Here is an 86,656-nt window from a genome sequence, read left to right as displayed (position 1 = left end):
CTGGGGCTCCGCCCCAGACCCCGCGCCTCAAACGCCGGCGGGGCTATAGACAGTCCCGCCGGCGTTTGAGGCGCGGGTCCGGGCGCAGCCCGGGGAACGGGCGAAGGGCCGGTGGGGACCTCCGCCTCGCGCAGCGGCGGCCGGCGGAACGCGGTCGGCGCCGGGTCAGGGCGTGAAGGTGATTTCCGTCAGGTTCGCCGCCGCCGGGCGGTCCAGGAGGGTGGTGGTGGCGCAGCCGCTCGGGGCGTGGCCCGATTCCGCCGCCGACAGCAGGCCCGTCACCGCCGCGCGGTGGCGGGCGAAGGCGTACGCCGAGACGCCCCGGCCCCGCGCGGCCTGGCCCGCGAGGGCTTCCTCCGGGGTCGCGTCCAGCAGGAGGAGGTGGAGGCGGCGGCCCCGGCGCCGGGCGGAGGCCGCGAGGAGGGCCCGGACCCAGCTCTGGGTGCCGCAGTCGTGGACGACCAGGGACGCGCCGGAGCGCAGCTCGCGCCACAGGGTCCAGTAGTGGGACGCCCGGACCAGCGGCCGGTACACCGCGTAGGGCAGCGCCGCCGGCATGCGCCGCTCCCAGCGCTCGCGGACGTCCTGGGAGTCGATGGCGCCGCCGGGGGCCGCCCGCTTGATCAGGGTGGACTTGCCGCCGCCCGGCAGGCCGGACACCACCACGATGTCCCCGGCGGCGAAACTCAGCCGCCTCGGGCCCCGGGCCACCCGTCCGCGCAGGTCCCGGACCGTGCCGGCCGTCTGGGCGGGCGCGGCGGCGAGGGGGCGCGCCCGGGCCCCCTCCACCGCCCCCGTACTGGTCACCACTCCGAATCTCCGCACCGTGATCGTCTCCCCCCGAGTCGGGCCGCGAGGGCCCCATGCCCGCTGAATGTAAAGAGACGGTAATCCGGGCGGGTCGGTTCCGGGCACGCCGTCCGGCACCCGGGACTCCGGGGACCCCCGGCGGCGCGGGTTCCGCGTGCGTTCCCCGGGCCCCCACTGCCCGCTTCCGCCCGTCCCGTGCAATGATGTGCGCCATCTGGACACCAACTGCATACCGGCCGCTTGAATCCGCGCGGGAGAGTCCCGGCTGGCCGCGAGGCCGTGCCCGGGCGCCGAAGGAGCAAGTACCTCCCTTGAATCTCTCAGGCCCCGTACCGCGTGGATGAGGCAGATCTGAAAAGCGAGCTGTCCGTCAGCTCCACCCAAGGTGCAAGTCGGCGTTCCCCCTGGGGGAACTCTCGGCGAACCTCTCAGGTTCCGATGACAGATGGGGAGGATCGTCCTCGTCATGTCATGCCCTGGGACCCGGGAGCCACACCCATGAGCACTGCCCCCCGCCTGACCGCGCTCGACGCGCTGCACCGTTCGCTCGGTGCGACCATGACCGACTTCGCGGGCTGGGACATGCCGCTGCGCTACGCCAGTGAGCGCGACGAGCACAACGCCGTGCGGACCAAGGCCGGCCTGTTCGACCTCTCCCACATGGGCGAGATCACCCTGACCGGCCCGGAGGCCGTCAAGGCCCTGGACTACGCCCTGGTCGGCAACATCTCCACCGTCGGCGTCGGCCGCGCCCGCTACACGCACATCTGCCAGGAGGACGGCGGGATCCTGGACGACCTGATCGTCTACCGCCTCGGCGAGACCGAGTACATGGTCGTCGCCAACGCCTCCAACGCCCAGGTCGTGCTGGACGCGCTGACCGAGCGCGCCGCCGGCTTCGACACCGAGGTCCGCGACGACCGCGACGCCTACGCGCTGATCGCCGTCCAGGGTCCCGAGTCCCCCGGCATCCTCGCCTCGCTGACCGACGCCGACCTGGACGGCCTGAAGTACTACGCCGGCCTGCCGGGCACCGTCGCGGGCGTGCCCGCGCTGATCGCCCGCACCGGCTACACCGGCGAGGACGGCTTCGAGCTGTTCATCAAGCCGGAGCACGCCGTGGAGCTGTGGCAGGCGCTGACCAAGGCGGGCGAGGGCGCCGGCCTGGTCCCGGCCGGCCTGTCCTGCCGCGACACCCTGCGCCTGGAGGCGGGCATGCCGCTGTACGGGCACGAGCTGACGACCTCCCTCACGCCCTTCGACGCCGGGCTGGGCCGGGTCGTGAAGTTCGAGAAGGAGGGTGACTTCGTCGGCCGCGCCGCCCTGGAGGCCGCCGCCGAGCGCGCCGCCACGCAGGCCCCGCGCAAGCTGGTCGGCCTGGTCGCCGAGGGCCGCCGCGTCCCGCGCGCCGGGTTCTCCGTGGTCGCCGATGGCAAGGTGATCGGCGAGGTCACCTCCGGTGCCCCGTCGCCGACGCTGGGCAAGCCGATCGCGATGGCGTACGTCGACGCGGAGCACGCCGCGCCCGGCACCTCCGGGGTCGGCGTGGACATTCGCGGTACGCATGAGCCGTACGAGGTCGTGGCCCTGCCGTTCTACAAGCGGCAGAAGTGACCCTCGGGTCCCCGGGACCCGGCGCCGCCGGTCCGCCGACGGCACGCAAGACCACCGTTCGTATCCACCGCACCGCATCCAGGAGAATCAGGTCATGAGCAACCCCCAGCAGCTGCGTTACACCAAGGAGCACGAGTGGCTGTCGGACGCCGTCGACGGCGTCGCGACGGTCGGCATCACGGCCTTCGCCGCCGACGCACTCGGTGACGTCGTCTACGCCCAGCTCCCCGAGGTCGGCGACACGGTCACCGAGGGCGAGACCTGTGGCGAGCTGGAGTCGACCAAGTCGGTCAGCGACCTGTACTCCCCCGTCTCCGGTGAGATCGTCGAGTTCAACCAGGACGTCGTGGACGACCCGGCGCTGGTGAACTCCGCCCCGTTCGAGGGTGGCTGGCTGTTCAAGGTGAAGCTCTCGGAGGAGCCCAAGGACGCGCTCTCCTTCGACGAGTACACCGCCCTCACCGCCGGTAACTGACACCCCAGGGGATCCTGATGTCCGTTCTGAACACCCCTCTCCACGAACTCGACCCCGACGTCGCCGCCGCCGTCGACGCCGAGCTCGTACGCCAGCAGTCGACCCTGGAAATGATCGCGTCGGAGAACTTCGCTCCGGTCGCCGTCATGGAGGCCCAGGGCTCGGTCCTGACCAACAAGTACGCCGAGGGCTACCCGGGCCGCCGCTACTACGGCGGCTGCGAGCACGTCGACGTGGTCGAGCAGATCGCGATCGACCGCATCAAGGCCCTCTTCGGTGCCGAGGCCGCCAACGTCCAGCCGCACTCCGGTGCGCAGGCCAACGCCGCCGCGATGTTCGCGCTGCTCAAGCCGGGCGACACGATCATGGGCCTGAACCTGGCCCACGGTGGTCACCTGACCCACGGCATGAAGATCAACTTCTCCGGCAAGCTCTACAACGTGGTCCCCTACCACGTCGACGAGTCCGGCCAGGTCGACATGGCCGAGGTCGAGCGCCTCGCCAAGGAGTCCAAGCCGCAGCTGATCGTCGCAGGCTGGTCCGCCTACCCGCGCCAGCTGGACTTCGCCGCCTTCCGCCGGATCGCGGACGAGGTCGGCGCGTACCTGATGGTCGACATGGCCCACTTCGCGGGCCTGGTCGCCGCGGGCCTGCACCCGAACCCGGTGCCGCACGCCCACGTGGTCACCACCACCACGCACAAGACGCTCGGCGGCCCGCGCGGCGGTGTCATCCTGTCGACGCAGGAGCTCGCCAAGAAGATCAACTCCGCGGTCTTCCCGGGCCAGCAGGGCGGTCCGCTGGAGCACGTGATCGCGGCCAAGGCCGTCTCCTTCAAGGTCGCGGCCTCGCCCGAGTTCAAGGAGCGCCAGGAGCGCACCCTGGAGGGCGCGAAGATCATCGCCGAGCGCCTGGTCCAGCCGGACGTCACCGAGGTGGGCGTCTCCGTCCTCTCCGGCGGCACCGACGTGCACCTGGTCCTGGTCGACCTGCGCAACTCCGAGCTCGACGGCCAGCAGGCCGAGGACCGGCTCCACGAGATCGGCATCACGGTCAACCGGAACGCCATCCCGAACGACCCGCGCCCGCCGATGGTCACCTCGGGTCTGCGCATCGGTACGCCGGCGCTGGCCACCCGCGGCTTCGGCGCCGAGGACTTCCGCGAGGTCGCCGAGATCATCGCGCAGGCCCTGAAGCCGGCCTTCGACGCGGACGACCTCAAGGCGCGCGTCTCCGCGCTCGCCGCGAAGTTCCCGCTGTACCCGTCGCTCTAGTCACGGGCCAGGAGGGGTCCGGCCTTGTTCCGCACAGGGCCGGGCCCCTTTCTGCGTTCCGTCCCGGTCCCCTCCCCCGCCGGGCACCGGAACGCGAGCTGACTCACGTCCCGCGGACCCTTCCGCGAGCGGAAACGTTCATCTCCACGCGTTACGCTCGTCTGCCGGACAAAATCCGCAGATCCCCCGCGTACCACCCCGCACCACCCACACCCCTGCCCCCCTCTCCACCCCACGAGCCGACAAGGGAGTCCGCCAGTGGCCATCTCCGTCTTCGATCTCTTCTCCATCGGTATCGGCCCCTCCTCCTCCCACACGGTCGGCCCGATGCGCGCGGCGCGCATGTTCGTGTCCCGTCTGAAGAAGGACGGCGTCCTCGCCCAGACCGCGTCCGTACGGGCCGAGCTCTTCGGCTCCCTCGGCGCCACCGGCCACGGCCACGGCACCCCCAAGGCGGTCCTGCTCGGTCTGGAGGGCCACTCCCCGCGCACGGTGGACGTGGAGACCGCCGACGACGAGGTGGAGCGGATCCGGCGCACCGGAAAGCTGCGGCTGCTCGGGACGGAGATAGGAAACGTCCACGAGATCGACTTCGACGAGCCGAACCAGCTGATCCTGCACCGCCGCCGCTCGCTGCCCTACCACGCGAACGGCATGACCCTCTTCGCCTACGACGCCTCCGGCGCCCCGCTGCTGGAGAAGACCTACTACTCGGTCGGCGGCGGCTTCGTCGTGGACGAGGACGCGGTCGGCGAGGACCGGATCAAGCTCGACGACACCGTGCTGAAGTACCCCTTCCGCTCGGGCGACGAGATGCTCCGCCTGGCGAACGAGACCGGCCTGTCGATCTCCTCGCTGATGATGGAGAACGAGAAGGCCTGGCGCACCGAGGAGGAGATCCGCGAGGGCCTCCTGGAGATCTGGCGGGTCATGCAGTCCTGCGTCTCGCGCGGCATGTCCCGCGAGGGCATCCTGCCGGGCGGGCTGCGCGTCAAGCGCCGGGCCGCGGCCACGGCGCGCCAGCTGCGCACCGAGGGCGACCCGCTGCTGCACCGCAGCGAGTGGACGACCATCTACGCGATGGCGGTGAACGAGGAGAACGCGGCGGGCGGCCGCGTCGTCACCGCCCCCACCAACGGCGCCGCGGGCGTCCTGCCGGCCGTCCTGCACTACTACATGAACTTCGTGCCCGGCGCGGACGAGGACGGCGTGGTCCGCTTCCTGCTGGCCGCGGGCGCGATCGGCATGCTCTTCAAGGAGAACGCCTCCATCTCGGGCGCCGAGGTCGGCTGCCAGGGCGAGGTCGGCTCCGCCTGCTCCATGGCGGCGGGCGCCCTGGCCGAGGTGCTGGGCGGCTCCCCGGAGCAGGTGGAGAACGCGGCCGAGATCGGCATGGAGCACAACCTGGGCCTGACCTGCGACCCGGTCGGCGGCCTGGTGCAGATCCCGTGCATCGAGCGCAACGGCATGGCGGCGGTCAAGGCCGTCACGGCGGCGCGGATGGCCATGCGCGGCGACGGCAGCCACAAGGTCTCCCTGGACAAGGTCATCAAGACCATGAAGGAGACCGGCGCGGACATGAAGGTCAAGTACAAGGAGACCGCGCGCGGCGGACTCGCGGTCAACGTCATCGAGTGCTGACCGGTCGGCGCAGCGTGACGAGGTGACGAGGGGCCCGGCGCGGGTGCGCCGGGCCCCGCGGCGTCGCGGGCGAAGTGGGGTCCCACGGCCCGCCCGGGTCGGGACCTTCGGCCCCCGGGCGGCGGGCCGCGGGTGCACTAGCGTGCTGCGGGGGGCGCAGTCACCCCGCGACGAGAGGCAGCCTCCATGGCCATCACCGAACACCGCGTCCTGCCGCTGCGGCTGGAGGCCGCACCGCTGCCCGTCCCCCTGGAGGGCGTCTTCGTCTACCGCACGGACCGGCCCTACGAGGTCGCCGTGGAGTTCCGGGGCGCCGGGGTCCGCATCGCCCGCTGGGTGTTCTCGCGGGAGCTCCTGATCGACGGGCAGACCTGCGCCACCGGCGAGGGCGACATACGGGTGTGGCCGCGCTGGAGCGGCACCGAGCCCCGGGTCCTGCTGGCCCTGAGCAACGGCGGGCACGGCTGCGTGGTCTCCGTGCGGGCCAAGGACCTGCGCGAGCTGTGCCGCCGGATGACCGATCTGGTCCCGCGCGGTCAGGAGGAGCGCCACTACGACCTGGACGCGGAGCTGAGCGCGCTGCTGACCTTCTGAGGCCGCCGGGCCCCGGGCGTGCAACCGTCGGGGCCCCACGGCTGTCCTACCGGATGACAGCCATTCCCGTCTCAGAGGATCGGGGGGACGCCATGCGTCACCACCCGCACCGCCGCCGGATCGCGGCCCTGGCCACGGGTGCCCTGCTGACCGCAGGGCTCGCGCTCGCCGCACCGGCCTCGGCGGCCGCCCCGGCCGCCGTCCGCTCCACGACCCCGCTCGTCGTCAACGCCCGCTGGGGCGGCCACTGCACGTACGACCGGATCGTCATCGACCTCCAGGGCTCCGTTCCGCCCTTCACGGTCACTCCCGTCTCCCAGCTGGTCTACGACGGGTCGGGCAAGCCCGTCCCGCTGCCCGGGAAGTACTTCCTGGAGATCCGCCTGCACCCCGCCGCCGGTCACGACGACGCGGGCAACAACGTCTACCAGGGGCCCAGGCTCCAGCAGATCGGCCTCAGCAAGCTCAAGGGCCTCGCCCTGACCGGCGACTACGAGGGGTACGTGACCTTCGGCGCCGCCTTCGACACCCAGCCCGCCTACAGCACGTCCGTCCTGCACTCGCCCGAGCGGCTCGTGGTGGACGTCGCGCACCCGAACACCTGCTGACACCGGCCCCGCGCCTAGCGGTGTTCGGGGTTCGGGAAGTCGAAACGGCAGCCGGCGTCCCACTCGGAGCGCTGGTTGCCGTGCGCGGGGATGCCTCCGGCGCGCTTGAGGAGCGCCGCGAGGTGCATCAGGTTCCAGGACATGAACGCCGTATTGCGGTTGGTGAAGTCGTTCTCGGGGCCGCCGGAGCCCGGGTCCAGGTAGGAGGGGCCCGGCCCGGCCTCCCCGATCCAGCCCGCGTCGGCCTGCGGGGGGATCGCGTAGCCCAGGTGCTGGAGGCTGTAGAGGACGTTCATGGCGCAGTGTTTGACGCCGTCCTCGTTGCCGGTGATCAGCGCCCCGCCGACGCGCCCGTAGTAGGCGTACTGGCCCGCGTCGTTCAGCAGCGAGGAGCAGGCGTAGAGCCGCTCGATGACCCGCTTCATGACCGAGCTGTTGTCACCGAGCCAGATCGGGCCGCACAGGACGAGGATGTCGGCGTCCATGATCCGGCTGTAGAGCACCGGCCACTGGTCGCTCTCCCAGCCGTGGTCGGTCATGTCCGGCCAGACCCCGGTGGCGATGTCATGGTCGATGGCGCGGATCAGCTCGGTGCGGGCCCCGGCCGACTCCATGACGGCCCGGCTCTTGGAGATCAGCCCCTCGGTGTTGCTGGTCTCGGGAGAGCGTTTGAGGGTGCAGTTGACGAAGACGGCGGACAGGTCGGAGTAGTCGTAGTCGGCCACGCCCCCACCCTGCGGGCCGGCCGCCGGCCCCGCCACCGCTCGCGGCCCGTCCGGGGGACGAAACGGAATTCGGCCATCCGATCGGCCGGATCGGTCCGGGTTGATACCGGTCCGTGCGGGCGACTAGGGTCAGCTGGCCTTGGTGTTCGGGAAACCGGTGGAAAACCGGTGCGGCCCTCGCCACTGTGATCGGGAAGTCCAGCTCCACCCCTTGCGGGAGCCACTGGGACCGCGCGGGAGACCGTACGGACCCGGGAAGGCGGAGCCGGGGCGGCAGTACCCGTCAGCCAGGAGACCGGCCGGGGCGCGTACGTCCATCCACGAGGTGCTGGAGAGGTCTCCCGACTCATGCACATAGCCGAGGGGTTCCTGCCCCCGCTGCACGCGGCCGCCTGGGGCGCCGCGTCCGCCCCGTTCGTCATCCACGGGGTCCGCGCGCTGACCCGCGAGGTGAAGGCCCACCCCGAGAGCACGCTGCTCCTCGGCGCGTCCGGTGCGTTCACCTTCGTCCTGTCCGCCCTGAAGATCCCCTCGGTGACGGGAAGTTGCTCCCACCCCACCGGCACCGGGCTCGGCGCCATCCTCTTCCGGCCGCCCGTCATGGCGGTGCTCGGCACCATCACCCTGCTGTTCCAGGCCCTGCTGCTGGCGCACGGCGGGCTGACCACCCTGGGCGCCAACGTCTTCTCGATGGCCATCGCCGGACCCTGGGCCGGGTACGCGGTCTACAGGCTGCTGAGCCGCTCCGGCGCCCCGCTGATGGTCACCGTGTTCTTCGGGGCCTTCTTCGCCGACCTGGTCACCTACTGCGTGACCTCCGTCCAGCTGGCGCTGGCCTTCCCGGACCCGTCGAGCGGCTTCCTGGGCTCGCTGGAGAAGTTCGCGGGCATCTTCGCCGTCACCCAGATCCCGCTCGCGGTCAGCGAGGGGCTGCTGACGGTGCTCGTGATGCGGCTGCTGATGCAGTCGAGCAGGTCGGACCTGGTCCGGCTCGGGGTCGCCAGGCTGACCGGCACGGAGCGGACCCAGGAGGCGGCGGCCCGATGAGCAGGAACGCCAAGATCAACACCCTGCTGCTGCTCCTGGTGGCGGCGCTGGCCGTCCTCCCGCTCGCGCTGGGGCTCGGCGAGGGCAAGGAGGAGCCCTTCACGGGCGCCGACGCCCAGGCGGAGTCGGCCATCACCGAGCTGAAGCCGGACTACGAACCCTGGTTCTCCCCGCTGTACGAGCCCCCGTCGGGCGAGATCGAGTCCGCGCTGTTCGCCCTCCAGGCGGCCCTGGGCGCGGGTGTGCTCGCGTACTACTTCGGGGTCCGCAAGGGCCGCCGCCAGGGCGCGGCGCAGGCCCTCGCGCAGGCGCAGACCCCCGCCGAGCCCACGCGGGAGCCGTAGCCGGTGCTGCCCATCGACGTCGCGGCGCACTCCAGCCGCTGGCGGGGCCGGCATCCGCTGGAGAAGGCCCTCCTGGGGTTCGGGCTGACCCTCGCCGCCGTGTGCCTGCCCCCCTGGCCCGGCGGGCCGCTGGTGGCCGCGGCCACCCTGGCGGTGCTGCTGGGACCCGCCGGGGTGCCCGGGCGGCAGCTGTGGCGCGCGTTCCGGGTCCCGCTGGGGTTCTGCGTCACGGGCGCGCTGCCGCTGCTGGTGTCGGTGGGCGGCCCGGACGGGTTCCTCGCGCCGGCCCCGGACGGGCCCCGGCACGCGCTGGACCTGCTGCTGCGCACCTCGGCCGCCTCCCTGGGGGTGCTGCTGTTCGCCTTCACCACACCGGTCTCGGACGTGCTGCCCCGGCTGGTGCGGGCCGGGGTGCCGGCACCGGTGGTGGACGTGGCCCTGGTGATGTACCGGATCGGCTTCCTGCTGCTGGACTCCCTGGCCCAGGTCCGCCGCGCCCAGGCGGCCCGGCTCGGACAGGCCGGGCGGGGCGCCGCCTGGCGTTCGGTGGCCGGGCTCGCGGCGACCTCGTTCGTCCGGGCCTTCGACCGCGCCGCCCGGCTCCAGGAGGGGCTCGCCGGGCGCGGTTACGACGGCGCGCTGCGGGTGCTCGTCCCGCCGGCGCGGCTGTCGCGGCGATTCCTGGCGGCCGCCGCCGTCCTGCTGGCCGGTCTGGTCGCGGGGACCCTCGTACTGAAGGAGCTGGGGCTGTGACCCCGTTGGTGGAGCTGGTCGGCGCGGGGTACGCGTACGAGGACGGGCCGGCCGTGTTGTCGGGCGTGGACTTCGCGATCGCCGAGGGGCGGGCGCTGGTGCTGCTGGGCCGCAACGGCAGCGGCAAGACCACGCTGATGCGGCTGCTGAGCGGGGGTCTGCGGCCCGCGTCGGGGGCGTTGCGGCTGGCGGGTACGGAGGTGGCGTACGACCGGCGGGGGCTGACCCGGCTGCGGACCACCGTCCAGCTGGTGGTGCAGGACCCCGACGACCAGCTGTTCGCGGCCTCCGTGGAGCAGGACGTGTCCTTCGGCCCGATGAACCTGGGCCTGCCGGAGGCGGAGGTCCGCGAGCGGGTGGACTCCGCGCTGGCCGCCCTGGACATCACCGCGCTGCGCGACCGGCCGACGCACCTGCTGTCGTACGGGCAGCGCAAGCGGGCGGCGATCGCGGGCGCGGTGGCGATGGCGCCGCGGGTGCTGATCCTGGACGAACCGACGGCCGGGCTCGACCCGGACGGTCAGGAGCGGCTGCTCGACGTCCTGGCGGGGCTGCGGGCGGCGGGGACGACGGTGGTGATGGCCACCCACGACGTGGACCTGGCGGTCCGGTGGGCGGACGACGCCGCGGTGCTCACGCCTTCGGGGATCCGGGTGGGGCCCGCGCCCGTGCTGCTGTCCGATCCGGAGCTGCTGGCCTCGGCGGGGCTGCGGATGGCGTGGGCGCCGGTGGTGGCCGCGTTCCTGCGGGCCAAGGGGATGCTGCCGAAGGGGGTTCCGGGGCCGCGCACGCCGGAGGAGCTGGGCGCGCCGGGCTGAGCGGAGCCGTGCCGGATTCGGGCGGGGTCGGCCCTGCGGGGCGGGGCCCGGCACCATCCCCTCGGCCCGCCCTGCGGGACCGTCGCCCACACCTAGGATGGCCGCATGTCGTTGCCGCATGCCATTCTCACCGCGCTGTTGGAGAAGCCCTCTTCCGGGCTGGAGCTGACGCGGCGGTTCGACAAGTCGATCGGCTACTTCTGGTCGGCGACGCACCAGCAGATCTACCGGGAGCTGGGCCGGCTGGAGGAGGCCGGGCTGATCCGGGCGCTGCCCAGCGAGGTGCCCGTGCGGGGGCAGAAGAAGCAGTACGAGGTGCTGCCCGACGGCAGGGCGGAGCTCGTGCGCTGGGTGGACGAGCGGCAGGACCCCAAGCCGATGCGGGACGCGCTGCTGCTGCGGATCCGGGCGGCGGCCGTGGTGGGGCCGCAGGGGCTGGGTGCGGAGCTGCGGCGGCACCTGGAGCTGCACCGGACGCAGCTGGCGGAGTACGAGGCCATCGAGGCGAAGGACTTCCCGCCGGGGCGCAACGCCGACCCGGACCGGCTGCGCCGGCTCGTGCTGCACGGGGGCATCGCCCTGGAGGGCTTCTGGCTCGGCTGGCTGGAGGAGGCCCTCGCCGAGGTCGAGGACATGACGGCCGCCGGAACGGAGGCCTGACGCGCCCCCGCCCCGGCGGACGGGACGGAGGCGGGCGCGGCGCCCGTTCGGCGGGGCCTTACTTGTTCAGGTCGGCCCAGAACTCGTCGAAGCTCAGCAGCTTGTCGCCGTTGAGGTCCTTCGCCGCGATGATCGCGTCGGCGATCGCGGGGGTGACGAAGTGGTCCCCCATCGCCTTCATGGCCGCGCTGTACTCGTCGGCCGTGATGACGCCGTCGCCGTTCGCGTCGAACCGGTCGAACGTCTCGCGTGCCTTGTCGATGTCCGCCACTGGGGCCACCCCTTCCTGGTGCTTGTTGACCGGCTCAGGGTAGCCGTACCGGGGGCGGGTCCCGCCGACGGGTCCCGGCACCGCGGGCGGGCTCCCGGGACGCCGTCGCGTTCCCGTACGGGCGGGTGTGCCTAGCGGAAGATGCCGGTGTGGCCGAGGGAGTAGCGGCCGGGCTGCGGGTACACGGCCAGGCCGTGCGGGCCGCTGCCGACCGGGATCCTCGCCAGCTCCTTGCCGGTGGTGGTGTCGATCGCGTAGACCTCGGAGTTGTAGCGGCCGGACAGCCACAGCACCTTGCCGTCGGCCGAGACCCCGCCCATGTCGGGACTGCCGCCGTCGGGCAGCTCCCACTTCTTGGTGAGCGCGTTCTTCTTGAAGTCGAAGACCGAGATGCTGCCCTCGCCCCGGTTGGAGACGTACATCTCGCGGGAGTCGCGGCTGACGTACAGGCCGTGGCAGCCCTTGCCGGTGGGCAGCAGCTTGGGGGTGTCGAACTTGTCCCCGCTGAGCACCCACATGCCGTGCGCCATCATGTCGGCCACGTAGAAGGTCTTCCCGTCGGGCGAGATCTTCACGTCCTGCGGCATCGCGCCCTCGAAGGGGAGCTTCTGCTGGCCGATGACCTCCATCTTCTCCGTGTCGACCTTGAGCAGCTCGCCGGAGAACTCGCAGCTGACGATGAAGTAGCGGCCGTCGAGGGAGAAGTCGGCGTGGTTGACGCCGAAGCAGGTCACGGGGACGGTCTTGACCCGGTTCATGGTGTGCGGGTCGCGGAAGACCAGCTCGCGGTCCATGGAGGCCATCACGACGGCGTACTTGCCGTTGGGCGTGAAGTAGAGGTTGTACGGGTCGTGCACCTCGACGGGTTCGCCCGCCTCGCCGGTGGCCGGGTTGATGGGGGTGAGGGTGTGGCCGCGGTTGTTGTTGACCCACAGGGTCTTCATGTCCCACGAGGGCACCACGTGCTGGGGCTGCACGCCGACCGGGATGGTGTCGATGACCTTGTAGGTGGCCGGGTCGATGACCGACACCGTGTTGGAGTTGGTGTTCGGGACGTAGACGCGTGACGGGAAGTCCTTGACCACCGGGGAGAGCTTGTTCGGCCGGTCCGCCGCGTAGACGTCGGCCGGGTCCAGCACCGGAGGCATCCCGGCCAGCCCCGGCGGTACGGCGGGCACGGCTTTGACGGGGTCGGCCGGCCCCTTGGAGCCGAGCGCCTCGGCGGGCGCCTTGTCGCCCGATCCGCAGCCGGCCAGGGCGGCGAGGACCAGACCGGCCAGCAGCACGGTGACCTTCCGGGGAAGGCGGGTGGTCGTCATGGGGTCAGCAGCTCCGTGGTGGTCACCGCGCGCAGCTTGCGGCGCGCGAGTTCTTCGAGGAGGGGAGGCATCGCGTCGACCGTGTCCGCGTAGCCGAAGTGCAGGCTCACCACCGATCCGCCGTGGATCGTCCCGGTGACGTTGCGGATGACGGCCGCGGCGCCGGGCGAGGTGAAGTCGAGGGAGTCCACGTCGTACGAGAGGACGTGCGGGTAGCCGGCCCGCTGGGCCAGCTTCTGGACGAGGGGGCTGGCGTTCTGGGTCTGCGAGGGGCGGAACCAGGTGCCGATGGAGCCGGTGAGGCGCTTGAGGCGCTGGGCGCAGCCGGTGATCTCGGCGTAGGCCTCCGTCTCGGGCAGGGCGTTGATCGCGAGGTGGTGGTGGGTGTGGTTGCCGAGCTCGTGCCCGCCGTCGAGGATCCGGCGGGCCATGTCGGGGTGGTCGTCGAGCCAGGTCCCGATGGCCAGGACGGTGATCCGCGCGCCCGCCTTCTCCGCCTCGGCGAGTACGGCGCGGCCGGTGGCGGGGTCCCCGTTGCCGTGGAAGGTGAGGGCGACCTTCGGGTGGTCGCGCGGACCGTGCGCGATCTCGACGGGCTGCCCGGGGAACCGGCGGGGGGCGGGGGCGGGGGCCGGGGCGGGCACGGCGGCTTTCGGCGTGGCCGGGGCGGCCGGGGCGGGCCGGGACGCCGACGGGCCGCCCCCGCCCGTGCCGCAGGCCGCGGTGAGGGCACCGGCGGCGACAGCCGCCGTGGCGCGCAGGGCGGTACGGCGGTCTGGATAACAGAGCACCTGCCCATTTAAGAGGCGAACGCCCCCGAAGGTAATGATTGACCCATTTTGGGACCTTCGGTAGTGGCGCCCCCGAGCAGTCTCGCCTGCTATGCGATCAACGAATTACACAGAGCGGTGGATAGTCATTCATGGATTGCGAGGTGAGTGGCCCACCTCACCTAAGATTTAGATGAAAACTCTTAGGATATGCACACTTATGTCCGAGTAGGGACTTTTGGCGTTTGGGCCCGCGTCTGCCATAGTCGGAACCACGGCTTCCCTTTGACCCGAGCGAAGTCCACCCGCCGAGGACCACACACCCCACCGGTCCTCGGCGCCCATGAAACCCCCACGGCGCCCCACCTCGGCGACAGGGGGTTTCTGGCGTTTCCGGGCGGTTCAGCGGTCCGCGACCCTCATCTCGAACCAGGTGGTCTTGCCGCGCGGCAGCAGGTCGGCGCCCCAGCGGTCGGACAGCTTGTCGACGAGGAACAGCCCCCGGCCGGTGGTGTCCAGCTCGTGCACCGGCATCAGACAGGGCAGCCCGCGCGAGGGGTCGCGCACCTCCACGCGGATCCAGCCGCGGCGGCGCAGCATCCGTAAGCCGAAGGACCGGGCCCCGGTGTGGCGGACGGCGTTGCCGACGAGCTCGGAGACCAGCAGGACGGCGTGCTCGGCGATCTGCGGCGACAGCCCCCAGAAGCGGATGACCACGCTCTGGGCGAGCCGGCGGGCCGTGCTCGCGGACTCCGGCATGGACGGCAGGATCACCTCCGCCTCCGCCGGGTTGCCGTACGACTCCAGCGCCTTGAGGCCCTGTTCGTCCTCGACCGCCGCCGTGAGCCGTACGGCCACAGCGCTGCCGCGCTGCCGCGGCTGTTCCACACCCTCCAGGCCCGCCATGCACCCATCATGGACGGCTGCTGCGCCCGCCCGGGCCGTTCCCTGCGAATACGCCCCTCGGAATCGAGGATTCCGAGGGGCGCACCGGCATATGCGAGGGGCAACAGACCGTCCACCGACCTACGTTGACCTGCGGTGACGTTCCGCTGAACAGTGATCACCAAGAGTGGATCAACCGTTTCGCCTTAAGGCTCCTTTAAGGCCTGGCTAAACCACCCGCAGGGGTTCACCCGCCCACGCTCATACGAACTTGGCCTTGCCCGGGCCCTCTTCGACGAAGCTGCGCATGCCGCGCTCACGGTCCTCGGTGGCGAACAGGCCCGCGAACCAGTTGCGTTCGATGGCCAGGCCGGTGTCGATGTCGGCCTCCAGGCCGGCGTCCACGCACTCCTTCGCCGCGCGCAGGGCGATGGCCGGCCCCTGGGCGAGCTTCGCGGCCCACGCGTGCGCCTGCTCGTACACCTCGGCGGCCGGCACGACCCGGTCCACCAGCCCGAGGGCCAGCGCCTCGTCCGCCGCGACCATCCGGCCCGTGAAGATGAGGTCCTTGGCCCTGGAGGGGCCGATCAGCCGGGACAGCCGCTGGGTGCCGCCCGCGCCCGGGATCAGGCCGAGCAGGATCTCGGGCTGGCCGAGCTTGGCGTTGTCGGCGGCGATCCGGTAGTCGGCGCAGAGCGCGAGCTCACAGCCGCCACCGAGCGCGTAGCCGGTGACGGCGGCGACGACGGGCTTGGGGATCCGGGCGACCGCCGTGAAGGCGTCCTGGAGCGCGCGGGACCGGGCGATCATCCCCGCGTGGTCCATCGTCTGCATCTCCTTGATGTCCGCGCCGGCCGCGAACACCTTCTCCCCGCCGTAGAGGATGACGGCGCGCACGTCGGCGCGGTCGGTCGCCTCCACGGCGAGCTCGCGCAGCCGGTCCTGGGTGGCGATGTCCAGGGCGTTCATGGGCGGGCGGTCCAGGCGGATGGTGCCGACGCCTTCGGAGACTTCGAGAGAGAGGGTCATACGGGGAAGGTTAGCGGCGGTTAACGAGAAGTGGCCCGGTGCTGTGGGTCACAGCACCGGGCCACCGGATCAGGGAGCCGCTCCGGTTACTTCTTCCACTCCGCCCAGTCCATGTTCCAGCCGTTGAGGCCGTTGTCCGGGGCGATCTGCTTGTCCTTGGAGTTCTTCACGACCACCACGTCGCCGATCAGGGACTCGTTGAAGAACCAGGCCGCCGGGGTGTTGGGGTCCCCGGCGCCGCGCTCGTCCTCCAGGCCGACGCAGCCGTGGCTGACGTTCTCCGAGCCGAAGGTGCTGGAGGGGGCCCAGTAGTTGCCGTGGACGAAGGTGCCGGAGTTCGACAGGCGCATGGCGTGCGGGACGTCCGAGATGTCGTACTCGCCGCCGAAGCCGACGGTGGCGCCGTTCATCCGGGTCACCTTGTACTTCTCGCTGATGACCATCTGCCCGTTGTAGGTGGTCGTCGCGGGGGCGCCGGCGGTGATGGGCAGGTTCTTGATGACCTGGCCGTCGCGGACGACCTCCATCGTCTTCGCCGTCGCGTCCACCGTGGACACCTGGGAGCGGCCGATGGTGAAGGTGACCGTACGGGTCTGCTTGCCGTAGACCCCCGGGCGCCCCTCGACGCCGTCGAGGGCGAGCTTCACGGTGACCTTCGTACCGGCGGCCCAGTACTTCTCCGGGCGGAAGTCGAGGCGGTCGTTGCCGAACCAGTGGCCCTCGATCGGCACGGAGGGCTCGGCGGTGACCGTGATGGCCTTCTCCACGGCCTCGGTGTTGGTGATGCCGCGGGTGAAGTTGATCGACACCGGCATGCCGACGCCGACGGTCGACCCGTCCTCGGGGGTGTAGTGGCCGACGAAGGTGTTCTGCGGGGTGAGGGTGGTGAAGGTGGTGTCCTTGGCGGACTCGCGGCCGGCCTCGTCCTTGGCGACCGCGTGCACCTTGTACTCGGTGGCGGCGGCCAGGTTGCGGGCGGGCTCCCAGGCGGCGCCGTCGGGAGTGAGCTTGCCCTCGACCGCGTTGCCCTTGGTGTCGGCGACCGTGACCGTGGTCAGCTTGCCGCCCGTGCTCGTGACCTTCAGGACGCCGCTGGTGGCGACCTCCTTGGCCCCGTCGTCCGGCTTGACGCTGACCACGGCCTTCGAGGCCTCGGTGTTGGCCTTGGCCGCGTTGCCGCCTCCGGGCTTGCCGTTGTCGCCACCGCCGCCGCTGCCGGCGCCGCCGCCGTTGCTGCACGCCGTGGTGAGCAGAAGGGCCGCGCCCAGCAGCAGGGCCGGCAGGCCGGTGCGGACGCGGCCGCGTATCGGCTGCACGTTCACTCGTGTTCTCCCCATGTCCCCCGCGCACGGACAGTCGCGCGCTTGCCGACAGGAAATCACATGGGGAGATTACGAATAGAAACGTTCATGTCACCGTTCCGTCCCAACTGACGTGCGGCCGGGACGGCCGGCCGGGGGGTCAGTCGCGGCCGCGGGCGGCGGTCCAGTCTCCGCCGAGGCCCGGGAGGCCGTGACCGTCGTGGCCGGGCTTGTCGTGGCCCGGCGGGGGGCCGTCGTGGTCGCCGTGCTCCTCGTGCCCGGGCGCCTCGTGACCCGGCTTGTCGTGACCCGGCTTGTCGTGGCCGGGCTCGTGGTGACCCGGCTTGTGGTGGTCCGGCTTGCCGTGCTTGTCCCGCTTGTTGAGGACCGGGACGACGATCTCCTCACCGGCGCCGCCCTCGACCCGCAGCGGCCCCGTGACGTGGTCGGCGGGCAGGGCGTAGCCGTCGGGGGCCGCCGTCTCCAGGAGGTAGTACAGGCCCGGGACGAGCCCGTCGAAATCGCAGGCCCCGTTCCCGCCGGTGGTGCAGGGCTCACCGATCCGCTCGTCGGGGTACTGGCCCCCCGTCTGGAGGCCCTCGGTGTTGTTGGTCTCCTTCCACAGCTGGAACACCGCCCCGCCCAGCGGCCGGCGGGTCTTGGCGTCCTTCTTCACGACCCGGATGGAGCCGGGGTGCTCGACGTCCCTGCGCTGGTTGCGGATGGTGACGACGACCCCCTCGGCGACATCGCCCTCGTCCAGGTCGAAGGCGGTGACCGGGTCGGCGGGGCGCTCGTAGCCGTCGGGGACTCCGACCTCACGCCAGTAGTAGCGCTCGCCGACGGGCAGTTCCACCGTGCAGCTGCCCTGGGTGTCGGTCACGCAGACGCCGCCGAGCCGGGTGTCCCGGTCCTGGCCGGTCGTCTGGAGGTCGGGTACGCCGTTGGTCTCGTGCCACAGCTCGAAGCGGCCGCCGGGCACGGGGTCGCCGCTCTCCAGGTCGACCTTGCGCAGCACCACCCGGGCGCCGGGCTCGGGGGGCGTGGTGCGGCGGTTCAGGGCGGTGACCCGTACGCCCCGCTCGGCGTTCTCCCGCGTCAGGACCAGCCGGTAGACCGGGTCGGCCGGCAGTTCGTAGCCGGAGGGCGCGGCCGTCTCCCGCCAGTAGTACGTGCCGAGCTCCTCCTCACGGGTGCAGGTGCCGTCGGCGGGGGTGGTGCAGTCGGTCACCAGGGTGTCGGCGCCCGCGCCGTCGGCCTGCAGGCCCGGGACGCCGTTGCTCTCGCGCCACAGCTCGAAGCGGGCGCCCGGCAGCGGCCGGCCCTCGTCGTCGGTCTTCAGCACCGAGATCCGTCCGGTGGCCGGCGGGCTCGGGTCACATGCCGGGAGGTCGCCGTCGAAGGGGTAGGCGTGGAACTCGGCGCCGAGTCCCGTGGTCTCGGTGGGGCTGGTGTGGGTGACGTTGCCGGCGGTGAAGAAGCGGCCGTTCATACCGATGACGGAGACCGTCGCGAGGGAGGCGTCCTGGCCGATCAGCACGCTGCCGCCGAGCTGGGCGGAGCCGGCGAGACCGACGGCTCGGGCGTCGGGGAAGTTCCACAGCAGCCGCTCGCGCAGCCCGGCCGGCAGCATGACGTTGTTGACGCGGAGCGTGCGGGCCTCACCGGTGACGTTGACCAGGACGGTGGCCCCGGCCGGGATGCCCGCGAAGCGGATGCTCTGCTGGCCGGTACCGGGGCCCGCCAGGTCGAAGTCCACGTTGAAGACCTGGAGCATGGAGGTGCCGTCCCCGGTGAAGACGGTCTCCTGCGCGCTCCACACGGCCCGGCCGGTCGCGGTGCGCGGGGCGCCCTGGGGGTAGGCGTAGCAGGTGCTCGCGGCGGTGAGCTGCCCGCGCAGCGCGGTGTAGGGGGCGGCGGCGTTCGCGTCGTGGGTGAGGGTGCCGGTCACCGTGCCGGTGAGGGTGCCGCCGTAGCGGACGACGCCGCCGTCGGCGAGGAGCCGCTGGCCGGCGGCGACGGTGACGTCGTCGCCGGTGGTCAGGAAGTCCGAGCCGTCGGCCGGGGGGACCCGGGAGCCGACGCCGGCGATGCCCACGTTGTAGACGTTGCCTCCGGCGGACTTGTTCATGTCGAAGTCGCCCAGGACCACGACCTTGCCCTCGGCCTCGGCGGCGCCCCGGCGGACCTGCATGTCGCCGCCGACGAAGAGGTTGATGCCGTTGTCCCGGCCGGTGAAGGGCAGGTTGTTCGGGTCGGGCCAGGACGGGGGGCAGCCCTGGCCCGGGCCGGTGCCGCCGGGGATGCAGGGACCGAGGCCGCCGGGCAGCGGGGCCCGCAGGGCGCGGGCCGCCGGCGGGGCGGTGCCGTGGCCCGCCGCGAGGGCCGAGGGGGCCCCGGCGGTGGCCGCGAGTACGGCTCCCACGGCCAGGCCGAGGGTCCAGTTCCTTGCTGACATGACGCTCCGTCCACGAAATCCGGCCATCGCCTGCGCTGATGGCCCTGCCAGGCTGCGGGCGGGGCCCGGCGTGGCGGACGGAAGACACTCCCCGGCTACGTCATTCCGGTCCGACGATCACTCGATTGCAGCGCGGGTCAGCCGACGGCGGAGCCCGCGACCCAGTCGGCCCAGGACATGTTCCATCCGCCCAGCCCGTTGTTGGGGGCCACGGTCTTGTCCTGGGAGTTCACCACCTCCACCACGTCCCCGATCAGGGTCCGGTCGAAGAACCAGCCCGCCGGGGTGTCCGAGCCGCCGCCCTTGTCGTCGCGCAGGCCCACGCAGCCGTGGCTGGTGTTGGTGGTGCCGAAGGTGTCGGGGCTGGCCCAGTAGTTCCCGTGCAGGAAGGTGCCGGAGGCGGTGAGCCGGATGGCGTGCGGGACGTCGGGGATGTCGTACTCGCCCTTGCCGTCCTCGCTGGTGAAGCCGACGGTGGCCCCGTTCATGCGGGTGACGTCGAACATCTCCATCACCACCATCTTGCCGTTGTAGGTGGTGTTCTTCGGGGCCCCGGCGCTGATGGGGATGGTGGACAGCAGCTCGCCGCCGCGCCGGACCTCCATGGTGTGGGCGGCCGCGTCGACCGTCGAGATCTGGGAGCGGCCGATGGTGAACCTGACGGTCTTGTCCTGGATGCCGTACGCCCCCGGTGCGCCCTCGACATCGCGGAGCTTGATCCTCACAGTGACCTGGGTACCGGGCTTCCAGTACTCCTTGGGCCGGAAGTCCAGGCGTTCGGAGCCGAACCAGTGGCCGACGACCGGCACGGCCGGTTCGGAGGTGACGGTGATGGCGCGCTCGACCTCGGCGCGGTTCTTGACGGCCCGGCTGAACTTGAAGGAGACGATCATGCCGGTGCCGACGGTGGAGCGGTTCTCGGGCTTGAAGTAGCCGATGAACCGCTCCTCGGGGACATAGGTGGTGAAGGTGGTGTGGCGGGCCTGGCGCCGGTTGTGCCCGTCGAGGGCGACGGCGTCGACGGTGTACTTGGCGGAGAGCGCGAGCCGCCCGGCCTCCGGGTCGGGGCTCCAGCTGAGCCCGTCGGCGGCGATGGACCCGGGGACCTGCTCCTGCTGCGCGTCCTCCACCTTCGTGACGACGACCCGCTCCAGCCTGCCCTCGGGGACGTGCACCCGCAGCGGGCCGTCGGCCGGGACCCCCTTGGCGTTGTCCTCAGGGGTGATGCGGATGGCCTCGTCGGGCGAGCGCGGCTTGCCGGGCAGCTGCACCTCGACCGGGGACCTGCCGTCCCCGGTGCAGCCGGTGAGCCCGCCCAGCAGTCCCGCCCACACCGCCACGGCGGCCATTCCCGCCCCTGCCCGCCTCGTCAGAAGTGTCACGTCCCGTCCAACGACGGGGGCCCTCCGGGGGAAACGTGAGGGCCGGAGACGTTCCGGGTACGGCAGTCAGGGCAGAACAGTGTGAAGGACCAGACGGGGGCGGGCCCTGGCCGGGACGCCGGGCCGCACTCCCCCCGCCGGTACCCAGGAGCCGTGGAGGCGGGCAGTGTCGAGCGCAGCCGAGCAAGAGGCGGTGGATACCGCCACCAGCGGTACCACCGGGGCCGCCCCGCGGGGCGGCCCCGACATGGACGCCGTACGCGAGCGGGTCCAGGCCCGGGTGTTACGGGCGGCCGCGCACCCGGGGCCGCCGGTGTGGCCCGGGTCCTCGCACCCGCTGGGGGCCCGCTTCCACACGGGCCCCGGCGGCGTCGCGGGCACCAACTTCGCGCTGTGGGCACCGGGCGCGGAGGCGGTGGAGCTGTGCCTGTTCGACGCCCTGGGCACGGAGACCCGCTGCACCCTGACCGAGCTGACGCACGAGATCTGGCACGGATTCCTGCCCGGCGTGCGGCCCGGGCAGCGGTACGGGTTCCGGGTGCACGGGCGCTGGGACCCCTGGACGGGCGCCCGGTACAACCCGGCGAAGCTGCTGCTGGACCCGTACGCACGGGCCGTGGACGGGGACTTCTCGCTGCCCCCGGAGGTGTACGGGCACGTCCGGGACTGGCCGCAGCAGTACATCGCGGACACCGTGCGCGACGACCGGGACTCGGCGCCGTTCGTCCCGAAGGGGGTCGTCGTCCACGATGACGACGACTGGGCGGACGACGTCCGGCCGAAGACGCCCTGGGCCGACTCGGTGATCTACGAGTTGCACGTGCGCGGGTTCACCATGCGCCATCCGGGTGTTCCCGAGGAGCTGCGCGGCACCTACGCGGGGCTGGCACACCCGGCGGCGGTGGAGCACCTGGTGCGGCTGGGGGTGACGGCGGTGGAGCTGCTGCCGGTGCACCAGTTCGCGCACGAGGACCACCTGCTGCGGCGCGGGCTGCGCAACTACTGGGGCTACAACTCGGTCGGCTACTTCGCCCCGCACGCCGGCTACTCGGCCAGCGGGACGGCGGGGCAGCAGGTCGGCGAGTTCAAACGGATGGTGCGGGCCCTGCACGCGGCCGGGATCGAGGTCATCCTCGACGTGGTCTACAACCACACGGCGGAGGCCGGGGAGCTGGGCCCGACCCTGTCGCTGCGCGGGGTGGACAACCGGGGCTACTACCGGCTCCAGTCCGACCAGCGCCGTTACGCCGACTACACGGGCTGCGGGAACACCCTGCACGCCGGCCGGCCGCACGTGCTGCGCCTGATCACCGACTCGCTGCGCTACTGGGTCACGGAGATGGGGGTGGACGGCTTCCGCTTCGACCTGGCGGCGGCGCTGGCCCGGTCGATGCACGACGTCGACATGCTCTCCCCGTTCCTCGCGGTGATCGCCCAGGACCCGGTGCTGCGGCGGGTGAAGCTGATCGCGGAGCCCTGGGACGTGGGCTCGGGCGGCTACCAGGTCGGGGCGTTCCCGCCGCTGTGGACCGAGTGGAACGACCGCTACCGCGACGCCGTCCGGGACTTCTGGCGGGGCGCGCTGCCCGACGTACGGGACCTCGGGTACCGGCTGTCGGGGTCGAGCGACCTGTACGCGTGGGGCGGGCGGCGGCCGTACGCCTCGGTGAACTTCGTGACGGCGCACGACGGCTTCACCCTGCGCGACCTGGTGTCGTACGAGCGCAAGCACAACGAGGCGAACGGCGAGGCCAACCGGGACGGGACCAACGACAACCGGTCGTGGAACTGCGGGGCCGAGGGCGAGACGGACGACGTGCGGATCGCCGCCCTGCGGCGGCGGCAGCTGCGCAACCTGCTGACCACGCTGCTGCTGTCGACGGGCGTGCCGATGCTGGTGGCGGGGGACGAGTTCGGGCGGACCCAGGGCGGCAACAACAACGCGTACTGCCAGGACAACGAGACGGGCTGGGTGGACTGGTCGCTGCTGGAGGATCCGGCGTGGAGCGGGCTGTTCGCGCTGGTCCGGCGGCTGATCGGGCTGCGCCGCAGCCATCCGGTGCTGCGCCGGAGGGCCTTCTTCTCGGGGCGGGCGCAGGGCTCGGACGGACTGCGGGACCTGGCCTGGTTCACCCCGGCGGGGACGGAGATGACGGAGCGGGACTGGTACGCGCCGGCGGCCGCGGTGGGGCTGTACCTGTCGGGACGGGACATCCCCGGGCGGGACGAGCGGGGCCGGCAGGTGACGGACGAGAGCTTCCTGGCGCTGCTGCACTCCGGGGACCGGCCGGTGGAGTGGGTGCTGCCGGGCCCGCCGTGGGCCGGGGAGTACGAGCTGGTGCTGGACACCTCACGGGAGGAGCAGGAGAGCGCGCCGGGCACGCGCCACCGGGGCGGGCAGCCGCTGACGGTGCCGGCGCGGTCGGTGCTGCTGCTGCGGGTGGCCGGCTGAGGGCGGCGCGTTCCCGCCCGCGCGTTCGCCCCGTCCGTTCGCCCCGTCCGTTCGCCCCGTCCGTTCGCCCTGCGATGATGTGCCCTTTCGGTGAACACACGCACACATGGACGCGCGAACGGGAGTACGCATGGCGAGGGTGGGGGCGGCGCTGCGGGAGCTGCGCGGGGCGCAGAAGTCGGCGAAGGGCGTGTCGCTCTACTCCCGGTTCGTCAACCGGCCCGCCGGCCGGTACCTGGCCGCCGGCTCCTACGCGCTGGGCCTGACCCCGAACCAGGTGACCCTGGTCAGCGCCGCGTTCAGCTTCGCCGCCGTGGCCGCGGTCGCGCTGGCCGCGCCGTCCTGGGCGATGGGGGCCGCCGTGTGGGCCGCGCTCGCGGTCGGCTTCGCCTTCGACTCCGCCGACGGGCAGCTGGCCCGGCTGCGCGGGGGCGGCAGTGCGGCGGGCGAGTGGCTGGACCACGTCGTGGACGCCGCCAAGCTCACCGCGCTGCACTCCTGCGTGCTCATCGCCTTCTTCCGCTTCCCCGACGCGTACGGCACGGGCGCGGACGGCTGGCTGCTGGTGCCGCTGGTCTTCCAGTTCGCCGCCGTGGTGACCTTCTTCGGCGGGCTGCTCACCGAGAAGCTCAAGCCGAAGGCCGCGCCGGGGAGCCCCGCCGCGGCGCCGTCGTCCCTGCGCGCGGTGGCGTTGCTCCCCGTGGACTACGGGGTGTTCTGCCTGGTGTTCCTGCTGCTGGGCGGCGGGTCGCTGTTCCGCTGGGCGTACGCGGGGCTGGGCGCGGTCGCCGTGCTGTTCCTGCTGGCGTTCCTGACGAAGTGGTTCCGGGAGCTCAGCGCCGTTCGGCGGTGAGGGGCTCGGCCAGCGGCTGGTGCAGGGGCACGGTCTGCGGCTGGGCGAGGGCGTCCAGGGCCCGGCGCAGCTGGGTGCTGGACGTGTGCACGGTGTAGGGGAAGTAGACGACGTCGACCCCGTGGGCGGCGAAGTCCCGTTCCAGCTTGTCCCCCTTGGGGGTGCCCCGCCAGTCGTCGCCCTTGAAGATGACGTCGAAGCGGACCTGCTTCCACGTCTCCACCTTGTCCGGGACCGTCTCGACGAAGGCGGCGTCCACGTACTTGACGCTGCGGACGATCTCCAGCCGCTCGACCAGCGGGATCATCGGGCGGCGGCCCTTGGCCAGTTCGGCCATCTCGTCCGAGACCACGCCGGCCACCAGGTAGTCGCACCGGCTGCGGGCGTGCCGGAGGATGTTGAGGTGGCCTATGTGGAACAGGTCGTAGGCACCGGGGGCGTAGCCGACCCGGTACGGCCGGCGCCCGGACGGCGCGGCATCGGACATGTGGTGCTCCGTCATCAGTTACCCCCCAGGGGCCGCACCCCCCGGTGCGGCGCATTCAGCAGACAATAGCGCGCACGTTCCACTGCCCGACGGTGAACGCATAGGGTGACGTGCGCATCATCCAGGGGAGAAGGGGACGTTCAGTGTCCACATCCGGCCACCGGCGGTTGTTGCTGGTTTCCACCAACTACGCGCCGGAGCACGCGGGCATCGGTCCGTACGCCACCCAGATCGCGGAGCACTGGGCGGCGTACGGCCACGACACCCACGTACTGGCGGGCATGCCGCACTACCCGGCCTGGTCCCTCGAACCCGAGTACAGGGGTGCGCTGCGGCGCACGGAGCGGCGGGCGGGGGTCACCGTGCACCGGCGTGCGCACACCGTGCCGGCGCAGCAGACCGCCGTGAAGCGGGCCCTGTTCGAAGGATCGATTCTGCTCCACGGTGCCGTGGCCCCGCCGCGGATGCCGCGCCCGCACGCGGTGATGGCCCAGATGCCCAGCCTGGCCGGCGGCGTGCTGGCCGCGCGGCTCGCCGCCCGCTGGAAGGTCCCCTTCGTCCCGGTGGTCCAGGACCTGATGGGCGCCGCGGCCGCGCAGAGCGGGATCAGCGGCGGCGACAAGGCGGCCGCGCTGGCCGGGCGGGCGGAGGCGTACGCCCTGAAGCGGGCGGCGCTGGTCGGCGTCATCCACGAGACGTTCGTGGACCGGGTCGTGGGCATGGGCGTGGACCCGGGGCGGATCCGCCTGGTGCCCAACTGGTCGCACGTCCCCAAGCCCACCAAGCCCCGCGGGGAGACCCGCCACCACCTCGGCTGGGCACCGGACCAGACCGTGGTCCTGCACTCCGGGAACATGGGCCTCAAGCAGGGCCTCGAAGTCCTGGTCGGTGCCGCCCGCCTCGACCCCCGCGTCCGCTTCGTCCTGATGGGCGACGGAAGCCGGCGCGCGGCCCTCGCCGCCCTCGCCGCCGACGTCCCCAACCTCGACATCATCCCCCCTGCCGCCGACGGAGACTTCCCCGATATCCTCGCCGCGGCGGACGTGCTCGCGGTCACGCAGCACGCGGCCGTGCTCGACATGAGCGTGCCGTCCAAGCTCACCTCCTACTTCCAGGCCGGCCGGCCCGTCGTCGCCTCCGTCGCGGCGCAGGGCGGGACCGCCCAGGAGGTGGAACGTTCGGGCGCCGGGGTGCTCGTACCGCCGGAGGACCCCGAGGCCCTGCTGGGGGCCGTGCGGGCCCTGGCCGAGGACCCCGCGGGCGCGGACGCGCTGGGCGCGGCCGGACCCGTCCACGTGGCGGCCCACCTGAGCCGCGAAGCGGGCCTGGCCCGCATCGACGCACTGATCGACGAAGCACTTGGGGGTCCCCAGTCGTGACCGAGACGAACCGCCCGGCGGCGGCCCCGCCCGAGGACGAACCGGACCTCCTCAGGGACCAGTTCAAGCAGCTCCTGCGCTACCGCAGGCTCCTGGGCGCCGGTGTGGGCATCGGCCTGCTGGGCGGCGTCTACCTCGGCATCTCCACCGCCGACACCTACGTGTCCGTCGCGGACGTGGTCCTGCGCGCCCCCACCGACGACCCGTTCAACCCGAGCCTGGCGCCCGACAAGGCGATCAACATCGGCTCGGAGCGGCAGGTCGCCCTCTCCAGCTCCATAGCCGAGCAGGCGGCGAAGAAGCTCGGGATCCCGGCCAAGGACGCGGCCGCTCTGCGCCGCGGCCTCCAGGTGACCAACCCGCCGCAGACGATGGTGCTCCGCTTCACCTACACCTCCGCCTCCCCCAAGGAGGCCGCCCAGCGGGCGAACGGGATGGCCGAGGCCTACCTGTTCAAGCGGCAGGAGGCCCTCGACGTCACCCGCGACAAGATGGTCAAGGGCTACGAGGGCCAGCGCGACCCCGTCGCCAAGCAGCTCGACGACCTGGCCAAGCAGATCAACGCCATGCCGGCGGGCACGGCCCGTGACGCCGCACTGGGCTCCAAGACCGACCTCCAAAGCAAGGTCAACACCCTCAACAACAACATCACCAAGCTCCAGGCCCTGGACATGACCCCGGGCCGGATCACCAGCCCGGCCGCCCCGCCCACCGCACCCGACGGCCCCGGCATCCCCATGTCGCTCGCGCTCGGCGCGGCCACCGGCCTGGCCCTCGGCCTGCTCGCCGCCTGGGTGCGGCTGGTCTTCGACCCGGCGCCGCGCTCCGAGGGCGACGTGGCCCGGGCCCTGCGCGCGCCGGTCCTCGGCTACCTGCCCCGGGACAAGACGGGCGGCGGCCCGCTCCTCGCGGCCGGCGAGGCCGACCCGCGCCTCGCCGAGGAGTACCGGTCGGTGGCCTTCCGGCTGGCCTACGACTCCCGCTTCGCCGACCGGCGCCGGCTGCTGGTCGTCGCACCGCGCGGCAGCAGCGAGACGGCCGCCGCCGTGGCCGTGAACCTCGCCGCGTCCTTCGCCGAGACCGGCAAGGACGTCCTGCTCATCGAGGCCGACCTGCGCACGCCGGTGCTGGCCAGCCAGCTGCCGACGGACGGCGGCGGGCGGCCGCGCTGGAGCCAGACGCCGGGCGGCACCGGCACGGGCCTGCTCGGCGGCGGAGCCGGGGAGTCCGACTGGCCGGACGGGCGCCAGCTCGTGGTGGACGCCGGGGAGTCGGGCGCCTTCGACCTGATCCCCGGCGACCGCGTGCGCAACGTGGCCCGCGCCCTGACCTCCCCGCGCGCGACCCGGCTGATCTCCGAGGCCGACTCCCCCAACTCCACCGTCGTCGTGCTCGCGCCGCCGGTGCTCTCGTACGCCGACGCGCTCGCGCTCGTCGACCGCGTCGACGGGGTCCTGGTCGTCTGCGACCCGCGCGCGGTGCACCGCAGCGACCTCGCCCGGATCCGCGAGCTGATCAGCGGGGCGGGCGGGACCGTGCTGGGCGCGGTGCTGCACTCCCCGCTGCCGGGACAGCGGTCGAAGCGGGACACCTCCGCCGGCGCCGCCTCCCCGAGCCCCGCGCCGCCGGTGCCCGCCCCCGGCGCGGCCGGCGAACGGCTTCCGGGCGACGGGAGCGACACCGTGGCCCTGCGCACGGTCCGCACGGGCCGGCGGTGAGCCGGCGGGGCCTCGCCGCGGTCGCCTCGGTCCTGGACCAGGCCGCCTCCAGCGCCACCAACATCCTGGTGCTGGTGCTGGCCGCCCGGCTGTCCTCGGCGTCGGGCTTCGCCGACTTCTCGATGGTGTACGTGGCCTTCAGCGTCCTCCTCGGACTGAACATGGCCTACGTCGGGCAGACCGTGGTGCTGGAGAAGGAGGCCGGGCGGCTGGGAGCGGTGTGCCGGTCGTCGGTGCTGTTCACGGCCGGGGCGGCCGGGGCGGCCGGGCTGGTGCTCGCGGCCGCCGGTCCGGTGGTGCCGGGCGACGCCGGGTGGGCCTTCCTCGCGCTGGGCGCCGTCCTGCCGCTGGTCCTCGTCCAGGACGGGCTGCGGTACTGCTTCTCCGCCCTGCGGGTTCCCGAGCGGGCGCTGGCCGCGGACGCGCTGCGGCTGGTGTGCGTGGTCGCGGCGCTGGCGGCGCAGCCGCACGGGGCGTCGGCGGGACGGCTGGTGCTGGTGTGGGGGCTGTCCGCGCTGCCCGCGCTGGGGCTGGGCCTGTGGCTGCTGCGCCCGTACGTCCGGGGTGCCCGCGCGGATGTCCGGCCGTACCTGCGGCGCGGGCACCTCGGGCAGCGCTTCGTGGTCGAGTTCGCCGTGGGCAACGGCTCCAGCCAGCTCGCGGTGCTCGGGCTGGGCGCCTTCGCGACCCCGCTGGCGGTGGGCGCGCTGCGCGGGGCGACGACCCTGTTCGGACCGCTGAACGTGCTGTTCAACTCGGCCAACGCCTTCGGCCCGCCGATCGTGGGCCGGGCGTCCGGCAAGCGCGGCGTGGTCCGGCTGACCGCTCTGATGGGGGCCGCCCTCGCCGTGCTCGGCGCCGGCTGGGCGGCGGTCCTGTACGCCCTGCCGGACCGGCTGGGCCGTCACCTGCTGGGCGACACCTGGGCCGCCGCCTCCGCCCTGCTGCCCGCGACGGGCGCCCAGTACGCGGTGATGGGCCTGGGCACCTGCGCCCTGCTGACCCTGCGGGTGCTGAACCCGAAGGCCACCCTCGCGTTGCAGGTGGTGTTCTCCCTGCTGTCGGTGGCCCTGCTGCTGGGCGGCTACGCCGCCTGGGGCGTGGCCGGGGCCGCCTGGGGCCTGGCGGCGGGCTCGGCGGCGAAGGCGGCGGCGGGGTGGGCCCGGGTGGGCCGCCTGAAGGCGCCGGCGGCGCAGGTCGCGGCTGCGGCCTAGCGCAGCGTCGTCGAGCTGTCCGTGCGGTACGTGGCCACCAGCGCGAGGCACATCGCGGCGATCGCCACGCGGCCCGAGGCCTGGAGGAGCGGTCCGCGCAGCAGGATGAAGGAGTACCCGGCGACCAGCGGGACCACCACCGAGATCAGGCTGCCGGGCGGTGAGCGGCGGGTGGCGCGCTTGGCGTAGCGGCGGTCGACGCGTGCGGCGGCGTATCCGATGGCCAGCAGGCCGGCGCCCATGCCGAGGGGGCCGAAGTCCAGCCACAGCTCCGCCCAGATCGGGGAGGACAGGTTGGTGTTGACCGTGCCCATCCACTGGCCGACCATCACGCCGGTGTCGCGCGGCTTGCCCGGCCACACCGAGCGGGGGACCGCGAAGAGGACGGATCCGGCGAGCTGGCGCCCGTAGAAGTGGCCGGGGCCGGAGTCGGCGAAGGTGATGGTGTTCGCGAACATGCCGATCTGGTCGTAGTCCTTGAGCGCCATGGGCTCCAGGAACGACGTCGTCTCGACGGGCTTGTAGTTCTTCTCGTCGTAGCGGAAGCGGTCCGCGAAGGGGAAGACGAGGAGGGCGACGACCACCGCCATGGACAGGGCGACGCGGTACATGGCGGCGCTGACCGGGAAGAGCGTGAACAGCATCGCGAACATGACCGTCAGGAACCAGTAGCGCGGGTTCGAGATCGGGTTGTTGACGACGAGGTTGAGGGCGACGAGCGCCGCCCAGGTGACGATGACCGACACCTTGCGGCGGGCGTACGTCGAGGTGATCAGCCAGCGCGTGTACAGCAGCATGGCGAGCAGCGCCGGCACGGTGCCGAAGCCGCGCAGCAGGGCCTGGCCGGCCTGGCCGTCGCCGTTGGAGACGCCGGCGTCCTGGATGCCGGCGATGATCTCCTGGCGGCTGGAGAAGAAGACGGCGGGTCCGCCCAGCTTGAGGATGAACGCGGCGCTGCACACGAAGGCGACGGCGGTGAGGAGTTGGAGCCGCCGCCGGTGCGCCATGAGGGGGCGGGGTTCCTTCGGGGAGCCGCCCGCGCGGCCCGCGGGCCGGTGGCGGGCCAGCAGCACGCCGACGTCGAAGGCCGTGCAGCCGAGCAGCACCAGCCCGATGGCGAGGGTGAGGTCGGAGCGCGGCCCGACGACGGGGGTGGGTACCCGGCCCAGCACGGCCTGGGCCAGCGGCGCCACTCCCATCGCCATGTAGACGAAGAGCCAGAAGGACCCCTGGAGCAGCTTGCGGCGGCTGGTGAGCACCATGGCGGAGAGGCGGGCGCCGGAGTACATGGTGAGGACCAGCTGGAGCCAGAACGCGGCGTCCTCCTGCCCGTCGCCGGACTGGGCGGCGACGAACACCGGCAGGAAGACGGTGAAGCCGAGCGCGAGCGGGACGGACAGGGCGCGGGAGAGCAGGGTGCGCGGGGTGGTGACCCGCCCCCACTGGGCCTCGTCCTCGGGCCTGGGCGGGGGCGATTTCACGCTGGGCGTGCGTATGTCCGTAGCCACCATTGCCCCCACCCCATGTGCGTGATCCGCGCGCAGTCTAGTCTGAGCGTTCCGCGCCAGGGGAGGCGCGTGGGACGACGGGGGCGACCGGTGCGCAATCTTCCTGCCTTCACGCTGGCCGGGTACGACAAGGGGCGGGGGCTGCTGACGCAGGCCCTGTGGTTCGCGGTGATGAACACCCTGTTCATGTCGTGGTTCTGTCCCGCCCGGCTGCGCGTGGCGCTGCTGCGGGCGTTCGGGGCGGAGATCGGCGAGGGGGTGCTGATCCGGCACAGGGTGCGGGTGCTGTGGCCGTGGAAGCTGAAGGTCGGGGACCACACGTGGATCGGTGAGGGCGCCTGGCTGCTCAACCTGGAGCCGGTGACGATCGGTGCGCACGTGTGCCTGTCGCAGGAGTCGATGCTGTGCACCGGTTCGCACGACCACCGGGCGGCCGACTTCCGCTACCGCAACGCCCCGATCACCGTCGAGGACGGCGCGTGGGTGGCCGTGCGGGCGACGGTGCTGGCGGGGGTGACGGTGGGCCGCTGCGCGGTCGCCGGTGCCGGTTCGGTGGTCCACAAGGACCTCCCCGCCCTGACCCTGCAGACCCAGGACGGCGGCCGCCGCCCGGTGGAGGAACCCAAGTGAAGATCCTGCACGCCGTCACGCTCCACTCCCCCTCGCACGCCTTCGGCGGCCCGGTGCGAGTGGCCCTGAACCTGGCCAAGGGGCTGCGGGAGCGGGGCCACGAGGCACGGCTCGTGGCCCTCGGCGAGGGCTTCGTCCCCTGGCCGACCTCGGTGGAGGGCGTCCCGGCGAAGCTCTTCCCGGCCCGCCGGCTCCTCCCCCTCGGCTTCAGCGGGCTGACCTCGCCGGCCCTGCTGGCCTCGGCGTCCCGCCTGGTCCGGGACGCGGACGTGGTCCACGTCCACCTGGCCCGCGACCTGGTCACCCTCCCGCTCGCCCTGGCGGCCCTGCGCGCCGGCAAACCCCTCGTCCTCCAGACCCACGGCATGGTGGACCCGAGCGGGAGGCTCCTGGCGAAGGTCCTGGACGCGGTGGCGGTACGCCGCCTGCTGCGGGGCGCGGACGCGGTCCTGTACCTGACCCCGCACGAGCGCACCGGCCTGGACGCGGTGGTCGCCGCCCCGCCCCTCTCCCAGGCGGTCCGCCTGGTGAACGGCACCCCGCCGCAGGAGGAGCGGCCGCCGCTGAGCGGCCCGCCGCGCGTCCTGTACTCGGCCCGCCTCCAGGCCCGCAAGCGCCCCGTGGACTTCGTGGACGCGGCCCCGGCGGTGCTGGCCGTCCACCCGGACGCGCAGTTCGTGGTGGCGGGCCCGGACGAGGGCGAACTGGCCGCCGTCCGCGCCCGGATCACCGCCCTGGGCCTGACGGACCGCTTCACGGTGCCGGGTCCGCTCTCCAGCGCGGAGGTCCTGGCCGAGCTCCGCCGCGCCCACGTCTACGTCCTCCCGTCGGTGGACGAGCCCTTCCCCATGGCGGTCCTGGAGGCCCTGGCGGTGGGCGTCCCGACGGTGGTCACCCACTCCAACGGCCTGGCCCGCGACATCGCGTCCTCGGGTGCGGGCCGAGCGGTGGACCCGGGCCCGCGAGGAGTGGCGGAGGCGGTCCTCGCCCTCCTGGACCCGTGGGACAACACCGCCGCGTCGAAGGCGGCCCGCGCCCTGGCGGCGGAGTCCTTCTCGATGGACGCGGTCCTGGACACCCTGCTGGGGGTGTACGAGGACGCCGTCCGGCGGGGCTGAGGGCATGTGAACGCCGCCGGACCCGTGGGACGGGTGCGGCGGCGTTCGTGTGCCGGGGCGGGTGTTACGCCGGGAGCCAGGCGTAGCAGTTCGTCGAGGTGAAGGTGGCCGCGCCCGCGGGGATCGTGGCCGTGGTCTTCTCGCCCGGCTTGGGCGGGGTTTCCGGGCCCGAGGCGAGGGTGGTGCCGTCCTTGGACCTGGCTTCCCAGGTGCACGTGGTGGTCTGGGTGGCGGCGCGGTAGGTGCCCGGGGCCGGGTTCTCGCGGGTGCCGTCGGGGAAGCCCTTCTCCGCCGCGGCCAGGATCGGCTTCTGGTCGGGGCAGAGGTAGGTGATCGCGTCCCTGGCGCCGGCCAGCTCGCCCGAGGCGATCGCCGCGGCCGCCGCGTCCTTGTCGTGCCTGGCGGTGCGTTCCACCCGCTGGCAGGTTTCCTGGCCCGTCTGGAGGACGGCCGCGGGGTCGGTCTTCTCCGGGACGCGGCCGCTCAGGTACTGCTTCTCGTTCGCCTTGAAGCTGCCCGTCTTCGGGGTGAGCCGCGTGTCCGGGAGGACGGGGCCCGTCGGCTTGGCGTTCGGGTCCGGGGCGGCGGGGGGCGCGGTGGAGTCCGCCGGGTCGGGGGCCGGGGACGCCGCCGGCGGCTTCGGCTTGGCCGGGGCGGCGTCTGCCTTGGTGTCGCCGGAGGAGCTGCATCCGGTCAGGGTGAGGACGGAGGCGAGGAGGAGGGCTGCGGACGCCGCCCTGGAGCGCAGGTGCATGGAGGGCTCCCGGTGGGTGGGAAGGCGTACGGGGCCCGGCAGCTCGTGCGCCGGGCCCCGTACGTCCTCGGGTGGTTACTTCTGGCCGAAGGTGAGGACCAGTTGCGGAGCGGCGTCCGCGGCGGTCGACTCCGAGGACCAGAGCCACAGCGCGTCGGTGCCCGTGCTGGTCAGGCCGAGGCTGTAGCTGCTGCCCAGCACCGCGGAGAGCGCGGCGGTGTCGAGCTCGACGTTCTGGATCGCCGAGCCGTCCGGCACGCCCGTGATGCTGCCGAGCGGGGTGGTGCCGAGGGTGGGCTTGGTGTTGAACGTGGTGCCCGCGCCGCTCCAGGTGCCGGTGACCGGGACCACGGAGACGGTGTCGGCGGTGCCCGCACCCGTCTGCGTGGAGGTCTTGAACTGGAGGGAGGCGGCCTTCAGGACCTGCCCGGCCGGGGCGGCCGGGAGGGTGAAGCGCAGGTACGACTCGTACGCGGAGGTGCCGCGCACCGCGAGCTGCGTGGAGGTTCCGTAGGCCGTGGCCGGGGCACCCTGGTTGATGTAGGTGTCCTCGGCCGCGGGGACCTTGGAGACGGTGTCGGTCGGGGCCTTGGCGAGGTCGTAGTGGTTCTTGACCTGGGCCTGGGTGAGGGCCGTCGGGTAGACGGCGGTCTCGTCGATCTGGCCGGCGAAGTAGTTGCTCGTCGGGCGGTTCGGCCAGTTGGCGAGGTTGTCACCGCCGACGTGCCAGAAACCGGCGTACGAGGTGGAGGTGGTGGCGCTGTTCGTGCCCTTGTTCTGGCCGTCGACGTAGAGCGTCATGCCGCCCGGGCCCTGGGTGCCGACGACGTGGTGCCACTTGTTGTCGTTGTACGTGTCGAACAGGCCCGTGGTGATGGTGCGGGTCGAGCCGTTGTAGACGCCGAAGGCGAGGCGGCCGGTGTTGGTCATGTACAGCTGCTTGTCGTAGGAGCCGCTGTTGTTGACCGTGTTGTTGCCGAAGCCGATGAGCTTGCCGCCGCGCGTGGTGTTGGTCTTGAACCAGGTCTCCACCGTGAAGCTGCTGCCGACGAACTGGCGGTGGTCGCTGTACACCTGCTGGCTGGTGCCGTTGAAGCCCATGGCCGTGCTGCTGCCGCTGACGGCTCCGGGGCTCTGGTTCAGCGCCGGAGCGGCCACCTGGATGCCGCTGGTGTTCCCGCCGTCCGACGAGTCGGCCACGTACGGGCTGGAGGTGTCGTCGTAGCGCCAGTACAGGGTGGCGCCGTCGGTGCGGATCTTGTCGGGGTAGGCCTGGACCGAGGTCGGGACGGTCACGGGGGCGCCGGCCGACAGGGCGCTGGTGTTGCCGGCGCCGTCCGTGGCGGTCACCCGGTAGGTGTAGGACTGCCCGGCCTTGACGGTGGTGTCGGTCCAGGAGGCCTGGGGCCGTTCGAACTCCAGGGAGTCGGCGGTCACGGTCTGGATCGGGGTGGCCGAGCCGTTGCGGTAGATCCGGTACGTCAGCTTGCTGTCGTCCTGGTCGTAGCTGGTGCGCCAGCGGACCTGGACCTCGCCGGGCTTGACGCTGCCGGCGCTGACGGCCGGGGTGGTGGGCGCGCCTGTGTCGCCGGTGTTGGCGAAGCGGGTCAGGGCCGCCTGCGGCTTTCCGTTGATCTGGGTGAACTCGCCGCCGACCCACAGGTACTTGACGTCCGACTTCGAGGCGACGGCCATGACGCGCGGGCCGATGCCCTCGCCGATGCCGTCGTTGGCGGTGGGGTGCCAGCCGAGCTTGCGCGGGCCGCGCACGAAGCCGTCCACGGGCGCGGGGGGCGTGCCGGTGTGGTCGGTGGGCTGGGCCATCAGGAAGTTGCGCTTGCCGTCGGGGAACTCCAGCTCGGTGGAGCAGTCGTGGCCGTGCGAGGCGCTGTAGAGGACGCCGTCGTACGGGAGCACGAACTGGGTCGCGCCGAGGCAGCGGTCGCGCCACTTCTCGTTGAAGTCGGTGTTCAGGCCGATGCGTCCGTCGAAGACGCCGCCGCCGGAGCCCTCGTTGGCGGTGTAGTAGCCCGTGGCGTCGGCGGAGATGTCCTTGACGACCGAGTTCGACGGGATGGTGGAGTAGGTCTTGGCGACCGCACCCGTGGTGGCGTCGACGACGGCCAGGGCGTGCGAGTTGGAGCCGTTGACCGTGAAGAAGTCGCCGCCGAGCAGGACCTTCTTGCCGTCGTTGCTGACCTTGATGGCGCGGCCGGGCTCGTCGGCGTTGGCGGTGAAGGGCTTGAGGGCGCCGGAGGAGGCGTCCACCGCGGCGAACCGCTCGCGGGTCTGCCCCTCGACCGTCCCGAAGTCACCGCCGACGTACAGGGTGTCGTCGGTGGCCTCCAGCGCGCGCACGGTGGCGGGGACGCCGGGGTGGAAGGAGGCCTTGGGCGTGCAGGTCTCGATGTCGATGGCCGCGAGGCTGGAGACCGGGGTGCCGTTGACGGCGCCGAAGTAGCCGCCCGCGTAGAGGGTCTTGCCGTCCTTGGAGACGGTCAGGGCCCGGACGGTGGCGGTGCCGTCGCCGACGGTGAAGGCCAGCTTGCAGGAGGTGGGGTCGCCCGTGGCGGCGTCCAGCGCCACGAAGTTCACGGCCTCCTGTTCGGTGCCGCCCACGGCGTCGGGCGGGCGGACCGCCGAGAAGGTGCCGCCGGCGAAGACGGTGCCGTTCGCCTCGGCCATGGCGAACACGACCCCGTTCGGCTGCCAGGTGGGCAGCTCGTCGGCGGTGAACGCCACCGGCGGCGTGATCGCCGACGCCGAGGGCATCAGCACCACGCCCAGGCCGGCGCCCGCGCCGGTCAGGGACAGGACGAGGGCAGCGGTCAGCCCTCTGGATCTACGCATGAACCCCCCAGGGCAATCGCCCGGTCTGATGGCTGGAACTGTACGAACAGCCGTGTGCATCCGACGCAGACTAGGACTCGGGTACGTCCCCGGTCACCTCACTTGACCCACTGCATACCAACGGGGGCCAACGGGGTTCACTTCGGGAGCGCACACCGGCACACGACAGGTTTGCCCCGGTCAGGGCCGTGGAGCACGGTGGACATGACCGGGACACGTAAAACGTAGGCGCATCGTAGGCGAAATATACGGCCTCAGCGGTCGATGCGGACGGTGGCGCCCGCCAGTTGGTCCTCGACCTGGCGGACGTCCGCGTCGACCATGATGCGGGCCAGTTCGGGCACGAGGACCGTCGGCTTCCAGCCGAGGATCTCCCGGGCCTTGGCCGCGTCCCCGATGAGTGCGTCGACCTCGCTGGGGCGCTCGTACTTGGGGTCGTAGCGGACGTGCTCGTTCCAGTCGAGACCGGCGTGGGCGAAGGAGGACTCGACGAACTCCCGCACCGTGGCGGCGACTCCGGTGGCCACGACGTAGTCGGTCGGCTCGTCCTGCTGGAGCATGCGCCACATCGCCTCGACGTACTCGGGGGCGTAGCCCCAGTCGCGGACGGCGTCGAGGTTGCCGAGGTAGAGGTGCTCCTGGAGGCCGGCCTTGATCCGGGCGACCGCGCGGGTGATCTTGCGGGTCACGAAGGTCTCGCCGCGGCGCGGGGACTCGTGGTTGAAGAGGATCCCGTTGACGGCGAACATGTCGTACGCCTCCCGGTAGTTGACGGTCGTCCAGTACGCGAAGACCTTCGCCGCCCCGTACGGGCTGCGCGGGTGGAACGGAGTGTCCTCGTTCTGCGGGGGCGGGGTGGAGCCGTACATCTCCGAGGACGAGGCCTGGTAGATCCGGGTGTCCACGCCGCTGGCCCGGATGGCCTCCAGCAGCCGCAGCGCGCCGAGGCCGGTGACGTCGCCGGTGTAGAGCGGCGCGTCGAAGGAGACCCGGACATGGGACTGGGCGCCGAGGTTGTAGACCTCGTCGGGGCGGATGTCGCGCAGCAGGTTCACCAGGGCCACGCCGTCGGAGAGGTCGGCGTGGTGCAGGACGAAGGAACGGTTCGCCGTCTGCGGGTCCTGGTAGATGTGGTCGATCCGCTCCGTGTTGAAGCTGGAGGAGCGCCGCACGAGCCCGTGCACCGTGTAGCCCTTCGAGAGCAGGAGCTCGGCGAGGTACGAGCCGTCCTGTCCGGTGACGCCGGTGATCAGTGCGGTCTTGCCCATGGGTCCCCCTGGGGTCCGTTGTTGCTGTTCCGTGTGAGGCTTCGCCTCGGTGTGTGGTCTGTGCGGCGGGCGGGACGCCGTAAGCCCGGCCCGGGGCGTGCCGGGGGGCTGGCATCATCGGCGGTATGACTAATCCGCAGCCGCTCCTGCCCCCGCACGCCCGCGTCTTCGTCGCCGGACACCGCGGCCTGGTGGGATCCGCGGTCGTCCGCCGCCTCGCCGCCGACGGGTACGAGGTGCTCACCCGCGGCCGCGCCGATCTCGACCTGCGCGACGCCGCCGCGACGGAGGCGTACCTGAGGGACGTCCGCCCCGACGCCGTGGTGCTGGCCGCCGCCAAGGTCGGCGGGATCATGGCCAACAGCACCTACCCGGTGCAGTTCCTGGAGGACAACCTCAGGATCCAGCTCAGCGTGATCGGCGGGGCGCACGCCGCCGGCGTGGGCCGCCTGCTGTTCCTGGGGTCCTCCTGCATCTACCCCAAGCTCGCGCCGCAGCCCATCACGGAGGACGCGCTGCTGACCGGGCCGCTGGAACCGACCAACGAGGCGTACGCGCTGGCCAAGATCGCGGGCATCGTGCAGGTCCAGTCGTACCGCAGGCAGTACGGGGCCTCGTACATCTCCGCCATGCCCACCAACCTGTACGGGCCCGGGGACAACTTCGACCTGGAGTCCTCGCACGTGCTGCCCGCCCTCGTCCGGCGCTTCCACGAGGCCGCCGCCGAGGGGCGCGACGAGGTCACCCTGTGGGGCAGCGGCACCCCGCGCCGGGAGTTCCTGCACGTGGACGACCTGGCGGCCGCCTGCGCCGTGCTGCTGGAGCGCTACGACGGGGACGAGCCCGTCAACGTCGGCTGCGGCGAGGACCTGACCATCAGGGAGCTGGCCGAGACGGTCGCCGAGGTCACCGGGTTCGAGGGCCGGCTCGCGTGGGACACGTCGAAGCCGGACGGGACCCCGCGCAAGCTGCTCGACGTGTCGCGCCTGACGGCGCTGGGCTGGAAGCCCGGCATCGGGCTGCGGGACGGCATCGCCTCCACCTACCGGTGGTGGCTGGAGCAGGACTGACGTCACGCCGGGCCCCTCAGTACGCTCCGCGGCCGTCGACGACGGCGCGGAGGGTACGGCCCATGACGTCGACGTCGCTGGTGAAGGACCAGTTGTCCACGTACTGGAGATCGAGCTGAATCGTTTCGTCCCAGGAGAGGTCGGAGCGTCCGCTGATCTGCCACAGCCCCGTCATCCCCGGCCGGACGGTGAGCCGGCGCAGTTCGACCTCGTCGTACTCGGCCACCTCCTCCGGCAGCGGCGGGCGCGGGCCGACCAGGGACATGGAGCCGGTCAGCACGTTGAACAGCTGCGGCAGTTCGTCGAGCGAGGTGCGGCGCAGCAGCCGGCCCACCCGGGTCACCCGGGGGTCGCGGCGCATCTTGAACATCGGCCCGTCGTTCTCGTTGGCCCCCGACAGCTCGGACTTCAGCCGGTCGGCGTCCACGACCATCGTGCGGAACTTCCACATGACGAACGGGACCCCGTCGCGCCCGATCCGGCGCTGGCTGTAGAAGGCCGGGCCGCGCGAGCCGAGGCGGATGGCCAGCACCAGCGCGAGGAACACCGGCGACAGCAGGAGCAGTCCGAACGCCGCCGCGCCCCGGTCGAGCACGGCCTTGAGCAGGGTCTGGGCACCCCGCCGCACGGGCGGCGCCACCCGCAGCACGGCGAGCCCCCCGGCGGACACGGTCTCCAGGCGCTTGACGGAGACCTCCACCAGGCCGGGGAACACCGCCATCTCCAGCCCCTCGTCGTGCAGCGCCCACGCCACCCGGCGCAGCCGCTCCCCCGCGATCCGCGCCCCGGGGACCACCAGCACCAGGTCGGCGTGGTGGCTGCGGACGGCGCCCAGCACGGCGGCCGAGTCCTCGGTCAGGGCCTCGGGCATCCGGGCGGCGAGGCGGCCGGCGACGGGAACCCCGCCCTCCGGGGAGCCCTGGCCGACGGGGAGCACGCCGACGACCACGTAGGGGTGGTCGGTGCGTGCCGCGAGGTGGGCGATGACGTGGTCGGCGGCGGCGGGTTCGCCGACGACCAGGACCCGGCTGACGGCCTGGGCCTCGCGGCGCGCGGCGAAGAGGTGGCGGTAGGTCAGTTTGCGGTGGGCGACGGTGACGAGGAGGGCGGGCAGCAGGGCGCCCAGGGCGGCCAGCCGGGGGGTGCTCTCCCCGGTGAGCACCCGGGCGACGGCCAGGACACCGATGAGAATCAGCCAGTCGTGCACGACGGGCAGCACTCCGCGGGACTCGCCGAGCGCGCGAGTGGCGTAACGTCGGCGCAGGGCCTGTACGCCGACCCAGGCGAGGGCCGCGCCGAGCGCGCAGTACAGGGGCCTGGCCTGCTGCGCAGCCTCGAAGACCAGGCCCACGGGGACGGCGGCGCCGGCGAAGTCGGCCCCCACGGCGGCGGGCAGGTACCAGGGGGCCTTGTCGGCGATGCGCCGGGCCGGGGCGTCCGGGGACCCTTCCGCGCCACCGGCCGCGGCGGCCACTCTTTGCGCAGGAAAATGGACATGCCTCATGGGCCCCCCTGGCACGTGGTCTATGTCGGTGGCGCACGTCCGCCGCTTCCCCGGGCGGCGAACATCTGTCGCACCGGGAAACAGTACGACAAACACCCGTACGGTAAATGCCGTTCGGGTGAACGAGGCCTCTTGTTACCCAAGGGTTAGCAACCGGTATCAACCGTTCCAGGCCCAGCGGACCGTCTTCGCACACAAAGGTGAATGGTTCGGATACCGGATACGTATCTTCGGACAACGAACCGTTTCCAGCCAACCTTTTGATGTGGCCCTGACATCGGACACTCCAGGTGGCACTCTTCGATCCGTTCATCGCACCAGCCCTGATCTGCCCGGTGGCCCACCCAGCCATCCGGAACCCCCCTTGCAGAAGGAGTCTGCGTTGAGTCCCACCCCCCAGCGGCGTGCCACCGCGGCCGGCGCACTCGTGGCCGCGGCGGCCCTGGTCGCCGTAGGCATGCAGGCCGGTACCGCCACCGCCGCCGCCGACGCCACCGCGTCGCAGACCCGCACGGCCGCCCAGCCCAACCCGGGCGCGGCCAACCTCGTACTCAGCGCTTCGGAGCGTGCGACGCTCATCAGCGAAGCCAACTCGACCACGGCGCAGGCTGCCAAGGCCCTCGGCCTCGGCAGCGGCGAGAAGCTGATCGTCCGTGACGTGTCCAAGGACGCCGACGGCACCACGCACACCACCTACGAGCGGACCTACGACGGTCTGCCCGTACTCGGCGGCGACCTGACGGTCCACGCCAAGGGCGGCGTCACCAAGAGCGTGACCAAGGCGAACCAGCACGAGATCAAGGTCGCGGACACCAACGCCACGGTCAGCACCACCGCCGCCGAGGGCCAGGCCGTCGCCGCCGCCAACTCCGCGGGATCCAAGCAGTCCAAGGCCGACAAGGGCGCCCGCAAGGTGATCTGGGCCGGCTCCGGCGTCCCGGTCCTCGCCTTCGAGACCGTCGTCGGCGGCCTCCAGGACGACGGCACCCCGAGCCGCCTGCACGTGATCACCGACGCCAAGACCGGCGCGAAGATCACCCAGTGGCAGGCCGTCGAGACCGGCACCGGCAACACGCAGTACAGCGGCCAGGTGACCCTCGGCACCACCCTGTCGGGCAGCAACTACACGCTGACCGACGGCGGCCGCGGCGGCCACAAGACGTACAACCTCAACGGGGGTTCGTCCGGCACCGGCACGCTGTTCAGCAAGACCACCGACGTCTGGGGCAACGGCCTGCCCTCCAACAAGGAGACGGCCGGCGCGGACGCCGCCTACGGCGCCCAGCTGACGTGGGACTACTACAAGAACGTCCACGGCCGCAACGGCCTGCGCAACGACGGCGTGGCCCCCTACAGCCGGGTCCACTACGGCAACGCGTACGTGAACGCCTTCTGGGACGACTCCTGCTTCTGCATGACCTACGGCGACGGCTCGGGCAACACCAAGCCCCTCACCTCCATCGACGTGGCCGCGCACGAGATGACCCACGGTCTGACCTCGGTCACCGGCAACATGAACTACAGCGGCGAGTCCGGCGGCCTCAACGAGGCCACCTCCGACATCATGGCCGCGGCCGTCGAGTTCTGGGCCAACAACCCGAACGACGTCGGCGACTACCTCGTCGGCGAGAAGATCGACATCAACGGCGACGGCACGCCGCTGCGCTACATGGACAAGCCGAGCAAGGACGGCGCGTCGAAGGACGCGTGGTACTCCGGCATCGGCTCGGTCGACGTCCACTACTCCTCGGGTCCGGCGAACCACTGGTTCTACCTGGCCTCCGAGGGCTCCGGCGCCAAGGTCATCAACGGCGTGAGCTACAACTCGCCGACCTCCGACGGCCTCCCGGTCACCGCGATCGGCCGTGACGCCGCCGCGAAGATCTGGTTCCGCGCGCTGACGGTGGGCTACTTCAAGTCGACCACCGACTACGCCGACGCCCGCGTCCAGACCCTGAAGGCCGCGGCCGACCTCTACGGCGCCGGCTCGACCACGTACAACAACGTGGCCAACGCCTGGGCCGCCATCAACGTCGGCCCGCGCATCAACGACGGGGTCACCGTCACCGCGATCGGGAACCAGACCACCCAGATCAACACCGCGGTGAGCCTCCAGGTCCAGGCGACCAGCACCAACCCGGGCGCCCTGACCTACTCGGCGACCGGCCTGCCGGCCGGCCTGTCGATCAACTCCTCCACCGGCCTGATCTCCGGTACGGCGACCACCGCGGGCACGTCCAACGTGACCGTCACCGTCACCGACTCGGCGAGCAAGACGGGCACCACGTCCTTCACCTGGACCGTCGGCACCTCGCTGCCGAGCGTCTTCGAGAACACGACCGACTACGCGATCAACGACAACGCGACGGTCGAGTCCCCGATCACGGTGAGCGGCCGCCCGGGCAACGCGCCGGCCACGCTCAAGGTGGACGTCAACATCCTGCACACCTACATCGGCGACCTGAAGGTCGACCTGGTGGCGCCGGACGGCAGCGTCTACAACCTGCACAACCGGTCGGGCGGCAGCGCCGACAACATCATCAAGAGCTACACGGTCGACGCCTCGTCCGAGGTGGCCAACGGCGTCTGGAAGCTGCGCGTGAACGACAACGCCAGCCTGGACACCGGCAAGATCGACAGCTGGAAGCTCACCTTCTGACCCCTCGGGGCGGGAAGTGAACCACGGCTGAACCGCTGAAACCACGGGGCCGCCCGGGAGGAAACCTCCCGGGCGGCCCTGTCGCGTGCGGCGGCGGATCAGCCGATCGAGCGGAAGGCCGCGTCGAGGTAGGCCTTGTCGAACACCACGCGGTCCTTGCCGCGCTCCTGGCGGGGCCGGGCGCGGTCCTCGTCGCCCCAGTCGTCGTCGCGGTCGTGACGGCCGTGGTGGTGGTCGTCGGTGGGCTTGAGATAGACCGAGCGGGCGTTCAGGTCGTGGGCGCGCTCGCCCGGCCGCAGCACCTCCTGGGCCTCCCCGCCGCAGCTGTTGTCCCGGAAGACGAGGACCAGCGAGTCGGTCTCGTTGCTCACCGCGAAGGCCGCGCGGTTGCGGGAGGTGCCCGTCAGGCGGTAGCAGGTGTCGTTGTCGGCCGGCTCGATCGTGCCGTGGCGGACGTCCCCGTCGTCGTCCGTGAACCGGTAGTGGATCTCGCCGAGGGTGCCGTGGTCGTGGTCGGGGTCGCTGGCCAGCGACGGGCCGGCGGTGGGCAGGATCAGCGCGGCGGCGGCGAGGAGAGCGGCTGTGGCTGTGGAGCGGAGGCGCATGACAGGGTCCGTTTCTCGCGGGAGGCGTCCGCGGGGCAGCCTAGGAGCCGGCCGGGGCTCCGCAGGGGCGCCATGCGCCACCCGTTCGAAGGTTCACCCTCCTGCCCCGCCCCGTCCCGCCGCTGCGCGCTGCGGGAACCCCCGCGCGGCGCGGCCCCTACGCGCGCTGCTGCGGCCGGGCCGGGGCCGTGGCCTGGGGCGGGACCGGGGCCCCGGAGGGGGCGGCCGACGGGCGGCGGATCAGGAGCAGGACCACCAGGCCACCGGCCAGACCCAGCGCGCCCGAGACCAGGAAGGCGTCCCGCAGCCCGCTCGCGAACGCCGCGTCGACCCACTCCCGCGCCCCGGGCACGGAGCCCAGCAGCCGCCCCGCCCCGCCGGAGGCCAGGGCGTCGGCGGTGCCGGCCGGCTGCCCGTCGAGCCCGTCCGCCAGCCCCGCGTGGAACACCCCGCCCAGCACCGCGATGCCCAGGGCCGTGCCCAGCTGCCGCGAGGTGTTCAGCACACCGCCGGCCATGCCCGCCCGGGTCGGCGGCACCGCCCCCATGGCGGTGGCCGCCAGCGCCGGCATCGACACGCCCACCCCGACCCCGGTCAGCGCCAGCCCCGGCACCAGCGCGGGCCAGCTGTCACCGGCGTCCAGCATCCAGGCCTGGAGCAGCGCGCCCCCGCCGATCAGCAGCAGCCCGCCGCCGATGGTCAGCCGGGCGGAGACCCCGTGCAGCAGCCGTCCGGCCACCGCCGCGACGACGAAGGCCGCGAGGCTCATCGGCACCAGCGCCAGGCCGGCGCCCACCGGGGTCATCCCCTCGGCGGACTGCAGCCACAGGGAGACGTACATCAGGTACGAGAACGCCGCCCCGGAGGTCAGCAGTCCGGCGGTCATGACGGCCGCGAAGACCGGACTGCGGAACAGCGAGAGGTCCAGCATCGGGCGGGAGCCGCGCAGTTCGACGAGGACGAAGGCGGCGAAGGCGACCGCCGCCAAGGCGAACAGCCCGAGGGTGGCCTGCGAGGTCCAGCCGTCCTCACCGGCCCGGATCAGCGCGTACGTCAGGGAGCCGGCCCCGACGGTGAAGGTGAGCATGCCGGGCAGGTCCAGCCCCTGGGCGCCCGGGTCGCGGGACTCGGCCACCGCCCTGAGGGTCACGAACACGGCCAGGGCGCACAGCGGCAGGTTGATGAAGAAGATCCAGCGCCAGCCGAAGTGCTCGGTGAGCAGCCCGCCGACGATCGGCCCGGCCGCGGCGGCGGCGCCGTTGACCGCGCCCCAGACGCCGAAGGCCACCCCGCGGTCGCGGCCCTGGTAGGAGGAGCTGAGCAGGGCCATGGAGGTGGCGGCCATCGCGGCGCCCCCGATGCCCTGGACGGCGCGGAAGGCGATCAGCGCGCCCGGCCCGTCGGCCAGGCCGCAGACCAGGGAGGCGCCGGCGAAGAGCACGAGCCCGCCGAGGTAGACCCGGCGGCGGCCGATCCGGTCGGCGAGCGAGCCGGATCCGAGCAGCAGGGCGGCGAGGGCGAGGGCGTAGACGTCCATCACCCACTGGAGCCCCGAGAAACCGGTGTGCAGGGCGGCGGCCATGTCCGGGAGGGCGACGGTCACGATCGTGACGTCGACCAGGAGCATGAACGCCCCGATGCACACCGCCGTCAGGGGCAGCCATTTGCGCATGGGGATTCTCCTCAAGGTTCTTCCGAGCCGGGGTCGTCGGTGCCCGGCTGATTCTTCTGGGGCCGCCCCACCGTGGCAGCGGGTTCCCGAATCACCCACCCGGAAGCACGCCTGCGCAGGATTCCTGCCACTACAGCCCCTGGAATGATGGGAACCATGCATCCCACACTCCGGGCCCAGGGCCGTCCGGCCGAGCTGGACGCCTTCGACCGGGCCCTCGCCCACGCCCTGTCCCTCGACGGCCGGGCCCCCTTCAGCCGGCTCGCCGAGGTGCTGGAGGTCTCCGACCAGACCGTGGTGCGCCGCTACCACCGGCTGCGCGGCAACGGCCTGCTGCGGGTCGTCGGACTGCCCGTCGGCAGCCGCGTGGGCCTGTTCGAGTCCTGGGTGCGCGTGCAGTGCGCGCCCGACGCCGCGGTCGCGGTGGCCGAGGCGCTGGCCCGCCGGCCTGACATCGCGTGGGTGACGCTGAACTCGGGCGGTACGGAGATCCACTGCATGACCCGGGCCCGGACCCGCGAGGACCGGGACGCCCTGCTGCTGGACAAGCTGCCCCGCACCCGGAGGGTGACGGCCATCAGCGCGCACACCGTGCTGCGCAAGTACATCGGCGGACCCGGCGTCTGGGCGGGGCTGCGGGGGCTGCGCGAGGACCAGGCGGCGGCCCTGCGGCGCCCCGCGCCGGCGCCGGAGCACAAGGAGGCCCGCTACGCCCTCGACGAGGCCGAGCTCGCGCTGCTGGCGGTCCTGCGCCGGGACGGCCGGGCCGGCTATCCGGAGCTGGCCCGGGCCTCGGGCCTGTCGGAGTCCACGGCGCGGCGCCGGCTGGAGCGGCTGCGGGAGCGCGGGGCGGTCTACTTCGACGTCGAGGTCATCCCGGAGCACCTGGGTTTCGAGGCGGACGCCTCCCTGCTGCTGACCGTGCCGCCGGCCCGGCTGGCGGAGGTGGGGGCCGCCCTGGGGAGCCACCCGGAGGTGCCGTTCGCGGCGGCCATCACCGGGGCGGCGAACCTGCTGGCGGTGGTCCTGTGCCGGGACACCGACGCGCTGTACACGTACCTGACCGAGCGGATCGGCGCGGTGCCCGGCATAGGGCAGGTGGAGGTGATCCCGAACCTGCGGACCCTCAAACGGGCCGGGATGCTGGTGGAGGACGGGCGGCTGGTGGATCCGCCGCCCGCCCCCTGAACCCCGCCCCGGGCCCGTCTGCCGGGCCCGGCGCCGGGCGTCAGCGCAGCAGGACGCCGCCCGTCGGATCGGGTTCCGCCACCGGGCCCGCGACCAGGCCCAGTTCGGCGGGGCTCGCCAGCAGCGGGTGGGTGGGCAGGACCCGTACCGTGTAGCCGAAGGGGCCCGTCCGGTCGAGGGCGAGCGGCCCCTCGTACACCCAGCGCCCCTCCAGGTCGGGACCGGCGGCGGGCTTGAGCGGGAAGGTCCGGCCGTCCTTGATCACGTCCTGGGCGTCGACCCGGCCCGCGACGGCCTGCACCTCGACGTCCTCGGGCGCGAGCGCGTCGAGCGCGACGCGCACCCGCAGCGTGAGGGTGGCCCCGAGCTCGGCGGTGCCGCCCACCGGTGTGGCGGCGACGGCCTCCACGTGCTCCACGGCCACCCCTTGCCAGGCCGCCCGGATCCGGCCCTTCCACCAGGCCAGGTCCCGCGCCGCGTCGGCGGTCAGGGCGCGGTGGGAGAGCGCGGCGGGGGCGTAGAGCCGCTCCACGTACTCCCGTACCATCCGCCCCGCGAGCACCTTCGGGCCCAGGGACACCAGGGTGCGCCGGACCATCTCGATCCACCGGTCGGGCAGCCCGGTGCGGCCGGAGCGGTCGTAGAAGCGGGGTGCGACCCGGGTCTCGATCAGCTCGTAGAGGGCGCCCGCCTCCAGGTCGTCGCGCCGCTCCTCGTCCGTGCCGAGCCCGTCGGCCGTGGGGATGGCCCAGCCGAAGTCCGGCTCGAACCACTCGTCCCACCAGCCGTCCAGGACCGACAGGTTGAGGCAGCCGTTGAGGGCGGCCTTCATCCCGCTGGTCCCGCATGCCTCCAGCGGCCGCAGCGGGTTGTTGAGCCAGACGTCGCAGCCCGGGTAGAGCTTCTGCGCCATCGCCATGCCGTAGTCCGGCAGGAAGACGATCCGGTGGCGCACGCGCGGGTCGTCCGAGAAGCGCACCAGCTCCTGCACGAGCCGCTTGCCGCCGTCGTCCGCCGGGTGCGCCTTGCCCGCGACGACGATCTGCACGGGCCGGTCGGGGTCCAGCAGCAGGCGGCGCAGCCGTTCGGGGTCGCGCAGCATCAGGGTGAGCCGCTTGTAGGAGGGGACGCGCCGGGCGAAGCCGATGGTCAGCACGTCCGGGTCGAGGACGGTGTCCACCCAGCCGAGCTCGGCGTCGGCGGCGCCGCGCTGCTTCCAGGAGGTGCGCAGCCGGTCCCGCACCTCCTGCACCAGTTGTTCGCGCAGGGAGCGGCGCACGTCCCACACGTCCTGGTCGGCGATCTGGGCGACGGCGTCCCAGCGGGTGGAGCCGCCGACGGCGAGGGCGTCCTCGGTGCGCCCGGGGCCGATCTGGCGGGCGCCGAGCCGCATGACCTCGGGGGCGACCCAGGTCGGGGCGTGCACCCCGTTGGTCACGGAGGTGATGGGCACGTCGGCCGGGTCGAAGCCCGGCCAGAGCCCGGCGAACATGTCGCGGCTGACGGCGCCGTGCAGGGTGGAGACCCCGTTGGCGCGCTGGGCGAGGCGCAGGCCCATGACGGCCATGTTGAACACGCCGGGGTCGCCGCCGGGGTAGGACTCGGCACCGAGTTCCAGGATCCGCTCGACGGGGACGCCGGCCAGTTCGCCGCCCTCGCCGAAGTGGCGGGCGACGAGGGAGCGCTCGAAGCGGTCGATGCCGGCGGGGACGGGGGTGTGGGTGGTGAAGACGGTCCCGGCGCGGACGGCCTCGACGGCGGCCTCGAAGCCGAGGCCGCGCTCCCCTTCCAGTTCCCTTATGCGTTCGAGGCCGAGGAAGCCGGCGTGGCCCTCGTTGGTGTGGAAGACCTCGGGGTCGGGGTGACCGGTGATGCGGCAGTAGGCGCGGACGGCCCGGACGCCGCCGATGCCGAGCAGCATCTCCTGGAGGAGGCGGTGGTCGCTGCCGCCGCCGTAGAGCCGGTCGGTCACCTCGCGGGCGCCGGCGTCGTTGTCCTCGACGTCGGAGTCGAGCAGCAGCAGCGGGACGCGGCCGACGCGGGCCTGCCAGATGTGCGCGTGCAACGACCGTCCGCCGGGGAGGGTGAGGGTGACGCGGGCGGGGGTGCCGTCCTCCTGGCGGAGCAGGGCCAGCGGCAGCTCGTGGGGGTCGAGTACGGGGTAGTGCTCCTGCTGCCAGCCGTCGCGGGAGAGGGACTGGCGGAAGTAGCCGTGCCGGTAGAGCAGCCCGACGCCGATGATCGGGACGCCGAGGTCGCTGGCGGCCTTGAGGTGGTCGCCGGCGAGGATCCCGAGGCCGCCGGAGTACTGGGGAAGGGCGGCGGTGATGCCGAATTCGGGGGAGAAGTAAGCGATGGCGGCGGGGAGGGCGCCGCTGTTCTCGTGGGTCTGGTACCACCTGCCGCCGCGGACGTAGTCGTCGAGGTCGGCGACCGCGACGGCGAGCCGGCGCAGGAAGCGCCGGTCGGCGGCGAGTTCCGCGAGCCGGGCGGCGGGGACGGCGCCCAGCAGCCGGACCGGGTCGCCGCCGGCGGCCTGCCAGCCCTCGGGGTCGACGGAGTGGAAGAGTTCGCGGGTTTCCGTATGCCACGACCAGCGCAGATTGCGCGCGAGCTCGGCGAGTGGCATGAGGGGTTCGGGGAGGACGGGGCGCACGGTGAATCGACGGATAGCCTTCACGTGTTCCACCTTCGCAGGGGATGACGGATCGGAGCGGCCGCACCACGCTGTGCAGACGCGCAACGCCCCCGGAAATCTACTGCGGGAGCCGGTCGCCGGGCGGCCGTTCGTCCAACAGGTCCGCCAGGTACGGGCGCAGCCCGGGCGGCACGAGGCCGCGTTCGAGGCCGCGCAGCAGGTCCAGGACCGGGGCGGAGACGAAGTACCCGAGCCGCAGCAGGGCGTGCAGCTCGCTCTCCAGCGCCTCGGGGTCGGTCTCGGTGACGGCGGCGCGGGCCAGGGCGGCGCACAGCCGGCGGCCGGCGTCGGCGTCCCACGCGTCGGGCCGGTCGGCGGCCTCGGCGGCGGCCAGGCCCCGCACCCGGGGGTCGGGGTCCCGCAGCCGCCGTACGCACTCGCGGGCCCGGGGGTCGGCGTCGAGGCGGTCCCACTCCTCCAGCCCGCGCGCCCCGGCCCCGGTCAGCAGCACCCGGGCGGTGCTGCCGGCGTCGAGCCGGTCGACGGCCCGCCCGTAGAGCTCGATGCGCTCCAGCACCACCCACGCCCCGTCGGGGGTGCGCAGCCGCGAGCCGGTCCGCGGGGCCCCGCGCAGGCAGCGCACCACGGCGAGGGTGGCGGTTCCGCCGGGGGTGACGGGTGCGGAGACCTGGAGCCGCCCGGCCCGCGCGAGGAGCCGCTCCAGCGCGGGCGGGGCGGGCCAGATCCGTCCGAGCCGCCGGAGCCCGAGGTCGCTGATGCCGCCCTCGACGGCGACGAGCGCGCCCAGCTGCGCCTCCAGCGCGCCGGGGTCCTCCTCGGCGCAGGCGGCCTCGACGAGCACGCCGGCCAGTTCCCCCTCCGAGCCGGGGTCCCACACGGCGGCGCTCACCCGCCGCGCGGTCCGTTCGCGCTGCCGGGGGTCGGGATGCACGAGCTGCTCGGTCAGACCCATGCCGCGCATTCTCGCGCGGATCGGGCGCCCGGGTGACCCCTTCCGAAGTGCTGAAACACCGTCAGTCGCCGGCCGCCGGCGCGCGGGGTGGCGCCCGGCGGCGGAGTGTGCCCACGGGGCGTGTGGGGTCAGCGGGGCGGAAGGTGCGGGGGTGACTCGTTGGACGTCACTTGGTCCTCGCCGACTTGACGGAGCCTCGGCGGATGTCGAGCGGACCCTTGGGGAATGGGGTCCTCCCTACGTACGAGTAGTTGACCGACAGCACGGATTGGGCGCCGGGAGATTGGGAAGGGCTGAGCGGGTACACGCGGTACACGCACGGCAGCACCCTCCCCCGACCTTCTCCCGCCACCCGAGTGAACGCGGACAGGAGCGGCCATGCCCGCAGCCCAGCCGTCTTCCGAGCGGCTAGAAACAGAGCGAACAGAGCGTGCACTACCAGCCGTGATTCCGGCTGGCCCGTCACCGAGCCCTGCGAACTGCCTCCAGGTGATCCCATCATGATCGGTCGCATTCCCGTGCTGGACGTCCGCCCCGCCGTCGACTGCGGCGCCAGACCCGCCAAAGCGGTGGTGGACGAGGTCTTCGAGATTTCCGCCACCGTCTTCCGGGAGGGTCACGACGCCGTTTCCGCCCATGTGGTCCTGCGCGATCCGAACGGGCGGCTGCGCCCTCCGGTCCCGATGCGCGAGCTGGCCCCCGGCACCGACCGGTGGGGGGCCCGGGTCTCCGCCGAGGTCGAGGGGAGGTGGACGTACACCGTCGAGGCGTGGAGCGATCCGGTGGCCACCTGGCGCGCCCATGCCGCGGTCAAGATCCCCGCGGACATCGACACCGGGCTGGTGTTCCTGGAGGGTGCCGAGCTCTACGAGCGGGTGGCCGCCAGGATTCCCAAGCGCGACGGGCGCGAGGCCGTGCTGGCCGCCGCGGACGCGATGCGCGACGAGGACCTCCCCGTGGAGGTGCGCCACGCGGCCGCGCTCGCTCCGGCCGTCGACGCGGCGCTGGCGCGGCGGCCGTACCGGGAGCTGGTGACCTCCGCGAAGGCGCTGCCCCTGCTCGTCGAACGCAAGCGGGCCCTCTTCGGGTCCTGGTACGAGATGTTCCCCCGCTCCGAGGGAGCGGTGGTGGAGCCCGGCTCGGCTCCTGTGAGCGGTACGTTCCGGACCGCCGCCGACCGGCTTCCGGCCATTGCCGCCATGGGCTTCGACGTGGTGTACCTGCCGCCGATCCACCCGATCGGGTCGACCTACCGCAAGGGCCCCAACAACACGCTTTCCGCGGGGAGTTGGGATCCGGGGGTGCCGTGGGCGATCGGCTCCCCCGAGGGCGGGCACGACGCCGTCCACCCCGACCTGGGGACGCTGGAGGACTTCGACGCCTTCGTGGCGCGGGCCCGCGAGCTGCGGCTGGAGATCGCCCTGGACTTCGCCCTGCAGTGCTCCCCGGACCACCCCTGGGTGGACAAGCACCCGGAGTGGTTCCGCCACCGCGCCGACGGGACGATCGCCTACGCCGAGAACCCGCCGAAGAAGTACCAGGACATCTACCCGGTCCACTTCGACACCGACATGGCCGGGATCGTCGAGGAGACCTGCCGGATCCTGCGGCACTGGATGGACCACGGCGTCCGGATCTTCCGGGTGGACAACCCGCACACCAAGCCGGTCGTCTTCTGGCAGAAGGTGATCGCGGACATCAACAAGTCCGACCCCGACGTGATCTTCCTGGCGGAGGCCTTCACCCGCCCGGCCATGATGCGGGCGCTGGCCTCGGTCGGCTTCCAGCAGTCGTACACGTACTTCACCTGGCGCAACACCAAGTCCGAGCTGACCGAGTACCTGACCGAGCTGACCGGGGACCGCTCGGCCTCCGTGATGCGGCCGAACTTCTTCGTCAACACGCCCGACATCCTCCACGAGTACCTCCAGAAGGGCGGCCGCCCGGCCTTCGAGGTCCGCGCGGTCCTGGCCGCCACCCTCTCCCCCACCTGGGGCGTCTATGCCGGCTACGAGCTGTGCGAGAACGAGCCGGTGCGCGAGGGCAGCGAGGAGTACCTGAACTCCGAGAAGTACGAGCTGCGCCCGCGCGACTGGGCCGCCGCCGACCGCGAGGGCCGCACCATCGCCCCGCTGATCACCGCGCTGAACCGGCTGCGCCGGCGCAACCCGGCCCTCCAGCAGCTGCGGGACCTCCACTTCCACTCGACCGACAACGAACAGGTGATCGCCTATTCGAAGCACGCGGGTGGCGATTCCGTACTGGTGGTCGTCAACCTCGATCCGCACCACACCCAGGAGGCGACGGTCTCGTTGGACATGCCGGTACTCGGCCTCGACTGGCACGGGTCCCTCGCGGTGCGCGACGAGCTCACCGGCGAGACCTATCACTGGGGCAGGGCGAACTACGTGCGCCTGGAACCGGGCCGTACGCCCGCGCACGTCCTGGCCGCCCTGCGACCGTCCCCGCCCACCGGAGGGTCACCCACCACATGATGATCAACGACCCCGTCCCCGACACGTTCGAGGACACCCCCGCCAAGGACCGCGATCCCGACTGGTTCAAGCGGGCCGTCTTCTACGAGGTCCTCGTCCGCTCCTTCCACGACAGCAACGGCGACGGCGTCGGGGACCTCAAGGGGCTCACCCAGAAACTGGACTACCTCCAGTGGCTGGGCATCGACTGCCTCTGGCTGCCGCCGTTCTTCGCCTCGCCGCTGCGCGACGGCGGCTACGACGTCTCCGACTACACCTCCGTGCTCCCCGAGTTCGGAGACCTCGCCGACTTCGTGGAGTTCGTGGACGCCGCGCACAGCCGCGGCATGCGGGTGATCATCGACTTCGTCATGAACCACACCAGCGACCAGCACGAGTGGTTCCAGCAGTCCCGCAAGGACCCGGACGGGCCCTACGGGGACTACTACATGTGGGCGGACAACGACAAGCAGTACCAGGACGCCCGGATCATCTTCGTCGACACCGAGACCTCGAACTGGACGTACGACCCGGTCCGCAAGCAGTACTACTGGCACCGCTTCTTCTCGCACCAGCCGGACCTGAACTTCGAGAACCCGGCCGTGCAGGAGGAGATCATCTCCGCGCTGCGGTTCTGGCTCGACCTCGGCATCGACGGCTTCCGCCTCGACGCCGTGCCCTACCTGTACGCCGAGGAGGGCACCAACTGCGAGAACCTGCCGCGCACCCACGCGCTCCTCAAGCGGGTCAGAGCGGAGATCGACGCGCACTACCCGGACACCGTCCTGCTCGCCGAGGCCAACCAGTGGCCCGAGGACGTCGTGGACTACTTCGGGAACTACGCCACCGGCGGGGACGAGTGCCACATGGCCTTCCACTTCCCCGTCATGCCGCGCATCTTCATGGCCGTGCGCCGCGAGTCGCGCTACCCCGTCTCGGAGATCCTGGCCAAGACCCCGGAGATCCCGGAGCGCTGCCAGTGGGGCATCTTCCTGCGCAACCACGACGAGCTCACCCTCGAAATGGTCACGGACGAAGAGCGCGACTACATGTACTCCGAGTACGCCAAGGACCCCCGGATGCGCGCCAACATCGGCATCCGGCGCCGCCTCGCGCCGCTCCTGGACAACGACCGCAACCAGATCGAGCTGTTCACCGCCCTGCTGCTGTCCCTGCCCGGCTCGCCGATCCTCTACTACGGCGACGAGATCGGCATGGGCGACAACATCTGGCTGGGCGACCGAGACGGCGTGCGCACGCCCATGCAGTGGACCCCCGACCGCAACGCCGGTTTCTCCTCCTGCGATCCGGGAAGGCTGAACCTGCCGGTCATCATGGACCCGGTCTACGGGTACCAGGTCACCAACGTCGAGGCGGCCATGGCGTCGCCCTCCTCACTGCTGCACTGGACCCGCAGGCTCATCGAGATCCGCAAGGTGAACCCCGCCTTCGGACTCGGCTCGTACACCGAACTGCCCTCGTCCAACCCGGCCGTCCTCGCGTTCCTGCGCGAGTACGGGGACGACCTGGTGCTGTGCGTGCACAACTTCTCGCGCTTCGCGCAGCCCACCGAGCTGGACCTGCGGTCCTTCAACGGGCGGGTCCCGGTGGAGCTCACGGGTGACGTGCGCTTCCCGCCGATCGGGGAATGGCCGTACCTGCTGACCCTGGCGGGCCACGGCTTCTACTGGTTCCGCCTGCGCCGGGAGTAGGCGCCGGCACTAGGCCAGTCGCGCGAACCTGCGCGGCACCGGAACGGGGCGGGCACTCCAACGGGTCAACGCCCGCCCCTGTACGGAGCATCCTGACCCGACACTCGCACTTACCGGAGAAGCAACTGCCGCACATCCGGGACACTCTGCGCATTCTGTGACGGCCCGGGGAAAGGACGCGACGCCATGTCGGAGGCTGCATCCGCCCGGAGCCGGCTGGCGGCCGACCGGGCCGCCGGGATCGGCCCGCTCGAACCGATGCTGAGGGAATGGCTGCCCCGGCAGCGCTGGTTCGCGGGCAAGGGACGCGGGATCGGCCGGCTCCGGCCCGTCTCGGCGGCCGAGCTGCTGCCCCCGGGATCCGTCCCGGGACTGCTGCACCTGCTGCTCGACGTGGACGGGGACTGCTACCAGCTGCTGCTGGGCATCCGCCCCACCCCGCTGCCGCCAGCCCTCGCCCCCGCCCTGATCGGCCACGCCCGCTCCGGCGCGTACGCCGGCAGCGCCGTGTACGAGGCCCTGGGCGATCCCCGGCTCGCCGCCCTGCTGCTGGAGCGGCTGCGCGCGCCCGGCACCCTGGGTCCGCTCCGCTTCGACCGGGACCCGGACGCCCCGATCGAACCCGGGCTCGCCCCCCGCCCGCTGTCCGGGGAACAGACCAACTCCTCGCTGATCTACGGGGATTCGTACATCCTGAAGGTCTTCCGCCGGGTCGGCCCCGGGATCAACCCGGACCTGGAGCTGCCCAGAGCGCTCGCCGCCGCCGGCTGCGCCCGCGTCCCGGCCCCGGTCGCCTGGTACGAGGCCGCGCCCGACGGTGGAGAACCGTTGACCCTGGGCGTGCTCCAGCCCTACCTGCGCGGCTCCGACGACGGCTGGCAGCTGGCCCTGCGCCGGCTCGGCGCGGGCGCCGACTTCACCGCCGAGGCACACGCCCTCGGCCGGGCCACCGCCGAGGTGCACAGCGCCCTCGCCGACGCCCTGCCCACGCTGGCCCTGGGCCCCGAGCAGACCGCCCGGCTCGCCGCCGGGATGACCGCGCGGCTGGCCGCCACCGCCCGCGAGGTGCCCGCCCTGCGGCCCTTCGAGGCCGGGCTGCGCGGGGCCTTCGACGCCCTGGCCGCCTCGCGGGGCGCGGGGGTGCCCGCCCAGCGCATCCACGGCGACCTGCACCTGGGCCAGACCCTGCGCACCGCCGACGGGAGCTGGGCGCTGATCGACTTCGAGGGCGAGCCCGCCCGCCCGCTGGCCGACCGGCGCCGCCCCGAACCGGCCGTCCGCGACATCGCCGGGATACTGCGCTCCTTCGACTACGCCGCCCGCTCGCACCGGCCCTTCGCCCCCGCCTGGGCGGATGCCTGCCGGGCCGCGTTCTGCGAGGGCTACGCCCGTACCACCGGCCGCGACCCGCGCGAGGACCCGGTCCTGCTGCGCGCGTACGAGACCGACAAGGCGGTGTACGAGGCCCGCTACGAGTTCCGGCACCGCCCCGACTGGCTGCACGTCCCGATGGCGGCGATCCGCCGGCTGTCGGCGCCCGAACGCCCCGCCCACCGCATGCCCCCGCCCGTACCCGGCACCGCCCCCCACCCGAAGCCCCCGAGGAGGCCGCTCGCGTGAGCGCCGCACGACAGCCGTCACCGACCGTCCGCGAGGAAGCCGCTGCGGCCCCCGAGTCCCCGAACCCGAAACGGCCCCGCGCCCCGCGCGCCCGCCGCGCCGCCCCGCCGCACGGGGTCCGTCCGGCGCCCGCGCTGGAACCGGGGGAACGGGCCCGGCTGCTGGAGGGCCGCCACCACGACCCGCACGCGCTGCTGGGCGCCCGCGCCCAGCGGGGCGGGGTGGCCTTCCGGGTGCTGCGCCCGTACGCGAAGGCCGTCACCATCGTGGCGAAGGGGCTGCGGACCGAGCTCCTCGACGAGGGGGACGGGCTGTTCTCCGGGCTGCTGCCGCTGACCGGGGTACCGGACTACCGGCTGCTGGTGACGTACGACAGCGACGAGATCGAGATCCACGACCCGTACCGGTTCCTGCCCACCCTCGGCGAGCTGGACCTGCACCTGATCGGCGAGGGCAGGCACGAGGAGCTGTGGAAGGCACTGGGCTCGGAGGTCATGGAGCACCAGGGCGTGGCCGGCACCCGGTTCACGGTGTGGGCGCCGAACGCACAGGGCGTGCGGGTCACCGGGGACTTCTCGTACTGGGACCCGGTGGCGTACCCGATGCGCTCGCTGGGCTCGACCGGGGTGTGGGAGCTGTTCCTGCCGGGGGTGGGCGAGGGGACCCTGTACAAGTACGACATCACCCGCCCGGACGGCGGCCACACCCTGCGCGCCGACCCGATGGCCCGCTCCGCGGAGGTCCCGCCGGCGAACGCCTCGGTGGTCACCGCCTCCCGCTACGAGTGGGGGGACGCGCGGTGGATGGCCGCGCGGGGGGTGCGCCCGGCGCACCAGTCCCCGATGTCGGTGTACGAGCTGCACCTGGCGTCGTGGCGGCCGGGGCTGAGCTACCGCAGCCTGGCCGAGCAGCTGCCCTCGTACGTCAAGGAGCTGGGCTTCACCCACGTGGAGTTCATGCCGGTCGCCGAGCACCCCTTCGGCGGCTCGTGGGGCTACCAGGTCACCGGCTTCTACGCGCCGACCTCGCGGCTGGGCACCCCGGACGACTTCCGGTTCCTGGTGGACTCGCTGCACCGGGCGGGGATCGGGGTGATCGTCGACTGGGTGCCCGCGCACTTCCCGCGCGACGACTGGGCCCTGGCCGAGTTCGACGGGCGGCCGCTGTACGAGCACCAGGACCCGCGCCGGGCCGCGCACCCGGACTGGGGGACGCTGGAGTTCGACTACGGCCGCAAGGAGGTCCGCAACTTCCTGGTGGCCAACGCCGTGTACTGGTGCCAGGAGTTCCACGTGGACGGGCTGCGCGTGGACGCGGTGGCCTCGATGCTGTACCTGGACTACTCGCGCGAGGAGGGCGACTGGTCGCCGAACGAGCACGGCGGCCGGGAGAACCTGGACGCGGTGGCGCTGCTCCAGGAGATGAACGCGACGGTCTACCGGCGCTGCCCGGGCGTGGTGACGATCGCCGAGGAGTCCACGGCCTGGAACGGGGTCACCCGGCCGACGGACGCGGGCGGGCTGGGCTTCGGCCTGAAGTGGAACATGGGCTGGATGCACGACACGCTGCGGTACGTGTCCAAGGAGCCGGTGCACCGCAAGTACCACCACCACGACATGACCTTCGGGATGGTCTACGCGTTCAGCGAGAACTACGTGCTGCCGATCTCGCACGACGAGGTGGTGCACGGCAAGCGCTCGCTGGTGTCGAAGATGCCGGGCGACTGGTGGCAGCAGCGGGCCACGCACCGGGCGTACCTGGGGTTCATGTGGGCCCATCCCGGCAAGCAGCTGCTGTTCATGGGGCAGGAGTTCGCGCAGGGCTCGGAGTGGTCGGAGACCTACGGGCCGGACTGGTGGGTGCTGGACTCCTCGTACCCGGCGGCCGGGGACCACCGGGGCGTGCGGGAGCTGGTGCGCGACCTGAACCGGGCGTACACGGCGGCGCCGGCGCTGTGGGAGCGGGACTCGGTGCCGGAGGGCTTCGCGTGGGTGGAGGCGGACGCCGCCGACGACAACGTCTTCGCGTTCCTGCGGTACGCGGGCGACGGCTCGCCACTGCTGTGCGTGTCGAACTTCTCGCCGGTGGTCCGGCACGGGTACCGGGTCGGAGTGCCGGACGAGGTCCCGCTGTGGCGGGAGGTCCTCAACACGGACCTGGAGGTGTACGGCGGCAGCGGCGTCCACCACGGCCGCCCGCTGCGCCCTGAGCCGGTGCCGGCCCAGGGGCGGGGGAAGAGCCTGCGGATGACGCTGCCGCCGATGGCGACGGTCTGGCTCAGGCCCTGACGAGCGCCTCCTCCAGCTCCTGGAGGAGGCGGCGCTTGGGACGGGCACCGGTGATCTGCCGGACGGGCTCGCCGTCACGGAAGAGGAGCATGGTGGGCATGGACAGCACTCCGTAGCGCGTGACGGCGTCCGGGTTGGAGTCCGCGTCGATCTGCACGACCTTGAGGCGCCCCGCCTGCTCTGCCGCCACGGCGGAGAGTACGGGGGCGAGCTGGCGGCAGGGTCCGCACCAGTCCGCGGTGAACTCCACCAGGACGGCGCGGTCCCGCTCCGCCAGCACCTCCGCCGCGAAGTCCGCGTCGGTCACCTCGGCCACACCCTTGGCGTGGATCATCGTGTTCCCCTCTCCCAGCCGGTCATCTCGCAGCGCGGCTGTGCCTGTCCGGCGGCCTCCTCGGCCGCCGCCAACTGGTGCGCGACCTGCTCGCGTACGTCGGCCAGCCGGCCGATCAGCCCGTCGAGCTCGGCGAGCTTGCGCCGGTAGACGGCGAGCGAGGCGGGGCAGCTGTCGCCGGCCGGGTGGCCGTCGCGCAGGCAGTCGACGAACGGGCGCGTGTCCTCCAGGTCGAAGCCGAAGTCCTGGAGGGTGCGGATCTGCAGCAGGAGCCGCAGGTCGTCCTCGTCGTAGTCGCGGTAGCCGTTTTCGGCCCGCCGGGCGGTCAGGAGACCGCGCGATTCGTAGTACCTCAGCGTCCGGGTGCTGGTCCCGGCGCGTTCCGCCAGTTCGCCGATGCGCATGGCCCGACCGTACGGCTTGACGTCGACGTCAGGGAAAGGGCCGTCGAAGGGCGGGGTTTCGGGGGCCCTCGCTACCCCCGTACGCGAGGGCCCCGTCATGGATCACGTACGGCGTGGGGGTGCGGTTCACGGTGTGTGGCGGGGATCACGCCATGGGGAGGGGAAGCCGCCTGAAATGGAGTGGCGGGATCCGTACGCTGTGAATGGATCTTCCGACCATCCGATTACCGGACGGTCGCCGGGAAAACCGCCTAAAGTCACGAACTCCATAGGACTTTCCTACGAGTTATTGGCTTGTTTGAACGGCCTGTAGTCGCCACGGCTCAGCCACTTCTACCGTGTGCCCTGTGCACTCCAGCCCACCTTTCAATGCCCCCGCCGCGCGTCGCCTGCGCGCGGCCCTGGGCATGGCGCCCGGTCATGTCGCCTACGGCCTGCGGGCCCAGTACGGCCTGCTCGTCACGCCCGAGACCGTGATGGCCTGGGAGCAGGGCGAGCGGTCGCCCAGCTCCGCCGAGCTCACCGCCCTCGCCGGCGTGCTCTGGTGCTCCCCCGGGGAACTCCTCGCCGAGCCCGTCACCCTGCGGGAGCACCGGCTGGCCCGCGGCATGGACCCCGAGGACCTGGCCCGCCGGGTCGGTGTGGAGCCGAACGCGTACCTGAAGATGGAGGAGAGCGGGCGCTGGAAGGGCAACGAACGCCAGTCCGCCGCCCTGGCCTCCGCCCTCAAGCTGAGCCTGGCCCAGTTCGTGGGGGTGACCGGCAAGCAGGAGGAGCTCGACGGGCTGCTGCGCAGCGCGGCCACCACCCGCTGGCAGGCGTACGTCAAGCCGCTGGCCAAGCTGCTGCCGGTGCCCAAGGCCCATCTGGAGCGGGTCCTGGAGCTGCTCCACAACGAGTACCAGCAGCGGATGGTGGCCACGGTCAGCTGGGGCGGCGGCGAGAGCTCGACCTGGACCGGGGACGCCGGCCGGGAGTACCTGGACGCCATCTCCGAGCGGTTCTGGTCACTGGCCGGCGGTGCGGGATAGGAGCGGGACGGGACGCGTCCGCCGCGCCCGGCGCGGGGCCGGCGGCCCCGGACACCCCTCACGGGAGGCGGCGTCGGGGCCGTCCGGCGCACAACCGGGGACGAAGGTCCCGGCGGCCCGGACCACAGGCCCCGGCCGCGGGGCGGGGCGGCGGGGCGGGGTCAGAAGACGGACTCGGCCTCGTACATGCGGTCGTCGGGGACCGTCTTCAGCTCGGTGACGGCCTCGGCCAGCGGGGCCATCACCACGTCGGTGCCGCGCAGGGCGGTCATGTTGCCGAAGTCCCCGCGGTGGACGGCCTCGACGGCGTGCCAGCCGAAGCGCGTGGCCAGGACGCGGTCGTAGGCGGTGGGCACGCCGCCGCGCTGGACGTGGCCGAGGATGACCGGGCGGGCCTCCTTGCCGAGGCGGTGCTCCAGCTCGACGGCCAGCCGGTTGCCGATGCCGGCGAAGCGCTCGTGGCCGTAGGCGTCGATGGCGCCCTTCTCGTAGGGCATGGAGCCCTCGGCCGGGTGCGCGCCCTCGGCGACGCAGATGACGGCGAACTTCTTCCCCCGGGCGAACCGTTCTTCCACCATCTTGACCAGCGCGTCCACCTCGAAGGGACGCTCGGGCAGGCAGATGCCGTGGGCGCCGCCGGCCATCCCGGACTCCAGGGCGATCCAGCCCGCGTGGCGGCCCATGACCTCGACGACCATCACGCGCTGGTGCGATTCGGCGGTGGTCTTGAGGCGGTCGATGGCCTCGGTGGCCACGGTGACGGCGGTGTCGAAGCCGAAGGTGCGGTCGGTGGCGGAGATGTCGTTGTCGATGGTCTTCGGGACGCCGACGACCGGCATCCCGGCGTCCGAGAGCATCCGGGAGGCGGTCAGCGTGCCCTCGCCGCCGATCGGGATCAGGGCGTCGATCTCGTAGCGCCGCGCCAGTTCCTCGGCGTTCTCGGCGGCTTCGTGCAGCCGGGCGCGCTCCATGCGCGCCGAGCCGAGGATGGTGCCGCCCCGGGCGAGGATGCCGCTGACGGCGTTGATGTCCAGGGGGCGGTAGTGGCCGTCGAGGAGGCCCTTGAACCCGTCCTCGAAACCGATGACCTCGTCGCCGTGGCCGACCAGCGCACGGTGCACGACCGACCGGATGACGGCGTTCAGGCCGGGACAGTCGCCGCCTGCGGTGAGAACTCCGATACGCATCGTCCTGTGTCTCCTGCCCGTGGTCGCACTTGATGGTCGCCATGATGGTCGTATTGATCCCAGGTGTCCGATTGTTCCATGGCGCCCGGGGGGCGCGCCCTCCGCACCACCCGGCCCACCAGGCCTTTCGTCCCGGCCACCCGGGACCTTCTTCCGGCGGGCGCATTATCCACTGACCGGGGTATTGTCAAGAGATCGAGCCAGACCAAACGAAATATCCACCAGCATGGACGGAGAGCACGCGTGACGCGCAGCGTGTACGTGACCGGGATCGAACGGGGGGACGGCCGCCAGGTCGTCGAACTGGGGATCATGGAGCTGCTGACCCGCCAGACGGGACGGGTCGGCGTCTACCGCCCTCTGCTGCACGACGCACCGGACCGCCTCTTCGACCTCCTCAAGGCCCGCTACCGGCTCGACCAGGAGGCCTCGGCGGCGTACGGGATGGAGTACGGGGAGGCCTCGGCGGTCCTGGCCGAGAAGGGCACCGACGAACTGGTCTCCCGGCTCGTGGACCGCTACCACCGGGTGGCACGCGACTACGAGGTCATGCTGGTCCTCGGCACCGACTACGCCGACACCAACCTCCCCGACGAGCTGGCGCTGAACGCCCGCCTCGCCAACGAGCTGGGCGCGGTCGTCGTGCCCGTCGTGGGCGGCACCAAGCGGCCCGCCGACGCGGTGCGCGCCGAGGCCCGCAACGCCTACCGGGCCTACGAGGGCCTGGGCTGCCACGTGGTGGCGATGGTGGTCAACCGGGTCGCCGCCGGCGACCGGGACTCCATAGCCGAGCGGCTCGCCGCGCGCCTCCCCGTGCCCTGCTACGTCCTGCCGGACGACAAGTCCCTGTCGGCTCCGACCGTCGCCCAGATCACCCGGGCCCTGGGCGGCGAGGTGCTCCTCGGCGACGACGCCGGGCTGGCGCGCGACGCGGTGGACTTCGTCTTCGGCGGCGCGATGCTGCCCAACTTCCTGGCCGCCCTGACCCCCGGCTGTCTGGTGGTCACCCCCGGGGACCGCGCCGACCTGGTCGTCGGCGCGCTGGCCGCGCACGCCTCCGGGACCCCGCCGATCGCCGGCGTGCTGCTGACGCTGGGCGAGCGCCCGGGCCAGGACGTCCTGTCCCTCGCCTCCAAGCTGGCGCCCGGCACCCCGGTGGTCTCGGTGGCCGGCAACAGCTTCCCGACGGCCGCCGAACTCTTCTCGCTGCAGAGCCGTTTGAACTCCGCCACCCCGCGCAAGCTGGAGACGGCGCTCGGCCTCTTCGAGCGGCACGTGAACACCTCCGAGCTGCGCGGCCTGCTCTCGGTGGCCCGCTCGGAGCGCGTCACCCCGATGATGTTCGAGCACGAGCTGCTGGAACGGGCCCGCGCCCAGCGGCGGCGCGTGGTCCTGCCCGAGGGCACCGAGGAGCGGGTGCTGCGGGCCGCCGACGTGGTGCTGCGCCGCGGGGTCTGCGACCTGACCCTGCTGGGCGAGGAGCAGGCGATCCTGAAGAAGGCCGCCGACCTGGGCGTCGACATCTCGCGCGCGCAGCTCATCGACCCGGCGACCTCCCCGATGCGGGAACGTTTCGCCGAGTACTACGCGCAGTGTCGCGCCCACAAGGGCATGACCGTCGAGCTGGCCCACGACGTGGTCACCGACGTCAACTACTTCGGCACGCTGATGGTCCAGGAGGGCCTGGCCGACGGCATGGTCTCCGGCTCCGTGCACTCCACCGCCGCGACCATCCGCCCGGCCTTCGAGATCATCAAGACCAAGCCGGAGGCGTCGATCGTCTCCTCCGTCTTCTTCATGTGCCTGGCCGACCAGGTCCTCGTCTACGGGGACTGCGCGGTCAACCCGGACCCGGACGCCGAGCAGCTCGCCGACATCGCCGTCCAGTCGGCCGCCACCGCGGCGGCCTTCGGCGTCGAGCCGCGGATCGCGATGCTCTCGTACTCCACCGGCACCTCCGGCTCCGGCGCGGACGTGGAGAAGGTCCGCAAGGCCACCGAAATCGTCCGCGAGGGCCGTCCGGACCTGCTCGTCGAGGGCCCGATCCAGTACGACGCCGCCGTGGAGCCGTCGGTGGCGGCGACCAAGCTGCCGGGCTCCGACGTGGCCGGCCGGGCGAGCGTGCTGATCTTCCCGGACCTGAACACGGGCAACAACACCTACAAGGCGGTGCAGCGTTCGGCGGGCGCCGTCGCGGTCGGCCCCGTGCTCCAGGGGCTGCGCAAGCCCGTCAACGACCTCTCGCGCGGGGCGCTGGTCCAGGACATCGTGACCACGGTCGCGATCACCGCGATCCAGGCCCAGTCCCCGGGCACGCCGGCCGGCCCCGCCGCCTGACCCTCCCTCACCCCGCCCCTCCCGCCTCCCCGCCCGTCAGAAGGAAAGACCCCCGCCGTGACCGCAACGCGCGTACTCGTCCTCAACTCCGGCTCCTCGTCGGTCAAGTACCAGCTCCTCGACATGGCGGACTCCTCCCGCCTGGCCGTGGGACTGGTGGAGCGCATCGGGGAGGAGGGCTCGCGCCTGGTGCACGAGCCGCTCGCCGGGCCCGGCGCCGGGGGCGGCAGGCGCGAGCGGGCCGAGGTGATCGCGGACCACGGGCAGGCGCTGCGCGCGGTCGCCGAGGAGCTGGCCGCCGACGGCCTGGGCCTGGACTCCCCCGAACTGGCCGCCGTGGGACACCGGGTGGTGCACGGCGGGACCCGGTTCACCGCCCCGACCGTGATCGACGACGAGGTGCTGGCGGAGATCCGCAGCCTGATCCCGCTGGCCCCGCTGCACAACCCGGCCAACGTGACGGGCATCGAGGTGGCCCGGGAGCTGCGCGCGGACCTGCCGCAGGTGGCCGTCTTCGACACGGCCTTCCACGCGTCGATGCCGGAGCACGTGGCCCGGTACGCGATCGACGCGGCGACCGCGGAGAAGTACTCCGTCCGGCGGTACGGCTTCCACGGCACCTCCCACGCCTTCGTGTCCCGGGCGACGGCCGCGCTGCTGGGCAGGGCGGTGGAGGACGTGAACGTGATCGTGCTGCACCTGGGCAACGGGGCCTCCGCCTCGGCCGTGCGGGGCGGGGTGTGCGTGGAGACGTCGATGGGCCTGACCCCGCTGGAGGGGCTGGTCATGGGGACCCGCTCCGGGGACCTGGACCCGGCGGTGATCTTCCACCTGGCGCGGGTGGGCGGGATGTCGGTCGACGAGATCGACTCGCTGCTCAACAAGAAGAGCGGTCTGCTGGGTCTGTGCGGCGACAACGACATGCGCGAGGTGACCCGGCGGGCGGAGGCGGGCGACGAGTCGGCGCGCCTGGCGCTGGCGGCGTACGTCCACCGGCTGAAGAAGTACATCGGCGCCTACACGGCGGTGCTGGGCCGGGTGGACGCGGTGGTGTTCACGGCCGGCGTCGGCGAGAACGCCTCGGTGGTGCGGGAGGCGACGGTTTCCGGACTGGAGGAGCTGGGGCTGACGCTGGACCCGGAGGCGAACGCGGCACGCTCCCCCGAGCCGCGGCTGATCTCGACGGCTTCCGCACGGGTGGCGGTGGCGGTGGTGCCCACGGATGAGGAGCTGGAGATCGCCACCCAGGCGTACGCGCTGGTTACCCAGTAGTCACTTGGACTTTCCACCAGACGGAATATTCCGCTACGAAACAAACGGATAGGATCCGCTTCATGCGCCGTTCCAAAATCGTCTGCACGCTGGGCCCCGCCGTCGACTCGCTTGAGCAGCTGAAAGCACTCATCGAGGCAGGTATGAACGTGGCCCGATTCAACTTCAGCCACGGTTCCCAGGCAGAACACCAGGAGCGGTACGACCGCGTCCGGAGGGCTTGCGAGGAGACCGGGCGCGCCGTCGGCGTCCTCGCCGACCTCCAGGGTCCGAAGATCCGTCTGGAGACCTTCGCCGAGGGTCCCGTCGAGCTGGTGCGCGGTGACGAGTTCACCATCACCACCGAGGACGTCCCGGGCGACAAGTCCATCTGCGGCACCACCTACAAGGGCCTCCCGGGCGACGTCGCCAAGGGCGACCAGATCCTGATCAACGACGGCAACGTCGAGCTGCGGGTGACCGAGGTCGAGGGCCCGCGGGTCAAGACCATCGTCATCGAGGGCGGTGTCATCTCGGACCACAAGGGCATCAACCTGCCGGGTGCCGCCGTGAACGTCCCCGCCCTGTCGGAGAAGGACGTCGACGACCTGCGCTTCGCCCTCCGCATGGGCTGCGACATGGTCGCCCTGTCCTTCGTCCGCGACGCCAACGACGTCAAGGACGTCCACCGGGTCATGGACGAGGAGGGCCGCCGGGTCCCCGTCATCGCCAAGGTGGAGAAGCCGCAGGCCGTCGAGAACATGGAGGCCGTGGTCGCGGCCTTCGACGCCGTCATGGTGGCCCGCGGCGACCTGGCCGTCGAGTACCCGCTCGAAAAGGTCCCGATGGTCCAGAAGCGGCTCATCGAGATGTGCCGCCGCAACGCCAAGCCGGTCATCGTCGCCACCCAGATGATGGAGTCGATGATCACCAACTCCCGCCCGACCCGCGCGGAGGCCTCCGACGTCGCCAACGCCATCCTCGACGGCGCCGACGCGGTCATGCTCTCGGCCGAGTCCTCGGTGGGCGCCTACCCGATCGAGACCGTCAAGACGATGTCGAAGATCGTCGCGGCGGCCGAGGAGGAGCTCCTCTCCAAGGGCCTCCAGCCGCTGGTCCCGGGCAAGAAGCCGCGTACCCAGGGCGGCTCCGTCGCCCGCGCGGCCTGCGAGATCGCGGACTTCCTGGACGGCAAGGCCCTGGTCGCCTTCACGCAGTCCGGCGACACCGCACGCCGCCTGTCCCGCTACCGCGCCCAGCAGCCGATCCTGGCGTTCACCACCGACGTGAACACCCGCAACCAGCTCACCCTGAGCTGGGGTGTCGAGTCCGCCGTCGTCCCGCACGCGGACAGCACGGACGCGATGGTCGAGCTGGTCGACGGCGAGGTGCTGAAGCTCCAGCGCTTCAACCCGGGCGACACCATGATCATCACGGCCGGCTCGCCCCCCGGCGTCCCCGGCACCACCAACATGGTCCGGGTCCACCACCTGGGCGGCGCCTCCCGCGACTGAGCCCCCGGGCCCGCCCGGCTCTGCCGCACAGAGACCGAGGGCGGCGCCCCCGGCCCCGCAAGGGACCCGGGGCGCCGCCCTCGGTGTTGTCACGTGCGCCGGTACTAGCCCTCCGGCGGGCCGATGTAGTTGTGCAGGCCCGGGACGGTGAGGTTGCCGCCGAACTGGCCCGCCTGGACGACCTTGACGTTCGTGAAGAACGCGAAGGGGACGTTCAGGGGCGGGGGGCTGTTCGGGGTGAACTCGATCGGGATGAGGCCGAAGAGGTTGCCCTTGAGGCTCTCCGTGTACATCGTGACCTTGCCGTCGCGGATCTTGGACGTGGAGCCCGGGCGCGACTTCAGGTGGGCGACGTTCCCGCTCTTGCCGACCGTCTGGTAGAGGTCCTTGATGTCCAGCGAGTCCGCCGTGAACTTCAGGACCTTCTTGGTGTGCCCGCCCGCCGTCTTCACCTCCACGATGCCCTCGTAGTCCAGGCCGTAGAGGGTCAGCAGGGAGCTGTCCAGGTACCAGGGCTCGTCGGGCAGCAGCGGGATGCCCTGCTCCAGCTTCGCGTCGGCCAGGGCCTTGGCGTCGAAGGTCGGGCAGGGGAAGGGCTGCTTGCCGTCCGGGTCCGCCGTCGTCGAAGACGAGGGGGAGGGCGAGGCGCCGTCCGCCTTCCCGTCGTCGGCCGTGCCCGCGTCGGCCGCGGCCTGGCCCGTCTCGTCCTTGGGGGTCTTGACGGTGTCCTTGACCGACTGCGGCAGTTCCTGGACCGTGGCGCCGGCCTTCTTCGCGGCGTCGCGGATCGCGTCGGCCGTCGGGTCGGGGGTGGCGCCCTTCGGGGTACTCGGCGTGCTCGGCGCACTGGGGGCGGGCGCCGGCTGCTGCGCGCCCTGGAGGGGCCGGCCGAGGGCGTCCACCAGGCCCTTGAGGGCGTCGCCGACGCCCAGCGGGTCGAGCGGGTTCGTCGTCTTGGCTGCCGAGGGGGGCGGGGAGGCGCTCGCGGACGGCTTGGCCGTCGGCGTCTGCGGCACGCGCTCCTTCGGGGCCTCGGGCTGCTTGGCCGACGGCGTCGCCGCGGGGCTCGCGGCCGGCTTCGGGGCCTGGCTCGCACCCGGCGAGGGGCTAGCGCCGGGCGACGTCCCCGGCGAGGGCGTGGCGGACGGGGAGCCGGACGGGGACGGCGAGGCCGAAGGGGAGGGCTCGTCGGAGCGCGTCACGCACGGGCCGGGCGCGAAGGGGATCTCCTTGTCGTCGGCCAGGGCCAGCTTGGGCGCCATGCCCATCCCGACGAGGACGGCCGTCGGCATCGCCGCGAGCGCCATCGTCTTGCCGACGGGTATCTGGAGCTTGTTCAGCAGGGACTTCCTGGGCGCCGCGTGGCGGCCCTTTCTCTCACGGGACTCTGCGCCTGGGGCCACGCCCCGCTGCGTCTCGTCACCCCGCACTGTTCCTCCCGCCATCGGCGTGGGCAGTCTTCTCGGTCACGTACGGCGTTTCCGTCCCGCGGGGGCCCGGGATGCCCTGGAAGGCGTCCAGGGGCGCGGCCCCGCCCGCTTCGGCCTCGGGTTCCTCCTCCACCGGGACGCCCGGGGCCCAGGCCAGCGCGAGGCAACCGCCGACCATGGAGGTGAGGAAGCCGATGAAGAAGCCGCCGAGGTTGGACAGCGGGATCGACACGAGGGCCAGCAGGATCGCGGCGACTCCCGCGAAGACGCGGATGCCCTTCTGGAACCACAGGGCCAGGCCCAGGGTGATCAGCAGGATCCCGATGATCAGCGAGCCGGAGCCGGTCGTCGTCGCCATCGCGAGGGTGACGTTGCCCAGCCGGATGTCCGCGAACGGGAAGTAGACGATCGGAACGCCGCCGAGGAGCGTGAACAGGCCGGCCCAGAAGGGGCGCTCGCCCCGCCAGGCACGGAAGCGGTAGTGCACGACGGTGAGCCAGTGATCGTCTGCGGCGTGAACCGGGGCCTGGGGGTTCATGGACAACAGCTCCCTGGAAACGGTGGTACGGAGAACTCTGTGGAGCCCGGACGGGCGCCTGACGGCTGCCGCCGCCGCACGCCCGTCCGGTCAGTCACACGTCCGGGACGAGGCTTACTTCTCGTCCTGGTAGCACGGCTGGTTGCCGCTGAGCAGACGCAGCTTGAGGTCGGGCAGCGTGAAGGTACCCGCCGTCGTCGCCCACGCCTTCTGGCGCACGTTGGTCAGCGTGGCCTTCTTGGCGCGCTGCGAGAACAGGCCGCCGTCCGCCACCGTGCCGGGGACCGGCTTGGTGACGTGGCTGCCGTCGCCGACCGCGACACCGATGTCGAGCTGGTCGAACTTGGCGTCCGCGTCCAGCTCGGCGACGTCGAGGTAGATGTTCTCGGCGACGGCCGGCTTGCCCTTGTTGCCGGTGTGCAGCTGGAGCGTGATGGCGCCGAGGCCCGGCACCGGGGTGACCAGCGACTGGCACATGTTGGTGATCTCGGCGCGGCTGAAGCCGGAGATCGTCACGGGGTGCTTGCTGATGTCCTTGCTGCCGAGGGTCGCACCCTCGGCAACGCTGCCGTACTGGATCAGGTTGTCACCGACGAGCTGGTCGGCCGACACCTTGAAGTCCTGGCCGGAAACGCTGAACGAGGCCGCGAGGGCACCCTGCGCCAGACCCACACCGACCGCGGCCGTGGCCGCGATGGACGGCACCATGACGAGCGCGAAGCGCTTCCATCTGGTCCCGCCACGAACCTGAGAACTCATTTCGTTCCTCCTTCTCGGACGTACATCTCCGGTCCGGACAGAGCCCGGCCTGGGATGGGAGAAGTGCTACGTCCTCGGGAAGGAGCGCAGGCGGCCGAGCCGCGGCGCAGCCGCGTCCGATACACCGGCGATCACCCCCGAGCGACAACCACTGGGCCACGCGTTCGCGCAACCTGGAGGACAGGCCCTGCCGGTGTGGCAGAGACCCCCCTGTCCGCGGCCGGTGTGCGTGCCACCGGCCCACCCGGTGGGGACCCTCCGCCGCGGCCGCCGGATGAGCGGCTCTGCGGGAAGGACCGAGCGTCGCCGATCGTGGTCCATTCCAGGCCGGGGCACAAGGGGGGTCGTTACTCGCGGGTAACGGCTGGGTAACCGGAGCGCCTCCCTGCGTCGCACAGCAGCCACACAGGGTGTCACCCTGGGCCACGACAGAAGGGGTGAAGAAGGAACCAACCGGACAGTTCACGGGGTTTGGTTTACTCCGAGTAACAGCGGCCGCGATTGCCAAGTTTTGGCAAAGCGCGGCCGCTGTTTATCTCCGTGTCAACAAATCGCCGGGCCCCCGGCTGCACGCCGCTCCAGTCGGGGCCCGGCCGGGCTCTAGAAGAGCACCCGCGCCAGGGCCGTGCGCGCCGCGGTCACCCGCGGGTCGTCGGCGCCGATCACCTCGAAGAGCTCCAGGAGCCGCACCCGTACGGCGTCCCGGTCCTCGCCCGCCGTCACCCGGACGGTGTCCACCAGGCGGGAGAAGGCGTCCGCCACGTGCCCGCCGGCCAGATCCAGGTCGGCCGCGGCCATCTGGGCGGCCGGGTCGCGCGGCTTCTCGGCGGCTTCGGCCCGCACGGTCTGCGGGTTCATGTGCTGCACCCGGGAGAGCAGCTCCGCCTGGGCGAGGCCCAGCTTGGCCTCGGTGTTGGCCGGGTCGTCGGCGAGCACGTTCTTGTACGCCTGCACGGCTCCGCCCAGGTCACCCGCGTCCAGCGCGGCGACCGCCGCCTCCAGCAGGGCGTCGTACGGACCGGCCGGAACGGGTGCCGCGGCGGCCGCGGGGGCACCCGCGGCCTCGGGGTCGACCGGGAGCCCGAGGATGCCGAAGCGCTCCTCGGCGACCTGGACCAGCTGGGCCAGGGTCTCGCGGATCTGCTGCTCGGGCACCGCGCCCTGGAACAGCGGCAGCACCTGGCCCGCGACGACGGCGAACACCGCCGGGATGCCCTGGATGCCGAACTGCTGCATCAGCATCTGGTTGGCGTCGACGTCGATCTTCGCCAGGACGAGGCGGCCGCCCGCCTCGACGGTCAGCCGCTCCAGGAGGGGGCCGAGCTGCTTGCACGGCTCACACCACTCGGCCCAGAAGTCGAGGACGACCGGGACCTCGTTGGAGAGCTGGAGGACGGAGCTTTCGAACCCGGCCTCGTCGACGTCGATGACGAGCGCGGACGGCGGAACGGCGCCGCCGGGCGCGCCGCCGCCCTGGCGGGCCGCCTCCGCACGGGCCTGCTCGGCCTTCGCCTTGGCTTCGCCGGCCGCCTTCACCGCGGCGAGGTCGACGACGCCGCTCATGGACATGTTTCTGGGCTGCATGCGTACATCCTCCCCCGTGTGCGCGCGCCGACGAAAAAGATCCCGGAAGATCCCGGGTGAAACCTCGGTCCTGCCGTGCGTGGATCTGCGTGGCGCCGGGTCCCCACCTGGCGCCGGTAGCTCTTCGCGTGGTTGTCGCTCTTTCGCTACGAGCCGTAGCGTAACTCCCCCGGGCCCCGGGCGCCCCGTGATCTGAACCACAGCTCGGCAGCCCCCGACGGTTCCCCTACTGGCGGGTATGGTCTCGGCCATGCGCAACCCCTGTCCCCGCAGCACCGCCCGGCCGGGCCGCACCGGCCGCCCCCGCAGCGCGGCTGCGGACGCGGCGATCCTCGCGGCGACGCGGGACGCGCTGGTGGAGCTGGGCTGGTCGAAGCTGACGATGGGGGACGTCTCGGCGCGGGCGGGCGTCGCGAAGACCACCCTCTACCGGCGCTGGGCGGGGAAGAACGAGCTGGTCGTGGACGCGGTGGCGGAGCTCTTCGACGCGCTCGAACTGCCCGACCGGGGGTCGCTGGAAGCGGACATCGAGTACGTGGTCCTGCAGTTCGCGGAACTGCTGCGGCGTCCGGAGGCGCGTACGGCGCTGATGGCGGTGGTCGCCGAGTCCACCCGGGACCAGGCGCTGCGGGACCGGATCCGGTCGGCCATCGTGGACCGGCAGAAACGTCTCGTCGTACTGGGCCGCGAACGGGCGCAGGCCCGCGGGGAGCTCCCGTACGAGGAGGACCAGTCGCTGGCCGGACACACCACGGACCTGATCTTCGACGTGATCGCGGGCACGGTGGTGCACCGCGCCCTGGTGAGCTCCGAGCCGGTGGACGAGGGCTGGGTGGCGGCCTTCACCGCGCTGCTGATGCACGGCCTCTCCGCCCGCGCCTGAGCGGCCGGGAGAACCCGCAGGGCCGGCCGCGCGCTCCCCGTGGGGAACCGCGCGGCCGGCCCTGCGCCGTGTCCGGGGCTAGAAGCCGGCGGGCTCGGTGTACGTGCCCCACTCGTCGCGCAGGACGTTGCAGATCTCGCCCATCGTGGCCTCGGCGCGGACCGCGTCGAGCATGGCCGGGATCATGTTGGAGCCGTCCCGGGCGGCGTCGAGCATCGCCTTGAGCGCGGCCGTCACCCTGGCGTCGTCGCGGCGCTCCTTGCGGGCGGCGAGCACGCGCACCTGCTCGCGCTCCACCTCGTGGCTGACGCGGAGGATCTCCAGGTCGCCGGTGACCGAGCCGTGGTGGACGTTGACGCCGACGACCCGCTTGTCGCCCTTCTCCAGGGCCCGCTGGTACTGGAAGGCCGACTCGGCGATCTCGCCGGTGAACCAGCCGTCCTCGATGCCGCGCAGGATGCCGGAGGTGATGGGGCCGATCGGGTGCCGGCCGTCCGGGTGGGCGCGCAGTCCGCGCTCCTTGATCTGGTCGAAGATCTTCTCGGCGTCGGCCTCGATGCGGTCGGTGAGCTGCTCGACGTACCAGGAGCCGCCCAGCGGGTCGGCGACGTTGGCGACGCCGGTCTCCTCCATCAGCACCTGCTGGGTGCGCAGCGCGATCTCGGCGGCCTGCTCGCTGGGGAGGGCGAGGGTCTCGTCGAGGGCGTTGGTGTGCAGGGAGTTGGTGCCGCCGAGGACGGCCGCGAGGGCCTCGACGGCGGTGCGCACCACGTTGTTGTACGGCTGCTGGGCCGTCAGGGAGACGCCGGCGGTCTGCGTGTGGAAGCGCAGCCACATCGACTTCTCGTTCTTCGCGCCGTAGACCTCCTTCATCCAGCGGGCCCAGATGCGGCGGGCGGCGCGGAACTTGGCGATCTCCTCGAAGAAGTCGAGGTGCGCGTCGAAGAAGAAGGACAGGCCGGGCGCGAAGTGGTCGACGTCCAGGCCGCGGGAGAGGCCGAGCTCCACGTAGCCGAAGCCGTCGGCGAGGGTGTAGGCGAGCTCCTGCGCGGCCGTGGCCCCGGCTTCGCGGATGTGGTAGCCGGAGACGGACAGCGGCTTGTAGGCCGGGATGCCGTTCGCGCAGTACTCGATCAGGTCGCCGATGAGGCGCAGGTGCGGCTCGGGTTCGAAGAGCCACTCCTTCTGCGCGATGTACTCCTTGAAGATGTCCGTCTGGAGGGTGCCGTTGAGCACGGACGGGTCGACGCCCTGGCGCTCGGCGGCGACGAGGTACATGCAGAAGGCGGGGACGGCCGGGCCGGAGATCGTCATCGAGGTGGTCACGTCGCCGAGCGGGATGTCCTTGAAGAGGACCTCCATGTCGGCGGCGGAGTCGATGGCGACGCCGCAGTGCCCGACCTCGCCGAGCGCCCGCGGGTCGTCGGAGTCGCGGCCCATCAGGGTGGGCATGTCGAAGGCCACCGAGAGCCCGCCGCCGCCCGCGGCCAGGATCATCTTGTAGCGCTCGTTGGTCTGCTCGGCGTTGCCGAATCCGGCGAACTGCCGGATGGTCCAGGTCCGGCCGCGGTAGCCGGTGGCGTGCAGGCCGCGGGTGTAGGGGTACTCCCCCGGCCAGCCGATGCGCTCGAATCCCTCGTACGCGTCTCCGGGGCGGGGCCCGTAGACGGGGTCGACCTCATCGCCGGAGAGCGTGGTGAAATCCGCGTCCCGCTTGCGGGCCTTGTCATAACGGGCCTGCCAGCGGCGGCGGCCCTCCTCGATGGCGTCTGCGTCCATACCTTCGAATTTACTAGGACGTCCTAGTAAATGTCGATGGCAAACCCCCGGGGAGTCTTCCCCGGGGGTGTGGTTTCGAGCGTTCCTACAGGCCCGCGCGTGTGAAGCCGGACGGAGGCTAGGCGCCGACGGTGACCGGGCCGTCCGCGACCAGCGGCTCGACCTCGGCGCGGACCCCGCGCTCGACGAAGAAGGCCGCGAGCGGGATCGTGCCCGACGCCAGGACCCAGAGCAGCTTGCCGAAGGGCCACTTGGCCTTGGAGCCGAGGTCGAAGGCGAAGACCAGGTAGATCATGAACAGCACGCCGTGGACCTGCGAGACCGCCAGGGTCAGGTCGGCACCGGTGTCGAAGCCGTACTTCGCCACCATGCAGGCACACAGGATCAGGAGCATGACCGCGGTCACGTAGGCCATGACGCGGTAGCGGGTCAGCACGCTTCGTTTCATGCCGTCGAGCGTAACCGCCCGATTTGCTCGATCTTGACGCACCCCGGCCGTCAGCTCTCGTCGAAGTCCCCGGCGGCCACGCGCAGCGGCCTGAGCAGGGCGAAGATCTCCGCGCACTCCTCCGCGTCGTACGCGCCGAGCCCGAACTCGATCGCCATCAGGTCCTTGGTCGCCGCCTCGACGACCTCGCGGCCCTTCTCCGTGATCGACGCCAGCGTGCCGCGGCCGTCGTGCGGGTTGGGACGCTTGGCCACCAGCCCGGACCTCACCAGCCGGTCCACGGTGTTCGTGACCGAGGTCGGGTGGACCATCAGCCGCTCGCCGATCTTCGACATCGGCAGCTCCCCCGCCTGGGAGAAGGTGAGCAGCACCAGGGCCTCGTAGCGGGCGAAGGTCAGCCCGTACGGCTTCACCACCGCGTCGACCTCGCCCAGCAGGATCTGGTGGGCGCGCATGATCGAGGTGATCGCCGCCATGGACGGCACGGGACCCCAGCGCTGCCGCCAGAGCTCGTCGGCGCGGGCGATGGGGTCGAAGGGGAGGCTGAGCGGCTTCGGCATCCACCAGACCCTACCGGTCGGTTCATTTCCGCCGGCCCCCCGTCTCACTCCTCGACCCGCCCTCCCGGGGGCGGCGGGACTCGCGCGGGGACGGATGCCGGGGCAGAGTCCCGGGGTCGGCGCGGGCGCGTACAGAGGAAGGCGGGACGGGGATGGGACTGCTCCACCACTTCGGGCACGAGGACCTGCTGCGCTGCCGGTTCGCACTGTCGCCCCTGTGGGAGACCCAGGAGGCGGTGCGCACCCTCAAGCGCCCCGACCGGCAGGGCTACCACCTGCCCTGGCTGCGCGGGATCCGTGCGGCGGCCGCCCGGCTGGACCTGCGGCCGCTGTGGCTGCTGATGCCCCGGCACGGGCACAGCACGGACTTCATCAGCCCGCCGCCGGCCGGACCCGGCGTCTCCTTCGCGGAGGAGCCGGCCCTGGTCCGCGCGGCGGACCCGGACGAGGCACGCGAGGACATGTCAAAGTCCCTCGCCTGCACGCCTGGGGCCCTCGACAGCGAGCTGGGCCGGTACCTGCCGGCGGATCCGGCGCGGTCCGTGCGGGAGCCGGCCGACCTGCTGGAGCGGGCCGGGGGCGCCCTGGTCGAGCGCACTGGCCGCGGCTGCGGGCCCTGCTGGAGGCGGACATCCTCTTCCACTCGCGCCGGCTCGCCGCCGGGGGGCTGGAGGCCCTTTTCGACGGGCTGCACCCGGACCTGTCCTGGGACTCCGCCTCCCTCGCCCTGACCATCGCCCGGCCCTCGCCCACCCACCACGAGCGCGTCCTGGGCGGCCAGGGCCTGCTGCTGGTGCCGAGCGCCTTCGTCTGGCCGCAGATCGCGGGCGGCTTCGACCCGCCCTGGCAGCCGACCGTGGTCTACGCGGCCCGGGGCAGCGGCGCCCTGTGGACCCCGGTACGGCAGGACACCCCGGCCGCCCTGGCCCGGCTCCCGGGCCGGGCCCGGGCCGATGTGCTGTGCGCCCTGGAGGAGCCGGCGTCCACCACGGCCCTGGCCCACCGACTGGGCCTGGCCGCGTCCACGGTCTCGGCGCATCTGAAGGTCCTGGCGGAGGCGGGCCTGCTGATCTCCGCCCGCCACGGCCACCAGGTGCGCTACGAACGCACCCCCCTGGCCATAGCCCTGGCCGCAGGCACCCCGACGACCTGACCGCCCCCGGCAGGCCCCCCGGCCCCGCGCCCGCCTCCGGCGCCCCGACCCGAGCGGCACGGGCGCGCACCGTCGGCGAACCCGCCGCCGGCCCGGGCGGCGTCCCCGGCGGCGTGGGCAGGCCCGGGGAGGCGGGCCCGGTGCCCGCCGTCAGCCCCGGACGCCCCTGCGCAGGCCGTGGCGGACCGCGCGCTGGCCCAGCGGGCCGAGGCCCTCCAGGACGGCGGCCAGGGAGGCCAGCTGTTCCAGGGCGTCGAAGGCGCGGCCGGCGCCCTCCGGGTCCACCCCCTCGTACAGCTCGATGCCGACGAAGGAGGCGGCAGTGGCCCGGGCCAGGCCCGCCGGGTCGGCGAAGCCGGCCAGCGGGGTCGCCGCCAGCAGCCGGGTGAGGACCGCCTCCAGTTCGGCGATCCACAGGCCGAGCCCGTCGGCGGTGGCGGCGGCGAGGACCGGGGAGGACTGACCGGCGGCCAGCAGCTGCCCGAGCAGGGAGACGTACCCGGCGGCCCGCTCCTCGGCGTGCATCGCGCGGGCGAACTCCAGCAGCTCCGGCAGGCCGCCCAGCTCGGCGAGCCGGTCGCGGTAGCGGGCGACGCGCTGCGCGGCGGCGTACCGGCAGGCTTCGGCGAGGAGTTCGTCGACGGAGCCGAAGTGGTAGAAGACCAGCCCCTGCGCGACCCCGGCGGTGGCGGCGATGTTCCGGGCGGAGGTCTTGGCGAGCCCCTGCTCGACGATGGTGCGCAGGGCCCCTTCGAGGAGCTTCTCCTTGGTGGCCGCGCTCACGCCCGGGCCTCCTCGCGGACGGGCCGCAGCCCGCCGCGCACCCCGTGCGTGCGGACGTCCACGTACCGGGCGGTGAAACTGCCCTCGTAGCCGAAGAGCGGGCCGAAGTGGCGGTTGGTCACCCGCACCCGGATCCGGAACCGGCCGGTGCTCTCGTCGAAGGACTCGCGCACCTCGGCGTCCCCGCCGATCAGGCCGGGCACCCGGACGTCGACGCGGCCCTCGCGGAAGCGGTGCTCGCCGGAGCGGATGAGCAGGGAGCCGTCGGGCTCGGCGCTCATGTACAGGTCGCTGGCGAGGTGCTGGTGGGTGCCGAGGTAGTCGAGGATGCAGCCGCGCTCGGGGCTGTGGATCATCGTGGCGTCGAACCGGCGCGGCCCGCCGGGCAGCCGGAAGGTCCGTACGAAGGTGACGGTCTCGCGCCCGTACGAGTCGGCGTAGGGCATGTTCTCGATGACGAACGGGACGTCGCGCCCTTCGCGCGGCACCAGGATGTTGCGGGTCCCGCCGAGCCGCAGGAAGGGCTTCACGAAGCCGCGCCCGTGCCAGATCCGCTCCATGCTCCCGTGCCCGACGCAGCCCTCCCCGCTCTCCAGCCCGACCGAGAACCGGCGTTGGAGCTCGGGGTGCAGACGGTCGAAGTCGGCCCCCATGTGGGCGCGGAAGATGGACGTCACGACGGCTCCAGGGTGGTCGGCAGACGGGGTTCGGCGGCGGTGGTGCGGCCGGGCGGGCGCCGCAGGCAGCGGCGGGCGGCCGGGGTGCCGGGCAGCGGCGGCAGCAGCAGCGCGGCGGCGAGGACGGGCAGGGCGGCGGCGGGCGGTGCGAGCGCCAGGGCGGCGACGCAGACCAGCGCCCGCAGCACGGTCTCGGCGAGGGCCCGGGCCAGGGCCCGGCCCGGCGGGGTCCCGCGTTCGCACCACAGCCGCAGCCGGTCGAAGGACCAGGCGGTGCCCCAGCCCATGAGCGGACGGAACACCAGCCGGTCGGCGAGGAGTCCGAAGCGGCCCCAGCGCGGGCGGTAGTCGTAGCCGGTGAGGAAGCGGATCCCGTCGGGGCCCGGGACGTAGCGCCAGTACCCGCTGCCCTCGGCGAGCAGGGACAGCGGATGGTCCGAGGCGAAGCGCAGGGCGGACACCCGGGTCCCGTCGGGCCGCCGCCGATCGCCGGCCGAGATCCCGGTGCCGGAGACGGAGAGGAACGGCAGGACGCGGGTGGCGTACCGGAAGCGCTGCGGCTCGTCCCCGGTGCGCGGGAGGTAGTGGATGGAGGTGAACCGCAGGTCCCAGCGCTGGTGCAGCGCCGGGTCCTGGCTGCGTTCCCACAGCTCGTCCAACCCGGTGCGGATCACCGTCTCGACGTACAGGCCCATCCCGTTCGCACCCCCCCCCGGCGCCTCGCGTTGAGCGATCGCTCAAACGGGACCCTAGACGGGTTTGAGCGATCGCTCAACAGTGAGCCCGGTCACACGGGTTCGGGTCCGGATACGCGCAAGCGCCCCCCGCCGGTACGGGCGGGGGGCGCTTGCGAGGAGGTCCGACCGGATCAGTCCCGGGCGAGGTGGCGTTCGACCGTCTCGATCTTCGAGGTGATCCCGTCGGTGACACCGGGGCGGATGTCGGCCTTGAGGACGAAGGACACCCGGGGGGCCCGCTCCTCCACCGCGGCGACGGCGCGGCGCACCACGTCCATCACCTCGTCCCACTCGCCCTCCACGGTGGTGAACATGGCGTCGGTGCGGTTCGGCAGCCCGGACTCGCGCACCACGCGGACCGCGTCGGCGACGTACTCGCCGACCTCCTCACCCACCCCCAGCGGGGTCACCGAGAACGCGACGATCACGCCCGGGCCGCCTCGCGCGCGCGGGCGGCGACGACGCTGTCGGCCTCGTCCCGCTTGAGCAGCCGGTCGCCGTAGAGCCCGCCGAAGGGCAGCAGGGCGAGCAGGAAGAACAGCGCGGCCTTCTTCAGCGGCCACTTGGCCTTGTTCCACACGTCCAGCAGGAAGACGGCGTAGATGACGAAGAGGATCCCGTGCAGGACGCCCAGCGGCATCATCAGGTAGTCGATGTCCGAGATCCGGCTCAGCAGCGAGCCGAAGATCAGCAGGGCCGGGAACGACAGCGCCTCCGGGACGGAGATGAGGCGCAGCCGGTGCAGGGCGGAGGCGGTCTTGATGTCCACGTGGAACCTTCGGGGCCGGGGACCGGGGGCCGTTCCAGTGTCTCAGCCGCTCCCGGGGATCTTCGGGCGGGGGGCCGGAACCCCCAACACCGGCGAATGTGGCGTATATCGACCTCCGGACCCTGTTCGGTGCCGCCCGGTGCCGATACCTTCGTCCCCGTGGCTCAGTTCCGACTCCAAGGCAGCAAGGTGCTGGCCGTCGAGCTGACCGGGGACGCCGTGAAAGCGAAGAACGGCTCCATGGTCGCGTACGACGGGCAGATGGCCTTCAAGAAGATGACGGGCGGCGGCGAAGGCCTCCGCGGGATGGTGACGCGCCGGCTCACCGGCGAGCAGATGACCGTGATGGAGGTGCAGGGACACGGCACCTGCTACTTCGCGGACCGTGCGAGCGAGATCAACCTGGTGAACCTGCGCGGCGAGAAGCTGTACGTCGAGTCCAGCAACCTGCTGTGCACCGACGCCGGCCTGCGCACCGGCACGACCTTCACCGGCCTGCGCGGCGCGAGCACCGGCAACGGGCTCTTCACCACGACCGTGGAGGGCTCCGGCCAGGCGGCGATCATGTCCGACGGCCCGGCGGTGGTGCTGCGCGTCAGCGCCCAGTACCCGCTCTCGGTGGACCCGGGCGCGTACATCGCCCACACGGGCAACCTCCAGCAGTCCTTCCAGTCGGGGATCACCTTCCGGACCCTGATCGGCGAGGGCTCGGGCGAGGCGTTCCAGATCCGCTTCGAGGGTGAGGGCCTGGTGTACGTGCAGCCCAGCGAGCGCAACACCATCGGGGGCGACATCTGATGCCGTTCCGCGAGATCAACTCGAAGATGGTCGAGGCCCAGGTGGTCCCCGGGCAGAAGATGTACAGCCAGCGGGGGGCGATGCTCGCCTACCGCGGCGAGGTCTCCTTCACCCCGAGCATCACCGGCGGCCAGGGCGGCGTCATGGGCATGATCGGGCGCCGGGTGGCGAACGAGCAGACCCCGCTGATGGAGGTGGAGGGCAGCGGCACGGTGATGTTCGGCCACGGCGGCCACCACATCCAGGTGATCAACCTCCAGGGCGACACCCTCTACGTCGAGGCCGACCGGCTGCTCGCCTTCGACGGCACCCTCCAGCAGGGCACGATGTTCATGGGCTCGCAGGGCGGCGTCATGGGCATGGTGCGCGGCCAGGTCACGGGGCAGGGCCTGTTCACCACCACCCTCAAGGGCCACGGCGCGGTCGCCGTGATGGCCCACGGCGGGGTCATCGAGCTCCCCATCACCCCGAACCGGCCGGTCCACGTCGACCCGCAGGCGTACGTGGCCCACCACGGGGACGTCAGGAACAAGCTCTCCACCGCGCTCGGCTGGCGGGACATGGTGGGGCGCGGCTCGGGCGAGGCGTTCCAGCTGGAGCTGTCCGGCCAGGGCGCGGTCTACGTACAGGCCTCGGAGGAGAAGCTGTGAACTTTGGCCCCGTCATCGGCGGGCCGGGCGGTCCGACCGTCTTCGACCCGTACACGCTGCCCTCCGACGACAACGTGAACAAGTACACCTTCTGCGTGGAGCTCAAGGGGAACCAGTGGTTCCTGCAGAAGGGCAAGATGATCTCGTACTACGGGCGCATCGACTTCAACGGCATCGGGCACGGCCGCTTCGACCGGCTGCTGCGCACCAGTTTCCACTCGCCGCTGCACGCGAGCGACTGGGTGGTGGCGGAGGGCCAGGGCAAGATGCTGCTGGCCGACCGGGCCTTCGACGTGAACTCGTACGACCTGGACGACGGGAACCTGACCATCCGGTCGGGGAACCTGCTGGCGTACCAGCCCTCGCTGGCCCTCAAGCAGTCGATCGTCCCGGGGTTCCTGACGCTGATCGGAACCGGGAAGTTCGTGGCCGCGTCCAATGGTCCGGTGGTCTTCATGGAGCCGCCGCTGCGGGTCGACCCGCAGGCGCTGGTGGGCTGGGCTGACTGCCCCTCCCCCTGTCACCACTACGACCACGGCTACATGTCCGGGGTGATCGGCGGACTGCGGGCGCTGACCGGCATCGGGGGCACCTCGGGCGAGGAGCACCAGTTCGAGTTCGTCGGGGCGGGGACGGTGCTGCTCCAGTCGAGCGAGATGCTGATGGCGGAGCAGTCGCTCGGTGCGGTGGGCACCGGGGCGGCCACGGGCGAGGCCCACGGTGTCCCGGGGGCCGGCCAGGGACCGCTGGGCCAGCTGGGCGTGCCGCGGATGCCCGGCCAGCTCGGCGACCTCCAGCGGAGGCTCGGCCTGTGAGGCGGACCACACCTCGCGGGCCGGGAAGATCTTCCTATTTTTGTACGTAATTCAACTTCTTAGGTAGAGTTCATTCATGGAGACGATGGAGACCGAGACGGCCACCCGCTGGCTCACCGACGCCGAACAGTGCGCCTGGCGCACCCACCTGGACGTCAACAGACTGCTGATGCACCAGCTGGAAAAGGATCTCCAGCCCTTCGGACTCACCATGAACGACTACGAGATCCTGGTCAACCTCTCGGAGTCCGAGGGCCACCGGATGCGCATGAGCGACCTGGCCACCGCCACCCTCCAGTCCAAGAGCCGGCTCTCGCACCAGATCACCCGCATGGAGACCGCGGGCCTGGTGCGCCGGGTCAACTGCGAGTCCGACCGGCGCGGGCTGTACGCCGTCCTCACCGACGACGGCATGGAGACCATGCGCAAGGTCGCCCCGCACCACGTGGCGTCCGTACGGGAGCACTTCATCGACCTGCTCCCGCCGGAGGCCCTCAAGGCCCTGCACGCCTCCCTGACCCCCGTGGCGGAACACCTGCGCGGCACCCGCGGCAAGATCTGACGGCGATCCCAGCCCCGCCGGCGTGGGAGGCGCGGGGGTCTGGGGCAGGGCCCCACAACGGCGAAAGGGCGGGGCGGGGAGAAACCCCCGCCCCGCCCCCCGCGGGCCGACTCAGCCCTCGGTCAGCGTCGCGAGCAGCGCATCGGCGGCCGCGTACGGATCCAGCTCACCGGCGGCGACCCGCGCGGCCAGCCCGCCCAGGTGCGCGTCCCCGTGCAGGTCGGCCAGCCGGCTGCGCAGGGCGGTGATCGCGATGGTCTCCACCTCGCGCGCGGCCCGCGCCGCGCGCCGCTCGGCCAGCACCCCGTGCTCGTCCATCCACGCCCGGTGCTTCTCCAGCTGCTCCACCAGCTCGTCGACGCCCTGGGCCCGGGCCGCGACCGTCTTGACGATCGGGGGCCGCCAGTCGCCGGGACCGCGGGACTCGCCCAGGCCGAGCATGTGGTTCAGCTCCCGGGCGGTCGCGTCCGCGCCGTCCCGGTCAGCCTTGTTGACCACGTACACGTCGCCGATCTCCAGGATGCCCGCCTTCGCGGCCTGGATCCCGTCGCCCATCCCGGGCGCGAGCAGCACCACCGAGGTGTCGGCCTGGGAGGCGATCTCCACCTCCGACTGCCCGACGCCGACCGTCTCGACCAGGATCACGTCGCAGCCGGCCGCGTCCAGGACCCGGATCGCCTGCGGCGCCGCCCACGCGAGGCCGCCCAGGTGCCCGCGGGTGGCCATGGAGCGGATGTAGACCCCCGGGTCGGAGGCGTGGTCCGACATGCGGACCCGGTCACCGAGCAGGGCCCCGCCCGAGAAGGGCGAGGACGGGTCCACCGCGAGCACGCCGACCCGCTTTCCCGCCTTGCGGTAGGCCGTGACCAGGGCCGAGGTCGAGGTCGACTTGCCGACCCCCGGGGAGCCGGTCAGCCCGACCACGTACGCGCCGCCCGTGAGCGGGGCCAGGGCGGCCATGACCTCGCGCAGGTGCGGGGACGCCCCCTCGACCAGGGAGATCAGCCGGGCAACCGCCCGCGGCCGGCCCTCACGGGCCTGCGCCACCAGCGCGGGGACGTCCACCGTCGCCATAAGGGCAGCACCTACGCCTTCGGGACGCGGATCACGAGGGCGTCGCCCTGGCCGCCGCCGCCGCACAGCGCGGCCGCGCCGACGCCGCCGCCGCGCCGCTTGAGCTCCAGCGCCAGGTGGAGCACCACGCGGGCGCCGGACATGCCGATCGGGTGGCCCAGGGCAATGGCACCGCCGTTGACGTTCACCTTTTCCGGGGTCACGCCGAGGTCCTTCATTGACTGCACGGCGACCGCCGCGAAGGCCTCGTTGATCTCGATCAGGTCCAGGTCGGCGACCTCCAGGCCCTCCTTCTTCAGGGCGTGCAGGATCGCGTTCGAGGGCTGCGACTGGAGGGAGTTGTCCGGGCCGGCCACGTTGCCGTGGGCGCCGATCTCGGCGATCCACTCCAGGCCCAGCTCCTCGGCCTTGGCCTTGCTCATCACGACGACGGCGGCGGCGCCGTCGGAGATCTGCGAGGAGGTGCCGGCGGTGATGGTGCCGTCCTTGGCGAACGCCGGGCGCAGCTTGCCGAGCGACTCGACCGTGGTCTCCGGGCGGATGCCCTCGTCCGCGGCGAAGACCACCGGCTCGCCCTTGCGCTGCGGGATCTCGACCGGGGTGATCTCGGCCTCGAAGACGCCGTTCTTCTGCGCGGCGGCGGCCCGCTGGTGCGAGGCGGCGGCGAACTCGTCCTGCGGGGCGCGCTCGATGCCCAGGCGGGTGTTGTGCTTCTCGGTGGACTCGCCCATCGCGATGTTCTCGAAGGCGTCGGTGAGGCCGTCGTAGGCCATCGCGTCCAGCATCTCGATCGCGCCGTACTTGTAGCCCTCGCGGGACTTCGGCAGCAGGTGCGGGGCGTTGGTCATCGACTCCTGGCCGCCCGCGACCACGATGTCGAACTCGCCCGCGCGGATGAGCTGGTCGGCGAGGGCGATGGCGTCGAGGCCCGAGAGGCACACCTTGTTGATGGTGAGCGCGGGCACGTTCATGGGGATGCCGGCCTTGACGGCGGCCTGGCGGGCGGGGATCTGGCCCGCGCCGGCCTGGAGCACCTGGCCCATGATCACGTACTGGACCTGGTCGCCGGAGATCCCGGCCCGCTCCAGCGCGGACTTGATGGCGAAGCCGCCGAGGTCGGCGCCCGAGAAGGACTTCAGCGAGCCGAGCAGCCGCCCCATGGGCGTGCGGGCCCCGGCGACGATCACTGAGGTGGTGTTGATCGCTTCGGACATGAGGGCGAATCCCCTTTCAGCGGGGAAGCTGAGGAGTGAACGAGGGTTTACCTGAATGTACTGAGCAGTACCCGCGCCGTCACCGGGCAGTCGGTGTGATCGCTGGCACGTTGCGTGACGACCCTCCTCGGCGGTGCACTGGTCCCATGCTGACAAGAATCGACCACATCGGGATCGCCTGCTTCGACCTGGACAAGACCGTCGAGTTCTACCGTGCCACGTACGGCTTCGAGGTGTTCCACACCGAGGTCAACGAGGAACAGGGCGTCCGCGAGGCCATGCTGAAGATCAACGAGACCTCCGACGGCGGCGCCTCCTACCTCCAGCTCCTGGAGCCCACCCGCGAGGACTCCGCGGTGGGCAAGTGGCTCGCCAAGAACGGCGAGGGCGTCCACCACATCGCCTTCGGCACGGCCGACGTCGACGGCGACGCCGAGGCCATCCGCGCCAAGGGCGTCCGGGTCCTCTACGACCAGCCCCGCATCGGCTCGATGGGCTCGCGGATCACCTTCCTGCACCCCAAGGACTGCCACGGAGTCCTCACCGAACTGGTCACCGGCAACCCGGAGCACTGATGCCCCCATTCCCCGGCCGGTAGAGTGGCCATGGCTCGGCCGGGGTGCGGTCGGAGACGGGGCGGGACCTGATACCCCTGCCCCGGTTCTGACACCATTTCCCCGGGGGCGTCGTTCAGCGGGCGAGCGATGCTCAATTGAAGGTGAGCTTGCGACCAGGGGACGGACGGGACCGCGCTGTGCTCGGCTACGAAAGCCAGGAGAGCCATCAGGCTGAAGCCGACCATCTCACGCGCCTCGAAGCCGAGATGGAGCGGCTGAGGAAGGAGCGCGGGAAGGCCGTCCAGCACGCCGAGGACCTGGGCTACCAGGTCGAGGTGCTGCGGGCCAAGCTGCACGAGGTGCGCCGCGCCCTCGCGTCCCGTCCCGCCTACGACGGCGCGGACATGGGATACCAGGCGGAGCAGCTGCTGCGCAACGCCCAGATCCAGGCCGACCAGATGCGCTCCGACGCCGAGCGCGAACTGCGCGACGCCCGGGCGCAGACCCAGCGCATCCTCCAGGAGCACGCCGAGCACCAGGCGCGCCTCCAGGCCGAGCTGCACGCCGAGGCCGTCAACCGCCGCCAGCGCCTGGACCAGGAGCTCAACGAGCGCCGCCAGACCGTCGAGGCGCACGTCAACGAGAACGTCGCCTGGGCCGAGCAGCTGCGCGCCCGTACCGAGGCCCAGGCCCGCCGGCTCATGGAGGAGTCCCGCGCCGAGGCCGAGCAGGCGCTGAACGCCGCCCGCGCCGAGGCCGCCCGTACCGCCGAGGAGGCGCGCCGCCGGCTCGCCGCCGACGCCGAGGCGGCACGCGCCGAGGCCGAGTCGGCGCTGCTGCGCGCCCGCAAGGAGGCCGAGCGGCTGCTGGCCGCCGCCTCCGCGCAGGCCCAGGAGGCCACCGAGCACGCCGAGCGGCTGCGCTCCACCACCACCGCCGAGGCCGAGCAGACCCGGCAGCAGACCATGGACCTCGGCCGGGTGGCCGAGGCGCGGGTCCAGGAGGCCGACGGGGCGCTGCGCGCGGCCCGGGCCGAGGCGGAGACCCTGCTCGCGGAGGCCAAGGAGAGCGCCGCCCGGCAGCTCGCCTCGGCCGAGTCCGTCAACGAGCAGCGCACCCGCACCGCGAAGGAGCAGGTGGCGCGGCTGGTCGGCGAGGCCACCAAGGAGGCCGAGGCCCTCAAGGCCGAGGCCGAGCACGCGCTGGCCGACGCCCGCGCGGAGGCGGAGCGGCTGCGCACCGAGGCCGGCGAGCAGGCCCGTACGGCCGCCGCCGAGGACATGGCGGCGCAGCTGGCCAAGGCCGCCCGTACCGCCGAGGACGTGCTGAACAAGGCCTCGGAGGACGCCCGGGCGACCACCCGCGCCGCCTCCGAGGAGGCCGAGCGGATCCGCCGCGAGGCCGAGGCCGAGGCGGAGCGGCTGCGCGCCCAGGCGGCGGACGCGGCCGCGGAGCTCAAGGGCGCCGCGAAGGACGACACCGAGGAGTACCGGGCCCGTACGGTCGAACTCCAGGAGGAGGCCCGGCGGCTGCGCGGCGAGGCCGAGCAGCTGCGCGCCGAGGCGGTCGCCGAGGGTGAACGGATCCGCGGCGAGGCCCGCCGCGAGGCGGTCGGGCAGATCGAGGAGGCGGCCAAGACCGCCGAGGAGCTGCTGGGCAAGGCCAAGGCCGACGCCGACGAGCTGCGCTCCGGCGCGAGCGCCGAGAGCGAGCGGGTCCGCGCCGAGGCCGTGGAGCGGGCCACCACCCTGCGCCGGCAGGCCGAGGAGACCCTGGAGCGCACCCGCGCCGAGGCCGAGCGGCTGCGCGCCGAGGCCGAGGAGCAGGCCGGGGCGCTCGTCGCCGAGGCGGACGCGGCGGTCCGGGCACGGCGCGAGGAGACCGAGCAGGCCCTGGCGGCGAAGCGGGCGGAAGCCGACGCGGAACTGGCGCGGCTCCAGTCGGACGCCGAGGCGCGCCTGGCGTCGGCCGAGCAGACCCTGCGCGAGTCCCGGCTGGCGGCGGAGAACATCCGCAGGGAGACCACCGAGGAGAGCGACCGGCTGCGCACCGAGTCGGCGGAGCGGATCCGCACCCTCCAGGCCCAGGCGGAGGCGGAGGCCGAGCAGCTGCGGGCCGAGGCCGCACAGGACGCCGGCCGGGCCCGCGCGGAGGCCGAGCTGGTCTCCGTACGGCTGCGCGCCGAGGCGGAGGCGGAGTCGGAGCGGGTCCGCACCGAGGCGCAGGAGACCGCGGACCGGCTGCGCGCGGAGGCGAAGGCGGCGGCCGAACGGGTCGCCGAGGAGGCCGCGGAGGCGCTGGCCGCCGCCCAGGAGGAGGCCGCCCGGCGCCGTCGCGAGGCCGAGGAGACCCTGTCGGCGGCCCGTACGGACGCGGGCAACGAGCGGGCGCAGGCCCGTGAGGAGAGCGAGGAGCTGCTGGCGCAGGCCCGCAAGCGCTCGGAGGAGGCGCAGGCCGAGGCGGCCCGCCTGACCGAGGCGGCGGAGGTCCGCGCGGCGGAGCTGGTCGCGGCGGCCGAGGCCACCGCCCAGCAGGTACGGGACTCCGTGGCCGGGCTGCACGAGCAGGCCGAGGAGGAGATCGCCGGGCTGCGCAGCGCGGCCGAGGTCGCGGCGGAGCGCACCCGCGCCGAGGCGGAGGAGGAGGCGGACCGGGTCCGCGCCGACGCCCACGCCGAGCGGGAGCGGGCCGGCGAGGACGCCGCGCGGATCCGCAACGAGGCCAAGGTCGAGACGGACGCGGCGAAGGCCCTGGCCGAGCGCACGGTCGGCGACGCCATCGCCGAGGCCGAGCAGCTGCGCGCCGACACGGCCGAGTACGCGCAGCGGGTGCGTACGGAGGCGACCGACGCCCTGGCGGCGTCCGAGCGCGACGCGGCGCGGACCCGGGCGGACGCCCGTGACGACGCCAACCGGATCCGGAACGAGGCGGCGGAGTCCCTGGAGGCCTCCCGCGCCGAGGGTGCCCGGATCACGGCCGAGGCGACGGCGGAGGCGGAGCGGGTCACCGAGGAGACCCGCGCGGCGAACGAGCTGACGGTCGCCGAGGCCACCGCGGAGGCCGAGCGCCTGACGGCGGAGGCCGAGCAGGCGGCGGAGGCCACCCGCGCCGAGGCGGCGTCCGTCCTGGACGAGGCCCGCGCCGAGGCCAACCGGCTGCGTACCGAGGCGGCCGAGCAGGCGGACCGGCTCATCACCGAGGCGGCCGCCGAGGCGGAGCGGCTGACGGAGGAGACCCGCGCGGCCAACGAGCTGACGGTCGGCGAGGCCGCGGCGGAGGCCGAGCGCCTGACCACGGAGGCCGAGCAGGCGGCGGAAGCCGCCCGGGCCGAGGCGCAGGCCGTCCTGGACGAGGCCCGCGCCGAGGCCAACCGGCTGCGTACCGAGGCGGCCGAGCAGGCGGACCGGCTCATCACC

The 86,656-nt window shown here is 72.5% G+C and carries 73 protein-coding genes, 1 pseudogene and 2 riboswitches; of the genes and pseudogenes, 37 read left to right on the top strand and 37 right to left on the bottom strand.

Features of this window, described 5'->3' with window-relative positions; genetic code table 11:
- Window positions 1–165: 165 nt before the first annotated feature.
- A complete protein-coding gene (locus tag WDV06_RS12610) occupies window positions 166–807 on the bottom strand; it encodes an AAA family ATPase (RefSeq protein WP_395509777.1) in 642 nt (213 codons plus the stop codon).
- 244 nt (window positions 808–1,051) lie between these two features.
- A riboswitch (glycine riboswitch) is annotated at window positions 1,052–1,155 on the top strand.
- A 153-nt stretch (window positions 1,156–1,308) separates the two neighbouring features.
- On the opposite strand from WDV06_RS12610, the gene gcvT reads away from it, so the two are divergent.
- The 6 genes from gcvT to WDV06_RS12580 all read left to right on the top strand — a co-directional run bounded on the left by gcvT (window position 1,309) and on the right by WDV06_RS12580 (window position 7,016).
- Window positions 1,309–2,424, top strand: coding sequence for a glycine cleavage system aminomethyltransferase GcvT (gene gcvT / locus WDV06_RS12605; protein WP_395509776.1), 1,116 nt, complete (start codon window positions 1,309–1,311; stop codon window positions 2,422–2,424).
- Between the two features lie 94 nt (window positions 2,425–2,518).
- Entirely contained in the window at window positions 2,519–2,899 is a 381-nt protein-coding gene (gcvH, locus tag WDV06_RS12600) for a glycine cleavage system protein GcvH (protein WP_045949756.1), read from the top strand.
- A gap of 17 nt (window positions 2,900–2,916) precedes the next feature.
- Entirely contained in the window at window positions 2,917–4,173 is a 1,257-nt protein-coding gene (gene glyA / locus WDV06_RS12595) for a serine hydroxymethyltransferase (protein ID WP_042811644.1), read from the top strand.
- 258 nt (window positions 4,174–4,431) lie between these two features.
- Complete coding sequence (locus WDV06_RS12590; protein ID WP_395509775.1) at window positions 4,432–5,814, top strand: L-serine ammonia-lyase; 1,383 nt, start codon at window positions 4,432–4,434, stop codon at window positions 5,812–5,814.
- A 186-nt stretch (window positions 5,815–6,000) separates the two neighbouring features.
- Entirely contained in the window at window positions 6,001–6,408 is a 408-nt protein-coding gene (locus tag WDV06_RS12585) for an SsgA family sporulation/cell division regulator (RefSeq protein WP_395509774.1), read from the top strand.
- 92 nt (window positions 6,409–6,500) lie between these two features.
- On the top strand, window positions 6,501–7,016 hold the full coding sequence (locus WDV06_RS12580; RefSeq protein WP_395509773.1) for an AMIN-like domain-containing (lipo)protein: 516 nt from the start codon (window positions 6,501–6,503) through the stop codon (window positions 7,014–7,016).
- A 14-nt stretch (window positions 7,017–7,030) separates the two neighbouring features.
- Here WDV06_RS12580 and WDV06_RS12575 read toward each other — a convergent pair whose 3' ends face one another.
- A complete protein-coding gene (locus tag WDV06_RS12575; protein ID WP_395509772.1) occupies window positions 7,031–7,741 on the bottom strand; it encodes a flavodoxin family protein in 711 nt (236 codons plus the stop codon).
- A 123-nt stretch (window positions 7,742–7,864) separates the two neighbouring features.
- A riboswitch (cobalamin riboswitch) is annotated at window positions 7,865–8,059 on the top strand.
- A gap of 30 nt (window positions 8,060–8,089) precedes the next feature.
- Between WDV06_RS12575 and WDV06_RS12570 the strand changes: the two genes are divergently transcribed.
- The 5 genes from WDV06_RS12570 to WDV06_RS12550 all read left to right on the top strand — a co-directional run bounded on the left by WDV06_RS12570 (window position 8,090) and on the right by WDV06_RS12550 (window position 11,363).
- A complete protein-coding gene (locus WDV06_RS12570) occupies window positions 8,090–8,788 on the top strand; it encodes an energy-coupling factor ABC transporter permease (RefSeq protein ID WP_395509771.1) in 699 nt (232 codons plus the stop codon).
- A complete protein-coding gene (locus tag WDV06_RS12565; RefSeq protein ID WP_395509770.1) occupies window positions 8,785–9,132 on the top strand; it encodes an energy-coupling factor ABC transporter substrate-binding protein in 348 nt (115 codons plus the stop codon). The genes WDV06_RS12570 and WDV06_RS12565 overlap by 4 nt, the downstream gene beginning before the upstream one ends.
- 3 nt (window positions 9,133–9,135) lie before the next feature.
- A complete protein-coding gene (cbiQ, locus tag WDV06_RS12560) occupies window positions 9,136–9,885 on the top strand; it encodes a cobalt ECF transporter T component CbiQ (protein WP_395509769.1) in 750 nt (249 codons plus the stop codon).
- A complete protein-coding gene (locus WDV06_RS12555; RefSeq protein ID WP_395509768.1) occupies window positions 9,882–10,703 on the top strand; it encodes an ATP-binding cassette domain-containing protein in 822 nt (273 codons plus the stop codon). Before cbiQ ends, WDV06_RS12555 begins: the two co-directional genes overlap by 4 nt.
- Before the next feature lie 105 nt (window positions 10,704–10,808).
- Window positions 10,809–11,363: a PadR family transcriptional regulator gene (locus tag WDV06_RS12550; RefSeq protein WP_395509767.1), complete on the top strand. Its 555-nt coding sequence runs from the start codon at window positions 10,809–10,811 to the stop codon at window positions 11,361–11,363.
- A gap of 58 nt (window positions 11,364–11,421) precedes the next feature.
- Here the strand turns inward: WDV06_RS12550 and WDV06_RS12545 are convergent, their stop codons facing one another.
- The 8 genes from WDV06_RS12545 to WDV06_RS12510 all read right to left on the bottom strand — a co-directional run bounded on the left by WDV06_RS12545 (window position 11,422) and on the right by WDV06_RS12510 (window position 20,745).
- Window positions 11,422–11,634 carry an EF-hand domain-containing protein gene (locus WDV06_RS12545; protein WP_045947719.1) on the bottom strand — a complete coding sequence of 71 codons (213 nt, stop codon included), beginning with the start codon at window positions 11,632–11,634 and terminating at the stop codon, window positions 11,422–11,424.
- A gap of 131 nt (window positions 11,635–11,765) precedes the next feature.
- Window positions 11,766–12,953 (bottom strand): YncE family protein, encoded by a 1,188-nt coding sequence (locus WDV06_RS12540; RefSeq protein ID WP_395509766.1) that lies wholly within the window; start codon window positions 12,951–12,953, stop codon window positions 11,766–11,768.
- Window positions 12,950–13,744, bottom strand: a complete 795-nt coding sequence (locus WDV06_RS12535; RefSeq protein WP_395509765.1) for a polysaccharide deacetylase family protein — start codon at window positions 13,742–13,744, stop codon at window positions 12,950–12,952. The genes WDV06_RS12540 and WDV06_RS12535 overlap by 4 nt, the downstream gene beginning before the upstream one ends.
- Window positions 13,745–14,125: 381 nt before the next feature.
- Window positions 14,126–14,629: an ATP-binding protein gene (locus tag WDV06_RS12530; RefSeq protein WP_395509764.1), complete on the bottom strand. Its 504-nt coding sequence runs from the start codon at window positions 14,627–14,629 to the stop codon at window positions 14,126–14,128.
- A 240-nt stretch (window positions 14,630–14,869) separates the two neighbouring features.
- Window positions 14,870–15,637, bottom strand: a complete 768-nt coding sequence (locus WDV06_RS12525; RefSeq protein WP_395509763.1) for an enoyl-CoA hydratase/isomerase family protein — start codon at window positions 15,635–15,637, stop codon at window positions 14,870–14,872.
- Between the two features lie 86 nt (window positions 15,638–15,723).
- A complete protein-coding gene (locus WDV06_RS12520; RefSeq protein WP_395509762.1) occupies window positions 15,724–16,974 on the bottom strand; it encodes a L,D-transpeptidase in 1,251 nt (416 codons plus the stop codon).
- Window positions 16,975–17,098: 124 nt separating this feature from the next.
- The gene (locus tag WDV06_RS12515; RefSeq protein ID WP_395509761.1) at window positions 17,099–19,396 is read right to left on the bottom strand and encodes a choice-of-anchor A family protein; all 2,298 of its coding nucleotides are present in this window, start codon (window positions 19,394–19,396) and stop codon (window positions 17,099–17,101) included.
- Between the two features lie 137 nt (window positions 19,397–19,533).
- Entirely contained in the window at window positions 19,534–20,745 is a 1,212-nt protein-coding gene (locus WDV06_RS12510; protein WP_395509760.1) for a L,D-transpeptidase, read from the bottom strand.
- 199 nt (window positions 20,746–20,944) lie between these two features.
- On the opposite strand from WDV06_RS12510, the gene glgX reads away from it, so the two are divergent.
- Both glgX and WDV06_RS12500 read left to right on the top strand, forming a co-directional pair.
- Entirely contained in the window at window positions 20,945–23,230 is a 2,286-nt protein-coding gene (gene glgX, locus WDV06_RS12505; protein WP_395509759.1) for a glycogen debranching protein GlgX, read from the top strand.
- Between the two features lie 130 nt (window positions 23,231–23,360).
- Complete coding sequence (locus tag WDV06_RS12500; RefSeq protein ID WP_395509758.1) at window positions 23,361–24,083, top strand: CDP-alcohol phosphatidyltransferase family protein; 723 nt, start codon at window positions 23,361–23,363, stop codon at window positions 24,081–24,083.
- On the opposite strand, the gene WDV06_RS12495 is transcribed toward WDV06_RS12500, so the two are convergent.
- Window positions 24,064–24,585, bottom strand: a complete 522-nt coding sequence (locus WDV06_RS12495; RefSeq protein WP_395509757.1) for an FAD synthase family protein — start codon at window positions 24,583–24,585, stop codon at window positions 24,064–24,066. The two genes, WDV06_RS12500 and WDV06_RS12495, sit on opposite strands and share 20 nt — an antisense overlap.
- A 158-nt stretch (window positions 24,586–24,743) precedes the next feature.
- Between WDV06_RS12495 and WDV06_RS12490 the strand changes: the two genes are divergently transcribed.
- From WDV06_RS12490 to WDV06_RS12480, 3 genes are read left to right on the top strand one after another with little or no spacing between them, the layout of a single operon-like run.
- Entirely contained in the window at window positions 24,744–25,949 is a 1,206-nt protein-coding gene (locus WDV06_RS12490) for a glycosyltransferase (RefSeq protein ID WP_395509780.1), read from the top strand.
- Window positions 25,946–27,667: a lipopolysaccharide biosynthesis protein gene (locus tag WDV06_RS12485; RefSeq protein ID WP_395509756.1), complete on the top strand. Its 1,722-nt coding sequence runs from the start codon at window positions 25,946–25,948 to the stop codon at window positions 27,665–27,667. Before WDV06_RS12490 ends, WDV06_RS12485 begins: the two co-directional genes overlap by 4 nt.
- A complete protein-coding gene (locus WDV06_RS12480; protein ID WP_395509755.1) occupies window positions 27,664–28,881 on the top strand; it encodes an MATE family efflux transporter in 1,218 nt (405 codons plus the stop codon). Before WDV06_RS12485 ends, WDV06_RS12480 begins: the two co-directional genes overlap by 4 nt.
- Here WDV06_RS12480 and WDV06_RS12475 read toward each other — a convergent pair.
- On the bottom strand, window positions 28,878–30,392 hold the full coding sequence (locus WDV06_RS12475) for a hypothetical protein (protein WP_395509754.1): 1,515 nt from the start codon (window positions 30,390–30,392) through the stop codon (window positions 28,878–28,880). The two genes, WDV06_RS12480 and WDV06_RS12475, sit on opposite strands and share 4 nt — an antisense overlap.
- Window positions 30,393–30,479: 87 nt before the next feature.
- Here WDV06_RS12475 and WDV06_RS12470 point away from each other — a divergent pair, with 87 nt between their 5' ends.
- Window positions 30,480–31,019 (top strand): WcaF family extracellular polysaccharide biosynthesis acetyltransferase, encoded by a 540-nt coding sequence (locus WDV06_RS12470; protein ID WP_395509753.1) that lies wholly within the window; start codon window positions 30,480–30,482, stop codon window positions 31,017–31,019.
- Window positions 31,016–32,137, top strand: coding sequence for a glycosyltransferase (locus tag WDV06_RS12465; protein WP_395509752.1), 1,122 nt, complete (start codon window positions 31,016–31,018; stop codon window positions 32,135–32,137). Before WDV06_RS12470 ends, WDV06_RS12465 begins: the two co-directional genes overlap by 4 nt.
- A gap of 64 nt (window positions 32,138–32,201) precedes the next feature.
- Here WDV06_RS12465 and WDV06_RS12460 read toward each other — a convergent pair whose 3' ends face one another.
- The 3 genes from WDV06_RS12460 to gmd all read right to left on the bottom strand — a co-directional run bounded on the left by WDV06_RS12460 (window position 32,202) and on the right by gmd (window position 37,009).
- On the bottom strand, window positions 32,202–32,891 hold the full coding sequence (locus WDV06_RS12460) for a hypothetical protein (protein WP_395509751.1): 690 nt from the start codon (window positions 32,889–32,891) through the stop codon (window positions 32,202–32,204).
- A gap of 75 nt (window positions 32,892–32,966) precedes the next feature.
- Window positions 32,967–35,741 carry a CBM96 family carbohydrate-binding protein gene (locus WDV06_RS12455; RefSeq protein ID WP_395509750.1) on the bottom strand — a complete coding sequence of 925 codons (2,775 nt, stop codon included), beginning with the start codon at window positions 35,739–35,741 and terminating at the stop codon, window positions 32,967–32,969.
- A gap of 254 nt (window positions 35,742–35,995) precedes the next feature.
- Window positions 35,996–37,009, bottom strand: coding sequence for a GDP-mannose 4,6-dehydratase (gmd, locus tag WDV06_RS12450; protein ID WP_395509749.1), 1,014 nt, complete (start codon window positions 37,007–37,009; stop codon window positions 35,996–35,998).
- Between the two features lie 125 nt (window positions 37,010–37,134).
- Between gmd and WDV06_RS12445 the strand changes: the two genes are divergently transcribed.
- Window positions 37,135–38,079, top strand: a complete 945-nt coding sequence (locus WDV06_RS12445; protein WP_395509748.1) for a GDP-L-fucose synthase family protein — start codon at window positions 37,135–37,137, stop codon at window positions 38,077–38,079.
- Between the two features lie 16 nt (window positions 38,080–38,095).
- On the opposite strand, the gene WDV06_RS12440 is transcribed toward WDV06_RS12445, so the two are convergent.
- A complete protein-coding gene (locus WDV06_RS12440; protein WP_395509747.1) occupies window positions 38,096–39,583 on the bottom strand; it encodes a sugar transferase in 1,488 nt (495 codons plus the stop codon).
- A 382-nt stretch (window positions 39,584–39,965) separates the two neighbouring features.
- On the opposite strand from WDV06_RS12440, the gene WDV06_RS12435 reads away from it, so the two are divergent.
- Window positions 39,966–42,242, top strand: coding sequence for a M4 family metallopeptidase (locus WDV06_RS12435; RefSeq protein WP_395509746.1), 2,277 nt, complete (start codon window positions 39,966–39,968; stop codon window positions 42,240–42,242).
- Between the two features lie 98 nt (window positions 42,243–42,340).
- On the opposite strand, the gene WDV06_RS12430 is transcribed toward WDV06_RS12435, so the two are convergent.
- Both WDV06_RS12430 and WDV06_RS12425 read right to left on the bottom strand, forming a co-directional pair.
- Complete coding sequence (locus tag WDV06_RS12430; protein WP_395509745.1) at window positions 42,341–42,847, bottom strand: hypothetical protein; 507 nt, start codon at window positions 42,845–42,847, stop codon at window positions 42,341–42,343.
- Between the two features lie 157 nt (window positions 42,848–43,004).
- Window positions 43,005–44,519: an MFS transporter gene (locus WDV06_RS12425; RefSeq protein WP_395509744.1), complete on the bottom strand. Its 1,515-nt coding sequence runs from the start codon at window positions 44,517–44,519 to the stop codon at window positions 43,005–43,007.
- A 156-nt stretch (window positions 44,520–44,675) separates the two neighbouring features.
- Here WDV06_RS12425 and WDV06_RS12420 point away from each other — a divergent pair, with 156 nt between their 5' ends.
- A complete protein-coding gene (locus tag WDV06_RS12420; protein WP_395509743.1) occupies window positions 44,676–45,707 on the top strand; it encodes an Lrp/AsnC family transcriptional regulator in 1,032 nt (343 codons plus the stop codon).
- Window positions 45,708–45,747: 40 nt separating this feature from the next.
- Here WDV06_RS12420 and glgP read toward each other — a convergent pair whose 3' ends face one another.
- Together glgP and WDV06_RS12410 are read right to left on the bottom strand one after the other, a co-directional pair.
- Window positions 45,748–48,387 (bottom strand): alpha-glucan family phosphorylase, encoded by a 2,640-nt coding sequence (glgP, locus tag WDV06_RS12415; RefSeq protein WP_395509742.1) that lies wholly within the window; start codon window positions 48,385–48,387, stop codon window positions 45,748–45,750.
- A 76-nt stretch (window positions 48,388–48,463) separates the two neighbouring features.
- The gene (locus WDV06_RS12410; RefSeq protein WP_395509741.1) at window positions 48,464–49,318 is read right to left on the bottom strand and encodes a hypothetical protein; all 855 of its coding nucleotides are present in this window, start codon (window positions 49,316–49,318) and stop codon (window positions 48,464–48,466) included.
- 500 nt (window positions 49,319–49,818) lie between these two features.
- On the opposite strand from WDV06_RS12410, the gene WDV06_RS12405 reads away from it, so the two are divergent.
- The 4 genes from WDV06_RS12405 (at window position 49,819) to glgB (ending at window position 57,412) form a co-directional block, all read left to right on the top strand.
- Window positions 49,819–51,813 (top strand): alpha-1,4-glucan--maltose-1-phosphate maltosyltransferase, encoded by a 1,995-nt coding sequence (locus tag WDV06_RS12405; protein WP_395509740.1) that lies wholly within the window; start codon window positions 49,819–49,821, stop codon window positions 51,811–51,813.
- Window positions 51,810–53,504: a maltose alpha-D-glucosyltransferase gene (gene treS, locus WDV06_RS12400; RefSeq protein WP_395509739.1), complete on the top strand. Its 1,695-nt coding sequence runs from the start codon at window positions 51,810–51,812 to the stop codon at window positions 53,502–53,504. Before WDV06_RS12405 ends, treS begins: the two co-directional genes overlap by 4 nt.
- 186 nt (window positions 53,505–53,690) lie before the next feature.
- A complete protein-coding gene (locus WDV06_RS12395) occupies window positions 53,691–55,124 on the top strand; it encodes a maltokinase N-terminal cap-like domain-containing protein (RefSeq protein WP_395509738.1) in 1,434 nt (477 codons plus the stop codon).
- Entirely contained in the window at window positions 55,121–57,412 is a 2,292-nt protein-coding gene (glgB, locus tag WDV06_RS12390) for a 1,4-alpha-glucan branching enzyme (RefSeq protein ID WP_395509737.1), read from the top strand. The genes WDV06_RS12395 and glgB overlap by 4 nt, the downstream gene beginning before the upstream one ends.
- Here glgB and trxA read toward each other — a convergent pair.
- Together trxA and WDV06_RS12380 are read right to left on the bottom strand one after the other, a co-directional pair.
- The gene (gene trxA, locus WDV06_RS12385; protein ID WP_395509736.1) at window positions 57,402–57,746 is read right to left on the bottom strand and encodes a thioredoxin; all 345 of its coding nucleotides are present in this window, start codon (window positions 57,744–57,746) and stop codon (window positions 57,402–57,404) included. The two genes, glgB and trxA, sit on opposite strands and share 11 nt — an antisense overlap.
- Window positions 57,743–58,150, bottom strand: coding sequence for a MerR family transcriptional regulator (locus WDV06_RS12380; RefSeq protein WP_395509735.1), 408 nt, complete (start codon window positions 58,148–58,150; stop codon window positions 57,743–57,745). Before WDV06_RS12380 ends, trxA begins: the two co-directional genes overlap by 4 nt.
- A 338-nt stretch (window positions 58,151–58,488) precedes the next feature.
- Between WDV06_RS12380 and WDV06_RS12375 the strand changes: the two genes are divergently transcribed.
- Window positions 58,489–59,181, top strand: coding sequence for a helix-turn-helix domain-containing protein (locus tag WDV06_RS12375; RefSeq protein ID WP_395509734.1), 693 nt, complete (start codon window positions 58,489–58,491; stop codon window positions 59,179–59,181).
- Between the two features lie 161 nt (window positions 59,182–59,342).
- Here the strand turns inward: WDV06_RS12375 and WDV06_RS12370 are convergent, their stop codons facing one another.
- Complete coding sequence (locus tag WDV06_RS12370; RefSeq protein ID WP_395509733.1) at window positions 59,343–60,368, bottom strand: ATP-dependent 6-phosphofructokinase; 1,026 nt, start codon at window positions 60,366–60,368, stop codon at window positions 59,343–59,345.
- A 243-nt stretch (window positions 60,369–60,611) separates the two neighbouring features.
- Here WDV06_RS12370 and pta point away from each other — a divergent pair, with 243 nt between their 5' ends.
- The 3 genes from pta (at window position 60,612) to pyk (ending at window position 65,470) form a co-directional block, all read left to right on the top strand.
- Window positions 60,612–62,705 carry a phosphate acetyltransferase gene (pta, locus tag WDV06_RS12365; protein ID WP_395509732.1) on the top strand — a complete coding sequence of 698 codons (2,094 nt, stop codon included), beginning with the start codon at window positions 60,612–60,614 and terminating at the stop codon, window positions 62,703–62,705.
- Window positions 62,706–62,762: 57 nt separating this feature from the next.
- Window positions 62,763–63,977, top strand: coding sequence for an acetate kinase (locus WDV06_RS12360; RefSeq protein ID WP_395509731.1), 1,215 nt, complete (start codon window positions 62,763–62,765; stop codon window positions 63,975–63,977).
- A gap of 62 nt (window positions 63,978–64,039) precedes the next feature.
- Window positions 64,040–65,470 (top strand): pyruvate kinase, encoded by a 1,431-nt coding sequence (pyk, locus tag WDV06_RS12355; protein WP_395509730.1) that lies wholly within the window; start codon window positions 64,040–64,042, stop codon window positions 65,468–65,470.
- A gap of 104 nt (window positions 65,471–65,574) precedes the next feature.
- On the opposite strand, the gene WDV06_RS12350 is transcribed toward pyk, so the two are convergent.
- The 4 genes from WDV06_RS12350 to WDV06_RS12335 all read right to left on the bottom strand — a co-directional run bounded on the left by WDV06_RS12350 (window position 65,575) and on the right by WDV06_RS12335 (window position 69,781).
- Window positions 65,575–66,900, bottom strand: a complete 1,326-nt coding sequence (locus WDV06_RS12350; RefSeq protein ID WP_395509779.1) for a hypothetical protein — start codon at window positions 66,898–66,900, stop codon at window positions 65,575–65,577.
- A complete protein-coding gene (locus WDV06_RS12345) occupies window positions 66,890–67,438 on the bottom strand; it encodes a DUF6114 domain-containing protein (RefSeq protein WP_395509729.1) in 549 nt (182 codons plus the stop codon). Before WDV06_RS12345 ends, WDV06_RS12350 begins: the two co-directional genes overlap by 11 nt.
- Window positions 67,439–67,552: 114 nt before the next feature.
- Window positions 67,553–68,197 carry a DUF6230 family protein gene (locus tag WDV06_RS12340; protein ID WP_042810711.1) on the bottom strand — a complete coding sequence of 215 codons (645 nt, stop codon included), beginning with the start codon at window positions 68,195–68,197 and terminating at the stop codon, window positions 67,553–67,555.
- 600 nt (window positions 68,198–68,797) lie between these two features.
- Complete coding sequence (locus WDV06_RS12335; RefSeq protein ID WP_395509728.1) at window positions 68,798–69,781, bottom strand: tetratricopeptide repeat protein; 984 nt, start codon at window positions 69,779–69,781, stop codon at window positions 68,798–68,800.
- A 250-nt stretch (window positions 69,782–70,031) separates the two neighbouring features.
- On the opposite strand from WDV06_RS12335, the gene WDV06_RS12330 reads away from it, so the two are divergent.
- Window positions 70,032–70,664 (top strand): TetR/AcrR family transcriptional regulator, encoded by a 633-nt coding sequence (locus WDV06_RS12330; RefSeq protein WP_395509727.1) that lies wholly within the window; start codon window positions 70,032–70,034, stop codon window positions 70,662–70,664.
- A gap of 78 nt (window positions 70,665–70,742) precedes the next feature.
- On the opposite strand, the gene WDV06_RS12325 is transcribed toward WDV06_RS12330, so the two are convergent.
- The 3 genes from WDV06_RS12325 to WDV06_RS12315 form a co-directional block, all read right to left on the bottom strand.
- The gene (locus WDV06_RS12325; RefSeq protein ID WP_395509726.1) at window positions 70,743–72,443 is read right to left on the bottom strand and encodes an acyl-CoA mutase large subunit family protein; all 1,701 of its coding nucleotides are present in this window, start codon (window positions 72,441–72,443) and stop codon (window positions 70,743–70,745) included.
- A 118-nt stretch (window positions 72,444–72,561) separates the two neighbouring features.
- Window positions 72,562–72,891 (bottom strand): DUF3817 domain-containing protein, encoded by a 330-nt coding sequence (locus tag WDV06_RS12320; RefSeq protein ID WP_395509725.1) that lies wholly within the window; start codon window positions 72,889–72,891, stop codon window positions 72,562–72,564.
- 50 nt (window positions 72,892–72,941) lie between these two features.
- Window positions 72,942–73,451, bottom strand: coding sequence for a MarR family winged helix-turn-helix transcriptional regulator (locus WDV06_RS12315; RefSeq protein WP_395509724.1), 510 nt, complete (start codon window positions 73,449–73,451; stop codon window positions 72,942–72,944).
- Between the two features lie 152 nt (window positions 73,452–73,603).
- On the opposite strand from WDV06_RS12315, the pseudogene WDV06_RS12310 reads away from it, so the two are divergent.
- Window positions 73,604–74,604: pseudogene (locus tag WDV06_RS12310) on the top strand (ArsR/SmtB family transcription factor).
- A gap of 150 nt (window positions 74,605–74,754) precedes the next feature.
- Here WDV06_RS12310 and WDV06_RS12305 read toward each other — a convergent pair.
- From WDV06_RS12305 to WDV06_RS12285, 5 genes are all read right to left on the bottom strand, one after another.
- Window positions 74,755–75,387: a TetR/AcrR family transcriptional regulator gene (locus tag WDV06_RS12305; protein WP_395509723.1), complete on the bottom strand. Its 633-nt coding sequence runs from the start codon at window positions 75,385–75,387 to the stop codon at window positions 74,755–74,757.
- A complete protein-coding gene (locus WDV06_RS12300; RefSeq protein WP_395509722.1) occupies window positions 75,384–76,064 on the bottom strand; it encodes a DUF4166 domain-containing protein in 681 nt (226 codons plus the stop codon). Before WDV06_RS12300 ends, WDV06_RS12305 begins: the two co-directional genes overlap by 4 nt.
- Window positions 76,061–76,759, bottom strand: coding sequence for a hypothetical protein (locus tag WDV06_RS12295; protein WP_395509721.1), 699 nt, complete (start codon window positions 76,757–76,759; stop codon window positions 76,061–76,063). The genes WDV06_RS12300 and WDV06_RS12295 overlap by 4 nt, the downstream gene beginning before the upstream one ends.
- 173 nt (window positions 76,760–76,932) lie before the next feature.
- A complete protein-coding gene (locus WDV06_RS12290; RefSeq protein WP_395509720.1) occupies window positions 76,933–77,229 on the bottom strand; it encodes an MTH1187 family thiamine-binding protein in 297 nt (98 codons plus the stop codon).
- Window positions 77,226–77,570: a DUF3817 domain-containing protein gene (locus WDV06_RS12285; RefSeq protein WP_395509719.1), complete on the bottom strand. Its 345-nt coding sequence runs from the start codon at window positions 77,568–77,570 to the stop codon at window positions 77,226–77,228. The genes WDV06_RS12290 and WDV06_RS12285 overlap by 4 nt, the downstream gene beginning before the upstream one ends.
- Window positions 77,571–77,729: 159 nt before the next feature.
- Here WDV06_RS12285 and WDV06_RS12280 point away from each other — a divergent pair, with 159 nt between their 5' ends.
- The 4 genes from WDV06_RS12280 (at window position 77,730) to WDV06_RS12265 (ending at window position 80,395) form a co-directional block, all read left to right on the top strand.
- On the top strand, window positions 77,730–78,368 hold the full coding sequence (locus tag WDV06_RS12280) for an AIM24 family protein (protein WP_395509718.1): 639 nt from the start codon (window positions 77,730–77,732) through the stop codon (window positions 78,366–78,368).
- Window positions 78,368–79,018, top strand: a complete 651-nt coding sequence (locus WDV06_RS12275) for an AIM24 family protein (RefSeq protein ID WP_079429815.1) — start codon at window positions 78,368–78,370, stop codon at window positions 79,016–79,018. Before WDV06_RS12280 ends, WDV06_RS12275 begins: the two co-directional genes overlap by 1 nt.
- Window positions 79,015–79,833: an AIM24 family protein gene (locus WDV06_RS12270; protein ID WP_395509717.1), complete on the top strand. Its 819-nt coding sequence runs from the start codon at window positions 79,015–79,017 to the stop codon at window positions 79,831–79,833. The genes WDV06_RS12275 and WDV06_RS12270 overlap by 4 nt, the downstream gene beginning before the upstream one ends.
- An 85-nt stretch (window positions 79,834–79,918) precedes the next feature.
- Window positions 79,919–80,395, top strand: coding sequence for a MarR family winged helix-turn-helix transcriptional regulator (locus WDV06_RS12265; RefSeq protein ID WP_395509778.1), 477 nt, complete (start codon window positions 79,919–79,921; stop codon window positions 80,393–80,395).
- Between the two features lie 111 nt (window positions 80,396–80,506).
- Here the strand turns inward: WDV06_RS12265 and meaB are convergent, their stop codons facing one another.
- Together meaB and WDV06_RS12255 are read right to left on the bottom strand one after the other, a co-directional pair.
- A complete protein-coding gene (gene meaB, locus WDV06_RS12260; RefSeq protein WP_395509716.1) occupies window positions 80,507–81,469 on the bottom strand; it encodes a methylmalonyl Co-A mutase-associated GTPase MeaB in 963 nt (320 codons plus the stop codon).
- Between the two features lie 11 nt (window positions 81,470–81,480).
- Window positions 81,481–82,683 carry an acetyl-CoA C-acetyltransferase gene (locus WDV06_RS12255; protein WP_395509715.1) on the bottom strand — a complete coding sequence of 401 codons (1,203 nt, stop codon included), beginning with the start codon at window positions 82,681–82,683 and terminating at the stop codon, window positions 81,481–81,483.
- Between the two features lie 146 nt (window positions 82,684–82,829).
- Between WDV06_RS12255 and mce the strand changes: the two genes are divergently transcribed.
- Complete coding sequence (gene mce, locus WDV06_RS12250; RefSeq protein ID WP_395509714.1) at window positions 82,830–83,258, top strand: methylmalonyl-CoA epimerase; 429 nt, start codon at window positions 82,830–82,832, stop codon at window positions 83,256–83,258.
- Between the two features lie 179 nt (window positions 83,259–83,437).
- On the top strand, window positions 83,438–86,656 hold a 3,219-nt coding region (gene scy, locus WDV06_RS12245), incomplete at its 3' end, for a polarized growth protein Scy (RefSeq protein ID WP_395509713.1).

The sequence above is a fragment of the Streptomyces racemochromogenes genome (assembly GCF_044129415.1).
Classification (GTDB): Bacteria; Actinomycetota; Actinomycetes; order Streptomycetales; family Streptomycetaceae; genus Streptomyces; species Streptomyces racemochromogenes_A.
This window is presented reverse-complemented; position numbering and strand designations above follow the sequence as displayed.

Bases quoted from the DNA above. Each gene is read 5' to 3' on its own strand.
- WDV06_RS12440 (WP_395509747.1), bottom strand. From the start codon at position 39,583: ATGAGGCATGTCCATTTTCCTGCGCAAAGAGTGGCCGCCGCGGCCGGT.
- WDV06_RS12320 (WP_395509725.1), bottom strand. From the start codon at position 72,891: ATGAAACGAAGCGTGCTGACCCGCTACCGCGTCATGGCCTACGTGACC.
- WDV06_RS12335 (WP_395509728.1), bottom strand. From the start codon at position 69,781: ATGCAGCCCAGAAACATGTCCATGAGCGGCGTCGTCGACCTCGCCGCG.
- WDV06_RS12380 (WP_395509735.1), bottom strand. From the start codon at position 58,150: ATGCGCATCGGCGAACTGGCGGAACGCGCCGGGACCAGCACCCGGACG.
- treS (WP_395509739.1), top strand. From the start codon at position 51,810: ATGATGATCAACGACCCCGTCCCCGACACGTTCGAGGACACCCCCGCC.
- WDV06_RS12410 (WP_395509741.1), bottom strand. From the start codon at position 49,318: ATGGGTCTGACCGAGCAGCTCGTGCATCCCGACCCCCGGCAGCGCGAA.
- WDV06_RS12460 (WP_395509751.1), bottom strand. From the start codon at position 32,891: ATGCACCTGCGCTCCAGGGCGGCGTCCGCAGCCCTCCTCCTCGCCTCC.
- WDV06_RS12580 (WP_395509773.1), top strand. From the start codon at position 6,501: ATGCGTCACCACCCGCACCGCCGCCGGATCGCGGCCCTGGCCACGGGT.
- gcvT (WP_395509776.1), top strand. From the start codon at position 1,309: ATGAGCACTGCCCCCCGCCTGACCGCGCTCGACGCGCTGCACCGTTCG.
- trxA (WP_395509736.1), bottom strand. From the start codon at position 57,746: ATGATCCACGCCAAGGGTGTGGCCGAGGTGACCGACGCGGACTTCGCG.
- mce (WP_395509714.1), top strand. From the start codon at position 82,830: ATGCTGACAAGAATCGACCACATCGGGATCGCCTGCTTCGACCTGGAC.
- WDV06_RS12325 (WP_395509726.1), bottom strand. From the start codon at position 72,443: ATGGACGCAGACGCCATCGAGGAGGGCCGCCGCCGCTGGCAGGCCCGT.
- WDV06_RS12330 (WP_395509727.1), top strand. From the start codon at position 70,032: ATGCGCAACCCCTGTCCCCGCAGCACCGCCCGGCCGGGCCGCACCGGC.
- WDV06_RS12345 (WP_395509729.1), bottom strand. From the start codon at position 67,438: ATGAACCCCCAGGCCCCGGTTCACGCCGCAGACGATCACTGGCTCACC.
- WDV06_RS12255 (WP_395509715.1), bottom strand. From the start codon at position 82,683: ATGTCCGAAGCGATCAACACCACCTCAGTGATCGTCGCCGGGGCCCGC.
- WDV06_RS12315 (WP_395509724.1), bottom strand. From the start codon at position 73,451: ATGCCGAAGCCGCTCAGCCTCCCCTTCGACCCCATCGCCCGCGCCGAC.
- WDV06_RS12405 (WP_395509740.1), top strand. From the start codon at position 49,819: ATGATCGGTCGCATTCCCGTGCTGGACGTCCGCCCCGCCGTCGACTGC.
- WDV06_RS12495 (WP_395509757.1), bottom strand. From the start codon at position 24,585: ATGACGGAGCACCACATGTCCGATGCCGCGCCGTCCGGGCGCCGGCCG.
- gcvH (WP_045949756.1), top strand. From the start codon at position 2,519: ATGAGCAACCCCCAGCAGCTGCGTTACACCAAGGAGCACGAGTGGCTG.
- WDV06_RS12425 (WP_395509744.1), bottom strand. From the start codon at position 44,519: ATGCGCAAATGGCTGCCCCTGACGGCGGTGTGCATCGGGGCGTTCATG.
- pyk (WP_395509730.1), top strand. From the start codon at position 64,040: ATGCGCCGTTCCAAAATCGTCTGCACGCTGGGCCCCGCCGTCGACTCG.
- WDV06_RS12395 (WP_395509738.1), top strand. From the start codon at position 53,691: ATGTCGGAGGCTGCATCCGCCCGGAGCCGGCTGGCGGCCGACCGGGCC.
- WDV06_RS12275 (WP_079429815.1), top strand. From the start codon at position 78,368: ATGCCGTTCCGCGAGATCAACTCGAAGATGGTCGAGGCCCAGGTGGTC.
- WDV06_RS12430 (WP_395509745.1), bottom strand. From the start codon at position 42,847: ATGCGCCTCCGCTCCACAGCCACAGCCGCTCTCCTCGCCGCCGCCGCG.
- WDV06_RS12530 (WP_395509764.1), bottom strand. From the start codon at position 14,629: ATGGCGGGCCTGGAGGGTGTGGAACAGCCGCGGCAGCGCGGCAGCGCT.
- WDV06_RS12455 (WP_395509750.1), bottom strand. From the start codon at position 35,741: ATGCGTAGATCCAGAGGGCTGACCGCTGCCCTCGTCCTGTCCCTGACC.
- meaB (WP_395509716.1), bottom strand. From the start codon at position 81,469: ATGGCGACGGTGGACGTCCCCGCGCTGGTGGCGCAGGCCCGTGAGGGC.
- WDV06_RS12585 (WP_395509774.1), top strand. From the start codon at position 6,001: ATGGCCATCACCGAACACCGCGTCCTGCCGCTGCGGCTGGAGGCCGCA.
- gmd (WP_395509749.1), bottom strand. From the start codon at position 37,009: ATGGGCAAGACCGCACTGATCACCGGCGTCACCGGACAGGACGGCTCG.
- WDV06_RS12340 (WP_042810711.1), bottom strand. From the start codon at position 68,197: ATGAGTTCTCAGGTTCGTGGCGGGACCAGATGGAAGCGCTTCGCGCTC.
- WDV06_RS12265 (WP_395509778.1), top strand. From the start codon at position 79,919: ATGGAGACCGAGACGGCCACCCGCTGGCTCACCGACGCCGAACAGTGC.
- WDV06_RS12515 (WP_395509761.1), bottom strand. From the start codon at position 19,396: ATGTCAGCAAGGAACTGGACCCTCGGCCTGGCCGTGGGAGCCGTACTC.
- WDV06_RS12370 (WP_395509733.1), bottom strand. From the start codon at position 60,368: ATGCGTATCGGAGTTCTCACCGCAGGCGGCGACTGTCCCGGCCTGAAC.
- WDV06_RS12520 (WP_395509762.1), bottom strand. From the start codon at position 16,974: ATGGGGAGAACACGAGTGAACGTGCAGCCGATACGCGGCCGCGTCCGC.
- WDV06_RS12500 (WP_395509758.1), top strand. From the start codon at position 23,361: ATGGCGAGGGTGGGGGCGGCGCTGCGGGAGCTGCGCGGGGCGCAGAAG.
- WDV06_RS12540 (WP_395509766.1), bottom strand. From the start codon at position 12,953: ATGACGACCACCCGCCTTCCCCGGAAGGTCACCGTGCTGCTGGCCGGT.
- WDV06_RS12420 (WP_395509743.1), top strand. From the start codon at position 44,676: ATGCATCCCACACTCCGGGCCCAGGGCCGTCCGGCCGAGCTGGACGCC.
- WDV06_RS12510 (WP_395509760.1), bottom strand. From the start codon at position 20,745: ATGGCCGCCGTGGCGGTGTGGGCGGGACTGCTGGGCGGGCTCACCGGC.
- WDV06_RS12570 (WP_395509771.1), top strand. From the start codon at position 8,090: ATGCACATAGCCGAGGGGTTCCTGCCCCCGCTGCACGCGGCCGCCTGG.
- WDV06_RS12550 (WP_395509767.1), top strand. From the start codon at position 10,809: ATGTCGTTGCCGCATGCCATTCTCACCGCGCTGTTGGAGAAGCCCTCT.
- WDV06_RS12525 (WP_395509763.1), bottom strand. From the start codon at position 15,637: ATGACCCTCTCTCTCGAAGTCTCCGAAGGCGTCGGCACCATCCGCCTG.
- WDV06_RS12445 (WP_395509748.1), top strand. From the start codon at position 37,135: ATGACTAATCCGCAGCCGCTCCTGCCCCCGCACGCCCGCGTCTTCGTC.
- WDV06_RS12295 (WP_395509721.1), bottom strand. From the start codon at position 76,759: ATGGGCCTGTACGTCGAGACGGTGATCCGCACCGGGTTGGACGAGCTG.
- WDV06_RS12565 (WP_395509770.1), top strand. From the start codon at position 8,785: ATGAGCAGGAACGCCAAGATCAACACCCTGCTGCTGCTCCTGGTGGCG.
- WDV06_RS12475 (WP_395509754.1), bottom strand. From the start codon at position 30,392: ATGGTGGCTACGGACATACGCACGCCCAGCGTGAAATCGCCCCCGCCC.
- glyA (WP_042811644.1), top strand. From the start codon at position 2,917: ATGTCCGTTCTGAACACCCCTCTCCACGAACTCGACCCCGACGTCGCC.